The following is a 115,343-nucleotide window of genomic DNA, read 5'->3' as shown; positions in this document are numbered from 1 at the left end:
CCCGCCTCGGCCGCGGTGACGACCGAGCCGCCACGCGCAGCCGGAAGGGCGGCCGGCTCCGCCTCGGCGGGACTCGGCCTGCCGCGACGACGGCCCGTGCCGCCACCGGCGGCGGCTCCGTCCGACCCGCTCGCGCCACCGCTCGTCTCCGCGTCCGTGCGCGCCCGGCGCCGTCCGGAGGGCTCGGCCGAGCCCGGTGCCTCCTCGGGGCCCACCGGGCTCTCCAGGAACGCGTCCGTCGAGGACCGCCGCGCCCGCCGCCGCCCACCGCCGGACGTGGCCTGCGCCGGGGGTTCGGCAGGGGCCTGCTGCTCGGGGGCGGCCGCCGGCGACGGCACCGTCCCGGCTCCGTCGCCGAGCGGCACCTCCAGGACATAGGCGCTGCCGCTCATGCCCGGCACCTCGTGCGTCTGCAGCACGCCGCCGTGCGCGGTCACGATGCCGCGGACGATGGGCTCGTGCACCGGATCACCGCCGGAGTAGGGGCCGCGCACCTCGATCCGTACGACGTCGCCGCGCTGCGCGGCCGCGACCACGATGGTCGAGTCGACGTACCCGGCGCCCGGCACGACCCGGGCCTTGCCCGTCGAGTCGATGCCGGCGACATCGGCCACCAGATGGGCCAGCGCCGTCGCCAGCCGGATCCCGTCGACCTCGGCCTCGATCGGCGGGGCGTGGACCGCGAACTGCGCCCGTCCGGGTCCGATCAGCTCGACCGCGCCCTCGACCCCGGCCGCCACGACCGCGTCGAGCAGGACGACACCCTTGTGCAGCTGCTCCGTGCCGGCGTCCAGCCGCTGGAAGCCCAGGACGTTGTCGACCAGGGTCGTCATCCGGGCGTAGCCCGCGGCCAGGTGGTGCAGGATCTGGTTGGCCTCGGGCCACAGCTGGCCCGCCGGATCGGCGGCCAGCTTCCCGAGCTCGCCGCGCAGCTCCTCCAGGGGCCCGCGCAGGGCGTCGCCGAGCACCGCGGCCAGCTGGGCGTGCCGGGCGGCCAGCGAGGTCTCCCGTTCGTCCCGGGCCTCGATCTCCGCCGCGTACTGCTCGGTCCTGTCCGCGATCTCCGCGGTGTGCTTCTCCACCAGTTCGGCCAGCTCGGCCGCGTGCCGCTCGTCCCGCTCGGCCATGTCGGTCGCGTACTTCTCGTCGCGCTCCGCGATGTCCGCGGTGTACTTCTCGTCCCGCTCGGCGATCTGCGCGGCGTGGCGCTCCGCCTGCTCCTCGTAGGGCCGCCGGTCGGTGAACGTCATCACCGCGCCGACCAGCTGCTCACCGTCCCGCACCGGCGCGGTCGTCAGGTCGACCGGCACCGGCTTGCCGTCCTTGGCCCACAGCACCTGGCCGCGGACCCGGTGCTTGCGCCCGGACTTGAGGGTGTCGGCGAGCGGGGACTCCTCGTACGGGAACGGCTCGCCCTCCGGGCGCGAGTGCAGGATCAGCGGGTGCAGTTCCTTGCCGCCGAGGTCGCTGGCGCGGAAGCCGAGGATCTGGGCGGCGGCCGGGTTGACGAGGACCACGCGGCCGTCGGTGTCCGTGCCGACGACGCCCTCGGCGGCGGCGCGCAGGATCATCTCGGTCTGCCGCTGGGAGCGTGCGAGTTCGGCCTCGGTGTCGACGGTGCCCGACAGATCGCGCACGACGAGCATCAGGAGTTCGTCGCCGGTGTAGCCGGCTCCGACGCCGGCCGAGTCGTACGCCTCACGGCCGTCCTCGAGGCTGGCGCTGGTCACCTCCACGGGGAACTCGCTGCCGTCCGTGCGGCGGGCGACCATCCGGGTCGGCTTCGTGCGGCCGCGCTCGTCGGCGGAGTCGGGGCGGCGCATCGAACCGGGGATGAGCTTGGAGTCGAAGGCCGGCAGCAGGTCGAGGAGGCCGCGCCCGACGAGCGCGGTGCCGGGGGCCTCGAACATCTCGAGGGCGATCGTGTTGGCGTTGACGACCGTGCCGTTGCAGTTGACGAGGACGAGCCCGTCCGGGAGGGCGTCGAGTATGGCGGCGAGGCGAGCAGCGCCTCGGGATGGCCTGCTGCTCACGACGACGCTTCCTCCCTGACCTACAGCATCTTGCGGCGGACGGCCGGGGCCATCTTGCCCTCGCGGCCGCAGCCTGTCACTGGAGGGAGTCTAAGGGCTGGGGATGCGGCCGCGACGGTGGATGAGGGGGAGCTCTCACCAAGGTTCTGTGTACACACAGTCCCCTGGAGCCCTCTCGCACGCCCCTGACCTGGGCGCGACCGGACCGCCCGGAGTGCCGAACGCGGCCGAGGGACGTCAAGCGGGCGTGAGCGGGTGCGTTGGCCGAAACCCCGGGACGGGTTACGCCGCGGCTCCGGACGGAGCGCCGTCCGGGTGGGGGCGGGCGGGCGGGGCGGGGAAGGGCGAAAGGATTCGGAGGCGGGCGGGAAGGGCTCGGAGGTGGGGCGGGAACAGGCTCGGAGACGGCGGGAACGGCGTGGAAGGCATCCGGAAGGGCGCCGGGAAGCGTCCGGAAAGGAATCACGTCCGGAAAGGACCGGACGGGGAGCCACCCCGCCGGGGCACCCGGCGGGGTGGCCGCTGCCGGAGCGTCATGCCCGGGGGGCTCGGGGGCCGTCCTGGCGGGCGGTCGGGAGGACCGGCTCCAGGGTCTCCCAGCGGCGGATCTCGCAGCCGTTGCTGCGGTCGAAGGTGGCATCGACGCTCTGGCCGTGCCAGGTCCCGGTGATCCGCGCGGTGGCGGGCCCGCCGTGCTGCATCGTGCACATGGTGTCCTGGCCGACCGGGCGGAACGGGTCCTGCTCGTCCGTCGCGAACTCGGCCAGCCGCTCGCAGGCGGCCTGCGCCTCGGGGTGCGAGCCGCCCGCGGGACCGCCCACCGCGCCGCACGTCAGCTCGTACGTGCCGTCGGCCTGGGGGTTCCCCGTCTCCGAGGTGGTGACGGTGAGCCGGTCCCCGGGGGCGGACCGGTCCGCCGGTTCCCGCTGACCTGGCTCGAGCAGCGGCAGCGGGATAGGTGAGTGCGGGGCGGCACCCGCGGTCGGCGCGGCGGCGGTCAGCGCGGCGAGGGAGGCCGTGGCCGTCGCGGCGACGGTGAGGACGAGGCGGCGCAGCATGCGTACTCCTGGAAGCGAAGGTCTGGGGGGCGGAGCCCCGCTTCGGGGGACGGCGTCCCTGCATCTCTAACGCTCCGCACGCCCGGGCGTTGCGCAACCCTGACTGGGCCGATCGGGGTGTGAGCGCGTCTTTGCCCAGGAGCCTGCGTGCCTAGTACCGTGGGGAGCGATTGGTGGCACCCCACCCGGCTGTGTCATCATCTGCACGCACCACCCGCGACCGCGCGGGTGGTCTGGAGGCGTCGCCTAGTCCGGTCTATGGCGCCGCACTGCTAATGCGGTTTGGGTCTTAAAGCCCATCGAGGGTTCAAATCCCTCCGCCTCCGCACCATCACCGAAGCCCCGGCCCGACGGCCGGGGCTTCGGTCGTTCTCCACGCGGGTACGGCGGCTCCGCCGGCCGGCGCCCCACGGCCGTCCCTCACGCCGTCACCGGTCGCGGGTCCTGCCCGCTCGACCGGCCCCGACGGCCGGAGGCCGCCTTCCCGGGTGCTCCGAGGCCGTCCGCAACCACCCCGGCCCACGATCCCCAGCGGTGGTCGCCCATACGGCCGTCCGGGCGTTTGTGCAGGTCAGAAGGGGTGGAGCTAATGGATTTCACGTGACGGCGCAGGTCATGTAATGTTGTTCCCGCAACGCCGACCGGGCCGAAAAGCCCAGGCCGACAAGCACTCGTAGCTTAACGGATAGAGCATCTGACTACGGATCAGAAGGTTGCAGGTTCGAATCCTGCCGAGTGCACACAGATCAAGGCCCCCTCGGGATCATCCCGGAGGGGGCTTTGTCGTGCCGTACGGCAGCGACGCACAGCAACCGTGCCTGTCCCAGGGGGATCCGTGACCGAGAGCGCCGAGCCGGTGGAACTGATCCGCTTGGACGACGGTGTGCAGAGCGTCGCCGTTCGGGTGCTCTCCCGGGAAGGGGACTACTACGACGCGGAGATCGTCATCGAGAGCGACTTCGTCAACGCCACCGTCCGGACGGGATTCGACGCCGACGACATCCGGGCGTGGGGATCGCTGCTGGACGCCGTCCAGGGAGACGAACACGACGACGAAGGCACGGTGTTCGCCGGAGACTGGCCGCAGGAAGGCCGCACCGCGTACCTCACCTTCGTGGCCGATGACCCGTACGTCGTCGAGGTTCGCGATGCGCCCAGCACGCGGATATGCGTGCGCGTGCCCCTGGACCTGGACGGTGATTGGATCACCGAGGCGCGAGAGCGGCACGCGGCCGCCCGGCAAGCGCTCGGCGCGTAGCGATCAGTCACACGTGGCCCATGGCTCCGGACAGCTTGGCGATCGGGGGCGCGTACCTCTTCGTCGCCGGCCGCGGCGTGGACAGCCCGCCACCGCGCCGGTGATCGATACGGCCGGCAACACGGTGGCCGCCACCGACCCCGTCGGCAAACGGCCCTTCAGGGGCGATCGCGGCCGTCGGAGTCGTCGGCGACGATCCGGTGCCGACCGAGCCAGGGCTCAAGGCCACGAAGGAGAAGGGCTCCAGGGGCCGCGAGCCCCTCGAGCTGACCGCCCGGCTGACCGCCGGCGGCCGGCCGCCGGAAGGCGAGGGCGTCACCTTCACCGCCGACCGCACGACGCCGTGCACCGGCACCACCGGCACCCGGGGCCAAGCAACCTGCCCGGGTCCCCGCCAGGCACCGCGCGGCCCCACCCGATCGGGTTCCGCTCGCCGGTGATCCTGCTCGGTGCCCTCGGAGTACCCCGGCCTCCGGCACCACCGCGGTCCGATAGCGTCCTTCCGAGGCCGGAGGAGCGCGGGGCATGGGCGGCGAGCAGTGGCGGTGCCGGGGTTTGAGCTGGGGGCGAGGGGCTCCCGAGCTGCGGTGGGTGCGCGGTGCGCAGACGCGGGTGAGCCGGCTCACCCAGGGACAGGAGATCGCGTTCCGGGCGGTCGGGGTGCGGCAGTGCGCCGGGGCGCGGGGGCACGTGTGCCCGCTCGGTGCCGTGGTGTCCGGCAGGAGCACCGGCGGGCAGTGCCCGGAGTGCGCGCGACTGGACCGGGCGCATTCCGTGGCCGCCGACACCGTCGCCGACGATCCGCGGACGTTCCGGGTCTATCTCGCCTGGTTCGGGCCCGGGATGGTGAAGGTCGGGATCACCGCCGAGGAGCGGGGTACGGCGCGTCTGCTGGAGCAGGGCGCGGTGGTGTTCTGCTGGCTGGGGCGCGGGCCGCTGATGGCCGCGCGCCGTACGGAGGAACTGCTGCGCGCGGCGCTCGGCGTACCCGACCGGGTCGCCTACGCACGCAAGCGGGCGGTGCGCCCGGTGCTCCCGGTCGCCGCCGACGAGCGGGCGGCCGAGGTCGTGGAGCTGTACGCGCGGGCCGTGGCGCTGCCGGGGTGGCCCGAGGCGCTCGAGCGGACCGGGTTCGAGGCAGTGGACCACGCCCGGGTGTTCGGGCTGGAGCACACGGGGCCGCAGGGACCGGCGGCCGCGGGCCCGGCGGTCCTGCGGGTGGTGCGGGAGCTGGTGGACGGCGGAGTCGTGGCCGGGCGGCTCGTCGCGGCGGCGGGCCCCGATCTGCATCTGGGCGCCCACGACGGCCGGGTGACGGTGCTCGACACCCGCCTGCTGTCCGGCTGGGAGCTCGTCGCGGCAGATCCTCGTTCCGCGCCGACCGTGCCGGTGGACGAGCTGCCGACGGGCGTCCAGGACGGGCTCTTCTGACGGCTTCCGGACCCACTCCCGACCTCGCCACGGGGCCCGTCCACCGCCCGTCCGCAGCCGGTACGCGGGCGCCGGCACGGCACCGCGGCCCGAGGCCGGGGCCTGGACAGCCAGTCCTCGCACGTCGGAGGGTGTGGGCATGAGCGATCACCCGGTGACGGAACCGAACCTCCCCGCCTCCCCGTGCTGTTCGCCGAGTACGCCGAGTACGCCGAGTACGCCGAGTACGCCGAATGCGCCGAATAGGCCGAATACGCCGGGGTCGGCCCGCGGCGACGACGAGGCCCTGGCGGTGCGGGCGTTCTGGAAGCGGCTGGGGCTGCCGGGACTCGTCGACGTGCACACCCACTTCATGCCCGAGCGGGTCCTGGACAAGGTGTGGGCGTACTTCGACTCCGCCGGACCGCTGACGGGCATGGCGTGGCCCATCACCTACCGCGAGGAGGAGGGCCGGCGGCTCGCGCTGCTCAGGGAGTTCGGGGTGCAGCACTTCACGTCGATGCTGTATCCCCACAAGCCGGGCATGGCGGAGTGGCTCAACGGGTGGGCGGCGGACTTCGCCGCCCGGACGACCGGCTGTCTGCGGACGGCGACCCTGTATCCGGAGCAGGGCGTGGAGTGCTATGTCCGCGAGGCCGTCGAGAGCGGTGTCCGGGTGTTCAAGTCGCACGTCCAGGTCGGTGCGTACGACCCCAACGACGCCCTCCTCGACCCCGTGTGGGGGCTGCTCGCCGAGGCGCGCGTCCCGGTCGTGATGCACTGCGGGTCCGGGCCGGCGCCCGGCAAGCACACGGGGCCCGAGCCGGTGGGACGGCTCCTCGCGCGCCATCCCCGACTGTCGCTGATCGTCGCCCACATGGGGATGCCGGAGTACACGGACTTCCTGGACCTCGCCGAACGCCACGAGGAGGTGCGCCTGGACACGACGATGGCGTTCACCGACTTCAGCGAGCGCCTCAGCCCGTTCCCGGCGACCGCGCGGGCGCGGCTGGCGGACCTGGGGGACCGCGTGCTGCTCGGGACCGACTTCCCCAACATCCCGTACCCGTACGTTCACCAGCTCCGGGCGCTGGAGCGGCTGGAGCTCGGCGACGACTGGCTGCGCGCGGTGTGCCACGGGAACGCGGCCGCGCTGTTCTCCCTCGAGCCGTGAAGCCCGTCCCCGGCGGCTCGTGAAAGGCACTTTTCCCGGCGGCCCGTTCCGCCGTGAACCGTGGACGCCCGCTCCCCGGCGGCTCGTGGCACCGTGATCCCACGGCGACCGGGGCCGTTCTCAGGGAATTCACAGGTAGCCGCAAGGCCCCTCTCACCGCGGCGGCCCAGAGTGGCGGCATGACGACGACCACGGCCCGGCACCGGGGAGACCTGCGAAGGACGGGCGGCGGCCCCGTACGGGTGCTCGTCGTGGACGACGAGTCGTCCCTCACGGAGCTGCTCTCGATGGCCCTGCGCTACGAGGGCTGGGAGGTGCGCAGCGCGGGCGACGGGGCGGGCGCCGTACGCGCGGCGCGTGCCTTCCGGCCCGACGCCGTGGTCCTCGACGTGATGCTCCCCGACATTGACGGGCTGACGGTCCTCGGCAGACTGCGGCGCGAACTCCCGGACGTGCCGGTGCTGTTCCTCACGGCCAGGGACGCCGTCGAGGACCGGATCGCCGGTCTCACGGCGGGCGGCGACGACTACGTCACCAAGCCGTTCAGCCTGGAGGAGGTCGTGGCACGGCTGCGCGGGCTGATCCGGCGCTCCGGGACGGCGGCGGCCGCGCGCGACGAGTCGCTGCTCGTCGTCGGCGACCTGACGCTCGACGAGGACAGCCACGAGGTGACCCGGGGCGGTACGTCGATCCACCTCACGGCGACGGAGTTCGAACTGCTGCGCTATCTGATGCGCAATCCCCGGCGGGTGCTCAGCAAAGCGCAGATCCTGGACCGGGTGTGGTCGTACGACTTCGGCGGCCAGGCCAACGTGGTCGAGCTCTACATCTCGTACCTGCGGCGCAAGATCGACGCGGGGCGCTCCCCGATGATCCACACCCGGCGCGGAGCGGGATATCTGATCAAGCCCGGTGAATAGGTGAGCGGCGGCCCCGGCGGCGGATGGTCGCTGCGGACCCGGCTGGTCGTGTCCGCGGTGGTGCTCATCGCGGTGGTCGCGGCGGTCATCGGCACGGTGACGACGCTGGCGCTGCGCACGTACCTGTACGGGCAGAAGGACGAGCAGCTGCGCGGCGTCGCGCTGCGGGCGGCCGGTCCGCCTCCGGGTGCGCCGGTCGGCGGCCCTCGACCGCCGGAGCCGCTGCGGTTCGTCACGGGCGGCGGCGCGCCGCTCGGGACGGTCGGCGTGCAGGTCGCGGCGGACGGTGCCCTCGGCGACGGGGTCGTCTCCACCCAGCAGGACTCGGACGAACTGGGTCCACGGGTCACGGACCGGGCCCTGACCGGGGCGGAGAAGGCCGCGCTCACGGCCGTACCGCACGACGGACGGCCGCACACCGTGGAACTGCCGGGTCTCGGTGACCACCGCGTCGAGTACCGGGCCGGCGGCAACGGCGCGTTCCTCGTCGGCGTCCCCCTCGCCGAGGTCCGCAGCACCCTGGGCACCCTCGTCGTCGTCGAGATCTGTGTGACCGCGGCGGGGCTGGCCGCCGCCGGACTGGCGGGCGGCACCCTGGTCGGGGTCGCCCTGCGGCCGCTGCGGAGGGTCGCGGCGACCGCCACCCGGGTCTCCGAACTGCCCCTGCACAGCGGCGAGGTGGCGCTGCACGAGCGGGTGCCCGAGGCGGAGGCCGACCCCGGCACCGAGGTCGGGCGGGTCGGCGCCGCGCTCAACCGGATGCTCGACCACGTCCATTCCGCCCTGCACGCGCGGCAGGAGAGCGAGACGCGGGTGCGGCAGTTCGTGGCGGACGCCGGCCATGAGCTGCGCACCCCGCTCGCTTCCATCCGCGGCTACGCCGAGCTGACCCGCCGCGGCCGGGAGCGGCCCGGTCCCGACACCCGGCACGCGCTCGCCCGGATCGAGTCGGAGGCCACCCGGATGACGGGACTGGTGGAGGATCTGCTGCTGCTGGCGCGGCTCGACGCGGGCCGGCCGCTGGCGTACCGGAGCACCGATCCGGCCCCGCTGGTCGTCGACGCGGTGAGCGACGCACGGGCCGCGGGCCCGGAGCACGTCTGGCGTCTGGACCTGCCGGACGACCCCGCCGTGGTGCGGGCCGATCCTGAGCGGCTGCAGCAGGTGCTGGTCAACCTGCTGGCCAACGCTCGTACGCACACTCCGCCGGGGACCACCGTCACCGCGGCCGTGCGTCCGCTGGAGTGCCGGACGGCGGTCGCGCTCGAGGTCAGGGACGACGGCCCCGGCATTCCGCCTGCGCTTCTTCCGCATGTCTTCGAACGCTTCGCCCGCGGCGATCCCTCGCGCTCCCGGCACGCGGGCAGCACGGGTCTCGGGCTCGCCATCGTGCACGCCGTGGTCACGGCGCACGGCGGAACGGTGGACGTGGCGAGTGCGCCGGGACGTACGGTCTTCTCCGTACGGCTGCCGCTCGTGCGGGAGCCCGGCGACTCACAGACGGCGCACAGCCTCGGCACACGGCGGTGACAGCGGCCCGGTCGAGAGTCGGGCCATGCGAACCGACACCCCGGCGGGCACCACCGCCACGGGCACCCTGCCGGCACGGGAGCACCTGCCCGTGGGCGCGGCGGGTCCGCCCGTGCTCGATGTGGTGGTCCCCGTCTTCAACGAGGAGAAGGACCTGGAGCCGTGCGTGCGCAGGCTCCACGGCCATCTCGTCCGCACCTTCCCGTACGGCTTCCGGATCACCGTCGCGGACAACGCCAGCACCGACCGCACCCCCCGCGTGGCGGCGGAGCTCGCGGCCTCGGTCCCGGAGGTCCGCGCGTTCCGGCTGGAGCAGAAGGGACGCGGCCGTGCGCTGCGGGCCGTGTGGGCGGCGTCCGACGCGCCGGTGCTGGCGTACATGGACGTGGATCTGTCCACCGACCTCAACGCGCTGCTGCCCCTGGTCGCCCCGCTGATCTCCGGGCACTCGGACCTGGCGATCGGCTCACGGCTCACCCGGTCGTCGCGGGTGGTGCGCGGGGCGAAGCGGGAGTTCGTCTCCCGCACGTACAACCTGATCCTGCGCGGCTCGCTCGCCGCGCGCTTCTCCGACGCGCAGTGCGGCTTCAAGGCGATACGGCGTGACGTTGCCGAACGGCTGCTGCCGATGGTCGAGGACCCCGGCTGGTTCTTCGACACCGAGTTGCTGGTGCTGGCCGAGCGGGCCGGGCTGCGGATCCACGAGGTGCCCGTGGACTGGGTCGACGACCCGGATTCCACCGTGCACATCGTCCGAACGGCCGTCGACGACCTGAAGGGCGTGCTGCGGGTCGGACGGGCGCTGGCGGTCGGCGCGCTGCCGCTGGACCGGCTCGCGCGGCCGTTCGGCGACGACCCGAGGGACCGCCGCATCAGCGGGGTCCCCGGCGGGCTGGCCGGGCAACTGGTCGGCTTCTGCGCCGTCGGCGTGCTCTCGACGCTCTGCTACCTGCTCCTGTATTCGGTGTTCCGCACCGGGGCGGGGTCGCAGACCGCGAACGCCGCCGCGCTGCTCCTCTCCGCCGTCGCCAACACGGCGGCGAACCGCAGACTGACCTTCGGTGTGCGGGGGCGCGACCGGGCGGTGCGCCACCAGGCCCAGGGGCTGGTGGTCTTCGGCATCGGGCTCGCCCTCACGAGCGGATCCCTCGCCGCACTGGACGCGGCGGCCGGCACCCCCTCCCACGGCACCGAGCTGGCGGTCCTGGTGGTGGCCAACCTCGCCGCCACCGTGCTGCGCTTCCTGCTCTTCCGCGCCTGGGTCTTTCCCGACCGCCGCGACCTGCCGCGCGCCGCGGAGGGGACGGAATCCGCCCTGCCGCGCGCCGCGGACACGGCGGCATCCGGCGCCCGTACGACGGGCACGACCAGGGGGATCCGACGATGACGACCGCACAGCACGACGCGTACTCGGCTCCCGGGCACGCGACGCCGGGACCGCCGGGAACGCTTCCGCGACCGGGCCTGGCCGCCCGGCTGTGGCGGGGCCGTGCCGAGGACCCGGCCTGGGCGCGGCCCGCCCTGATCGCCCTGCTGGGGCTGACCGGGGCGCTGTACCTGTACGACCTGAGCGCCTCCGGATACGCCAACTCCTTCTACTCCGCCGCCGTCCAGGCGGGCGGCGAGAGCTGGAAGGCCTTCTTCTTCGGCTCGTCCGACGCCGCGAACTCCATCACCGTCGACAAACCGCCCGCCGCGCTCTGGCCGATGGCCCTGTCGGTACGGCTGTTCGGGCTGGGTTCATGGCAGATCCTGGTGCCCGAGGTGCTGATGGGCGTGGCGGCGGTGGCCGTCGTCCACGCCGCGGTCCGCAGGCGCTTCAGTGCGACGGCGGGGCTGATCGCGGGTGCGGTGCTGGCGCTGACACCGGTCGCCGCGCTGATGTTCCGCTTCAACAACCCGGACGCGCTGCTGGTGCTGCTGATGACGGTGGCCGTGTACTGCGTGCTGCGGGCGCTGGAAGCGGCTCGCACCGGCTGGCTGGTGTGGGCGGGCGTGGCGGTCGGGTTCGCGTTCCTCACCAAGACCCTGCAGGCGTTCCTCGTCCTGCCCCCGCTCGCGCTCGTGTACGCGGTGTGCGCGCCCACCCCCGTGCGGCGGAGGATCGGCCAACTCGCCCTCGCGGGGCTGGCGCTGATCGCGTCCGCCGGCTGGTGGGTGGCGATCGTCGAACTGTGGCCGGCGTCCTCGCGCCCGTACATCGGCGGCTCCGAGAACAACAGCTTTCTGGAACTCACCTTCGGCTACAACGGCTTCGGCCGCATCAGCGGCAACGAGACCGGCAGCGTCGGTGGCGGCGGCGGTCGGGGTGGTGGCTGGGGGGAGACCGGCATCGGGCGGATGTTCGGCGACAGCGTCGGAGGTCAGATCTCCTGGCTGCTGCCCGCCGCACTGGTCCTGCTCGTCGCGGGCCTGGTCGTGACCCGGCGGAGCGGCAGGGCCGACACCGCGCGGGCGGCCTTCCTCGTCTGGGGCGGCGCGCTGCTGACGACGCTCCTGGTCTTCAGCTTCATGGCCGGCATCTTCCACGAGTACTACACGGTGGCGCTCGCCCCGTACATCGCGGCGATCGTCGGCATGGGCACCACCGTCCTGTGGGAGGAGCGGGCCCACCCGGCGGCCCGTGCGGTGCTGGCCGGGGCGGCGGCGGTGACGGCGGTCTGGGCCCACGTCCTGCTCGGCCGCACCGCGGACTTCGTGCCGTGGCTGCGTCCGGTGGTGCTGGTGTGCGGACTCGTGGCGGCGGCGGGACTGCTGTTCGCCGGGCGAATCGGGCGCGGGCTCGCGCTGGGCGCGGCGGGCCTCGGGCTCGCGGCGGCGCTGGCCGGTCCCGTGGCGTACACCCTGTCCACCCTTGGCGAAGGGCATCAGGGCTCGATCGTGACGGCGGGGCCGGAGTCGTCGCGCGGCGGCGGCGGCGGGGGCCCCGGCGCCCGCGGTGGCGGTGGTCCCGCGGCGGACGGTCCGGGCGGGATGCCACCGGCTGCGGGGGACGGACGCGGCAGTGCTCCAGGCCAGCGCCAGCCTCCGGGACTGGGCCAGGGGCAGATGCGGGGCGTGCCGCCCGGCGCCGGGCGGCAGGGCCAGGGCCGCCTGGCGCAGGGCGAGGGCCCGGCCGGTGCCGGCCGGGCGGGTGGTCTCCTCGACGGGCCCGACGTCGGTTCCGCCGTCGCCGCCAGGCTGACGGAGAACGCCTCCGCCCACACCTGGGTGGCCGCAGCGGTCGGCTCCCAGAACGCGGCCGCGTACCAACTCGCAACCGAGGAGCCCGTCATGGCGATCGGCGGCTTCAACGGCAGCGACCCGTCACCCACGCTCGCCCGGTTCCAGCAGTACGTGGCCGCCGGGAGCATCCACTGGTTCATCGACGGCGGCGCGGGCGGCGGCGCCCGGGGAGGTGGCCCTGGCGGCGGAAGCGGCGCCGAGATCCAGGAGTGGGTCCGGGCGACCTTCACGCAGGTCACCGTGGGGGGCACCACCCTGTACGACCTCACCTCGGCGCAATAGCGCTATACGGCGTAAGGGAAAGCCTTGTACGGTGTACGAGAAGTCAGTCCCGTACACCGTACAAGGAGCAGGCGTGACCGCCTCGACCACGGAATCGCAAGCCCTCGCCGCCCCGGGCGGGCACCCGCAGCGCTGGCTCGTCCTCGGCGTCATCTGTCTCGCCCAGCTGACCGTGCTGCTCGACAACACCGTCCTCAGCGTCGCGATCCCCTCCCTCACCAGGGAGCTCGACGCGTCCACCGCCGACATCCAGTGGATGATCAACGCCTACTCCCTGGTCCAGTCGGGCCTGCTGCTCACCGCGGGCAACGCGGCCGACCGCTACGGCCGCAAGCTGATGCTCGGCTCCGGTCTCGTCGTCTTCGGCGTCGGTTCGCTGGCTGCCGGACTCGCCCAGACCTCGGGGCAGTTGATCGCCGCCCGGGCGGGCATGGGGATCGGCGGCGCCCTGCTGATGACCACCACCCTCGCCGTCATCGTGCAGATCTTCGACGACGGCGAGCGGGTGAAGGCCATCGCCCTCTGGTCCACGGTCAGTTCACTCGGGTTCGCCGCCGGGCCGCTGATCGGCGGGGTGATGCTCGACCACTTCTGGTGGGGCGCGATCTTCCTCGTCAACATCCCGGTCGCGGTGATCGGCCTGGTGGCGGTGGTCGCCCTCGTGCCGGAGTCCAGGCACAAGGCCGGTGACCGGCCCGACCTGCTCGGCGCGCTGCTCTCGACGGTCGGCATGACGGCGCTCGTCTGGGCGATCATCACCGGGCCCGAGCACGGCTGGACCTCCGCACAGGTCGTGGTCCCGTCACTGACCGGTGCGGTGGTCCTCGGCGCGTTCGCCCTCTGGGAGCTTCGGATCGAGCACCCCATGCTCGACATGCACTTCTTCCGGAACCGGAAGTTCGTGGGCGCGGTCGCCGGCGCGATCCTCGTCGCCTTCGGGATGACCGGTTCGCTGTTCCTGCTCACCCAGCACCTCCAGTTCGTGCTCGGCTACGGGCCCCTGGACGCCGGACTGCGGACGGCCCCGCTCGCCCTGACCGTCGTCGCGCTCAACCTCACCGGCCTCGGCGCGCGGCTGCTGCCCCGGCTCGGCACCCCCGCCACCATCGCCCTCGGCATGGCGCTGGTGGCGGCCGGGCTCGCGGCGATCGCGGTACTGGGGGGCAGGAACGGTTACGGCGGGATGCTCCTCGGCCTGGTCGTGATGGGGGCCGGTGTGGCGCTGTCCATGCCCGCCATGGCCAACGCGATCATGAGCGCGATCCCGCCGGAGAAGGCGGGCGTGGGCGCCGGCATCAACGGCACCCTGGCGGAGTTCGGCAACGGGCTCGGCGTCGCCGTCCTCGGCGCCGTACTCAACTCCCGCTTCGCCTCACTCGTCGCCGTCCCGGCGGCCTCCCTGCCGGCGGCGCTGGCCGCCGCCGAGCGTCCCGCCGACCGGGGGCGCATCGCGGACGCCTTCGCCTCCAGCCTGCAGACCAGTCAGCTCGTCGGTGCCGCGGCGGTACTGGCGGGCGGCCTGGTGGCAGCGCTGCTGCTGCGCCGGGCCGAGAGAGCACCCGGGGCCTGAGCAGAGGAGGGCGGAGTCCGTCCGGCCCGCGGCATAGCATCTGAACCGGGCCGACCGCCCGGCAGGAACGAGGAGGGTGCGCCATGGTGTCGTCAGCCGACCGCACGGAGCGACCGGCACGGACGAGCGTGTGGCTGGAGCCCAGGACGCCGTCGAGGGGCCGCAGGTCCGAACAGCCCACCGGGCTCGACCGGGAAAGGATCACCGCGGTCACGGTGCGGCTGCTCGACGCCGAGGGGCTGGCCCGGTTCTCCATGCGCCGGCTGGCCGCGGAGATGGGCGTGACCGCGATGTCCGTGTACTGGTACGTCGACACCAAGGACGACCTGCTGGAGCTCGCCCTCGACGCGGTCTTCGGCGAGCTGCGGGTGCCGGACCCGGCGGAGGAGGGCGCCGACTGGCGCGACCAGTTGCGCGAACTCGCCGCGGGCTACCGGACGCTGCTGGTCGCCCACCCCTGGGTGCCGTCGCTGATCGGCACGTACCTCAACATCGGCCCGAACTCGCTGGCCTTCGCGAGCACCGTGCAGAAGGTCGTCCGCAACACCGGTCTGCCGCTGGGCCGGCAGCCGGCCGGGACGTCCGCCGTCTTCCAGTTCGTCTACGGCGTGGGCACGATCGAGGGCAACTTCAGGAAGCGCTGCGCCGACGCCGGGATGACGCTCGACGACTACTACGCCGAGGCGATGGGCGCGACCCGGAAGGTGCCGGAGCTCACCGAGATGTTCGAGGACGCGGAGAAGATGATGGCGGCCCGGGGCGGTGGCACGGTGGAGGAGATGCTGCAACGGGACTTCGACTACGCACTGGAGACGGTCATCGCCGGCATCGAGACGATGGTCGAGCGCAGCCGGGACACCGGGGAGGCGGGCCCTAGCTGAGGGGGCGGCCGCCGGTTCCCGTCCGCCGACGGCCCGACAGCCCCGCGGCTGCCGGGCTTCGACGCCGCCGGGCGGACCTCAACGCGTTCGGGCGGACCTCAACGCGTTCGGGCGGGCGTCACGCCTCCGGCGCCAGTCGCGCCGGGAAGCCGCCCGTGGCCACCGGCCCCCAGCGGACGGGCGTGACGCGGATGAGGGACTTGCCCTGTACGACCATGGCCTCGCGGTACTCGTCCCAGTTCGGGTGCTCACCGCTGATGTTGCGGAAGTACTCCACCAGCGGCTCCACCGACTCGGGCGCGTCGATGACCTCCGCCGTCCCGTCGATCTGCACCCACGGGCCGTTCCAGTCGTCGCTCAGCACGATGACCGCGACCCGCTCGTCGCGCTTCGCGTTGCGCGTCTTCGCGCGCTCGGGGTAGGTGGAGACGACGATCCGGCCCGAGTCGTCCACGCCGCACGTCACGGGGGAGCCCTGCGAGGAGCCGTCGGACCGGCGGGTCAGCAGCACCGCCCGGTGGCGGGGCCGCACGAACTCCAGCAACCGGTCCAGGTCCACGGGGGTGTTGCTCGCGATGTTCGCTGCCATGACCGCACCCTAAGGGCTGTCCCTGGGATCGGGCCCATGGCCGGGCCCGCGTCCGGGATCCGGGCGAGGCCCTGCGGGACAGCCCTCAGGCGCCGTCCCGTACCGCCTGGATGTCGAGGTCCACCTTGAGCGTCGTCCCGATGGCGGTCATCCCCGCCCGGACGATCTGGTTGTAGGTCATCGCGAAGTCCTCGCGGCGCAGTTCGGTGCCGGCGTGGAAGGCGGCACGCACTCCGCCCCATGGATCGGGGCCCGTGCCGAGGTACTCGAGCGCGAGGTCGACCTCGCGCTCCACACCGTGCAGCGACAGCACCCCGTGCACCGTCCAGCGGTCCTGGCCGGGTGCCCGGGACAGCCCGTGGCCGCGGTACGTGATCTCCGGGAACCGCTCCACGTCGAGGAAGTCCGCGGACCTCAGGTGCTCGTCCCGCAGGCCGTTGCCGGTGTCGACCGATGCCGCGGCGATCACCGCGTCCACGCGGGAGCGGGACACGTCCGGAGCGATCTCGATCCGCCCGGTGAAGTCCGTGAACCGGCCGTGGACGCTGGAGATGCCGAGGTGCCGGGCCACGGCGCCGACCGAGGAGTGGGCCGGGTCCACGGACCAGACGCCCGCCGCCGGCGGTTCGCTGCCGCCCTGCCGGGCGAGTACCACGGTGCCCACCTCCGCCCGCCCGCTCGCCGTGACCAGCGCGGTCGAGGCATGGGGCGCGTGGCCGGGCGCGGTCACGATCACCGTGCAGGCGCCGGCGGGCAGCGCCGTGTCCGTGCGCACACCGCCCTCGGCGTCCGCCTCGGCCCGCAGCACCTGGGCGCCGGCGGCGTCGGTCACGGTCACCACCGCGTCCCGGACGGCCCAGCCGTCCTGTGTCCTGACGCGTGCGTTCAGTCCCATCCCGTTTCTCGTCTCCTCGCCGGACATCCGGAAAAGTCGCCGGGGCGGCCGGCCGTCCCCTGCCCGCCGCCCCGGCCCCGGGCGGCGCCTCCGCTGGGAGCGCCGTCCGGGGGTGTGGTCACTCGCCCGCGTGGGCGAGTTCGATGTCGTGTCCGTCCACGCCGCCGCCGGACACGGTGAGCGTGCCCGCCGCCGGCGGGTAGCCGCTCGCGATGACCGTGTACTCGCCCGCGTCGAGGTCGGCGAAGGCGTACGCGCCGTCGTCGCCGGTGGTCGCGGTCGCGACCACGTTCCCCGCCGCGTCGATCAGGGTCACCCGGGCGTCGCCCAGCGGGCTCCCGGCGTCCCCGGCCCGGACGGTGCCCCGGACCACGGCGCCCGCGCGCAGGGCCACCTCGAGCCGGGTCACACCCTGGCCGCCGATCTCCACGGGGAGGGCCAGCGGCCGGAAGCCGGGGGCGTTGACGGCGACGGTCACCCCGCCCGGCACCAGTTCGGCGAAGGCGAAGACCCCGTCGGGGCCGGAGGCGCCGGTGGCGAGCACATCGCCGCGCACATCGGTGACGACCACCATCGCGCCCCCGACCGCCGCGCCGTCCTCGGCCGCTACCACGGTGCCGGTCAGCCCGCTCGTACCGGCGAGGAGGACGTCGTAGGCGACGGGCTCGTCCCCGACGACCACCGTGGACGCCTGCGGCTGGAAGCCGTCGGCCGAGGCGATCAGGACGTAGGAGCCTGCGTCCGGTGCGTCCAGGGCGTACGAGCCGTCCGCCCGGGTCACCGCGCGGCCCAGCTGCCGGCCGGCCGGCGAGATCAGCGTGACGGCGGCCCGCCCGACGGGCGCGCCCTCCGAGCCGCGCACCACACCGCGCACGGCGGTTTCGCCGGCGACGGCCTCGGGCTCCTCGGCGGAGGCGGCGGCACCGGCGTCCTCGGACGAGGCGTCGGGAGCGGCGGCCGAGGCGCCCTTCAGGGCCACCTCCTTGATGAACAGGGTCACCAGGAAGGCCAGCAGCGCGAACGGGGCCGAGTACAGGAACACGTCCGCGACACCGTGCCCGTAGGCGCTCTCGATCACGGTGCGGACCGGGGCGGGCAGCGCGTCCAGGTCGGGGATGCCTCCGCCATCGGTTCCGCCGTGCCCCAGCGCCGCGCCGCGCGGGCCGAGTTCGGCGAGGCCGTCCTCCACGTAGCGGGTGACGCGGTTGCCGAGCACCGCGCCCAGCGCGGAGACGCCGATGGCGCCGCCCAGCGAGCGGAAGAAGGTGACGACCGACGAGGCCGCGCCCAGGTCCTGCGGGGCCACCTGGTTCTGGGTGCACAGCACGAGGTTCTGCATCATCATGCCGAGACCGAGGCCCATGACGGCCATGAAGACGGCGATGCGCCAGTACTCGGTGTCGTAGCGGATCATGCCCAGCAGACCGAGACCGCCGGTCACCAGCACACCGCCACTGACCAGCCATGCCTTCCACCTGCCGGTCTTCGTGATGATCAGGCCGCTGACCGTCGAGGAGACGAACAGACCGGCGATCATCGGGATGGTCATGACGCCGGACATCGTCGGCGACTCGCCCCGGGCCAGCTGGAAGTACTGGCTGAAGAAGACCGTGCCGGCGAACATCGCGACACCCACGAAGAGCGAGGCGAGCGAGGCGAGCGTGATGGTCCGGTTGCGGAACAGCCGCAGCGGGACGATCGGCTCGGCGGCCCGGGACTCGATGATCAGGAAGATCACTCCCAGCGCCGCCGCGCCACCGGTCATGGCGTACGTCTGCCAGGACAGCCACGCGTACTTGTCACCCGCGAAGGTGACCCAGATCAGCAGCAGCGAGACCGCCGCGCTGATGAAGAAGGCGCCCGCCCAGTCGACCTTGACGTCCCGCTTCACCACGGGGAGATTCAGGGTCTTCTGCAGCACGATCAGCGCGATGAGTGCGAACGGCACGCCGACGTAGAAGCACCAGCGCCAGCCGAGCCAGTCGGTGTCGGTGATGACGCCGCCGAGGAGCGGACCGCCGACCGTTGCGACGGCGAACGTCGCACCGAGGTAGCCGCTGTAGCGGCCGCGTTCCCTCGGGGAGATCATCGCGGCCATGATGACCTGCGCCAGGGCGGTGAGACCGCCGACGCCGATGCCCTGCACCACGCGGCAGGCGATGAGCGTTCCGGTGTTCTGCGCGAGCCCGGCGACCACCGACCCCGCCACGTAGATGAGCAGGGCTATCTGGACCAGCAGCTTCTTGCTGAAGAGGTCGGCGAGCTTGCCCCAGAGCGGGGTGGTCGCGGTCATGGCGAGCAGGGCCGCCGTGACCACCCACGTGTAGGCGGACTGTCCGCCGCCCAGGTCGCCGATGATCTCGGGCAGGGCGTTGGAGACGATGGTCGAGGACAGGATGGCGACGAACATGCCGAGCAGCAGCCCGGACAGCGCCTCCATGATCTGCCGGTGCGTCATCGGCGCGCCGCCCTCGGAGGCAGAGGTCCCCCCATGCTTGGCGTGGCCGCCCCGCACACCGGTCGGTGTGGTCGTAGCCATGTACGTCCTTGTCTCTTACGTAGGTGTGCGGGCGGTCCGGCAGTCCCCGACGGACTCGCGGAGGCGGGCCAGCAGCGCGTTCAGCCGTCCGACGTCGTCGTCGGACCAGTCCTTGAGGTAGTGGGCGAACAGATCGGTCGTGCGCCGGCCGAGGTCGTCGAGCTGGGCCACCCCTGCGGGGGTGAGCCGCAGGATGCGCGAGCGCCCGTCGTCCGGGTCGGGCGACCGCTCGATCCAGCCGCGCTCGGCGACGTGCGCCACATGGCGGCTGGTGACGGACACGTCGACGGCGAGGAGGTCCGCGAGCCGGCTCGTCCGCATCTCCCCGTACCGGTCGAGGAGGGCCAGCACGGCGGCGGAGCCGGACGGGCACTCCGCGGGGAGCAGCCGTGCGACGCCCCGCTTCAGGGCGCCCATGGCGCCTATCTGGCGGGCCAGCTCTTCGTAGTGACTCCGGTCGGCCATCGGCGCACCCCCATCTTGTTGCTTAGGGCAACCATAAAAGCGGTTGGTTGCTACAGGCAAACGAAAAGGGGCCCTTCGGAGTAAAGGAACCCCCAAGGCTTTGCATGTGCGAGGTCATGGTCCGGCCACGTCGGCGGGGAACGTGCGGACGACGTGCGGGCATGTGGCGGGGGCGGCCCACCGGGGGTTGGGCGGGTCACCCGGGTTCGCTAGGGTCCTGACCCATGGCACACAACCCCCAAGCGCCCCAGGGTCCCGAGGGCTACGACCCCGCGGGCAGCACCCAGATGTTCCGCGCCTTCGTCGACGAGGGTGATCCGCAGCACGGAGGCCGCGCCGCGGCGGCGCCCGCGTCCGCCGGCCCGCGGGTCGGGCTGATCGTCGGGATCGTGGCGGCCGTCGCGATCGTCGGCGCCGTCGTCTGGCTCGCGCTCGGCTGATCGCCGCAACGGCACCTCCGTGGGATCCGTCCGCTCAGGACGGATGCCGCGCGCGTACGTCCTGCGTCTCGACGCGCATGCCCAGCGGCACGCGCCAGGAGTCCACGCACACCAGGTACGTCGTCGCCCTCGCCGTGCCCGCGGCGATGGGCGCCGGCAGCGCGTGGGTGGAGTCGATCGTCGCCCAGTCGATGCCGAGCGCGCCGATGATGTGCGTGCCGAACACGACGGTGCCCGAACGCACCGCTGTACCGCCGGTGTTGCGGAACTCCACGGTGACGTTCTCGCACCACCGTTCGTCCGTGGGCGCCCTGCGCACCTCGGCGACGACCAGCACGGCGGGCCCGGACGGCGACGGGTCCGGTGGCGGGGGAGTCGGCCGGCCCGTGCCGGGTGCCGACGGCGTGCTCCCCGGTTCTGACGGCCCCGGCTCCGGTCCGGTGCCCGTTCCTCCTCCGGAAGGCCGTCCGCCCGGAGTTCCGCTCGCGGTCGGACCCTCCGGGGACCGCGGCGCCGTTCCCGTGCCGGGCGCGCCCACACCCGGGTCCGCCCTCCCTGCGGCGTCGCCTGCGGACCCCGGTGCCGCGCCGGACGGCCGGGCGGGAGAGCTGTCGTCGAGGGGCACGAGCACGACGTCCCCGGACGGCGGAACGGCGTCCTGAGGCCCGTGTTCGCCGGCTCCCACGGCCGCGTACCCGCCGGTCTGCCCGTCGGTCCCGGAGGCCGCGAGCACCCCGCCGAGACAGAGCGCCACCCCCGCAAGCCCGCATCCGACCCGTCCCCGCCGCATCGGCCCAGTGTGTCTGACGCTCCGTCAAAGAGGAACCCCGCGACGGGAAGCGGTGGGGAGCCGGGCGCCGGCCGTGGAAGCGCGCGCCCGGCCGATCGGCGTCAGTCGGCGATCAGACCTTCACGCAGCTGCGCCAGCGTCCGGGTGAGCAGCCGGGAGACGTGCATCTGGGAGATGCCGACCTCCTCGCCGATCTGCGACTGCGTCATGTTGGCGAAGAAGCGCAGCATGATGATCTGGCGCTCGCGCGGGGGGAGTTTGGCCAGCAGCGGCTTCAGGGACTCGCGGTACTCGACGCCTTCCAGAGCGCCGTCCTCGTAGCCCAGGCGGTCCGCGAGGGAGCCCTCGCCGCCGTCGTCCTCGGGCGAAGGGGAGTCCAGCGAGGACGCCGTGTACGCGTTGCCCACGGCCAGACCGTCGACCACGTCCTCCTCCGACACGCCCAGTACTGCGGCGAGTTCGGGCACCGTCGGAGAGCGGTCCAGCTTCTGGGCCAGCTCGTCGCTCGCCTTCGTCAGCGCGAGCCGGAGCTCCTGGAGCCGGCGCGGGACCCGCACCGACCAACTCGTGTCCCGGAAGAAGCGCTTGATCTCGCCGACCACCGTCGGCATCGCGAACGTCGGGAACTCCACGCCGCGTTCGCAGTCGAAGCGGTCGATCGCCTTGATGAGGCCGATCGTGCCGACCTGGACGATGTCCTCCATCGGCTCGTTGCGGCTGCGGAAGCGGGCCGCCGCGTAGCGCACCAGGGGCAGATTGAGCTCGATCAGCGTGTCGCGTACGTACGTACGCTCCGGGCTGTCCTGGTCGAGGGCGGCCAGCCGCAGGAAGAGCGAGCGCGAGAGCGTGCGGGTGTCGAGAGCCCCGGGAGCATCGGCCGGCAGGTCCATGGAGACGTCCACGGACACGGGTGCGGAGACCGGTTCGGGCGCCGGGGGCGCGTCGGGCGAGGGAGCGCTCTGCGTGAGCGTGAGCACCTTCGAGCTGCCCTGTTCTGCGGACATGCCACCCCCTGGAGGTCGCGGACGGTCGCGTCGGCCGCGACCATCGGAGGAACGCAGCCTCCACCTGAATACCGGAGGTGGGGCCGCCGCAAACGCGGTTCCCGCAGAATGTCACATGTCGGCAACACGCTGTAGTGACATGTCGACAACGGAGCGTCAAATCAGCGCAGGAAAAAGGGGGTATGCGGCTTTCGCGCCGCTCGAAATGGGCCGAAAGGGGTCTACCCGATTCGGTTACGCCTCGATCCTGTTTGCGGATCTCAATCGTGCGAAGCTGCGGGCGAGGAGCCTTGACACATGCATCTGCGAGACCCCCAGCTCCGCGCTGATCTGTGACTGCGTCAGATTGCTGTAGTAGCGCAGCAGCAGGATCCGCTGCTCACGCTCGGGCAGTTGTACGAGGAGATGGCGGACGAGGTCGCGGTGTTCGACCCCGGCGAGCGCGGGGTCCTCGTAGCCGAGCCGGTCCAGCAGGCCGGGCAGCCCGTCGCCCTCCTGCGCGGCCTCCAGTGATGTGGCGTGGTACGACCGGCCCGCCTCGATGCAGGCGAGGACCTCGTCCTCGGAGATCTTCAGCCGTTCCGCGATCTCGGCCGTCGTCGGGGACCGCCCGTGCGTCGTGGTCAGGTCCTCCGTCGCGCCGTTGACCTGCACCCACAGCTCGTGAAGCCGGCGCGGCACGTGCACGGTCCGCACGTTGTCGCGGAAGTACCGCTTGATCTCGCCGACCACGGTCGGCATCGCGAAGGTCGGGAACTGCACACCGCGCTCGGGGTCGAACCTGTCGATCGCGTTGATCAGGCCGATGGTGCCGACCTGGACCACGTCCTCCATCGGCTCGTTCCGGCTGCGGAAGCGGGCCGCCGCGTAACGGACCAGGGGCAGGTTCGCCTCGATCAGGGCGGCCCGGACGCGGGTGTGCTCGGGCGTGCCCGGCTCCAGGTCCTTCAGCTGGGCGAAGAGCACCTGGGTCAGCGCCCTGGTGTCCGCGCCCCGGCTCTGCTTGGTCCGGCCCTCGCTCTCGTTCTGGGGCGGCACTTGAGGCGCAGTACTGGCCGGCACGGTCACGCCACCCCTTCACGGGTCGAACGGCGTCAACCCCAGGGGTCAACTCCGGGTCAACTCATCCATCAAAAAGCGGTCATAGCATCACAACACAGGTCCACTGTGTTCAAGCACCCCATAGCGCCGTGTTGAGGGCAAGTTGGTGCATAAGTGAAGAAAGCCCCGCACCTCTACGGTGGGGGCTGCAGGGTCTGGGTGAGCGGGCGGCTCGGTGGTTCGCGTCCGGTCATCACCCGCGTGGTGACGCCTCGCACCGCCGACCGGAGGCGTCCGGGTGGGGCACGGGGTCCGGAGCGACCTAGTTGACGAGCTCCGACATGAACTCGCCGACACCCTGTGCGGCGCTCGATATGCCCTCGAAGCCCACCTGGACGAGGTCGGCCGCCCGGGCCGGGGAGTTGATGATCGTGTACAGCACGAAGACGACGACCACATAGAGAGCGATCTTCTTCGTTTGCACCACTAGTCCCTGCCTCCCCTGCGGCCCCTGTGCGGACGCGTGAGTCTAACCGAGCGTTTAGGGACCAAGGACCCTGCCAAGGGGGTCCTTCGTCCGGCCGTGGAAGGCTTCCCCACCAGCACTATTGGGGGTGAACCCGGAGGATCTGGCAGGAATCCGATGGGTGAGGAACCGTGCCCCCACTGCGGGGCCCGCGCCATGTGCTCCCCCCGGGCAGCGGCGCCGGGCCGGCGGGCGCGTTCCCAGCGGGGGAAGCGGTGAGTCCCCCGACCCCGCTTCCCCCGACCAGGCGGAAGCCCCGGCCCGATCCCCCGAACGGCCGGGGCTTCCTCATGCGTGCGCCGCGCCCGCGCCGGGAGGCGGCCCGCGTCCGGGCGCCCGTGCGCGGGGGGCGCACGCGTACACGATGAAGGGCCCCGGGCTAGAACAAGCGACGGGGCCCTTCACAAGAGCGGTAGCGGAGGGATTTGAACCCTCGGTGACTTGCGCCACACTCGCTTTCGAGGCGAGCTCCTTCGGCCGCTCGGACACGCTACCGGGAGAGAGCTTAGCCCAAGGTGGGCCGTGCTCTGAAATCGGTATCGGTCAGCGTCCCGGAAGGCCGTTCCGCGGCCCCTCGCCGGGCGACTCACCGGTACCGCCGCGGGAGTCCCGGAAGAACGCGGTGAGCTGCCGCGCGCACTCCTCCTCCAGTACTCCATGGATCACCTCCGGGCGGTGGTTGAGCCGCCGGTCCCGGACCACGTCCCAGAGCGAGCCCGCCGCGCCGGCCTTCTCGTCCCGGGCGCCGTAGACCACCCGGTCGACTCGGGACAGCACCAGCGCGCCCGCGCACATCGTGCACGGCTCCAGCGTGACGACGAGCGTGCAGCCGGTCAGCCGCCAGCTCCCGCGCGCGGCGGAGGCGCGCCGGAGCGCGAGGACCTCCGCGTGCCCGGTGGGGTCGCCGGTCAGCTCGCGTTCGTTGTGGCCGGTCGCCAGCACCGTGCCGTCCTCGGCCAGCACGACGGCGCCGACCGGGACGTCCCCGGTCAGCGGCGCGCGTGCGGCCTCGTCGAGCGCGAGCCGCATGGGCGCCTCCCACGGCGCCCGTACGGGGTCCGTCACTAGCGGACGGCCTCCAGGATCTCGGAGGCGCCGAGCGTGTCGGCGATCTCGGTCAGCGCGTCCGAGCTGAGCACGCACAGTTCCTTCGAGGACATCCCGAGATCGGCGAGCAGATCTCGGTCGCCGAGTGGTCCGATCGGGACGGCGTCGGGGTCGTCGGCCGTCTCCTCCTCGGTCTCGGGCTCGCCGTCCTCCGTACCGTCGAGGTCGAGCGAGTCCAGCTCGTCATCCTCCTCGTCCTTGCCGAGCAGCTCGTCCGTGAGCATCGCCCCGTAGGAGGAGCGTGCTGCCGAGGCGGCGTCCGAGACGAAGACACGAGGATCGTCCTCGCCGTCCACCCGGACGATGCCGAACCATGTGTCTTCCTGCTCGATGAAGGCGAGCACCGTGTCCTCGTTCACCGAGGCATCGCGGGCCAAGTCGGTCAGATCCGACAGGGTCTCCACATCGTCGAGCTCTGTGTCGCTCGCTACCCACCCGTCTTCGGTGCGCGCGAGCAGTGCGGCGAAGTACACCGTGACTCTCCCACTGATCAGAGTTGTGACGACCGGCGGAGCGCTGCTCGTGCCCCGCCCACTCGGAATCGTGGCAGAAACAGCGGCTTCGCGAGAGGTCTTCCGGCCTTGCGTCGTGCACGCGTTCTGCGAGAGGGGCCGCCGAACGGCGTCGTGCGGGTCCGTCCAGGGGACACCGAGGCTCACCAGCGGAAGGAGCGCATGAGCATCGCCTGGCGCATCCGCGCCGCGCGGGCACGCCGGGGCCGGACGCGGTCCCGCAGGGCCTTTGCCTCGTGCAGTTCGCGGAGGAACTGGGCGCGCCGGCGCCTGCGCTCGGCGTCGGTCTCCTCCTGCTCCTGCCGCGGTTCCCGCCGCTGCTCCCGGTCCTGCTGATCCCGCTCCGGCATCGGCCACACCACCTCGGCGCTGGAAGGCTATGTCCCACCTTCCCTCCGGAGGCCGTGCCCACGCCAGCCCCGGCTACTGTTGGATCCATGCGGATCCACGTCGTCGACCACCCCCTGGTGGCGCACAAGCTCACCACCCTGCGCGACCGGCGCACCGACTCCCCCACCTTCCGGCGCCTCGCCGACGAGCTGGTGACCCTGCTCGCCTACGAGGCCACGCGTGATGTGCGCACCGAGCAGATCGACATCGAGACGCCGGTGTCGGCGACCACGGGAGTGAAGCTCTCCCGCCCGCGGCCCCTGGTGGTGCCGATCCTGCGGGCCGGCCTCGGCATGCTGGACGGCATGGTGCGGCTGCTGCCGACCGCCGAGGTGGGCTTCCTCGGCATGATCCGCAACGAGGAGACCCTGGAGGCGTCGACGTACGCGACGCGCATGCCGGAGGACCTCTCGGGCCGCCAGGTGTACGTCCTCGACCCCATGCTGGCCACGGGCGGCACGCTGGTCGCGGCGATCCAGGAGCTGATCAAGCGCGGTGCCGACGATGTGACGGCGGTCGTGCTGCTGGCGGCGCCGGAGGGCGTCGAGGTGATGGAACGCGAGCTCGCGGGCACGCCGGTGACGGTCGTGACGGCCTCGGTCGACGAGCGCCTCAACGAGCAGGGCTACATCGTTCCGGGCCTGGGCGACGCGGGCGACCGGATGTACGGGGCGGCCGAGTAGGACCCGCCGGCCCCCGGAACCCGCCCCCGGCCCGAACTTCCGGCCGCGGTCGGGCTCCGGGCGCCCGTGACGCGGACGCGTACGCCTCGTACGACGACGGCGCGGCGAGGAGGCGCACCGACGCGTCAGGCTCCGGCGGTACCCCCGCGCACCGGATCGGAGCGCGAGGCGCGGCGACCGGTGCGGGGCGCGGTGGAGTGCGGGGCTCAGCCGCACTCGCCCGGCGCGGGCGAGGGCTTGGCCAGCGCGGCCAGTGCCTTGTCCGCGACCGGCTTGGTGTTCAGCGTCTTGAAGGCCGTGCCGATGATCAGGTCGACATCCGCGGAGGTGCGGGCGTCGGCCCTGACCTGCGCCCCGGCGAGCTGGGTGCCCAGCACGCCGAACGGCCCCTCGTACGCGCCGGGCGCGCCCAGCAGCAGCCCGGCGCCGGGCACCTTCTTGTCGTACTCCGCCGGGGCGTTGCCCACCTTGCCGATGTTGAAGCCGCGCCTCTGCAGCTCGTCGGCGGTGGCCTTGGCCAGTCCGCTGCGCGGGGTCGCGTTGTAGACGTTGACGGTGATCTGGGCCGGCCTCGGCGGTGCCGGGGCCGCGGACGGTGCGGACCGGGGTTTGCACGCCGCGGCCCGGCTCTTGGCGCCGGTCTTCTCGGCGTCACCCGAGAAGGCATCGATGAGCTGCAGCGTTCCCCACCCGCCGAGGCCGAGGACGGCCACGGCTGCGACGACTGCGAGCACGACCTTGCGGCGGCGACGAGGCCGGCGCATACGCGGATACGCGTTGCCCGTAATGCGGTACTTTCCGCCCATGCCTGGGGGAGTGAGCATGCTCATGGGCGCAGCGTAATGCGGTCCGGTGGCTATGCCTACTTAACGATCATCCGCTTGCGCCCGTATGGGCGCGAAGCTGCGCCTTAAGGGTCGCGATGCTGCGCCTTACGGGGTCGCGGGGAGGGGCCGAACGGGTCGCCCGCGGCGGCCGGTCCGGGTCAGTCCAGCTCCAGCACGCGGGCGTGGAGCACCTGCCGCTGCTGGAGTGCCGCGCGCACGGCGCGGTGCAGCCCGTCCTCGAGGTAGAGGTCGCCCTGCCACTTCACGACATGGGCGAAGAGGTCCCCGTAGAAGGTCGAGTCCTCGGCGAGGAGGGTCTCGAGGTCCAGTTGGCCCTTGGTGGTCACGAGCTGATCGAGGCGGACCGGGCGCGGCGCGACATCCGCCCACTGCCGGGTGCTTTCCCGGCCGTGGTCGGGATACGGCCGCCCGTTGCCGATGCGCTTGAAGATCACACGGAAAGCCTACCGGGCAAGCGGCGGTCGGCGCAGCCAGGCAGCGCCGGTGGGATGCTGAGCAAAACCCCGCAAAAACCTCGCAAACCCGGAAGTAGGGGCCGTGTCATGACTGAGCCCGAGCAGCCGTCACGGTCCGCGGGCCCGTCCGGCGCGTCTGAACTCCCCGCGGAGGCAGGACAGATCGCCTCCGGTTACGCCTTTACGGGGCCCGCCCTCGAGCTGGGTGCCCTGCTCCACGACGGGCGGTGCCTGCCGGGGGCGCCCGTCCGGATCCCCCTGGGCATGCTCAATCGCCACGGCCTGGTCGCGGGAGCGACGGGCACCGGCAAGACCAAGACGCTCCAGCTGGTCGCCGAGCAGCTGTCGGCGAACGGTGTCCCCGTGTTCCTCGCCGACATGAAGGGCGATCTCTCCGGCATCGCCGCGCCCGGCGAGGGCGGGGAGAAGGTCGTGGAGCGGGCCGCGCAGGTGGGCCAGGAGTGGCGTGCGGAGGGCTTCCCCGCGGAGTTCTACGCGCTGGGCGGCACCGGCCACGGCATCCCGGTCCGCGCGACCGTCACGGACTTCGGCCCGGTGCTGCTGTCCAAGGTGCTCCAGCTCAACCGGACGCAGGAGCAGTCGCTCGGCCTGATCTTCCACTACGCCGACGCCAAGGGGCTGGAGCTGGTGGACCTGAAGGATCTGCGGGCCGTGGTCGCGTTCCTGGTGTCGGACACCGGGAAGCCGGAGCTGAAGGGCATCGGCGGCCTGTCCACGGCCACGGCCGGGGTGATCCTGCGGTCCATCACGGCCTTCGAGCAGCAGGGCGCGGGCGACTTCTTCGGCGAGCCGGAGTTCGACACGGGCGAGCTGCTGCGAACGGCGCCCGACGGACGCGGAGTCGTGTCCGTGCTGGAACTCCCCGGCGTCCAGGACGAGCCGCAGCTCTTCTCGACCTTTCTGATGTGGCTGCTCGCGGATCTGTACGCGGATCTGCCGGAGGTCGGCGACCTCGACAAGCCGAAGCTGGTGTTCTTCTTCGACGAGGCGCATCTCCTGTTCGACGGAGCCTCCAAGGCGTTCCTGGAGGCGGTCACCCGGACGGTGCGGCTGATCCGCTCCAAGGGGGTCGGGGTCTTCTTCGTGACGCAGACGCCCAAGGACGTGCCCGGTGATGTGCTGGGGCAGCTCGGCAACCGGGTGCAGCACGCCCTGCGGGCCTTCACCCCGGACGACGCCAAGGCGCTGAAGGCGACGGTGCGGACGTTCCCGGACTCCCCGTACGACCTGGAGGAGGTCCTCACCTCGCTGGGCACGGGAGAGGCGGTCGTCACCGTGCTGAGCGAGTCGGGCGCGCCGACGCCCGTCGCTGCGACGCGGCTGCGGGCGCCGGTGTCGCTGATGGGCCCGGTCGGTGACTCCGTGCTGGATGCCGCGGTGGCGTCCTCGGCGCTGTACCCGCGCTATGCACAGGCTGTGGACCGGGAGTCGGCGTACGAGAAGCTGACGGCGGAGCAGCAGGCCGAGGAGTCGGCGTTGCGGGCGGCGCGGGAGGCGGAGGAGGCCGCCCGGCGGGAGGCGGACGCGGCCCGCGCGCCGCGGCGGGAGGAGTCCCTGGCCGGACAGGTGATGGGCAGTGGGCTGTTCACGTCACTTGCCCGCTCGGTCGGCACCCAGCTGGGCCGGGAGATCTCCCGGTCCCTCTTCGGCACGTCACGCAGACGTCGCCGGTAGAAGGGGCCCGGCCGCCGGGAGACATCGCGGGTCAGGGAATGCCGGTCCCCGCTGTTACTCGGTGACCTCGTGGTCGTGGCCGTCGTGCAGACCGCCGCCGCTGCCCGTGTCGCCGTCCGTGGGGACGGTGACGACCGGCTTGCGCAGCGAGCTCAGGTCGTGCGCGTACGTGCCGGCGGCGTTGGCGATGATGTCGATGTTGACGTCGAACGCCTTCATGTTGACGTTCTTGATGTCGTCGCACTTGGCGTGGTAGCACGCGTCGTACGCGACGCCCGCCGTGCCGCCGAACTTCTCGGCCTGCGCGGCGGACTTGATGCCCTCGGCGCCGGTGAAGGTGCCGCCGGACGGGATGCCGGCCTCGACGAACGGGCCGTAGTCGGAGCGGCCCGTGAAGTCCGTGCCCTCGTGGGGCGCGCCGACGCGGTCCATGAACTCGTTGATGTCGCGCTCCAGCTGGGCCGAGCCCGCCGGACCGGCCGGCGCGCCTACGCCGTCGGAGTTGTCGCCGTCGTACACGAACAGGCCGTAGTTCGGCGACGCGATCATGTCGAAGTTCAGGTAGAGCTTGATCTCCTTCTTGCCCAGGTCGCTCAGGTTCGCGACGTAGTGCTCGGAGCCCAGCAGACCGTTCTCCTCGGCGCCCCACCAGGCGAACCGCACCTTGTTGGCGGGCCGCTTCTCGGCCTTGGCGAACTCCAGGGCGACCTCGAGCAGACCGGCCGAGCCGGAGCCGTTGTCGTTGATGCCGGGGCCGGCCGTCACGGAGTCGAGGTGGGCGCCCAGCATGACCGTGTTGGCGGCGTTGCCGTGGCGCGTCTCGGCGATGACGTTGCGAGTGGTCCGCTTCTCCTGGAGCTGGCGGATCTCGAAGTCGATGCTCACCGGGCCCTTGGCCAGGTCCTCGGCGAGCTTGGCGCCCTCGGCCTGGGTGATGCCGCCGGTCGGGATCTTTCCGGCCTCGGGGCCGCCGAGGGTGCCGGAGAGGGCTCCCTCGGTGTTGTTGTAGATGACCGCGCCGATCGCGCCCGCCGCGGCCGCGTTCTCCTGCTTGGCGGCGAACGTGCAGCCACCGCGCTGGATCAGCGCCACCTTGCCGGTGAAGGTTCCGGAGGCGAAGTCCGCGGGCTCGCAGCCCGTGGTGCCGTCGGCGTCGACGGGGACGGCGGCCAGGTCGGCCCTGACACCGCCCACGGGCGTCGACTTGGTGTACGTCATCGCCGATATCGCGATGTCGCGCGGCGCGGGGGAGACCACCGACAGCTTCTCGGCCTGGGTCTCGGTGTATATGAAGTCGAAGTTCTGGTACGAGACGTCGTACCCGGCCTTCTTCAGCTGCTGGTAGACGTACGCGGCGGAGGCGTCGTAACCCAGCGAACCGGCGGCGCGGTGGCCGCCGGTGCTGTCGGCTATCTGCTGGAACTTCTGCAAGTGCTTGAAGGCGTCCTTGGCGGACGACTCGCGGACCAGCTTCTTGGAGAGCTTGGCCGCGTCCTTCGCCGCTCCCTTGGCAGGGTCGTGCCGGTGAGCGGTTGCGGGCGAGGCGGATGCCAGCAGGAGCGGGGTCGCGAGTGCGGCTGCGGCCACGGTGGCCACTGCTCTGCGATGGGTTGCGTTCACAGAGGTCCTTCCCGGTGCGAACGAGGTTGAGGGGAAGCTAGCGATCTCTGAGTGTTCTGTGAACACATGTGCCGCAACTCACGCGTTATTTAGCGCCATTGACATCAACTGGTACGTCTTCGGGCGTACTTGTGAGTCATTTGGCCGCCTTCGCCGCGCGCTTCAGCTCCTGCTTGTGCGCACGGACCTTGGCCAGCGACTCCGGACCGGTGATGTCCGCGGCCGAACGGTAGGCGCGCTCCTCGCCGTACGGTCCAGCGGCCTCCCGCCAGCCGTCCGGGCACACCCCGTACTGCTTGCCCAGCAGGGCGAGGAAGATCTGGGCCTTCTGCTTGCCGAAGCCGGGCAGCGCGAGCAGCCGGCCGAGCACCTCCTTGCCCGAGGGCGCGTCCTTCCACAGTGCCGTCGGGTCGCCGTCGTACTCGTCCACCAGGTACTGGCACAGCTGGTGGATCCGTTTCGCCATCGACCCCGGATAGCGGTGCACCGCGGGCTTCTGCGACAGCAGAGCGGCGAACGCCTCGGGGTCCTGGGCGGCGATCTCGTGGGCGTCGAGATCGTCCTTTCCGAGGCGCTCGGCGATCGTGTGGGGGCCCGTGAAGGCCCATTCCATCGGGACCTGCTGGTCCAGCAGCATGCCGATCATCAGGGCAAGCGGACTGCGCCCGAGCAGCTCGTCGGCCTCGGGCTGCTGGGCGAGGTGGATCTCGGGACTCATTCCCCGATGATCCCTCCCGCCAGGGCGTGCCGCACCTCCGCCGCGGCCCTTCGGGGCTCCGCGGACGCCTGGCGGCGGGTCCCGCCGGGTGCCGTCAGCCGGGCTTGCGCGCCTCGATCAGAAAGCGGGTCGTCCGGGCGACGAACGGACCCTCCGCCTCGATCCGGTCGTGCAGCTCGCGGAGCCGGTCGCGGTACCGGGCCACGGTGAAGCCCGGCACCATCCACACCACCTTCCGCAGGAAGTAGATCACCGCCCCGATGTCGAAGAACTCGGTCCGCAGCGCCTCCGAACGCAGGTCGACGACCTCCAGTCCGGCAGTCTCGGCCGCCTCGCGGGCGTCGTCGGGATGGCGGGCCCGGCGCGTCTCCTCCGGCTGGGGTCCCAGGAAGTACTCGACCAGCTCGAAGACGCTGGCCGGGCCGACCTGCTGCGAGAGGTACGTACCACCCGGTCGCAGGACCCGGGCGATCTCGTCCCACCAGACCTGCACCGGGTGCCGGCTGACGACCAGGTCGAAGGCCCCCGCACCGAACGGCAGCGGGGGCTCGTCGCGGTCCACCACGACCGCCGCCCCCAGCGGATGCAGCAGCCGCGTGGCCTTCTCGACGTTCGGCGGCCAGCCCTCGGTGGCGACCGTGAGCGGCGGCAGCTTCGGGGCGCCGGCGAGCACCTCTCCGCCGCCGGTCTGGATGTCGAGGGCGGCCGACGCCCGCGCCAGCCGCTCGCTCATCAGCCGCTGGTACCCCCAGGACGGGCGCTGCTCGGTCGCCCGGCCGTCGAGCCAGGAGAAGTCCCAGCCCGCCACGGAAACGGACTCGGCCTCGGCCACCAAATGGTCGAACGTGCGGGTCATGAACCGATGGTGCCGCCCGCTCCGGGGTCCCGCCACCCGTTTGTCCCGGGGGACGCCGGCCCCTGGTCACGATGGCCGGGCTATTCCCGTGCGGCCGAAGGGCCCGTCCAGTCAGCTGCCACCTTGCCGAGCCGCACGCGCTGGGGGTGGTCCCCGACCGGCACGCTCGCCACCTTGCGGCCGGTGGCGAAGTCGATCGCGGTGACCGAGTCCGATCCGCTCTCGGAGACCACGCACGACTTCCCGTCCCCGCTCACCGTGGCCCAGTACGGCTTCGAGGCCGTGATCAGCGGCCCCTCCCGGAGCGTCGCCCGGTCGACGACCGTCGCGTAGTCGTCCATCGTCCCGGCGACGCAGATCTTGTCGCCCGCGGGGCTCATCGAGATGCCGTGGTGGCGGGAGTCGTTCACCCAGGTCGTACGGTCCTCGCTGGTCGCCGGGTTCTTCGGGAGGGTCTTCTCGCGGGTGATGCGGTCGGCGGCCACGTCGTACTCCAGGAAGCCGTTGTGGAACGAGACCTGGAAGTAGAGCTTCGACTCGTCCGGGGTGAAGGCAACAGGCCGCACCGCGTCCGAGAGGTCCGTTCGGCCGAAGGCGTCCAGCCGCTGCCGCATGTCGATGACCTTGACCGTGCGGTACGTCTCCGCGTCGACCACGGTGATCTTGCGGTCGCCCTTGGTGAAGTCCCAGAAGGGGTCGTCCAGAGCGGTGTTGACCTCGCCGATCGCGCTGTTCCAGATCCGCTTGCCGCCGTCGGTGAAGACGTTCTCGTGCGGTTTGTCGCCGGTGGCGAAAGAGCCGGCCTCGCGGCCGGTGCGGATGTCGAGGACGTGCACGGTGTTGGACGTCGACGCGGAGACCGCAACACGTGTCCCGTCCGGGGAGACGGCCATGTGGTCGGAACGGTAACCCGACACGGGAAAACGCCAGTTGAGCTTTCCGCTGGCCACGTCGATGGACACGACGTCGGCGAAACTCGGCCGCGACACGACGACGGCGGATCCGTCCGGCGTCGAGTACATGTCGTCGACGAACTGGTCGTGGCCCTCGCCGACGGACATCCGGATGCCGAGGAAGTAGGCGAGCTTCACCGGGTTGAGATGGATCTCCAGCATCCGCTGGTCCTTGTCCGGGATCACATTGATCCGGCCGATCCTGGCGAGGGAACCGGAGGGTTCGAGGACATCGGCGGTGCCGTCCCAGTTGTTGCCGACGAACAGCACCTCGCGCAGGCCGGCCGAGCCGGTGGTGGTGACGGTGGCGGTGGCTGTGGTCCCGGGCTCCTGGGACGCCGGGGCCGCCGACGCCGGGCCGGTCGCGGTGGCCGTGACCGCGAGGGCCACGGCCACAACGGCCAGAGCCGGGGGGAGTGCTGTCTTCACGGCGCGCTCCTCAGGGTGTGGGGCAGGACGCGGACAGGGGACTTACCGGCGGTAAGGTACTGGTGGGTCACATGAAATGCCAGAGGTCCGGCAGGACTTCCGAGATGTCCGCGCGCCGCTCACCCCGGGGCTCTCCCACCCCGCGGCCCCCGCCCGCGGCCCCACACTCCGCCCGCCGCCCTCAGCCCCCGTCGCGCCCCGTGTCGCCGTCCTCGCGGAGCCGGGCCGCGCGCATCCGCAGGTAGCGCGACTCGGGAGCGCTGAGCGTGCGCGCGGCGGCTCGCCGGTAGGCGTCGCGGGCGGCGTTAGGGTCCCCGGCCCGCTCCAGCAGATGCGCCCGTACCGCGTCCAGACGGTGATGGCCCGCCAGCCGGTCCTCCAGCGCGCCCAGTTCCGCCAGTCCCGCCTCCGGTCCCGCCACCATCGCGACCGCCACGGCCCTGCCCAGCTCGGCCATCGGCTCGGGGGCGCGCCGCACGAGCACGTCGTACAGCGCGAGGATCTGCGGCCAGTCCGTGTCCTCCGCGCGCGCCGCCTCGTCGTGCAGGGCCGCGATCGCCGCCTGCAACTGGTACGGGCCGGCCGGCCCCTCCGACAGCGCCTCCTCGACCAGGGCGGTGCCCTCGGCGATCTCCTCCCGGTCCCACCGCGCCCGGTCCTGTTCGTCGAGCGGGATCAGCTCTCCGTGCGGGCCGGTGCGCGCCGCGCTGCGGGCATCGGTGAGCAGCATCAGCGCCAGCAGCCCGGTGACCCGGCCCTCCCGCGGCAGCAGCCGGCGCACCGCGCGGGTCAGCCGGATCGCCTCCCGGGCGAGGTCGGCGCGGTGCAGGGTGGCGCCCGAGGTCGCCGTGTAGCCCTCGTTGAAGATCAGGTACAGCACCTGCAGGACGGCGGACAGCCGTTCGTCCCGGTCCTCGGGCCCCGGCGGGCGGAACGGCACACCCTTGATCTTCGCCTTGGCCCGGCTGATGCGCTGCGCCGTCGTCGCCTCGGGGACGAGCAGCGCACGGGCGATCTCCGCCGTCGTCAGACCGCCGACCGCCCGCAGCGTCAGCGCGATCTGCGCGGCGGGCGTCAGCACCGGGTGGCAGCAGAGGAACAGCAGGGTGAGCGTGTCGTCCTCGGACGGGGCGCGGCCCTCCCCGGGCGGCGGTGCCGTGTGCGCGTCGCGCGGGGTGAGCTGTGCGGCGGTCTCCTCCCGGCGTCGCCGCGCCTCGTCGCTGCGCAACTGGTCGGTGAGCCGTCGCGAGGCGACCCGGATCAGCCAGCCGCGCGGATTGTCCGGCACGCCGCCCTCGGGCCACTGCTGTGCTGCGGCGAGCAGGGCTTCCTGCACGGCGTCCTCCGCGGTCGCGAAGTGCCCGTACCGGCGCACCAGCGCGCCGAGGACCTGCGGGGCGTGCAGCCTCAGCAGGTCCTCGACCCCGGTCGTCCGGCTCATCGAAGCCTCACGGACGGCCTCCGGACCGGGGCGGGGCGAACGGCCCCATGGGCCCGCCTGGGCGCGTACGCGATCGGCACGGACCGGTTCATGGCCGGGTGCCGTACGGACCCGGTCAGCGCGTACGCAATCGGCGAGGGGTGCCGTACGGACCCCCTCAGCACAGATCGCCTCCGCCGTCCTGGATCGGCCGGATGACGACGGGGTAGTCGGTCGCCCCCTCGGGGACGGGGCACCGGGCGACCCGGACGGCGATCTCCGTGACCCGCTCCAGGCTCGCGCAGTCCAGCACCCAGTAGCCGGCCAGCAACTCCTTCGTCTCGCCGTACGGGCCGTCCGAGATCACCGGCCGGCCCTCGTCGTCCAGGCTCACCAGTCGCGTCCTGGCGGGCTCGACCAGCCCCTGTGCGTCCACGAGCTCCCCGGACTCGGCCAGGTCGTTGTTGATGGCCTCCATGTGGGAGAACATCGCCTGCAGGTCCTTCTCGCTCCAGGCTGGGCTGTGGGAGGACGGCTGTCCGGTCATCGCCTCGTAGTCGGCCTGCGAGCCCTGGACCATCACCAGATACTTCATGACTTCGCTCCTCGGCTGCGTTGTCGCCCCTCGTGGGCAACTCTCACAGGGGACGTCGGAGCCGTCGCGCGCTTCTCGACACCTCGCACGGATTCTTTCGCCCTCACCCGGCCGCCGGTCCCTGGGCCGCCCGCCCCCCTTGTGCCGCCCCGTCGGCCGGGCACGGCGAAGGCCCCGACCGGGCACGGTCGGGGCCCTTCCGCAGGCCGCGGTGGGGGTCCGTTCGCGGGTGCGTCGAACGGCCGCGGGCGTGGTCAGCGGCTGGTGCCGAAGTCCTGGGTCCAGTAGTTCCCGGGCTGCGCGAGGCCGACGCCGATCTCCTTGAACTCGCAGTTCAGGATGTTCTTCTTGTGGCCCGGGCTGGACATCCAGCCCGCCATGACCTTCTCGGGGGTCTCGTAGCCGTAGGCGACGTTCTCGCCGTACGTGCTCCAGTTGTATCCGGCACGGGTGATCCGGGCGCCCGGGTCCGAGCCGTCGGAGCCCGTGTGGGACATGTTGCGGTGGGCGGCCATGTCCTTGCTGTGGTCCTGAGCGGCCTTGGTCAGTTTGGCGTTGACGGTGACCGGCGAGCATCCGGCCTTGCTGCGCTCGCTGTTGACGAGCTGCACGACGCGCGCGACGGCGCCCGTGGCGGGAGCGGAGGACGCGGGCGTGCTCGGGGAGGCCGTGGGCTTCGGCGCGGCCGGCTTGGGGGCGGCCGGCTTCGGCGCGGCGGGCTTGGCCGGGGCGGGGGCCTGCGGTGCCGGCGAGGCCGGGGCCGAACCGCCGGGCTCGGCGGCACCCGGCTCGGTACCGGGCTGCTCGGCGCCGCCGGGCTCACCACCGTGCTTCTTCTTCCAGTCCCAGCCACCCTGCTGCCAGGGGTTCTCGGCGGAGGCGTTCCTCCACTCCCCCCAGGACCGGGCGTCACGGCCTCCCTGGTGCTCCGGGCTTCCCTGCTGGTCCATACAGGCCATGGCTACGGAAGGCACAGCCACGGCCCCCAGGGCGACGGCGGCGATCGTTATCTTCCGGTGGTGCGTCTTCCTGCGGTGCTTCCTCATGCATGACCTCACTCGGTTTTCGCGGAGCGTCCCCGGGGAACGGTCGACCCGGCACTGGTCCTGTGCTGAGCTGCGGAGACGCCTTTGCGGGCCGCCATTGTTAGAAGCGCCGCCAGGTGGGAGCAATGGGCGTCGTTACTACCTCGGCTCGTAAGGCAGGACGCCTCTTGAAAAGCTCCCGAAGGCGTGCTGGTCCCGGCTCCGACAAGGTGTGCGCTTCTGTCGGCCCGTCAGAAAGCCCTGAGTGCCCGACAACCGGGCGGAAGCGGCGAGCCGGTCGAATACCCCCATGGCCAGCGCGGGACATGTCTCTCTCAAAGTGGACAAGTCTCATTTGTCCAGTCCCGGGCTTTCTACTATCCGGTCGCCCTAATGCGGAATTCGTCGTGACGGATGTCACGAAATAGTCGGGGGGTTTCTGGAACCGCGTGCCCCGATCGGATCGCGGGGCTTGGGGAGGGGTGGGTGGGGCCCCGGTGTTGGCCGACGTCGCGGCCCAGGTCGCACGTCCGGTCTGTCGTCGACGCCGGTTCGCTCTCGGTTCCGTTCTCGCTGCTGGGCCCCGTCCCGTTCCGGGCGGGGCCGAAGGTGTGTGCCCAGCCGCCCGATCCCGCGCGCCCTCACCTGTCAAGTCCCGAAATGCAGCGGCATGACGCGAATGTGACGACCGGGTTTTCCTGAAAGCGGGACCGGTGGAGAGCGCCGCCCTCCCGTGTCGATTCGCGTCGTCCGCACTCTCCGGACGGGTGCGGCAGCGGGAAATCTCCAAGATCCACAATTCCCGGGCCGGAAGCCCATAATGACGATGAGGAGGGCAAATGAGGATGAACGTCATTTCCCTGACATCCCCGATTCCGGGGAGAGTGCCGTGACGTCAGAGCTTCCTCCGTCCGAGCGCCCCACACGACCTACGGGCCCACCGTCCGGTCCGCTGACCGGCCGGTCGTCCGACGAGCGGGAACAGCCTCCGCCGCCCGGCCCTCCGCCCCCGCCCGGCCCCCCGCCCCCGCCCGGCCCACCGGGCGAGTCGCCCGCGTCGGGCGGACCCGACGAGCCGGGCCGTGGCCACGGAAAGCTCCCGATCTGGCGGCGGAGCCGGCTCACCCTGGTGAGCGCCGGCACGGCCGTCGTGGTGGCGATGGCGGTGATCCTCGTGTTCACCCTGATGGGAGGCGGGTCCCAGGGAGGCGGAGAGATCTTCCTCCAGACCGCCTCGGCGGCCGGCCGCGACCCGTTCACCCCGTCGTCGGCCACGGACACCAAGGGCGCCGAGGCTCCGTCCGGCCCCGACACATCGAGAATCGGCTCGCGCACCGTGGCAGTCAGCGGCGCCCATCCCGGGCTGTACGGGGGTACGCAGAACGTCGCCAGCTGCGATGTCGAGAAGCAGATCGCGTATCTCGCGGAGAACGAGGCCAAGGGGAGCGCGTTCGCGGGCGCCCTGCGCATTCCGTCGGCCGAGATCCCGGCGTATCTGCGGTCGCTGACGCCGGTTCGGCTGACCTGGGACACCCGGGTCACCAACCACGGATACCGGGACGGCAGGGCCACCGAGTACCAGGCGGTCCTCCAGGCCGGAACGGCCGTCCTCGTCGACGCCCGCGGCGTTCCGCGCGTGCGCTGCGCCTGTGGCAATCCGTTGGCCCCGGCGGTCGCGGTCCAGGGCGAGCAGAAGTACACGGGCAAGAAGTGGGCGTCCTTCCGTTCGGCGGCCATCGTCGCGGTCGTCCCGGCGCCCAAGCCGATGAAGGCCGTCACGATGTTCGACCCGGAAACCAAGGCGTGGTTCGAGCGCCCGAACGGCGACGCCGAGGGCCGGAGCGATCACCGGATTCCTGCTCCGAAGGGTCAGCCGCCGGACGGCTCCGCTCCGGTCCTGCCCGAACCGTCGGACGACTCCTCGGACGTGTTCCCGGAGGGCGACGAGCAGAGCGAACCCGAGGGGGAGGACCAGGACACGCAGGACGGCCGGACGGACGAGGACAAGGAGAAGGGCACGGAGGAGAAGAAGGACGGCGAGCAGCAGAAGGAGGACGAACCGTCGAACAAGGACGAGGAGACGGGCAAGCCGTCGGACAAGGAGTCGGAGCAGGACGAGGACAAGGAGAAGGGCAAGGACGACGTGAAGGAGGACGAGGACAAGGAGAAGGGCAAGGAGGACGAGAAGAAGGACGAGGACAAGGAGAAGGGCAAGGAGGACGAGAAGAAGGACGAGGACAAGGAGAAGGGCAAGGAGGACGAGAAGAAGGACGAGAAGAAGGACGAGAAGAAGAAGGACGACAAGAAGGAGGACGACAAGAAGGACCGGCCCGTGGCGCCGGACCCGGAGGAGCCGCAGCCGCCTGACGAGCCCGAGAAGCCCGTGGCGCCCGAGACGGAACAGGAGCAGCAGCCCCAGCAGGAAGAGGACCAGCCGGTGGCGCCCGAGCCCGAGCGGCCCCAGCCCCCCGAGCCCGAGGAGCCGGCCGAGCCGCAGCAGCCGGAACAGTCGGAGCAGCAGCTCCCCGAGCCGCCTCCGGCAGAGCAGCCGGAGCAGCCCGCGGAGCCGGAGCAGCCTGCGGGGGAACAGCCTCAGCAGGAGCCGCAGTACTCGTAGTGCCGAAACGAGTCCGGACCCGAAGGGGAAGGTGACGTCACCATGGAGACACCCCCGGTCGTCTCGCCGCAGGAGTGGGAGTCCGCGCGGCAGGAACTGCTCGTCGAGGAGAAGAGGCTGACCCGCGCTCGCGACGCACTGGCCGCCAAGCGCAGGCGGATGCCGTGGCTGGCGGTGGAGAAGGAGTACGAGTTCGAGGGCCCCGAGGGCAAGGCGGGTCTGCTCGACCTCTTCGAGGACCGTCGCCAGCTGGTCGTCTACCGCGCGTTCTTCGAGCCCGGTGTGTTCGGCTGGCCCGACCACGCCTGCCGCGGCTGCTCCATGGTGGCCGACCACGTCGGTCACCTGGCCCATCTGAACGCCCGCGACACCACTCTCGTCTTCGTCTCGCGCGCTCCGCAGCCGGACGTCGAGCGGGTCAAGGCGCGGATGGGCTGGACGATCCCCTGGTACACGATCGCCGGCGACTTCGACGCCGACTTCGGGGTGGACGAGTGGCACGGAACGAACGCGTTCATCCGTGACGGCGACCGAGTGTTCCGCACCTACTTCGTGAACAACCGCGGTGACGAGGCGCTGGGAAGCACCTGGAGCTACCTCGACATGACCGCTCTCGGGCGGCAGGAGACGTGGGAGAACTCGCCCGAGGGCTATCCCCAGACCCCGCCCTACGAATGGTGGAACTGGCACGACGGGTACGGCGACGAGGCGGAACCGGCGCCGGAGTGGCTGGCCAAGACCCGCGGGACCGGATGAGACCTTCGTCCGGGCGGCGACGCCTGCCTCGGGCAAAGACGAGACCCCGGCCGCCGAGCGACCGGGGTCTTCGTTTCGCCTGTGTGCAGGCGTCTGCGCAGCCGTGCAGCATCGTCTCGGCGACCTGGCGGGCCGTGGGCTTGTCGATGGCTTCGGCGACAACGCGCCGGGGCCCGCAAGGTAGCGGTCGACGGCCTTGCGGAACAACTGCTCCTTGTTGCCGTGGGCGGCGTAGCTGCTGCGCCGGTTGATGCCCAGGTCAGGGGCTTCCAACCGCGCGCCGCGCAGGCCCGGTTCGTCCGCGCCGGCGCCGACCGGCTCGCCCGCAAGCCCACGGCGCTGGCCACGGGTGGCATCAGCAGCTTTCCGTTCCTGGAATCCCTGGGCGCGACCCCGAGCGAGTACGGCGACGGCCTGACCGAGCGCATCCGTAAAGCGGCACCGGGGTCCGTGACCGCTCCTATCGACCACTTCGGACGCTGCAACGTCGCGACGGCACTGGATCCCGGAAGGCTCGCAGAGATGGCCGAAGCGGGGCGCCTGGTCTTCCCGATCGATTCCAGCTACCCACTCGCCGACGTACGCGCCGCGTACAACCAGCTCGCCGAGCGCCCCACGCGAGGGAAGATCGTCCTGCCCATGAGCCGGGCCGCACAGCCCGCACCGACGGTCGCGCCTCCGCTGTGGTGAGCCGACTCACTGTGCCGCCTGGCGCGCCCCGCCTCGGCATGCCACAACTGAGACCAAGACTGAGAGACCACCAAACAGCGAGGTCCCCGACCGGCATCCGGTCGGGGACCTCGTTTGCCCAGCTGGGCGGCTGCGGAGGATACGAGATTCGAACTCGTGAGGGGTTGCCCCCAACACGCTTTCCAAGCGTGCGCCCTAGGCCTCTAGGCGAATCCTCCGCCGGAAACATTACATGACGCGGAGGAGTGCTCGCGAACTCGTTCCCCGCCCCCACCATCAGGTAGTCTGTGCGCAGCCCCTCACGTGGCGCTATCTGACTGAACTCCCCCAGGGCCGGAAGGCAGCAAGGGTAGGTCGGCTCTGGCGGGTGCGTGGGGGGCCCTTTGCGTTCCGGGCCGGCAGTCGTGGTCGGGCCGGGAGACCGGATCCCGCCCGAAGATCGGAAACGGTCCTGGAGATCCCGTACTCGAGCCGAGGATGAGCCGCCGGACCGCCGAGCCCGCTGCCGAGGATGGGCTGCCGGACCGCCGAGCCCGGAACCGGCCCCACGGCCCCGAGCCCGGCCTCGGCGGCCCCGCAACACCGCGGCCCCGGGCGCTGTGCCCCTGCGGCCGCCGTGATTGTCGGCGGGCCCCGATAACCTCGTATGCGTGTCGTCCCTTGCGCTGTACCGCCGCTACCGACCCGAGTCCTTCGCCGAGGTCATCGGGCAGGAGCATGTCACCGACCCGCTGCAGCAGGCGCTGCGGAACAACCGGGTCAATCACGCGTACCTGTTCAGCGGGCCGCGCGGATGCGGAAAGACGACCAGTGCCCGCATCCTCGCGCGGTGCCTGAACTGTGAGCAGGGCCCCACTCCCACTCCCTGCGGCGAGTGCCAGTCCTGCCGCGACCTCGCGCGCAACGGGCCGGGGTCGATCGACGTCATCGAGATCGACGCCGCATCGCACGGTGGTGTGGACGACGCCCGCGAACTGCGGGAGAAGGCGTTCTTCGGGCCCGCCTCCAGCCGGTACAAGATCTACATCATCGACGAGGCCCACATGGTCACCTCGGCGGGCTTCAACGCCCTGCTGAAGGTGGTCGAGGAGCCGCCGGAGCACCTCAAGTTCATCTTCGCGACGACCGAGCCCGAGAAGGTCATCGGGACGATCCGCTCGCGTACGCACCACTATCCGTTCCGTCTCGTGCCGCCCGGGACCCTGCGGGAGTACCTGGGCGAGGTGTGCGGCAGGGAGCGGATTCCCGTCGAGGAAGGGGTCCTTCCGCTGGTCGTGCGGGCCGGCGCGGGTTCGGTGCGTGACTCGATGTCGGTGATGGACCAGCTGCTGGCCGGCGCGACGGACGACGGTGTGACGTACGCCATGGCGACGGCCCTCCTGGGGTACACGGACGGATCGTTGCTGGACTCGGTCGTGGAGGCCTTCGCCTCGGGCGACGGTGCCGCGGCGTTCGAGGTCGTGGACCGCGTCATCGAGGGCGGCAACGACCCGCGCCGTTTCGTCGCGGATCTGCTGGAGCGACTGCGGGACCTGGTGATCCTCGCCGCGGTACCGGACGCGGGCGAGAAGGGTCTCATCGACGGCCCGGCGGACGTGATCGAGCGGATGCAGGCGCAGGCCCAGGTGTTCGGCGCCGCCGAGCTCAGCCGGGCCGCGGACATGGTCAACACCGGTCTGACGGAGATGCGCGGCGCCACCTCGCCCCGGCTGCAGCTGGAGCTGATCTGCGCCCGGGTGCTGCTGCCGGCGGCCTTCGACGACGAGCGGTCCCTGCAGGCCAGGCTCGACCGGCTGGAGCGCGGAGCGGCCGCGGCGTTCCCGGCGCCGGGCTCCGGGCCGGCGATGGGCTACGTACCAGGCCCGGAGGCGCATGCGCCCATGGTTCCGGGCGGTGCCGCCGCCGCGCGCGCGGCGGTACGGGGCGGGGGAGCGGCCCCCGACCAGCCGCAGCCCGTTCAGCAGCAGCCCGTTCAGTCGCAGCCCGACCAGTCGCAGCCCGCTCAGCCGCAGGCCGCCCAGTCGGAGCCGGGCCCGGCCGGGGTGCAGCGGCCCCAGCCCGCACAGGCTCCCCAGCGGCCCGAGGCGGAGCCCGCCCCGTCCGAGGCCCCGCGATCCCCGGCCGGCCCGTCCCCGGCCCCCGCGCAGGAGTCCACCGCGCCGCGGCCGGGTGCCTGGCCGGGAGCCGCGGCCCCCGCCTCCGGTGGTCCCGCCGCCGCACGGCCGGGTGCCTGGCCCTCGGCCGCCGCGCCCGGCCAGGGTGCCCGCCCTTCGGCGACTCCCGCGCCGGCGGCCTCCGCGCCGGCGACCCCCGCCCCCGCCCCCGCGCCGGCGGCCCGGTCTCAGGCCGTCGCGCCCGCCGCGGCCCAGGGAGCCGCCCAGGTGCGCAACATGTGGCCGGACATCCTGGAGGCGGTGAAGAACCGCCGCCGCTTCACCTGGATCCTGCTCAGCCAGAACGCGCAGGTGGCGGGCTTCGACGGCACCACCCTCCAACTCGGCTTCATCAACGCCGGAGCACGCGACAACTTCGCGAGCAGCGGCAGCGAGGACGTGCTGAGGCAGGCGCTGTCCGAGCAGTTCAATCTGCAGTGGAAGATCGAGGCGATCATCGATCCGTCGGGAGGTGCGGGTCAGCCCCCGTCCGGCCCGGGCGGATCGTCCGGAGGCGGCTACGGCGGCCGGCCCGCCCAGTCCCCTGCCTCCTCCGCACCGCCCGCACCCCAGTCGTCGCAGGCTCCGCGGCCGCCCCAGCAGCCTTCGGCGCCTTCCGCCCCGCCCCCGGCGGGCGGATCGGGCGGTCCGGCGCCGCAGCAGGGGCCGTCCGGCGCGGAGTCCGCACGGGCCGCGGCCCCGCCCGCGCGGCAGCCCGTGGCGATCGAGGACGACATTCCGGAAGAGGACGATCCGGACCTCGTGGACTCGGCTCTGTCCGGTCACGACCTGATCGTGAGGGAGCTCGGCGCCACCGTTGTGGAGGAATACACAAACGAGTAGGCGGGGCCGCTTCGGCGGCCCGCACAAGGTCGCCGGCGGCGAGCGGGCTACCCTGGCTGCCGTGAAGGTCCTCGTCATCGGCGGCGGCGCCCGCGAACATGCCCTGTGCCGCGCTCTCTCCCTCGACCCCGACGTCTCCGCTCTGCACTGCGCGCCCGGCAACGCCGGAATCGCGGACGTCGCCGAGCTGCACACGGTGGACGCCCTCGACGGCGACGCCGTGGCCGAGCTCGCTCGCAGGCTCGAGGCCGATCTGGTCGTCGTCGGCCCCGAAGCGCCGCTCGTCGCCGGTGTCGCCGACGCCGTACGGGCCGCGGGCGTGCCCTGCTTCGGTCCCTCCCGTGAGGCGGCCCAGCTCGAGGGCTCCAAGGCCTTCGCGAAGGAAGTGATGGCCGCGGCGAACGTGCCGACGGCGCGCAGCTACGTCTGCACCACTCCGGAGGAGGTCGACGAGGCTCTGGACGCGTTCGGTGCGCCCTACGTCGTCAAGGACGACGGGCTCGCCGCCGGCAAGGGCGTCGTCGTGACCGCCGATCTGGAGCAGGCACGGGAGCACGCGCTGGCCTGCGGCCGAGTGGTCATCGAGGAGTACCTGGACGGTCCCGAGGTCTCGCTCTTCGCCATCACCGACGGCGAGACGGTGCTTCCGCTGCAGCCGGCGCAGGACTTCAAGCGCGCGCTGGACGATGACGAGGGGCCCAACACGGGAGGCATGGGCGCCTACTCGCCGCTTCCGTGGGCCGATCCGAAGCTGGTCGACGAGGTCATGGAGAGCGTGCTCCAGCCCACCGTGGACGAGCTCCGCCGTCGAGGCACGCCGTTCTCGGGCCTGCTGTACGCGGGCCTCGCGATCACCAGCCGCGGTGTGCGGGTGATCGAGTTCAACGCCCGCTTCGGCGACCCCGAGACCCAGGTGGTGCTGGCCCGGCTGAAGACCCCGCTCGCCGGCGTCCTCCTGAACGCGGCGCGGGGCACGCTCGCCGACGAGCCGCCGCTGAAGTGGCGCGGCGACTCCGCCGTGACCGTCGTCATCGCCTCCCACAACTACCCGGCCACGCCCCGCACCGGTGACCCGATCGGCGGACTCGACGAGGTCGCCGCGCAGGACGCGCCGCACGCGTACGTCCTGCACGCCGGGACCAGGCGGGAAGGCGACGCGATCGTCAGCGCGGGCGGCCGGGTGCTGTCGGTGACCGCGACCGGCGGGGATCTGACCGAGGCCCGCGACCGCGCGTACACCGCGGTGGACCGCATTCGCCTGGACGGCTCGCACCATCGCAGGGACATCGCCGCGAAGGCCGCCTCCCACGCCTGACGGGCACTGCGCACGACCCCGACCGACCGGCCCGTACGGTCCGGCGGTCGGGGTCGTCCCGTCCGTGCGGGGCGGGAGCCGGCCCCTGGGCCCGCCCGCGGCGGCCCGCGAGCCGTTTCCGCGCGACCCCTGTCCGACGGGCCCCGGACACGTCCGGCCTACCGCCCCCTCGCGGTCCGTTCGCCTGACCGCCGCGCGGCCGTCCCCCATGGGGCGGTGCCCGGGCACACATCCGGTGGCCGCGTGCCGTTCGGCGAGGTCCGGGCACCTGCAAGACCCCGGTCACAATGTCAGCAGCTTTGCCCAAAGGCATTCCATCGAGTGACCGCTGCCCCATCCGGATGACGACCGGGGAAGGCCCAACTAGGGTGCGGCGCAAGCGTTCCGGCACTTGGCCCACCGACATTGCGATGTCTGTGACGGGTGCCACAGTGGGGGAGTGAGCAACGCCGCCGCAGGGCAGAGGGGGTGAGTCCGGCCGTGTCCGGAACCGTCGTCGGTGAGGAGGCGGGCGCGCTGGCCGCGCGTTCCCGTGCCCTCGCCGTGCTGCGGGTGCGCAGCAGGGCACTGGCCCTGGTGCTGCTGCCCGCCGCCGTCGCCGTCGTGCTGCTCGTCGGGGGGTCCACCGGCCGGATCGGCGGTGGCTCGTGGGACGTCGCGCGCTGGGTGGTGACGTCGGCCGCCGTGGTCGTGCTGCTCGCCGCCGCCGCGGTGGCCGCCGTCATAGCCCGGGCCAGGCCCGCCGTCAGCCCGACGGTGCCGCTGGCCCCGGCCGCGGCTCCCGATCTGTACCGGCTGGTGGAGGACCTGGCCGACCGCATGGACGTGCCGGCGCCCTCCGCCATAGCCCTCACCCCTGACTGCGACAGCTGGCTGGAGGACCGTACGCACCGGGCGCACGGTCCACGCCGCAGCCCGCGTGCCAACCCCGGGGACGGCGCGCCCGTCCTGGTCATCGGCTCCCCGTTCCTGTGGTGGATGCGGGTCGCCGAGCTGCGCGCCGTGCTCGCGCCGGTCGTCGCCGGCACGGGCCCCTCGGCGCATCCGGACATAGCCGCGGCCCGCCGCTTCCTGCGTGGTCTTGACGCCGCTGCCGGGCTCGCGGCCCGTCCCGGGCTGGGCCCGGTGCAAGGGCTCGGCTGTGCGGCCGTCGGCAGAGTCGCCCGGGTTCTCCTGCGCAGCTGTCGCGGCCATGCCGCCGAGATGGAGCGCGGGGTCGCCGCGGCCGCCTCCGAGCGCGCACAGGCCGTGGACTACGGGCTGCGGATCGTGGCCCAGGAGCAGGTCGGCCTCGCCTACGCGGGGTGGGACCGCCTGCTGACGCGGGTGGCCCTGCCCGCCTGGCGGATGGGCCGGTGGCCGAGCCGTCTCGACGCGGGGGTGGTCTCGGCGCTGACCGAGCTGTCCCGCCGCGACCGGCTGGCGGAAGGCTTCGCCTCCCGGCTCGGGGAGCGTCCCGCCTGCGATCTGCTGGAGGAGCCGGGGGCGGTGGACGAGGCCGCGTCGCTGCTGGCCGCCAGGCTGTTCCACGGAGGGCCCGCCGAGATCGGGCCGGACTGGTCGCCGGTGGACTGGCAGCAGTACCCGGAAGAGGTCGTCGACCGGAAGTGGCGCACGGAGGCGGCCCGGCTGCACCGGGTTCTGGACGCGATGGGCGTACGGCCGTCGGCAGGCGGGCCCGGCGGGCCCACCCTGGCCCGCGTGATGGAGCACATCGCCGGCGGCGCGGGGGCGGTGCCCCGGCCGTCGGCGGCCGGCCCCACGGACGTGCCGCCCGTGCCCGAGGCCCCCGGGACCGATGGGCCCGGTGCCGCCCTCGCGGCCGGGATCAGCGCCGACGTGGCCCGTGAGGAGGCCGCCCGCGAGCGCTCGGCGACCCCGCCCAGGGCCCCGGACTGCGCGGGTGACGAGCCGGACCTCTGGGGCACCGACCCGCTGCCGCTCGTCCCGCTCCAGCCGCCGCGCACCGCGCGGGAGCTGCTCGCCGACCATGTGACCGCGATGGTGTGCTGCGCGGCGGTGGACACCGCTGGCGCCACCCCGGGCATGGACTGGCTGGACGGGCCTGCCCTGCTCATCAACGGCGAGCGCCGTGCGGACCTGGGGGCGCGGGTGCTGAGCCTGGTCGAGGACGGAGACCCGGAGCCGCTGCGGGCATGGCTCGCGTCGGCAGGCGTCCGGGCCGAGAAGCCGATCCGGCTGGTGTGACGGCCGATGCACGGTCGGCCCGGCCGGTTTTCGCCATCTAAGGCTGGAATGTTGCGTTCCGTTCACGTCAATTCACGACGAACGGTGACGGAGTGCGTGCGTTATGTGATGTGCTGGGACCGGCGCTGACGGTCAGCGCGCCAGGACCGGTTTCGGGGGACGAGGGAGGGGCGCACCATGGGGGCGGAGAAGATCCGTCGGACGGAGCCGATCCGGCGCTGGGAGTCGGGCGCCCTCGCCCATGCGGTCACGGATCCGTTCGGTCAGGGCCCGCTGCCCTGGCTTCGCGGCAGCGAGCACTACTTCGACGACACCGGCCAGGTCGTGCCCTGGTACGCGGACCCGGACGCGGCGGCAGGACGCGGCGGGCGCTCCCGCGGCCTCCGTACCGCCGACGACGTGCACCGGCAGATCAAGGGCTTCGCGTCCAATGGCGCGGTCGCCCCCGGCGAGGCCATCGACTTCCACGTCACGGTCGACCCGCCCCAGCGTTTCTCGGTCGACGTGTACCGCATCGGTCACTACGGTGGCGACGGCGCCGCCAAGATCATCACGAGCCCTCGTCTCGCCGGCATCGTCCAGCCGCCGCCGCTCACCGCCGACCGCACGGTGTCGTGCCACCACTGGTGGCTCTCCTGGCGGCTGCAGGTCCCGTCGTACTGGTCCGTCGGCGCCTACGTCGCCGTACTCACCACCGAGGACGGCTACCGCTCCCACATCCCCTTCACGGTCCGCGACAGCCGGCCCGCCGATCTGCTGCTGCTGATGCCCGACATCACCTGGCAGGCTTACAACCTCTATCCGGAGGACGGCCGGACCGGCGCCAGCCTGTACCACGCCTGGGACGAGCACGGCCGGCTGCTCGGCGAGAACGACGCCGCGATCACGGTCTCCTTCGACCGCCCGTACGCCGGTGCGGGCCTCCCGCTGCACGTCGGGCACGCGTACGACTTCATCCGCTGGGCGGAGCGGTACGGCTACGACCTCGCGTACGCCGACACCCGTGATCTGCACGCGGGTCGGGTCGACCCGACCCGCTACCGCGGCCTGGTGTTCCCCGGGCACGACGAGTACTGGTCGGCGCCCATGCGCCGGACCACGGAGCTGGCCCGTGAGCACGGCACGTCCCTCGTGTTCCTCTCGGCCAACACCATGTACTGGCAGGTGGAACTCGGCCCGTCCCCGTCCGGCGTCGCCGACCGGCTGCTGACCTGCCGCAAGCGACGCGGCCCCGGCCGCTCCGCCCTCTGGCGCGAGATCGACCGCGCCGAGCAGCAGCTGCTCGGCATCCAGTACGCGGGCCGCGTGCCCGAGCCCCACCCGATGGTCGTGCGCAACGCCGACCACTGGCTGTGGGAGGCGACCGGGGCGGGGGACGGCGACGAGATCCCCGGGCTGGTCGCGGGCGAGGCCGACCGCTACTTCCCCCGCACGCCGCTCCCCGAGCACGAGGGGCGGATCCTGCTGGCGCACTCCCCCTACACCGACGGCGACGGCGCCACCCGCCATCAGGAGACCTCGCTCTACCGGGCCCCCTCCGGCGCACTCGTCTTCGCGTCGGGCACGTTCGCATGGTCCCCGGGGCTCGACCGGCCGGGCCATGTGGACGAGCGCATCCAGCGGGCCACCGCCAACCTCCTCGACCGGATCTGCAAACGCGACTGAGCCCCGTACGGAGGGGTCCCGTACTGAGGGGTCCCCCGACCGAGGGAACGTCGCCGGCCGAGGGGTGCCCGGCCGGGAGCCCTCGTCAGAGGGGCCGGGCCGACCCTCCGGCCTCTCGCGGTCCCCGGGTGCGAGAGAATCGGAAGCGCTCCTGGATCAACCTACGCGGAGGAACCGTGTCCGGATTCGTAGAAAAGCCCGAGCCGATTCAGGTTCCGGGCCTCACCCATCTCCACACGGGCAAGGTCCGCGATCTCTACGAGAACGAGGCCGGGGACCTCGTGATGGTGGCGAGCGACCGCATCTCCGCCTACGACTGGGTGCTGCCCACCGAGATCCCGGACAAGGGACGGGTGCTCACCCGGCTCTCCCTGTGGTGGTTCGACCGCCTGGCGGACCTCGTCCCCAACCATGTGATCTCCACCGACCTCCCGGCCGGCGCACCGGCCGACTGGGCGGGCCGCACCCTCGTCTGCCGGGCCCTCGACATGGTGCCGGTCGAGTGCGTCGCCCGCGGCTACCTCACCGGCTCCGGCCTCGCCGAGTACGACCAGACCCGTACGGTCTGCGGGCTGGCCCTCCCCGAGGGGCTCGTGGACGGTTCGGAGCTGCCCGCCCCGATCTTCACCCCCGCGACCAAGGCCGCCGTCGGCGACCACGACGAGAACGTGTCCTTCGAGGAGGTCGCCCGCCAGGTCGGCGCGGATACCGCCGCGCTGCTGCGCCGGACGACGCTCGACGTCTACGCCCGCGCCCGTGACATCGCCCGCGAGCGCGGCATCATCCTCGCCGACACCAAGTTCGAGTTCGGCTTCGACGGCGAGCGGCTGATCATCGCGGACGAGGTGCTGACCCCGGACTCCTCGCGTTTCTGGCCGGCCGACCAGTGGCAGCCGGGCCGGGCCCAGCCGTCGTACGACAAGCAGTACGTGCGCGACTGGCTGACGTCGCCGGCCTCCGGCTGGGACCGCAGGAGCGAGCAGCCCCCGCCGGCCCTACCGCAGGACGTCGTGGAGTCGACCCGCGCCCGGTACCTGGAGGCGTACGAACTGCTGACCGGCACCGCCTGGGCGTGACACGAAGAAGCCCCCGGCTTTCTGGCCGGGGGCTTCTCGACTGGAGCGGACGACGAGGCTCGAACTCGCGACCTCAACCTTGGCAAGGTTGCGCTCTACCAACTGAGCTACGTCCGCATGCGCCGTGGCGCGGAGCCCACTATACCCAACCTCGCTCGCGTGCGAGGCGCACCGCGGTGTGCCGGTTCTCCGCGCCCAGCTTCGCCGCCGCCGACGACAGGTAGTTGCGGACCGTGCCGGGCGACAGCGAGGCCCGCTCGGCGATCTCCGCGATCGGTGCCCCGTCCCCGGCCAGCTCCAGCACCTCGGCCTCGCGCGCGGTGAGAGGGGAGTCCCCGGCGGAGATGGCGTCGGCGGCCAACTCGGGGTCGACGTACCGGTTTCCCCCGTGCACGGTACGGATGATCTCGGCGAGCCGCTGGGCGCTGACGGTCTTCGGCACGAAGCCGCGCACCCCGGCGGCGAGAGCGCGCTTGAGGTGGCCGGGGCGGCCGTGGCTGGTCACGATCATCGTCCGGCAGCCGGGGAGCTCCGCCATCAGCGATGTGGCGACCTTCACACCGTCGCCGCCGGGCATCTGGAGGTCCAGGACTGCCACGTCCGGCCGGTGCGAGCGGGCCATCGACAGTGCCTCCGCACCGGATGCGGCCTCGGCGACGACGAGCAGGTCGTCCTCGAGCGCGAGCAGCGCGGCGAGCGCGCCCCGGATCAGATGCTCGTCGTCGGCCAGCAGCACCCGTACGCGATCCTGCGTCACACCCTGTCCCTCCCTGTCCCGTACGTCACACCGCCGCGCCCCGTTCCGCCGGGTTCCGTGCCCGGTGGGCGTTCGTCCGTCCCGCCCGGCGCGCTGACCCTCGCCGGGCCGTCCGTCCCGCCTGCCGAATCACCCGGCTCCTGCCTTGGCACGTCCGGCCTGCCGCTCGCGGGAACCGGCACCCGTGCCGTGAGGCGGAAGCGGGCGCCCGGGACGGGGCCGGCCTCCAGCGTGCCGCCCAGCGCGGTCAGACGCTCCCGGAGCCCGGTGAGACCGGTGCCGCGGGTGCCGGGGGCGGCCGGACTCCGGACGCCGTCGTTCTCCACGGTCAGCACCGCGGCGCCGGACGTCGTCGTGAGGCCGATGGCGCAGTGCTCCGCCTCCCCGTGGCGCAGCACGTTCGTCGTGGCCTCGCGGACGACCCAGGCGAGCGCGGACTGGATCTCCACGGGCAGGCCGTCGGCCGGCGGTCCCGCCTCCGGCGACCCGATCGTGCAGCGGATCCCCGCCGCACCCAACACTCCCCGGGCTCCGTCCAGTTCGGTCCGCAGATCCGCGCCCCGGTAGCCGCGTACGACGTCCCGGACCTCGCGCTGGGACTCCCGTGCGATGCGCTGCACCTCGGTCATCTGTTCCAGCGCGGGGCCTTCGCCGCCGCGCTGCGCGAGCTGTACGGCCAGTTCGCTCTTCAGCGCGATCACCGCGAGATTGCGGCCCAGTACGTCGTGGAGATCACGGCCGAACCGCAGCCGTTCCTCCGCGACCGCGAGCCGCGCCTGCACGTCGCGGGCCTCGCGCAGCTCCCACATCACCGCGAGGACCCACATCGAGATACGGGCGGTGAAGGCGAGCCAGCCGATCGTGAATGCGACGGTCCCGAGGGTGAACAGGGTCTCCGCGGTCCCCCGGCCGGTCAGCGGCACCAGCACGGCCAGCAGGGCCAGCACGCCCGCGTGGAGCAGCACCGTCGTCCGTCGCCGCACGATCAGGCAGTGCCCCGTCACGAACGGGACCAGGGCCGTCGACAGCGCCATGGGCAGCATCCCCTCCATGCCGACCGTCGCCGCCAGCCACAGTGCGGTGCCGGTCGCCAGAGCCGCGACGACCGCGGCCCGGAACACCAGCCTCCGCGGGACCGGGCCCTGCCCCAGGTAGGCGTCCATCGCGCGTCGCGCCAGCAGCGTGGAGACCACACCGTTCGCCAGCGCCAGCAGCGGGGCGCCGACGGCCACGACGGGGTGGGCGCCGAGGCGCACGGGCCGGGTCAGCATCAGCAGCGTGAGCGCGAGCAGCGCCACCCAGATGAGGAGGTACACGGTGCCGCGTGTGTAGAGATCCACCTTGGCGAGCCCGCTGCGGCCGCTCCAGCCCCGTACCCGCACCCGGGCACCCCCGATCTTCCCCGTCCTCAGCGCCGCGGCTCCCATCGGAACCACCGTCGCACAGCAAACACCGAGATCATGGTCCAGGCCAGCGCGTTGAGCGCCGCGCCGGTGAGCTGCGCCGCGTCCGCACCGCCGGCCACCCCGGCCTCCACGAGGCGCATCACACCGGTCATCGGCAGCAGTTCGCACACCGAGGCGACCCGTTCCGGCAGCACGTCGAGCGGGATGAACAGCCCCGAGCCGCCCGCCGAGACCATGAACAGCGGCAGGGTGGTGATCTGAGCGCTCTCCACGGTCCGGGTGATCGCGGAGGTCGCGGCGGCCAGGGCCGTCATCACGACGGTGCCCAGCAGAGTCCCGGCGACGAGGAGTTCGGGCCGCCGGGGGCCGTCGGCGCCCAGGACCACGACCCCGGCCACGACCACCAGCGCGCTCTGCGCGATCGCGAGCGCGGCGGCCGGCAGCGCCGTGCCGGCGATGATCTCCATGTCGGACACCTCGCCCGTACGCAGCCGCTTGAGCACCAGTTCCTCGCGCCGCGCCACGAAGGCCGAGGTGAGGTTGAGGTAGACGACGAGGATCAGCACCATGCCGACGCCTCCGGTCACGAGGGCCTGCTGGATGCTCAGACCGGCTCCCGCGAGGTCCATCCCGCCGAGCGTCCCGCGCAGTGCGCCGACCATCGCCACGGGCATGAGCAGGGCGACGAACAGCGCGGTCCGGTTCCGTACCAGCAGGGTCAACTCGGCCCGGCCCAGCGCGGCCAGCCGCCCTGCGGGCGTGGTCCCGGCCCCCGCCCGGGACCCGGCCGGAGCCGCCGCCACGGGGTTCTCCGTGTTCGTGACCGCCGGACCGGGGTTCGGGGTGTTGGTGTTCGCCGTGTTCGTGTTCACAGGACACCTGCCAGTTCCGTGTCCGTGCCCGGGCGGGCGATCTCCAGGAACGCTTCCTCGAGCGAGGCAGAGCGGGCGTCGAGGTGCTCGAGCCGTACGCCGGACTCGTCGGCCCAGCGCAGCAGCTCGCCGAGCGAGCGCTGGAGTTCATGAGTGCGGATCTCGACGCGCTGCCCGTCCGCGGCGGCCCGCAGCGTGAGCGGCAGCCGGGAGGCGGGCACCTCCGGCGGCAGGACGAAGCGGATGCGGGACGGCCGCGAGGCGGTCACCTCGTCGGGGGTGCCGGTGGCGACGATCCGTCCGGCGTGCATGATCGCCAGCCGGTCTGCGAGGCTCTCCGCTTCCTCCAGGTAGTGCGTGGTCAGCAGCACGGTCGTGCCGGCGGCCCGCAGTTCCCGGACCAATTCCCAGGTGTCGCGGCGTCCTTCGGCGTCGAGCCCGGTCGTCGGCTCGTCGAGGAAGAGGATCTCGGGCCGGCCGAGCAGGGCCAGCGCGAGGTCGAGCCTGCGCCGTTCGCCGCCGGACAGCTGCTTGACCCGTACGCCGGCCCGCCCGCCGAGACCGACGAGTTCCAGCGCCTCCGCCGCGGGGCGGGCGCCACTGGTGCATCCGGCCCACATCCGGACCGTCTCGACGGCCGTCAGGTCGGAGGGGAAGCCGCCCTCCTGGAGCATGACCCCGAGCCGGGGCCGTACGGCGGCCCGTTCGCGGTACGGGTCGTGGCCGAGGACCCGCACGGTGCCGGCGCTCGGTGCGGCCAGGCCTTCCAGGAGTTCCACGGTGGAGGTCTTGCCGGCGCCGTTCGTCCCGAGCAGCGCGAACAGTTCGCCGCGCCCCACGGAGAAGGTGATTCCGCTCACAGCCTCGAACCCGCCGCGGTAACTGCGGCGCAGTCCGGCTGCCTCGATCACGTGCCCATCGGTGTTCATGGCTCCAGCGTTCCGCCGGGCCGGGGCCGTCGGCAGTGCGCACTGTCATCAGCGCGCATGACAAATGTCAGTCCCGGCAGGCGGCGTGGGGAAGAGGAGGGTGAACACGACGAAGGCCCCGGTCGAATGACCGGGGCCTTCATTCCGAGCGGACGACGAGATTCGAACTCGCGACCCTCACCTTGGCAAGGTGATGCTCTACCAACTGAGCCACGTCCGCATTGCTCCCGCTCAGCTCTCACTGGGCGGTGCGTTCACCACTCTACCTGATCCACCGAGGTGGTCGGTACGTGGTGCGGAGCGGGTGACAGGAATTGCACACTGCGCCTTCCCTCTGGAAGAGGGCTGTTCTACTACTGAACTACACCCGCACGCTCCGTGAGGTCCGGCCTTCCGGCCTCGCCCCTCGGCGTGATCCAGACTGTAGCCCACCAGCGGGGGTGCAGCGCAACTCGATTCCCGCCGGCACCGGTCCGCTGGCTCTTCTCCCGCCGTGCGGGCGGGTGTTCAGCTCGCCTCGCGGAAGGCCTCGTACACGCGCTTGGGGATCCGGCCGCGGGCCGGCACGTCCATCTTGTTGGACTGGGCCCAGGCGCGGACGGCGGCCGGGTCGGGGGCGAGGTCGGTGCGCCGGTACTCCTTGTGCGCCCGGCCGGCGTGCTTCGCCGCCTTGCGTCCGGCCGCCATGTAGGGCGCGAGGGCGGTGCGCAGTTTCTTTGCATTGGCGCGATTGAGGTCGATCTCGTACGACTTCCCGTCCAGCCCGAACGAAACCGTTTCCGCCGCCGCTCCGCCGTCGATGTCGTCGAAGAGCGTCACCACTACGCGCTGCGCCACGGATATCGGTCCTTTCCTGCGGTCCGCCGTGCGGGTCAGTACAGGTCAGTGCTGACGCGGGGCGAATCCGGTATTCCGGCTGTTGCGGGGTCAATGCTGCTTTCCGCTGTATTCCTTTGTACAGCGGGCGGCGTCGCATTGGGAAGCCCAGCCAATTGCATCCGCGTGTCCTCCGCAATGGGTCGGCGCGGTTTTTCCCTGGATTTTCCCTTCGCGTTCTCCGTATATCTATGCGCGTAGATTTTTCGGGCGGGTACGCTGAGGGAACCGCCTTCAGCACCACACCACCGGGAGTGCCAGTGGCACGCGTCGTAGTCGACGTCATGCTCAAGCCGGAGATCCTCGACCCGCAGGGCCAGGCGGTGCAGCGCGCACTGCCCCGCCTGGGCTTCGAGGGGATCGCGGACGTACGTCAGGGAAAGCGCTTCGAACTCGAGGTCGACGGGCCGGTCGACGAGGCCGCCCTCGCCCGTATCCATGAGATGGCGGAAACGTTCCTCGCGAACACCGTCATCGAGGACTTCGTCGTAAAGGTGGAGTCGTGACGGCTCGTATCGGTGTCGTCACATTTCCTGGGACGCTCGACGACCAGGACGCACTGCGCGCCGTCCGCCTCGCGGGCGCCGAGCCCGTTTCGCTGTGGCACCGCGACAAGGACCTCAAGCAGGTCGACGCGGTCGTCCTCGCGGGCGGCTTCTCCTACGGCGACTATCTCCGGGCGGGCGCCATCTCCCGCTTCTCGCCGGTGATGGAAACGATCATCGACCAGGCGAAGTCGGGGATGCCGGTCCTCGGTATCTGCAACGGCTTCCAGATCCTCACCGAGGCCCATCTGCTGCCGGGCGCGATGCTCCGCAACAACCATCTGCACTTCATCTGCCGCGACCAGAAGCTGCGGGTGGAGAACGCGGAAACCGCCTGGACCGCCGACTACGCGCAGGGCCAGGAGATCTCCGTTCCGCTGAAGAACATGGACGGCCGCTACGTCGCGGACGAGCGGGTCCTCGACGAGCTCGAGGCCGAGGGCCGGGTCGCCTTCCGCTACCTGGACCTCAACCCGAACGGCTCGCTGCGCGACATCGCCGGCATCACCAATGCCGCGGGCAACGTCGTCGGCCTGATGCCCCACCCCGAGCACGCCGTGGAGCCGCTCATCGGCACCGGCGGCACGGACGGCCTCGGGTTCTTCACCTCGATCATCAAGAGGCTGGTCGCCGCATGACCCTGGACACCGGAGCAGCCGAGGGAGCGACTGAGCGCCTCGCCCGCGTCTGCAGCACCATCCGCATGCGAAGGAGCGACCGAGCGTGACCCTCGACACCGTCAAGCACGCCACCGAGACTCCCGAGACCGAGCAGCCCTGGAAGGAGCTCGGCCTCAAGGAGGACGAGTACGCGCGCATCCGCGAGATCCTCGGCCGCCGCCCGACCGGCGCCGAGCTCGCCATGTACTCGGTCATGTGGTCCGAGCACTGCTCGTACAAGAGCAGCAAGGTCCATCTGAAGCAGTTCGGCGAGAAGGCCCCCGAGAACGACGCACTGCTCGTCGGCATCGGCGAGAACGCGGGCGTCGTGGACGTCGGCCAGGGGTATGCGGTCACCTTCAAGGTCGAGTCGCACAACCACCCCAGCTACATCGAGCCGTACCAGGGCGCGGCCACCGGCGTCGGCGGCATCGTCCGCGACATCCTCGCCATGGGTGCCCGGCCGGTCGCGGTCATGGACCCGCTGCGCTTCGGGGCCGCCGACCACCCCGACACCAAGCGCGTGCTGCCCGGTGTCGTGGCGGGCATCGGCGGCTACGGCAACTGCCTGGGCCTGCCCAACATCGGCGGCGAGGTGGTCTTCGACTCCTGCTACCAGGGCAACCCGCTGGTCAACGCGCTGTGCGTGGGCGTCATGAAGCACGAGGACATCCACCTCGCCAAGGCGTCCGGCGCGGGCAACAAGGTCATCCTGTACGGGGCCCGCACCGGTGGCGACGGCATCGGCGGCGTCTCCGTCCTCGCGTCCGAGACCTTCGACGACACGAAGCCCACGAAGCGCCCGGCCGTCCAGGTCGGCGACCCGTTCCAGGAGAAGCTCCTCATCGAGTGCACCCTGGAGGTCTTCAAGGAGAAGCTGGTCGCCGGCATCCAGGACCTCGGCGGCGCCGGTCTCTCCTGCGCCACTTCCGAGCTGGCCTCCGCGGGCTCCGGTGGCATGCGCGTCGAGCTCGACACCGTGCCGCTGCGCGACGCGACCCTCTCGCCCGAGGAGATCCTCATGAGCGAGTCGCAGGAGCGCATGTGCGCGATCGTCGAGCCGCAGCACGTCGACCGCTTCATGGAGATCTGCGAGAAGTGGGACGTCATCGCCACCGTGATCGGTGAGGTGACGGAGGGCGAGCGGCTGGAGATCTTCTGGCACGGCGAGCAGATCGTGGACGTGCCGCCGGGCACGGTCGCGCACGAGGGCCCGACGTACCACCGTCCGTACGCCCGTCCCGAGTGGCAGGACGCGCTGCAGGCCGACGACGCGGGCAGGCTGGCCCGCCCGGCGACGTCCGAGGAGCTGCGCGAGCAGGTCCTGAAGCTGGTCGCGTCCCCGAACCAGGCCGCCAAGTCCTGGATCACGGACCAGTACGACCGCTTCGTGCAGGGCAACACCGTGCTGGCCCAGCCCGAGGACGCCGGCATGGTCCGCATCGACCCGGACACCAACCTCGGTGTGGCGGTCGCGACGGACGGCAACGGCCGGTACGCGAAGCTCGACCCGTACACGGGCGCTCAGCTCGCGCTGGCCGAGGCGTACCGCAACGTCGCCGCGTCGGGCGCCAAGCCGCTCGCCATCTCCGACTGCCTGAACTTCGGCTCGCCCGAGGACCCGGCCGTCATGTGGCAGTTCGCCGAGGCCACCCGCGGTCTGGCGGACGGCTGCCTCCAGCTCGGCACGCCGGTGACCGGCGGCAACGTCTCGCTCTACAACCAGACGGGCGAGACGGCGATCCACCCGACGCCGGTCGTGGCCGTGCTCGGCGTGATCGACGACGTGACGCGCCGTACGCCGGTCGCCTTCGCCGAGGAGGGCCAGCTGCTCTACCTGCTGGGCGACACGCACGAGGAGTTCGGCGGGTCGGCCTGGTCGCAGGTGGTCCACGACCACCTCGGCGGTCTGCCGCCGAAGGTCGACCTGGACCGGGAGAAGCTGCTCGCCGAGATCCTGATCTCGGGCTCCCGTGACGGCATGATCGACGCTGCGCACGACCTGAGCGACGGCGGTCTGATCCAGGCGGTCACCGAGTCCTGCCTGCGCGGCGGGAAGGGCGCCCGGCTGGTCGTGCCGGACGGCCTCGACGCCTTCACGTTCCTCTTCTCCGAGTCCGCGGGCCGCGCCGTCGTCGCGGTGCCGCGCAGCGAGGAGCTCCGCTTCACCGACATGTGCGGTGCGCGGGGTCTGCCGGCCACCCGGATCGGGGTGGTCGACGGGGACGCGGTGGAGGTGCAGGGCGAGTTCACCGTCCCGCTGAGCGAGCTGCGCACCGCGCACGAGGAGACCGTGCCGGCGCTGTTCGCCTGAGTCGCGTACGACAGCGGCCCCCGTCCGGACATGGTCCGGGCGGGGGCTTCGCCGTGTCCGGGAGAGGGACTCGATTGCCAATGATTACGTAACTACGTATTTTATGAGGCATGGATCTGGAAGAGCGTGTCGCCGAGCTGGAACGGCGGATGGCGGCGCTGGAGCGGTCGGAGCCCCGTGCGCCGGTGGCCGCCGAGGCCGACTTCTGGGCCCTCGAAGGGCTCAGGGACCAGCTCGCGCGGGCGGACGCGGAGACCGGCGGGGTGCTGTTCACCGGCGCCGTACGGCTGCCGACGGGGGAGCGGTACGAGTGGCAGATCGGCGCGCTCACCGAGGAACTGCTGGACGGCGACTGGTCGGACCTGGCCGACTCCTTCGCGGCCCTGGGCAATCCGGTGCGGCTGCGCCTGCTGCGCGAGATCGTCGGCGGCCGCCGCACCGCGGCCGAGCTCGCCGAGCTCGAAGGACTCGGCACGACCGGACAGATCTACCACCATCTGCGCCAGCTGACCGCCGCGGGCTGGCTGCACACCGCCGGCCGCGGCCGGTACGAGGTGCCGGGCGTCCGTGTCGTCCCGCTGCTGGTGGCACTCGCCGCGGCACGTCCCTAGGGGAGGAACGGTCATGTCCGTACGGAAGACGGCGACGGTCGGCGTCCGCGTGCTGTGGGCGGTCTTCTTCGCCCTGGTCGTCCTGACCCACGCCCTGGACCTGAGGTACCCCGACTGGCTGCGTTTCCTGCCGGCGGCCGCCGCGATCGCGCTGACCGTCGCCCTGGGCCGCGCCGCCCGGCGCCGCATCGACGCCCGGGACGCCGCGCCCGTCGAAACGGCCCCCCCGGTCGCCGGGCGCTGGACCGCCCTGAACAGCCCGGCCGACAAGGTGCCCAGCCACGGCACCCACGAGGCCGCCCAGAGCTTCGCGATCGACATCGTCGCCGAGTCCGAGGAGCACCCGCGCCCGCGCTTCGCCTCGCTGTGGCCGCTCACCCGCCGGAACCGGGAGTTCCCCGCCTTCGGCGCCCCGCTGTACGCGGTCGCCGACGCCACCGTCGTCCGGGCCACCGACCGTCAGCGCGACCACCTGAGCCGGAACTCGCTGCCCGCGCTGCTCTGGCTCCTCGCGGAGGGCGTGGTCAGGATGCTCGGGGGCACGGGCCGGATCCTCGGCAACCACCTCGTGCTCGACCTCGGGGACGGCACCTGGGCGGTCTACGCCCATCTCCGGCGGGGCTCGCTCGCGGTGCGCGAGGGCGAGCGGGTGACCGCGGGGCAGCTCCTCGCCCGCTGCGGGAACTCGGGCAACTCCACCGAGCCGCATCTGCACTTCCAGCTGATGGACGGGCCCGACCCCGAGGACGCGCACGGCATCCCGTTCACCTGGCGCGGGGTCGGCGTACCGCGCAACAAGGAGACGTTCACGGCTCAGCCGGCGACGCCCCAGAAGGCGTCCGCCTCGTCGATGTCCTGAACGCACTCGTCGATGTCGGAGATCTTGCCGCCGACAATCGTGAACCAGAGGCCGCCCGGCATCTCGATCCCGCGGTCGCCGCGGTCGGCGTGGTACGTGTGGACGGCCATCACATGCCCGCGGCCGTCGGGGTAGGCGCCCCTGAGTTCGACCCGCAGGGTGCCGCCGGTGAGCTCACCGAGCTCCCGGTACAAGTCGAGGATGTTGTCCTGGCCCTTGTAGTGCCCCGAGATCCGGCTGCCGCCGGGCACGTGGTGCACGCAGTCCGCCGTCAGCAGGGACCGGAGGGTCTCCATGTCGCCCCTGCCGAACGCCTCGTAGCCCCGGCGGACCAGGGCGCTGTGCGGGTGCTCGGACATGTCCGCCACACTTCCTTCCTCGCAGGTACGGCCCCCTTCATGGTCCGCCGGGCACCCGACGGCCGCCAGGCAGCGGCCGAGGCCCGGGGCGTCGTCCGAGGGGCGGGTTAGTCTCGGCCGCATGCCACCGGCCAGGAAGCGCACCCGCAGCTACGACCCCGCCAGGATCCGCACCGCCGTCCTCGCGCAGTTCGGGCATCTCCGGGAGGCCGTCGAGGGCCTGACCCCCGAGCAGCTGGCACTTCCGACCCGGTTCGGGGACAGGACCGTCCGGGAGCTGGCGGCGCACATCGCGCTGACGCACGGGGCCGTCGCCCTCGCCCTCGGCCACCCGGAGCCGCCCAAGGCGGACATCGCGCTCCTGGACTGGCCCTTCTCGGCGGCCGAGCGGGCGGGCGCCGCCGGCGAGGGCACGCCCGCGGCGGCCGAGGCCTCCCAGGACCTCCCTGCCCTGTACGTGCGGACGGCCGGGGAGGTCGAAGCCGCGCTGGCGAGCGCCTCCGGCGAGCGGCTCGTCCGGACCGGTTCCGGTGCCATGCGGCTCGCCGACCACCTCGTCACCCGCGCCGTCGAACTGGTCGTGCACACCGACGACCTGGCCGAGGCGACCGGCCTCGACATCCCGTACGAACGCCAGGCGCTCGCCGCCTGCGTCCGGCTGCTCGCGGACGCGCTCGCCGTGAAGGCCCCCGGCGGCTCGGTGGAGCTGAGGATCCCGCCGTACGCCGTGGTGCAGTGCGTCGAGGGGCCGCGGCACACCCGCGGCACGCCCCCGAACGTCGTGGAGACCGACGCGCTGACCTGGGTCCGGCTGGCCACGGGCCGCGAGGACTGGGCGGCGGCGCGGGACGCGGCGAGGGTGAGCGCGAGCGGCGACCGTTCCGACCTCTCGGCGCTGCTGCCCGTGATGTCCTGACGACTCCCGGGGAACCGCAGCCCCGCCCGTCCCGTCAGAACGACATGCGTACTCAACTGATCGTTCCCGCGGCGGCCGCGCTGACGGCCGCGATCACGCTGACGGCCTGCGGTTCCGAGAAGGGCCCCGGCCAGGGTGCGGGGGACGACGCGGGCGGCTCCGTGCGGCCCGCGGCCCCCGTCACCGGCGTGCACTGGACCGTCCAGAACGTGACCGTCGACGGCAAGAGGACCGCAGCCCCGGCCGGCGCCCACGTCGAGTTCAAGACCGGTGAAGCGGGCAAGGACGGCGCGAAGGGCCGCGCCGAAGGCAACTACGGGTGCAACCACTTCGGCGCGGATGTGACGATCAAGGGCGACACCATCACCGTCGGGCCCGGCCAGATGACGGAGATGGGCTGCCCGCAGGGCGTCGCGGGCTTCGAGGAAGCGCTGCGCGCTGCCTTCTCCGGCGCGCTGAAGGCGAAGGTGTCGGAGAAGAACCTGACCCTGGCCACCGCCGACGGCGACTCCATCGCGCTGACCGCGCAGCCCGCCGCCCCGCTCGCGGGCACCAAGTGGACCGTCACCTCCCTGATCAAGGGGGAGACGGCCGCCTCGCTGCCGGCCGGCACCGAGGGCAAGGCCCACTTCGTCATCGGCAAGGACGGCTCCCTGAGCGGAAACCTGGGCTGCAACGACTTCCGGGCCGAGGCGAAGACGTCCGGCTCGACGCTGACCGTCGGCCGGCTGTCCAGCACGCGCAAGATGTGCGCCGGTACCGCCGGGATGGTGGAGAAGGCCGTCACCGACGCACTCACCGGCAAGGTGACGTACGAGCTGAACCACCGCAGCCTGACCCTCCACTCCGCGGACACCGGCAAGGGCGTGGCGGCGACGGCCGGCTGAGAGGGCCGGGACGAGCGGGCCGGCGGGACGCCGCCGCACGACGGCGGCCGCGCCGGCCCGGCCCGCTCCGAGGGTGCGAGTCGGCCCCGTTCCGAGAGTGCGGAGAGTGATGTGCGGCACGCCCTTCCGCCCCATCTACTCGCCCGTAGGACCCCCCAAAGGCTTCATTACGCGGCTTTTGTGTGAACCTCCGAGCCCGTGCAGGCGGTCCCGGGCCGCATCCCCAATTCGGACCAGTGGTCGATCTCGCCTACACTCGGTGCCGTGCCACGTGGTGACGGACGACTCAACCACGACCTGCTCCCCGGCGAGAAGGGCCCCCAGGACGCTTGCGGCGTCTTCGGTGTCTGGGCTCCGGGCGAAGAGGTCGCCAAGCTCACGTACTTCGGGCTCTACGCCCTCCAACACCGGGGCCAGGAATCCGCGGGCATCGCGGTCAGCAACGGCTCCCAGATCCTCGTCTTCAAGGACATGGGCCTCGTGTCCCAGGTCTTCGACGAGACCTCCCTCGGCTCCCTCCAGGGTCATATCGCGGTCGGTCACGCCCGCTACTCGACCACGGGTGCCTCCGTGTGGGAGAACGCGCAGCCGACCTTCCGGGCGACCGCCCACGGTTCCATCGCGCTCGGCCACAACGGCAACCTGGTCAACACGGCCCAGCTCGCCGAGATGGTCGCCGACCTGCCCCGCCAGGACGGCCGCGCCACCCAGGTCGCCGCCACCAACGACACCGACCTCGTCACCGCGCTGCTCGCCGGGCAGACCGACGACGACGGCAAGCCGCTCACCGTCGAGGAAGCGGCCGCCAAGGTCCTCCCCGACGTCCGGGGCGCCTTCTCCCTCGTCTTCATGGACGAGGACACGCTCTACGCCGCCCGCGACCCGCAGGGCATCCGCCCGCTGGTCCTCGGCCGGCTCGAGCGCGGCTGGGTGGTCGCCTCCGAGTCCGCCGCACTGGACATCTGCGGTGCGAGCTTCGTCCGCGAGATCGAGCCGGGCGAGCTCATCGCGATCGACGAGAACGGCATCCGCACCTCCCGCTTCGCAGAAGCGAAGCCCAAGGGCTGTGTCTTCGAGTACGTCTACCTCGCCCGCCCCGACACCGACATCGCCGGCCGAAACGTGTACCTCTCCCGCGTGGAGATGGGCCGCCGCCTGGCGAAGGAGGCGCCCGTCGAGGCCGATCTCGTCATAGCGACGCCGGAGTCCGGCACCCCCGCGGCCATCGGCTACGCGGAGGCCTCGGGCATCCCCTACGGCTCGGGCCTGGTCAAGAACGCCTATGTGGGCCGGACCTTCATCCAGCCCTCCCAGACGATCCGCCAGCTGGGCATCCGCCTCAAGCTGAACCCCCTCAAGGAAGTCATCAAGGGCAAGCGCCTGGTGGTGGTCGACGACTCGATCGTCCGCGGCAACACCCAGCGCGCCCTGGTCAGGATGCTCCGAGAGGCCGGCGCCGCCGAGGTCCACATCCGGATCTCGTCCCCGCCCGTGAAGTGGCCGTGCTTCTTCGGCATCGACTTCGCGACCCGCGCCGAGCTGATCGCCAACGGCATGACGATCGACGAGATCGGCACCTCGCTGGGCGCCGACTCGCTCTCGTACATCTCCATCGACGGCATGATCGAGGCCACGACCATCGACAAGCCGAACCTGTGCCGCGCCTGCTTCGACGGCGAGTACCCGATGGAACTGCCCGACCCCGAGCTGCTCGGCAAGCAGCTGCTGGAGACCGAGCTTGCGGGCGGCGCGGACGCCGCCGACGCGCTCCGTCGTCCGTGATCAGTTCCCGTCATTCCAACCGAAAGATCCCAGGCAATGTCTGAGACAGGTGCTTCCTACGCTGCCGCGGGCGTCGACATCGAGGCGGGCGACCGCGCCGTCGAGCTGATGAAGGAGTGGGTGAAGAAGACCCGCCGCCCCGAGGTCCTCGGCGGCATCGGCGGCTTCGCCGGGCTCTTCGACGCCTCCGCCCTCAAGCGCTACGAGCGCCCCCTCCTCGCCTCCGCCACCGACGGCGTCGGCACCAAGGTCGACCTCGCGCGCCAGATGGGCGTGTACGACACGATCGGCCACGACCTCGTCGCCATGGTCATGGACGACATCGTCGTGTGCGGCGCCGAGCCGCTCTTCATGACCGACTACATCTGCGTCGGCAAGGTCCACCCGGAGCGCGTCGCCGCGATCGTCAAGGGCATCGCCGAGGGCTGCGTCCTCGCCGGCTGCGCCCTGGTCGGCGGCGAGACGGCCGAACACCCCGGTCTGCTCGGCCCGGACGACTTCGACGTAGCAGGCGCCGGTACGGGCGTCGTGGAGGCCGACCGGCTGCTGGGCGCCGATCGCATCCGTACGGGGGACGCGGTGATCGCGATGGCGTCCTCCGGCCTTCACTCGAACGGGTACTCGCTCGTGCGGCACGTGGTCTTCGACCGCGCCGGCTGGACGCTCGACCGCGAGGTCCCGGAGTTCGGCCGCACCCTCGGCGAGGAACTGCTCGAGCCCACCAAGATCTACTCGCTGGACTGCCTGGCACTGACCAGGACCACCGAGGTGCACGCCTTCAGCCACATCACCGGCGGCGGTCTGGCGGCCAACCTGGCCCGTGTGGTCCCGGACGGGCTGCACGCGCTCGTCGACCGGTCCACGTGGACTCCGGGCGCGGTCTTCGACCTCGTCGGCAGCGCCGGCCGGGTCGAGCGCGCGGAGCTGGAGAAGACCCTCAACATGGGCGTCGGCATGATGGCCGTCGTTCCCCGGGAGGCGGTCGACGTCGCCCTGACGACGCTCGCCGACCGCGGTGTGGACGCCTGGGTCGCCGGTGAGATCACCGAGCGCGGCGAGCACACCACCGGTGCCGAAATGGTCGGCGACTACGCGAGCTGAACAGCACAGAACCCGGTCCGGGGCTGGGCCTCGGACCGGGTCTGAAGAATGCAGGTGCAGGCGTCAAGCGCCGCGACGCTGCGACGACGGACCGGACTCGTCGTCCTCGTCCTCGTCGTCGTTGTACATATCCGCGTAGCGGGCGTACGGGTCGTCGTCCTCGTCCTCGTCGTCGAACGGCTCCGCGTTCGGCGGCTGACTCGAAGTCGATGCGCCCAGCTCGCTGGCCAGACGTGAGAGATCCGTCCCACCGCTGTTGTACTTCAGCTGGCGGGCGACCTTCGTCTGCTTGGCCTTGGCCCGGCCGCGCCCCATGGCTCGACCCCCTCGGTGACGGGGCTCGACGGCCCCAGAGTCTTGACACGCGTTCATGGTTCGGAGCGGGCTCTCCGTGGAGAGACCGGTCCGTAGGGCTTCAACGGTACCTGCTTCCGCGGCCATGCGGTACGCCGCCCGCATCACGTGCCACCTCGCAGGACCTGCGAGGCGCCCCGTCCTCGCTGGTCAACCGCGATTTTAACCTCTTCTTGGCGGGCGGCTCGCCGACCGGCGTGAGTCTTGTCTCCCCCGGCCGGCGAGGAACACCCGCGGGGTGCTATCGGCGACGGGCCTCCGCCATCCGCTGCTCCGCGATCCGGTCCGCGGCCGCGGCCGGCGGAATACCGTCATCCTTCGCACGTGCGAATATTGCCAGCGTGGTGTCGAAGATCTTCGACGCCTTCGCCTTGCACCGGTCGAAGTCGAAGCCGTGCAGCTCGTCGGCGACCTGGATCACCCCGCCCGCGTTCACGACGTAGTCGGGTGCGTAGAGGATGCGGCGGTCGGCGAGGTCCTTCTCGACGCCGGGGTGCGCGAGCTGGTTGTTGGCCGCGCCGCACACGATCCGCGCGGTGAGCACGGGCACGGTCTCGTCGTTCAGTGCGCCGCCGAGGGCGCAGGGGGCGTAGATGTCCAGGCCTTCCGTGCGGATCAGGTCGTCCGTGTCCCGGGCCACCCGCACCTGCGGGTACTTGTCCGTGATCCGGCGCACCGACTCCTCGCGCACGTCGGTGACGACGACCTCCGCCCCGTCCTCGAGCAGGTGCTCGACCAGGTAGTGGCCGACCTTGCCGACGCCCGCGACGCCCACCTTGCGGCCGCGCAGCGTGGGGTCGCCCCACTCGTGCTGCGCGGAGGCGCGCATGCCCTGGAAGACGCCGTAGGCGGTCAGGACGGAGGAGTCGCCGGCGCCGCCGTTCTCGGGGGAGCGGCCGGTCGTCCAGCGGCACTCGCGGGCGACGACGTCCATGTCGGCCACGTACGTGCCGACGTCGCAGGCCGTGACGTAGCGGCCGCCGAGGGACGCCACGAACCGGCCGTAGGCCAGCAGCAGCTCCTCGGACTTGATCCGCTCCGGATCCCCGATGATCACGGCCTTGCCGCCGCCGTGGTCGAGGCCGGCCATGGCGTTCTTGTACGACATACCCCGGGAGAGGTTCAGCGCGTCGGCGACGGCGGCTTCCTCGGAGGCGTACGGGTAGAAGCGGGTGCCGCCGAGGGCGGGGCCCAGAGCGGTCGAGTGGATGGCGATGACGGCCTTCAAACCACTGGCGCGGTCCTGGCAGAGCACGACTTGCTCATGTCCGCCCTGGTCCGAGTGGAACAGGGTGTGCAGGACGCCGTCGGTCACATCGGTCACGGTGGTGACTCCCAAGTACGAAGCGGCGATTGAGGGCCCTCCTGCGGGTGGGGAGGGACCTGATGGGCAAGAGAGTAAGTCCTACGGAGGGGTAGATCGCTCCCAGTGCTCAGGATCACCCTCTCCCGGAGTACGTGCGTGGAAGGATCTGTGACATGACGGCCGCCACTTCTGTGCTCGTCCCGTACGCGTCCTACCTGCGGGTGTACGAGCCGCTGGCGGCGTTCCCGGAGCCGGAGCGGAGTCACTGGTCCCGTTATGCCCGGTCCGGGCGGACCCCCACCGCCCAGGACGAACTCCGGCGGTCCCTGGCCGACCTGCTGCCCACCCCTCCCGTGCCGGTGCCGGTGCACGAGAGCCCCGACGCCTTCGTCACCGAGGACGACGGCGTCGTCCTCGTCTGCCCGTGGCGGACCCGGCTGCGCGGCTGGCTGGCCCTGGAGGAGCTGACCGGGCTCTTCCCGCCCCCCGTGCTCGACGCCGTGCTGCCACCGGTGGTGCGCGGCCAGGCCGCCGCCGACTACGAGGCGTGGCGCGAGCGCAACCCGGACGCCCGCCCCTGGATCAGGAGCGCCGTCTGGCAGGTTCCGGTGCGCTGGTTCGTGCTGTTCGCGGACGACGAGCGCGAGTACGAGCCGGGCGAGGTCCCCGGGGTGCCGCCGGTGATGCGGTACCGCACGCCGATGGTCCAGGCCCGGCGCAGGCTGGCGCGGGCCCTGAAGACCCTGCGGGACACGATCGAGGAGGGTCCGCTCACGGAGGGGCTGGTGGACGTGGGCCGGTGGCTGGAAGAGTTCCACCCGCGCTCCCTGGTCGAGCTCGACTACGGCGGGCTCGTCCACGCCCTGCCGCCGGACCGGCTGGCCGAGGACCGGTCGGCCGCCGATGTGGCGGCCGGGATCGCGGCGCTGCGGGACGGCGACGGCGAGGGCGCGGGTGCGGCCTACGGCCGGCTGGCGGACCGCTGGCGGGCAGTCCGGGATCGTCAGTTCGCGAACTGACGCTCGGACGTCGCGTACCCTTCCGGGAACCGAACCGGGCATGTTGGGGACGTAGGTCCTGATCCGGGCCTTTGGTTCAAGCGTGACGGACAGCACTAAGTCGTCCCTTGCAACCCTCGCCCACCCTCGTGCCAAAATAGGACAAGGAGTCCGGGGAGGGTTCCTTCCGCCTACCTAAGGGCGGAAATCTCAGCATTGCACTCTATGGGGGGTCTGATGACTCCTGATCGCTCTGTGACTGATCGTCACTGTGACGTGACTGTCCGTTATGGCATGAACCATCGGCTTCCGCCGCTGATGAACACCTGAGAGGGCAATTCCATCGGTTTGGCCGACGTGGCTGGACAGATGGTGTAGTTGTAGTGCCGAGGACAAGCCGTTCGTCCTATAACCGACTCGGCCCGCGTCCGCCATTTCGGGCAACGCGGGTCAAGGTGCAGAATTTAGAGGAAAGAACCGAGAAGGTTCGGTTCTCCCGAGGAGGCCGCTCATGACCGCTCGCACCCCTGATGCCGAGCCGCTGCTGACCCCGGCTGAGGTTGCCACGATGTTCCGCGTGGACCCGAAGACGGTCACGCGCTGGGCCAAGGCAGGCAAGCTCACGTCCATCCGTACCCTTGGTGGACACCGCCGGTACCGCGAGGCAGAGGTCCGCGCACTGCTGGCGGGTATTCCGCAGCAGCGCAGCGAGGCCTGACGCCCCGATCAAGGGCACATCCGGACCCCCAACCCGGTAGCCCTGCACAGAGCTCGACACGGCGGGCGCCTGCCCCAACAGGTTTCGTCGTCGATCGCGCTGGACTCCGCCGGGTCCAGCGCGATCTTTTTTGTGCCCGTGCGGGCTCCGTCCGGGGCCACGAGCACTGCGGGGGAGGGGTCGTGGATCCGGGCTCGGTTCGCCTCCGGGGGGCCTCGGGGTGCGTCGACGGTCGATCGTGCTCGGACCCTCGCGCCCCGGGAACTCCGCGCGTGCTCCCTTTCGACGCCCACGCGCCCCATCGGGCGACGTCCCGTAGGGGGCCCCGGGAACCCCTGTGGAGTCGGGCGGGGCTGCTCAGACGGGGGTGCAATTGCACGTATTTGATTTTTCGTTTGTAGGGAGGGCGTAAAGTCACCGTCTCCCCAAACTCGTTCGGTGACTCCCGTCACATGCCGCGGGTCTTGCCCGGCGCGGCTTCCCCCTCTACGAGCCTGCCACTTGCCGGCGGCGGAGGAAGGCGCCATTGGTCATGGACGAGCGGGACCTTCGTCCCCGGGGCCGGTGCGGCGATCGGCGTCCGCCGCCTCAGCCGGCTCCGCCGCGAGCTCCCGGCTCTCCGGGGTCCCCACGGCCGGGCCGGGGGCGGGCGCCTGACGGCCCCCCAGGGGCGAGGGAGGCGCCGGAACGGATTCCTCCGGCACGGCCTCCGACGGGTCCATGGCGAGGCGCAGCAGCCGATGGCAGACCGGACACTGCCGGGTGAGGTGCCGATAGCCGGAGACGGCCGCCAGATGGGCGCGCAGCAGCGCCCTGGTCTCGTGCCTCGCTGTGGATGCCGCCATCGCGCCACCTCCGCGGTCCGGGGGCCCCCGCAAACCCCTGTCCTGACTGGGTACCGGCGGCGGCAGCCCCCGTCAATACGCCGGAAGGCCCGCACCATTCGGTGCGGGCCTTCCGGTCTACTGCGGTCCTGACGGGATTTGAACCCGCGGCCTCCACCTTGACAGGGTGGCGAGCACTCCAAACTGCTCCACAGGACCAGGTTCGCAGCCCGATCGCTCGTTGGCTGCGAGAGAGACTGTACAGCAGGTCAGAGGGTCCGGTCGAACTCACTCAAGGCAACGGCCGCGTCACGGCGCCGCCGCGTCGATCGCCTTGACGATGCGCTTGTCGGAGACGGGGTACGCGGTGCCCAGAGCGTGGGCGAAATAGCTCACCCGCAGCTCCTCGATCATCCAGCGTATGTCCCGCACCTCCTGCGGCACCGGCCGGCCCGCGGGCAGCTGCTCCAGGAGCCAGGCGTACTCGTCCTGCATCTCGTGGACCTTCTCCATGCGAGTCGTGTCGCGCTGGACGGAGGTCGGCATCTGCTGGAGCCGGCGGTCCACGGCGACCAGATAGCGCATCAGGTCGGGCAGCCGCCGCAGACCGGTCCGCGTCACGAAGCCGGCCGGCACGAGCCATGCCAGCTGCTCGCGCACGTCCTTGACGTTGCCGGCGAGGGCCGGGCTGGTCGTTCCCTTGAGACGCCGCTCACAGGCCTGCCACGCGGCCAGGATCTGCCCCACCTGGTCGACGGTCCGTACGGTCGCGTCCACGAGGTCCGCGCGGACCTTGTCGTAGAGCTTCCGGAACGATTCCTCGTCCCAGGCGGGGCCGCCGTGGTCGGCGATCAGCTTGTCGGCGGCGGCCGTCGCACAGTCGTCGAAGAGCGCCTGGACGGAGCCGTGCGGGTTGGCGGACAGAGCCAGCTTCTGCTGGTTCGACATCCGGTCGGAGGCGAACTTCGCCGGGTTCACCGGGATGTTCAGCATGATCATCCGGCGGGTGCCCCGCCACATCGCCTCGGCCTGCTCGGCCTCGGTGTCGAAGAGGCGCACGGACACCGAGTCGCCGTCGTCCACCAGCGCCGGGTAGGCCTTGACCGGCTGGCCCGCACGGCGGGTCTCGAAGACCCGCGACAGCGTGCCGATCGTCCAGTCCTTCAGGCCCGTCCGCTCGACGGCGTCGCCGCCGGTCCGCCCGGCCGTGGCCGCGGCGGCCTCCGAAATCGCCTGTCGGGCCTTCGGCTTCAGCCGGAGGCGCAGGGCCTCCAGGTCCTTGTCCTCGGCCAGCTTGCGGCGCCGTTCGTCAACGATCCGGAAGGTCACCTTCAGATGGTCCGGGACCCTGGCCAGGTCGAAGTCCTCGGCCTTGACCGGCACCCCCACCATGCGCTGGAGCTCCCGCGCCAGCGTGACCGGCAGCGGCTCCTGCAGCTGGACGGCCCGCTCCAGGAACGCCTTCGCGAAGTTCGGCGCCGGCACGTAGTTGCGGCGGATCGGCTTCGGCAGGGAGCGGATCAGCTCCGTGACGACCTCCTCGCGCAGACCCGGGATCTGCCAGTCGAACCCCTCGTCCGTGACCTGGTTGAGCACCTGGAGCGGGATGTGGACGGTCACGCCGTCGGCGTCCGCGCCCGGCTCGAACTGGTACGTGACGCGGAACTTCAGCCGGCCCTGCCGCCACGAGTCCGGGTAGTCGTCCTTGGTGACCGCGCCGGCCTTCTCGTTGATGAGCATCTCGCGCTCGAAGTCGAGCAGCTCGGGCTGCTCACGGCGCTTGTGCTTCCACCACGAGTCGAAGTGGGCCCCGGACACCACGTGCTCGGGCACCCGCTGGTCGTAGAAGTCGAACAGGGTCTCGTCGTCGACGAGGATGTCGCGGCGACGGGCCCGGTGCTCCAGGTCCTCCACCTCGGTGAGGAGCCTGCGGTTGTCCGCGAAGAACTTGTGGTGCGTACGCCAGTCGCCCTCGACCAGCGCGTTGCGGATGAACAGCTCACGGCTTGCCTCGGGGTCGATGCGGCCGTAGTTCACCTTGCGCTGGGCGACGATCGGCACCCCGTACAGGGTGACCTTCTCGTACGCCATCACCGCCGCCTGGTCCTTCTCCCAGTGCGGCTCGCTGTAGGTGCGCTTGACCAGGTGCCCGGCGAGCGGCTCGATCCACTCGGGCTCGATCTTCGCGTTGACCCGCGCCCACAGCCGGGACGTCTCGACCAGCTCGGCCGACATGATGAAGCGAGGCGGCTTCCTGAACAGCGCCGAGCCGGGGAAGACGGCGAACTTGGCGTTGCGGGCGCCCAGGTACTCGTTCTTCCCCGTGCTCTTCCCGGGCTCCCGACCGGACTCCCGTCCGGCGTCCTTGACGTCCTTCATGCCGACGTGCGAGAGGAGGCCGGCGAGGAGGGAGACGTGGACGGCCTGCTCGGGCACGCCGGCGTCCGCCGCCGGCTCCTCCAGGTGCATGCCCATCTGCTTGGCCACCGTGCGCAGCTGGGCGTAGATGTCCTGCCATTCCCGGATGCGCAGGAAGTTCAGGTACTCCTGCTTGCACATCCGGCGGAAGCTGGACGAGCCGCGCTCCTTCTGCTGCTCGCGGATGTAGCGCCAGAGGTTGAGGAAGGCGAGGAAGTCGCTCGTCTCGTCCTTGAAGCGGGCGTGCTGCTGGTCCGCCTGCGCCTGCTTGTCGGCGGGGCGCTCGCGCGGGTCCTGGATGGAGAGCGCGGCGGCGATGACCATGACCTCGCGGACGCAGCCGTTCCTGTCGGCCTCGATCACCATCCGGGCGAGCCGCGGGTCGACGGGCAGCTGGGCGAGCTTGCGGCCCATCTGCGTCAGCCGCTGCCCCTTCTTCCCCTCCTGGGGGGACTTTTGCACCGGTTCGAGGGCGCCCAGCTCCTGCAGCAGCTGCACGCCGTCGCGGATGTTGCGGTGGTCCGGCGGGTCGATGAAGGGGAACTTCTCGATGTCGCCGAGGCCGGCCGCGGTCATCTGGAGGATGACCGAGGCGAGGTTCGTGCGCAGGATCTCGGCGTCCGTGAACTCCGGCCGGGACAGGAAGTCGTCCTCGCTGTACAGCCGGATGCAGATGCCGTCGGACGTACGGCCGCAGCGGCCCTTGCGCTGGTTGGCGCTGGCCTGGCTGATCGCCTCGATGGGCAGGCGCTGCACCTTGGTGCGGTGGCTGTAGCGGGAGATGCGGGCGGTGCCCGGGTCGATCACGTACTTGATGCCGGGCACCGTCAGGGACGTCTCGGCCACGTTGGTCGCGAGGACGATCCGGCGGCCCGTGTGCGGCTGGAAGACGCGGTGCTGCTCGGCGTGCGAGAGCCGGGCGTAGAGGGGGAGGACCTCGGTGTGCCGGAGGTTCTTCTTGTTCAGCGCGTCGGCGGTGTCGCGGATCTCCCGCTCGCCGGAGAGGAAGACCAGGATGTCGCCCGGCCCTTCCTTCTGGAGCTCGCCGACCGCGTCGCAGATCGCGGTGATCTGGTCGCGGTCGGACTCGTCGGAGTCCTCTTCGAGCAGCGGCCGGTAGCGGACCTCCACGGGGTACGTGCGTCCGCTCACCTCCACGATCGGCGCGTCGCCGAAGTGGCGGGAGAAGCGCTCCGGGTCGATCGTCGCGGACGTGATCACGACCTTGAGGTCCGGTCGCTTCGGCAGCAGCTGGGACAGGTACCCGAGCAGGAAGTCGATGTTGAGGGACCGCTCGTGGGCCTCGTCGATGATGATCGTGTCGTAGGCGCGCAGCTCGCGGTCCGTCTGGATCTCGGCGAGCAGGATGCCGTCCGTCATGAGCTTGACGAAGGTCGCGTCCTGGTTCACCTGGTCGGTGAACCGGACCTTCCAGCCGACCGCCTCGCCGAGCGGGGTGCGCAGCTCCTCGGCCACGCGCTCGGCGACCGTCCGCGCGGCGATCCGGCGCGGCTGGGTGTGCCCGATCATGCCGCGTACGCCTCGGCCGAGCTCCAGACAGATCTTGGGGATCTGCGTCGTCTTGCCGGAGCCGGTCTCACCCGCGACGATCACGACCTGGTGGTCCCGTATCGCCTCGAGGATCTCGTCCTTCTTCTGGCTGACCGGGAGCTGTTCGGGGTACGTGACCCCGGGCACCCGTGCCGCGCGCTCGGCGGTCCGCACGGCGGCCCTGCCGGCCTCGGCCGCGATCTCGTCGAGCACGGTCTGCCGGGCCTCGGGTTTGCGGATGCGGCGGGTGCCCTCGAGGCGCCGCCCGAGCCGGTGCGCGTCGCGCAGCGAGATCTCGGCCAGCTGCTTCTGGAGATCGGCGAAGGAAGTAGACATACGGGATCCAGGATCGCACCCGCGCGATCGGACTGGCGAACCCATTTCCGGTGTTCCGTGCCACGGGGTCGTCCGGCCGGTCCGGCGACGGGTTCCGGCCGGGGCGTGGGCTCGTCGGGCGGGACCGGGGACGGGGGCCGGCCATGGGCTCAGCCTCGTGCCGTCCGCCGGTGGAGGAGCTCCCGCGGCGCCCGAAGGGCTGTTGCCCCGCGGCGCAGGCGCTGCGCCGGACCGCCGGTGCGCAGGGTGTACCGGCCCGGCGAGGGGCGGACCCGTACGATTGCGGGCACGTCGACTCCAGGAGACCCCGTCCATGCCCAGCCCCAGCAGCCGTTGGCACCGCGTCCTCGCGGTCGTGGCGGCGCTCACGGCGGTGCTGACGGGGGCGCTCCTCTGCTCGGGGACGAGCGCGACGGCCGTCACGGGTGCGTCGCCGGCCGGGAGCGGCGCGGCGACCGCGAGTGCCGCAGGGGTCGGGAGTGGCGCTGGGGTCGACACCGGCGCGGCCGAGGAGGGCCGGCGGCAGTCCGCCGCCGTGGCTCCGGCTTCCGCGGTGGCTCTGACGCCCGCAGCGGCTCCGGCGTCCGCCGACGCGCCGCCGGCAGCGGTCCCGGCCGGCGAGGAACGGCTCCCCGGCTGCGGCGAGGGAGCCGGTGACGGCGGGCTGAGCCCCGCCACTCCGCCGCGCGGATCGGCCGCGCACGAACTGCTGCCCGCCCTGCCGGCCACCGCCCATGGGGCGACCGGCTGTTCCGCGGCCGGTGACGCCGTCCTGGACCTCGCGCCGGAGCGCGCCCCGCCCGCGCTGGCGGCTCCCGGCCCGATAGACCTCTCCGTCCTGCGCGTATAGGCGCCGCGGCCAACACCCCGCCCTGCCCGTATCCCTGCGCCACCCGGAGAGAGAACACCGCCATGCCCGCGTCCCGTACCCCCGCCCGCACCGGCCACCGACCCGCCCGCTCCCGCAAGCCGTTCGCGTACGGCGCGGCGGTCGCCGCCGCCGCGGTCCTGCTCGGCTACGTCTCGTACACCGCCACCAAGCCCGACGACTCGGCGACCGGCGGGCGGTCCGTCGCCGACGTGTCCGCCGACCCGGACGCCGGCGTCTACCCCGAGCTGGAGAAACTCGCCCGCCGCGATGCCGGCGACCCGCTCGCGCTGGGCCGCGCCGACGCGCCCGTGGTGATGGTCGAGTACGCGGACTTCAAGTGCGGCTACTGCGGCAAGTTCGCCCGCGACACCGAGCCGGCACTGATCCGGAAGTACGTGGAGAAGGGCGTCCTGCGCATCGAATGGCGCAACTTCCCGATCTTCGGCGAGGAGTCGGAGGCCGCCGCCCGGGCCGCCTGGGCCGCCGGGCAGCAGGGCCGGTTCTGGCAGTTCCACAAGGCCGCGTACGCCGACGGCGCCAAGGAGAAGGGCTTCGGCGCGCAGCGGCTCGAGGAGCTCGCGACCGAGGCCGGGGTGAAGGACCTGGCTCGCTTCACCCGCGACGCGGACGGCGAGGAGGCGCGCCAGGCCGTGGCGAGGGACCAGGAGGAGGGGTACGGGCTGGGCGCCACGTCCACGCCCTCGTTCGTGGTCAACGGCCGTCCGATCGCGGGCGCCCAGCAGGCGCGGACCTTCGTCGACGCGATCGAGGCGGCGCGGAAGGCCGTGACCACGGAGCCGGCGGGACCGAAGTCGGCGCCGACGACGCCGGCTCCGGGCGCGACCGCCCGCTCGGCGGCTCCGGGTACGACCGCTCCGGCCCCGACGGCCCCCGGCACCCCGGCGACGGGGACGGCGGGCGGCGAGTGAGCGACATCGGATATCTGGCCGCCTTCCTGGGCGGCCTGCTCGCCCTGCTCAGCCCTTGCAGCGCCCTGCTGCTGCCGGCGTTCTTCGCGTACTCGATCGACACCACCTCCCGGCTCGTGGCACGGACCTGCGTCTTCTACGCGGGCTTGGCGACGACCCTGGTCCCGCTGGGCGCGGCGGGGTCCTTCGCCGGGCGCCTCTTCTACGGCCACCGTGACCTGCTGGTCGCGGTGGGCGGCTGGCTGATCGTCGCGCTCGGCGTCGCCCAGCTGGCGGGCCTCGGCTTCGCCTCCCGCCGCCTCACCGAGGCCGGCGGCCGGATCCGCCCCACCACGGCGCTCTCCGTCTACGCCCTCGGCGCGGTCTACGGACTCGCCGGCTTCTGCGCGGGCCCGATCCTCGGCAGCGTCCTCACGGTCGCGGCCCTGAGCGGGAGTCCCGCGTACGGAGGGCTCCTCCTCGCCGTCTACGCCCTGGGCATGGCGGTGCCGCTGTTCGTCCTGGCCCTGCTGTGGGAGCGGTGGGACCTGTCCCGCCGCCGCTGGCTGCGCGGACGCACCCTCCGCGTCGTCGGCCGCTTCGAGCTGCACACCACCTCGGCTCTTTCCGGCCTGTTCTTCATCGTCCTCGGCACCCTCTTCCTCGTATTCGACGGCACGACGGCACTCCCGGGTCTGCTGACGGTCGACGACTCCTTCGCCGTGGAGCAGTGGGCCTCCTCCGCGGGGCGAGCGGTTCCCGACTGGGTGCTGCTCGCCCTGGTGGTGGCGGCCGCGGCGATCGTCCTCGCCGTACGCGGGCTGCGGGGGCGGGACCGCGAACGCGACCGGGTGTGACGGCCGTCCGGACTTCCCGTGACGAGGGGAGTCGTCGCTGTACCGGGCGGCAGGATGACCGCATGGTCGACAACGAGAACGCGGGCTTCCGCCTGCCACGGGGAGCGACGGGCTTCCACCGGCCGAAGGACGGTCCGCTTCCCGAAACCGATGTGCGAGCGTTCCGGAGCGCTCTGTACGCGGCCGCACGCGTCGCCGGAGGCGAGGTCGGCGAGGTGGAGGCCCAGGCGTACCCCCGCACCTTCCACACCGCCTCGGTCTTCGACGGCGCGGGTGAGCAGGTCGTCCTGTGTCATGCCCATCACCCCTGGATCGCGTTCGCCCACGTACGCAGGGACTGGTACGACGAGGAATTCGCCGCCCCGCCACCCTGGGCCGACGCCTTCGCGCACGCCGGGTTCGTGGTGCTCACCCGCGAGCAGCTCACCGCACCGCTTTCCACGGTGGGCACCTCGGTACTCACACGGGGCGAGTGGCGCGAGATCCGCCTCCACGGCATCACCGCACTGGGCGGAGTGATCTTCAACGCATGGGACTGATCCGTGAGGCCGACCGCGCTGTTGAGGGAGTCGGCGGGTAGTCCGGCGGACCGGCATCGGCTGAGGCCGGAGGGCACCGGCACCGCTTCGGGCAACACGAAGCCCCCGTCGATGATCTCGGCGGGGGCTTCTGCCCTGCTAGGGCTGCGGTGGCTGGGGCCGGGGTCGAACCGGCGACCTTCCGCTTTTCAGGCGGACGCTCGTACCAACTGAGCTACCCAGCCACGCGACTCGAAGAGTCGCAGCGGTCCTGACGGGATTTGAACCCGCGGCCTCCACCTTGACAGGGTGGCGAGCACTCCAAACTGCTCCACAGGACCAGAGGTGGTGCATTGTGCGAGAGCAAGTCTCGCACACGGTTGTACGTGCCCCCAACGGGATTCGAACCCGTGCTACCGCCTTGAAAGGGCGGCGTCCTGGGCCACTAGACGATGAGGGCTAAGGGCCCACCTGGGCGCTTCGCAGCGCGTCGGGGACGTGAGAAGCATATGGGATGCGGGGACCTATCGCCAAAACGGTTTACGAGGCGGGGGACGGCGGGCCCGTCGGGGGCGGTGTCCCGGGTGCGTCCGGGCCCTGCGACGGAGGCGCTTTCGCCAGGTGGCGGCTGACCTCGGCCGTCGTGAGGCCGAGTCCGCCGAGGGTGATCTCGTCCCAGGCCTGGAGGCTCCGCGTGTCGCGGTCCAGGTACAGGACGGAGGCGCGGACCTTCTCGGGTTCCTCGCGCTCGACCGCCCGCAGCCCGCCGCCGCCCGTGGAGCCCTCGATCTTGAGGCGGGTGCCGAGCGGGAGGACCTCGGTGTCCCGGCGGTGGACGTGCCCCGCCAGGACGAGCGGCACCTCCCCGTCGGCCTCGCGGGCGGCGACGGGGTTGTGGGCGACCGCGATGTGGACCGGGGTGCCGGCCGCACGCTGGTCGCGCAGGGCCGAGGCCAGCCGGATGCCGGCCATGCGTTCGGCGGGATCGCCCTCGGGGACCGTCGAGCGGTCCGGCGTGAACTGGGGGTCGCCGGTGCCGGCCACCCGTAGGCCGCCCACGGTCACCGCGCGGCCCTCGTCGAGGACGTGGACGTTCTTCAGGCGCTGGAGATAGCTCTGGGTCACGAGCGAGTCGTGGTTGCCGCGCACCCAGACGTACGGCGCGCCGAGGTCCGGGATCGGGTCGAGGAAGGTGTTCTCCGCCGCCGTGCCGTGGTCCATGGTGTCGCCGGAGTCGATGATCACGTCGATGTCGTACTGCTCCACGAGCGAGCCGATGATGTGCCACGACGCCGGGTTGAGGTGGATGTCGGAGACGTGGAGCACGCGCATGGTGCCCGGGTCCGGCTGGTAGACCGGCAGTGTGGAGGTCGCCTCGTACAGCTTGGTGACGTTGGTGACGAGGCGCGCCAACTCCTTCTGGTAGACGTCGAATTCGGTGACGATCGAGCGCGCGTTGCCGACCACGGAGGGGGCGCTGCTCAGCAGGCCGGAGAACCTGGGCTCCAGGACCGACTTCGGGTTCCAGGTGGCCCATGCGCTCACCCCGGAGGCGGCCAGCAGTACGAGGGCCAGGCCGCCGGCCGCGAGGGCCCGGCGTGGGCGGCGGTAGACGGCGAGGCCCAGGGCCGTGGCGCCGAAGACCACGGCGACGCAGGAGCGCAGGGCGAGATCGCGGGTGCCGTCCGTGACGTCCTGGCCGATCTCCTCCTGGAGGCCGGCGAGGCGCTCGGGGTGCTGTACGAGCGCCTGGGAGCGCACGGGGTCGAGTCGGTCGATGTCGACGTCCAGCCTGATCGGCGCGGTGTGCGAGTCGAGTTCGAGGGCGCCGAGCGGGGAGACGTTGATCTTCGTACCGCCGGAGAGGGAGGGGCGGAGCGCCATGTTCGTGTCCACGGGTCCCACCGGGGTGCGGACGGCCCCCACGACCAGCAGGCCCAGCCATGCCCCCAGCAGGACGACGGTGACGAGCCCGAAGGCCCGGCCGTAGGGGTGAGGGCTGTGGACCAGAGTGCTGACGGGGCTCGTGCGGTGGGACCGGTAGTGGCGCCTGAGGCGGACGAGGCCGGCATGGAGAAGTTCGTGGGCGCGGGCCATTGGTCGCGTATGCCCGCGTCCGCGCCGGGCTATGCCCACCGGTGGGGGCGCATGTGCGTGACAATGGCCGGGTGCTGGAGATGACGCGCGAGGAGTTCGAGGAACTGGTCGCCGAGGCGCTGGACAGGATCCCGCCCGAGCTGACACGCCTGATGGACAACGTCGCCGTGTTCGTCGAGGACGAACCCGACCCGTCCGACCCCGAGCTGCTCGGGCTCTACGAGGGGACTCCGCTCACGGACCGCGGGGAGTGGTACGCGGGCGTTCTGCCGGACAGGATCACGATCTACCGCGGGCCGACGCTCCGCATGTGCGAGTCGCGCGAGGACGTCGTCGAGGAGACCGAGATCACGGTCGTCCACGAGATCGCGCACCACTTCGGGATCGACGACGAGCGGCTGCACGCGCTGGGTTACGGATGAGGCCGGGAGCGGCGGCGCGGACGGGGCGGCGGACCGGTCCGGGTGCGGGGCGGTCGACGCGGGTGGGGCGTCCGTGAGTTCGCACGCGTGCCCCCGTCGCCCGGCCCCCGTCCGCAGGCGATCGACCCGGACCTCGACCTGCGTGTGCCGGCCTAGGGGATCGGGGCCGAGGGGCCCCGGACGAGGAAGGTCGTCGCGGTCGTTCGCGGTCGTTCGCGGCCGGCGGGGCGATCGGGGCGTCCGCGCGGTAACCGCGGTAACGGCGGTAACGGCGGTAACGGCGGTAACGGCGGTAACGGCAGTGGACGGCGGGGGTGGGGGCGTGAACCGGGTGCTGGTGGCCGCGGGCGCGACGGTGGAGCCCCACTTCGCTATCTGATGGATCGTGGGATCCAGCTGCGGCGCGACTCGGTCTTCCCCTGCGGCACGTTCGTGGTGAACGCGACGCGGCAGCTTCGTCCTCGGCGTGCTGGCCTGCGCCTCGGTCGCGTCGGGCACCGACGCGCTGCTCGGCACGGGCTGTGCGGCGCCCTGACGACGTACTCGACCTTCTCGTACGAGACGCTGCGGCTGGCCGAGCGGGGCCGGCTGTTCCTGGCGTCGGCCAATGTGGCCGGGGCGGTGCTGGTGTGACCGGGGGCGGTGATCCTCGGGGCGGATCTGGCGGGGGCCTGGGGCGTTAGGCCGTGTCTGACGAATCCCGCCTGGCCCGCGACGGTTTCCGGCACGGCCTCACCGCGGGGCCGGGCAGTGGTGCGGGGCGTGTCCCTTGCGGGGCTTGGGGAGTTGGGCAGGGAAACCGCGTCCTGTGCCCCCGGAGGTGCCCCCGTGCGCCAGTTGTCCGCCCCCGGCCGTTGTGCCGTCTGGTTCGCCACCGCAGTGGCGCTTGCGGCCTCCGCCGGCTGTGTGAGCGTGAGCGACGACGCCGACGGGCCTGCCCCCGGGAAGTCGCCGCAGCGGCGTGGTGCCGCGGCCGAACCCGACGGCGGCGGGGGCGCGCCGGGCGGGTCCGGCGGCCAGGGCCGGACGGGCATGGGCGGTACGGGGCCCTCCGGCGGCGGAGCCGGGACCAGGAGCGCCGGCACGGCCGACTCGGCGAGCCCGGGGGTGTCGACGCCGCCGGCCTCGCCCCCCAGGGGCGCGGGCGGTCCGACGCCGCCGGCACCCCATCGGCCGACACCGCCGCCTGGTGAGCCGACGCCGCCCGCCGAGCCCACGACCCCGGCCGAGACGACGACGCCGGCCGAACCGACGCCGTCGAGCCCCGATCCCGGCCCCACCGGGGAGCCGACCGATCCGCCCACGGAGTCACCTGCCGCTGAGACCCAGATGGGCGCGATGCGGGAGGCCGTCGACGCGCGGGGGGAGGAGTTCGGAGTGGAGCCGGAGGCTTCGCCGCAGATGGCACCCGTGTGACGGTGCCGGGAGGGGGGCCGCGGTGACATGGCGCCCGTGTGACGGTGCCGGGGAGCCGCGGTCGGCCGGGCCGGTGCAGGAGGCCGGCGAGGCGCCCGCACCCGGCGGGCGGGACGGCAGGGGAAGCCCGGAGGAGCCGGTGCGGCGGAGGGGGCCGGGGGGTGTGACGAGCGACGCACCCGAGCGGTTTGCCTTGGGCGGGGGAGGGTGCGTATGGTGGTAGATCGTTTGATCCCATTTGCCCGGCGCCACCACCGAAGCGCGCCGCGTGTGGCGCGTACTCTCCCTTGCCGTGGCTGACCGCATCGAGGCGGTCGAATTGCGAATCACGGAGTTTGGGCGCGTGCCGAGACTCCGGAAGGTTTCGCATTTCGCATGTCCATTTCCAGTTCTGACCGTGCCGTCATGCCCGAGAACGACGAGATCGTCGAGGCCGGGGACACCGCCGGCACCCATGTCACCGACGAGGCCGCGGACGCCGTCGAGACGCCCGACGCGCCCGAGCTGACCTTCGGCGACCTCGGCCTCCCCGAGGGCGTCGTCCGCAAGCTCGCCCAGAACGGGGTCACCGTCCCGTTCCCGATCCAGGCGGCGACCATCCCGGACGCCCTGGCCGGCAAGGACATCCTCGGCCGCGGCCGTACCGGCTCCGGCAAGACCCTCTCCTTCGGTCTGCCGCTGCTCGCCACCCTGGCCGGCGGCCACACGGAGAAGAAGAAGCCCCGCGGCGTCATCCTCACCCCGACCCGCGAGCTCGCCATGCAGGTCGCCGACGCGCTCCAGCCGTACGGCGACGTCGTCGGGCTGAAGATGAAGGTCGTCTGCGGCGGTACGTCCATGGGCAACCAGATCTACGCCCTGGAGCGCGGCGTCGACATCCTCGTCGCCACCCCGGGCCGGCTGCGGGACATCATCAACCGCGGCGCCTGCTCCCTGGAGTCCGTCCAGACCGCGGTCCTCGACGAGGCCGACCAGATGGCCGACCTGGGCTTCCTGCCCGAGGTCACCGAGCTGCTCGACCAGATCCCCGAGGGCGGCCAGCGGCTGCTGTTCTCCGCGACGCTGGAGAACGAGATCGACAGCCTCGTCAAGCGATACCTGGTCAACCCGGTGACGCACGAGGTCGACCCGTCCGCGGGCGCCGTCACGACCATGACCCACCACGTCCTCGTCGTGAAGCCCAAGGACAAGGCGCCGGTCACGGCCGCCATCGCCGCTCGCAAGGGCCGCACCATCATCTTCGTCCGCACCCAGCTGGGCGCGGACCGCGTCGCCGAGCAGCTGCGGGACGCCGGGGTCCGCGCCGACGCGCTGCACGGCGGCATGACGCAGGGCGCCCGCACGCGCACGCTCGCCGACTTCAAGGACGGCTATGTGAACGTGCTGGTCGCGACCGACGTCGCGGCCCGCGGCATTCACGTCGACGGCATCGACCTGGTCCTGAACGTGGACCCGGCCGGCGACCACAAGGACTACCTGCACCGCTCGGGCCGCACGGCCCGCGCCGGCCAGTCCGGCACCGTCGTCTCGCTGGCGCTCCCCCACCAGCGCCGCCAGATCTTCCGGCTGATGGAGGACGCGGGCGTCGACGCCTCGCGCCACATCGTCGGCGGTGCCGGCGCGTTCGACCCGGAGGTCGCCGAGATCACCGGCGCCCGATCGCTGACCGAGGTCCAGGCGGACTCCGCGAGCAACGCCGCCAAGCAGGCCGAGCGTGAGGTCGCCGAGCTCACCAAGGAGCTGGAGCGTGTCCAGCGCCGCGCCGCCGAGCTCCGCGAGGAGGCCGACCGCCTGGTCGCCCGGGCCGCGCGCGAGCGGGGCGAGGACCCGGAGGCCGCGGTCGCCGAGGTGACGGAGGCAGCCGAGGCCGAGGTCCAGGCCGTCGCCGAGGCCTCCGTGCCGGAGCAGCCGGTGCGTGAGGTCCGCGAGGAGCGTCCGGTCCGCGAGTTCCGCGAGCGCCGCGACAACGACCGTGGCTTCGAGCGCCGTGACGAGCGGGGCAACTTCGACCGCCGTGACCGTCGCGAGCGCCGTGACAGCGACCGTGGCTTCGAGCGCCGTGACGACCGCGGCGGCTTCCGCCGGGACGACCGTCGTGACGACCGCGGCGGCCGCCCCTTCGAGCGCCGCGACAACGACCGTCCGTTCAACCGCGACCGCCGTGACAACGACCGTGGTGGCCTCCGTCGTGACGACCGTGGCGGCCGCTCCTTCGAGCGCCGCGACAACGACCGTCCGTTCAACCGCGACCGCCGTGACAACGACCGTGGTGGCCTCCGTCGTGACGACCGTGGCTTCGAGCGCCGTGACGACCGCGGCGGCTTCCGCCGGGACGACCGTCGTGACGACCGTGGCGGCCGCTCCTTCGAGCGCCGCGACCACCGCGCGGGCAGCGACCGTCCGTTCAACCGCGACCGCCGTGACGACCGTCCCTCGGGCGGCGGCTTCCGCTCCGGCGGCCACGACCGCCCGTACGGGCGCCGCGACGACCACCGCGGTGGTTCGAGCTCCGGTTCCTTCGGCGGCGGCCGTCGTGACGACAAGCCGCGCTGGAAGCGCAACGGCTGACGCGTAGCAGCACCGCGCAGGGCCCGTACCCCGAACAGGGGTACGGGCCCTGCCGCGTTGTCGGGGGCCGCTGTTACGATCCGTCCACCTCGCAGTGGGGGGCACTGGAGGCGGGCCGGGGGGCTCTTGTTCATCTCGACGCGTACTCGGCATGCCGTGAGCCGTTCCTTGGTGAGCGCCACCTCGCAGGCCCGATCCATCGGATCGAGAGCGGAGTTCCGTGTACACCAGGAGACCCTTGCGTGTCATAGCCGCTGCCGTGGTGCTGGGCGCCGCGGTCGGCGCCGGCCCGGCGGTGTCCACCGCCCAGGCGGCACCCACCGCGGAGGTGGTGATCCCGGCCGCGACGAGCGAACTGCCCCTGCGCAGCACACTGCTCAACACCGGGCCGCACGGCCATCTGCGCCACGAGGCGGGGCGTGGCACCGTCTGGCGGGCCTACGGCGCCACCACCGACGTCCAGCTCGACAGCGTCGAGAGCCACGCGGGGGACGACTTCCAGCGGGGTACGGGCTCGGACGTCGTCGCCCGTCTCCTGGAGTCGCCCCTGCGGGTGGAGTTGCGGGACATGGCCGCGGGCGGGACCGTCACCGTGCCGGTGCCGTCCGGCCACAGCTATGTGGGGGCGTTCGGCCGGAACGTCCTCACCCGCGACTCGCTCGGCGACGGCATGCGCTTCCACGTGCTCGACATGGAGACGGGGCAGCTGCGCGACAGGCTCGTCGAGGGCGTGCCCGCGGGGGTCAACTCCTACGCCGTCCTGCAGGGGCTGGGCGACGCCGGCGGCCTGGTGATGGCCCTGCCCGGCGCCGGGAACGTATGGATGGACGTGACCCTGGCGCGCGTCGTACCGATCGGGAACGACGAGGAACTGGCGACCAGACGGTTCGCCCTGACGCCGGACCGGCTGCTGATCTGGTCGGACGGTCAGGTATCGGTGTACGCACGCGGTGACCTCGACACGCCGGAGCGGACCGTCCCGCTCCCCGAGGGCGACGCGCGGCTGCTGGGCATGGTGGGCGGGGAGCTCATCGTCGCGCGGCACGATTCAGCCCTCGGACAGCCCGACGAGAACCTGCCGGTGTGGCGCGTCGAGGCCCGTCCGCTGGACGGGAGCGCCGTGCGCACACTGCTGGCGAGGTCGAGCGGCAAGGCGACGTTCACCCCCGGCGGCGGGCTGCTGGTGCACGGCGGGGCGAGCATGTCCGAGTGGGGCGTGCAGGCGCTCCGGGCCGACGCGGCGGGGCGGGCCACGGTGTCCCGCGAGACCCCCGTCCAGGTGAAGGCCGTGCCGAACGAGGTCCATCAGCTCTCGTTCCGGCAGGGTCGGCTGACGAGTGTGGAGGCGAGCGCGGCGGCCGGCCTCACCGGCCTCCACACGCGGACCGTCGAGCAGTCCGGCGGCGTGCCCGCCGCCGGTGCGCGGAAGGACCGCGGCTGGGTGCCCGACCAGCCGGACGCCTGCTTCCAGAGCTACTGCCCCACCTTCGTGGAGACGGGCGACGGGCGCGTCGTGTACGGCGGGAAGACCCCCGTCTGGGGAGAGCCCGTCGTACCGCTGCACCGGCTGGCCGAAGGGGCCCGGCTTCCCGCGACCAAGATCGACACCGGTACGGGATACGCGGGCCTCGTCGGTGCCTGGGGCCGCTGGGCCGTGGTCCGCGGGAGCGCGGCGGACGGAACGTGGGGCACCCGGGTCGTCGACATCGACACCGGCAAGGTGCTGAGGACGCTGCCGGTGTACGCGGTGTCCCTGTCCGGCACCACCCTCTGGACCGACGACGGCGACTGGGCCGTCGGGTACGACATCAGGACGGGGGAGCGGAGCGAATCGGCCCACCTGCCCGGATGCACGCTCGACGGGGTGACCGTCATCGGCCGCCGGCTGCTGTGGAGCTGCGTCGGCTCGCAGGACGGGGAGGGGATCCTCGACCTCCAGACGAAGACCAGCACCCCGCTGAGCACGGCGTCCGGTGTGGGAGCGCAGCTCGGCGACGGTTTCGTCGTCTACCCGGTCGGCAATGCACTGAAGCTGAAAGACCTCCGTGACGGTGGCACCGTGCGGACACTCACCGACGACCGCAGGTCCTATCAGCCGTGGGCCGTCGACCCGGCGACCGGCACCGTGGCCTGGACGGACACCGGGCACGCCGTCCACCTGGTGGGCAGCGGTGCGGCACCGTCCGTGGCCGTTGCCGATGCCGACGTCCCGGCGGCGCAGGCGGTGAACGGCGGCGCCGCGCCCTGGCGGCCCCGCTGGTGGCTGTCCACGCCGACGGCCTCGTGGAAGCTGACCGTCAGGAGCACGGCGAGCGGCACGGTGGTGCGCACGCTGAGCGGCGGATCGGCACGAGGTCTGGTGGCTCCCGCCTGGGACGCGAAGGACGAGTCCGGCCGTCTGGTCGGCAACGGCGTGTACTCCTGGACCCTGACAGCCCTTCCCGCCGACGGCCAGGGTGCGCCACTTACGGTGTCCGGCGCGGTGAAGCTGAGTGGTGCGGGTGCGGTGCGCCGCGATCATGCGGGGCCCTCTGGTCCTGATGGTGTGGGTGATCTGGTGTCGCTGAGTTCGTCGGGCGCGGTGGCGTTCCGGCATGGCAGCGGTTCGGGGACTCTGGCGGGTGCGACGTCGGGCGGTGGTTGGTCGACGTCGGCGGTGGTGGTGCCGTTCGGTGATCTGAACGGTGACCGGTGCAATGACGTGCTGGTGCGGCTGGGTGGTGAGTTGCGGGCGTACCGGCCGGGTTGTGGGAAGGCGTTGACGCCGGCGACCGCGTACGCGTCGCTCGGCACGGTGTGGGGGCAGTTCAACGTGCTGACCTCGCCGGGTGATCTGACGGGTGACGGGCGTCCGGATCTGGTGGCGCGGCAGGCGTCGACGGGGGACATGTACCTGTACGCGGACAACGGGAGCGGTGGTCTGAAGGCCCGCGGGAAGATCGGCACGAACTGGAAGCTGTACCGGGCGGTCTTTGGCGCGGGGGATTTGAACGGCGATGGCATCGGCGAGTTGCTTGCGGTGGATGGGGTCAACTCGCTGTGGCGGTACGACGGTACGTCGGCGGGCACGGTGAAGCCGCGGGCGCTGGCGCTCGGCAACAAGTGGGCGACCGGGCGGAACGTGTTCGTCGGCGTCGGTGATCTGAACCGGGACGGCAAGGCGGACCTGATCTCCCGGAACGCGGCCGGTGACCTGTTGCGCAACAACGGCAACGGGGCGGGGTCGTTCGGTTCGACGGTGAAGATCGGGACGGGCTGGCAGGGCTACAAGGGCCTGTTCTGACCCTGGCCGACGCTGGTGGTGATCCGGCCCGTGTCCCCTGGCGGACACGGGCCGGAGCCCTCGAACAAAGCGAGCCCCCGCGTGCCGTGTCACGGCGCGGCTCATCCCTGGAAGGGGACTTCGGATGAAGCAACGTTCAACCTCGACACGCACGGCGGCCCTCGCCGTGGTCGTCTCGCTGGGTGCGGGCCTGGGCCCGCTGACCGCTCCTGCCACCGCCGCGGACGGCCGCGCGCTCGCCCAGGAGACCGTGGTGCCCGCCGGGGCACGGTTCGTCCCGCGCGAGGACTCAGTGCTGGAGGCCGGGGACGGCGGGTTCCTCCACGACCAGGAGGGCAGTGCGGGCTTGCTGTGGACGGATCACGCCACGGGCGCCACCCGCCCTGTGACGGCGGCCCTCCAGCGATGCGCATTCCGGGCTGCGGGCAGCCGAAGGCGACGAGGCCGAAGACGGAACCGTGCCCGTGAACATCACCGCTCGACGCCGGTCACGTACTGGGCGCACGCACCAGCCTCGGCACCGGCTGGCACCGGTACGACCGACTGCTCGCCGTCCGTGACCTTTCCGGTGACGGCCAGCCGGATGTCGTCGGCCGGGACGCGTCCGGGTATCTGTGGATGCACCCCGGCACGGGCATCGGCGGTCTCGGTGCGCGGGTGAAGATCGGCGTGGGCTGGGGGCAGTTCACGGCCATCGCCGGCCGTGGCGACCTGTCCGGGGACGCGCTTCCCGATCTGCTCGCCCGTGACGGCAAGGGCGATCTGTGGCTGTACCGGGGCAACGGCCGGGGCGGGTTCCTGCCGCGCATCAAGGCCGGCGCGGGCTGGAACTCCTTCAACGCGATCGTCGCGTCGGGCGACTTCGACAAGGACGAACGCCAGGACGTCATCGGACGTACCTCCGCGGGCGCCGTGTACCTCTACAACGTCAACCGCACCGGCGGCTTCACCGCGCCGAAGCTGATCACAGCAGCGAGCTGGAAGGGGTACGCGGCGCTCGGCTGACCCGGCCCGGACCCACCCGGCACGCCCTCCCCGACCCCAACCTCGGCTCCCACACCGTTCCGCACCCTTCCCACCTCCCAGCCGGAGCTCCACTCATGAGAAAGACCAGCACCCCGCTACGGGCCGCTGTCACCCTGCTCACCGCGACCGCGGTCGCGGGCGGACTGCTGGCCGGGGCGGCCGGCACCGCCCAGGCCGGCACGGCGGCGGCCCCCGTCGCCCAGGCCCCGGCCGGAGCCCAGGCCCCGACCACTGCTCAGTCCGCGGACGCCCGGCCCGCGGCTGCGACGACGCCCCGCGCCGCCGCGCCCGCGACCCCCTCCTGGCTCATCCCGCTGTACTTCGACAACGAGGCCGACGGCAGGAAGCGTGCCTGCACCGGAATCACCCTCTCGCCCACCCGCACCCTCGCGACGCCGGACTGTTTCACGGGACGGTCCGAAAAGGACTTCGCCTACGACTACGACCTGGCCACCGGCGAGGTGGCAGGCGGCGGCAACCGGCCCGACTACCGCGCGCACCCCCAGTTCAGCCCCGGTAACCGCCAGTTCGGGGTCGGCGTCCACATCGACAGCCACCTCAACCCCTCGCGGTACGGCAGGCCCGTTCTCGCCGGGTCCGCGGACACCGTGCTCTACCAGGCCGGGAAGCCCGCCACGTTCCATTCGTGGGCGGCTCCGGCGGGCCCCACCGCGCAGCGGGTCCGTCACGCCGAGCAGGTCGTGGTGCGCCGCAGCGCCGACTGCGCCGCCGCGCTCGGCCTGGGCAGCAGCCTGCCCCCGGGGATGATCTGCACCTCCGCCGCTCCCGGTACGCCGGAGCCCGCTCCCCAGGAGCAGTGCGCCGGGGACTCCGGCGGCGCGCTCGTGGCGGGCGGAAAGCTGATCGCGGTCTCCGCGACGGGACCCACCGCGTGCGTGACCGGCGGTTTCCGGATCTACACGGCGGTGCCCTCCTACCGCCCGGTGATCGATGAGTGGACGCGGGACGTCGACCTCGACCACTGGACCAGCGGTTCGGTGCTCGGCCGCGAACCCGGACCGGGCATCTTCGACCTTCTGCAGTGGGGTCCGTTCACCAAGGACCCGGTCGACAGCACCGGGCAGCTCTTCGAGGACGAGTACAACCTGCTGCTCCAGACCGGCGACCTCAACCGCAACGGCTACGCGGACCTCCTCGGCCGCACGCCGGGCGGCACGCTCTACCGCATCCCGGTGAACGAGAATCTCGAACCCGGCGCCCGGGTCGGCCTCGGCACCGGATGGAACCGCTACAACCGCCTCTTCGCCGTCCGTGACCTGTCCGGCGACGGCCACCCCGACGTCATCGGCCGGGACGCGTCCGGATTCCTGTGGATGCACCCCGGCACGGCGTCCGGCGGGGTCGGCGCGCGTGTGAAGATCGGCGTCGGCTGGGGCCAGTTCACGGCGATCACGGGACGCGGCGACCTGTCCGGCGACGCGCGCGCCGACCTGCTCGCCCGTGACGCCAAGGGCGATCTATGGCTGTACCGGGGCAACGGCCGGGGCGGGTTCCTGCCGCGTACGAAGGCGGGTGCGGGCTGGAACACCTTCAACACCGTCGTCGCGTCGGGCGACTTCGACCGCGACGGCCGCCAGGACGTCATCGGCCGTACACCGACGGGCGCCGCGTACCTCTACAACGTCAACAACCAGGGCGGCTTCATCGCGTCGAAGCTGATCACGTCGAAGCACTGGAAGAGGTACAGCTACCTCTCCTGAGGATCATTCAATCCTGTACAACCCATGGGGAGTCCTGCGGGTCATAGCTTCCAAGGCGACGATGGGACGTCGCGTCCACCAGGGGGCTGACATGATCACCCGCACGTTCGGACACTCCTTGCTCGTGATCGGGACCGCCGTCGCGCTCGCCGCCGGCGGTGTCGCTCTCTCCCCGGTCCGGGCGGCCTCCCTGCCTGCCGCGACGCGCGCCGCGGACGACGAGATCGTGATCACGCTCGGCACCCGCGGGGACCGCCCCGCCCGTCCGGAGACCCTCGCCCTGGGCGGCGGACGGCTCAGCGCCACCGCCTGGGTGGATCCGGAGCAGTGGCGGGGCCTGTACGAGTACGACCTCCCGGCCACCGGCACCCCCACGCCCGGCCCCCGCCGGCTGGCCGATCCCCGCTTCTGGGTGCAGTGGCCCTGCCACGGTTCCACCGAGGAGCTCTGTGACGCCTTCGAGTCCCGCCTGTGGGCGCTGGGCGACGGCCGCGTCGGCTACAACACCCCGCTCGGGGGCCAGGAGGCGGCCGGCGGGCAGGTGCCGGGGAGCCAGACGTCGCTCGGCTGGTTCGAGTCACCCGACCTCGTCGTCGACGCGGCGGGACCGTACGTCGTCGTCAACAACACCAGGCGCGCACAGCAGTTCATCGGCTCCTTCGACAAGGCCGACGCCGACCCGGCGGGTGGCGGGCTCGTCCACAGCCGCTCCATCACCGCCTCCGCCGTGTGGGGCGACAAACTCTGGAAGCCGGGGTCCCGAGTCGGCACGGTCAACTCGTACGACCTGCGGACCAAGGCCAACTCGGCGGATCTGGAGCTGGGTTCCGGATGCCGGCCGGACGCGCTCCAGGCGGTGGGGCGCTGGCTCTACTGGCGCTGCACCGACCAGGACAAGGCGGGGGTGTGGGACCACACCGCCCGGCGAGGCATCCCGGTGCCGGCGGCGCACCGGACCGAACTCGGCGACGGCTTCCTCGTCCGGGAGGTCCCCGGGAAGGCCGAGCTGCGGCTGCTCGACTTCCACCGGGGTGCCGGGCAGCCCACGTCCGAGCAGCTGATCACCGACCGGGAGCACATCTGGAACTGGACCGTCGACAAGTACGGCGGCCACATGGCGTACACCGACGAGGACGGCGCCGTCCACATCAAGCCGGTCACCGTTCCGCGTTCCCCGCTCGCGCTGCTGAACGCCCGCACGGACCCGGCGCTCGACCTGGGCGAGGAGTCCGCACGCTGGTGGGGGCACTGGCGGATGAGCCGCCCAGTGGCCTCCTGGAAGCTGACGTTCACCGACGCGTACGGCAAGGTCGCACGGGTGCTCTCCGGCACCGAGCGGGACGGCGCCGCGATCCGGGCCGGCTGGGACGGACGCACGGCGGACGGCATCGAGGCGGCGAGCGGCCCGTACACGTGGACCCTCACCGCGGACGCCGGCGACGGCACCGGCATGCGCGGCTTCGGCTCCGGTTCGATGCGGCTCACCGGCGGATCGTCCGCGTTCCGGGATGCCAACGGCGACGGCCTCGGCGAGTACTACGCGATGACCACGGGCGGAAAGCTGTCGGCCCACCGCATCGGCGCGAGCGGCTACTGGGCCACCGGACCCTGGCACCCGGCCACGCGGTTCGTCCCCTTCGGCGACATCGACGGCGACGGCTGCGACGACATGCTGCTGCGCACCGTGGACGGCGGGATGTGGCGCATCGGCGGCCGCTGCGAGGGCGTGTACTTCCCGCCCGGCCAGGGCAGCGCCCATGTGCGGATCGGTACGGGCTGGAACAGCATGGACGCGTTCGCCGCGCCAGGCGACCTGACCGGCGACGGCCGCCCCGACCTGCTGTCCCGGCACAGCGCCACCGGGAAGCTCTACCTCTACCGCTCCAACGCCCGTGCCGGTCTCGATCCGGGTGTCGTCATCGGCTCGGGGTGGAAGGGGTACCGCCTGATCGGCGCGGGCGACGTCGACCGGGACGGCCACGCCGATCTGCTCGCCCGGGACCCGGGCGGCGAGCTGTGGCGTTACGGGGGCACCGGCACCGGCTCGCTGAAGCCCCGGGTGCTGGTGTTCAAGGACTGGGGCGCGGGCCGCAGCGACATCCTCGGCGTCGGCGACATCACCGGCGACGGCCTCCCGGACCTCCTCTCCCGCGACACGAACGGCAAGCTGCTGCGCAACAAGGGCGACGGCAAAGGGTCGTTCGGCGCCACGGTGACGCTGGGCACGGGCTGGCAGCACTACCGCGCGCTGTACTGAGGTGTGCCGAGGCCCGGGCGGGCGAACGGCGGTCCGGGGCCGCCCGGCGCCGGCACGCCCCGGCGCACACCGGCTCGCGGCACCGCTCCGACCGGCGCGTACAGGCCGGCCGGATCGCGCTTTCCGCCTGCGACGGCGCCCGGCGACCGATACCCGATCGGATGCCGGGCGCCGTACGGCTATGCTCGGGGATGACTCGCCGAGGGCCGTTAGCTCAATTGGCAGAGCAGCGGACTTTTAATCCGTTGGTTGTGGGTTCGAGTCCCACACGGCCTACTCGCTCAGCACCTGGTCAGGGACTATCCGGCCGGGTGCTGATCTCGTTGGAGTCGGGCATACCGGGCGCGTGCTCAGTCGATGCTCAGCCGAAGCGCTAACGATCATGTCCGTCCGCCCCCTCCCGCGAAGGGGTACACGCTGACGTGTACCCCTGTGCCCGGGCATGAGGAAGCCCCGGCTCGCCGACGGGGGACGGCGGGCCGGGGCGGTCTGGGGTTAACGCTGCGGCACGACGAAAGCGCGCCGGGGGCGGGGCTCCTCCGGGTCTCGGGAGTTCGGCTGCTGCGTGCGCTTCCACGCGGCGACCAGCTGGGCGTGCCGGGGGTCGATCCATTCGGACACGGCGTCCTCCCTTCCGTGCCGCAGCCTAGGGGTCGCTCAGCCCTTGGGCTTGGGGATGGTCACGATCGGTCCGGACTCGTCGGAGTGCTGGCACTCGGCGGCCACGGAGACGAGGGTGTCGGTCGGTCCGCGCCACAGGTCGCGGTCGACGGTGAAGCCGGCGGCCTCGATGTGCGCGATCTCAGTCCGCACGCGGCACAGATGCCGGCGGCGTGCACCGGCTCGTCGTCCCACATCGGGCTCACCGGACTCCGCCCTTGCGGCAGCGGGGGCAGGAGCACGGTGGGAACGCGCCCGTGGCCATCGGCACTTCGGTGGGCGGGAGCGTGCGCTCCTTGACCGGAGTGTGTGCGCCTGTTGCCGGGGTGACCCGGTATACGCGCACGGTCAGACCGTCACGTGATGAGCCGTTACGCCGCCACGGCGGCCGGACTGGTCTCCGAGGACGGGCACGGTGGTCACGACGTCGAGGCGTCGGCGAACGGCATCGCGCCCGCGTCGGCCGCCAAGCCGCAGGCCGAACCGCAGGCCGCGCACCGGAACTACTCCGGTGTGGCTGTCCCGCTACGAGCACTTCTCCAGCGGCCGCGACGCCTCGTACACCGGGCAGCACTACGTCGTCGTGCTCCAGCACGGCAACCGGCTCACGGTACGCAGCCTGCCCGGCTCCTCCGACAGCCCGCTCGCGATGGACCTCGAGGTCGACGGCCACGTCGCCACCGGTACATGGACGGAGCAGACCGCTGCCGACGGCTACTACCGCGGGGCCCGCTACCACGGCGCGATCCAGCTGCTCGTCGAGCCGACAGGACGGCGTATGACCGGCAAGTGGGTCGGGTTCGGCAAGGAGTTCGACGTGAACAGCGGCCCGTGGGAGCTGGTCTTCCAGGATGCCTCGACGACCAAGGCCACCTTGGAGGCGTACAACCGGCGACCCGGCGCCTGACCCCCGGACGCACGAAGGCGCCCCCTTGCCCGGCCGCGGTGGCCAGACAAGGGGGCGCGTCGTGTTCATGGGTACTGGCGGCGCTGAGGGGCGAGGCCTGCGGACAGCAGGCCGCGGCGCTCGGTGGGTTCGGGCGCGGGCGCGCCGTCGCGTCGGCATACGAGGGCGTCGGGGTCGCCGGGCGGGGTTGGAGGGGCTGTACCCGGCGGGGCAGGTCTGGCCCGGCCGTCCTCTCCCGACCGGACAACGTCCGGCCGGGCACCGCTCGTGCGGGGCGCGTCGGGGCCTCGCGTCCCCGGCCCCACGGACGAACCGCGCCGGGCCGAGAGCCCCGTGAAGCCCCGTCAGGGCCCTCGCCCGAGGGGCCGGGCCTCTCCCCTCACTGCGGACGGCCGCACCTGCGGCACGCGCGGCGGTTCCCGCTCCCCCGACGCCCGCGGATGCACCCCGGCCCGGGGCGTCCGCGGGCCCGGACGGGGTGATCGGCGGCGCCGGGCGTGCGGGGTGGTCTCCGGAGGGGGAAGACTGGAGGTATGGCTAGCAAGGCACGCCTCGAGGGCGGGCCGGACGATCTGCGGGGGCAGGTCGTGCCGATCACCCCTCCGGGGCAGGAGCTGAAGATTCCGCATCGCGGCGGCTACGAGCACTTCAAGGCCACGACCCGCCACGAGGACGCCCCCGAGGGGCGGCTGACCGTCTACGAGTGGTGGGAGCGCACCGAGATCGCGGAGTAGTTGCAGGTCAGCGGTGTGGACAGGACCCGGGCGGACAGGTTTTCCGCCCCGGGAAGGGGGTGTCGCGCCGTCGCCGAGTCAGGGGTGCCGGGACCCGCTCCGAAGGCTCCGGGCGGCCGACCGGGGAAAATGTAATTGATCTTGCTCCGCATAGCGTAAGGTGGTGTTCACCGACGCGGGGTGGAGCAGCTCGGTAGCTCGCTGGGCTCATAACCCAGAGGTCGCAGGTTCAAATCCTGTCCCCGCTACTGAAGGCCGAGGGCCCGGGACCACATGGTCCCGGGCCCTCGGTGGGTTCGGGCCCCTCCACCTCTTGCCTGCCTCGTGCGGCCCGCATTCCGGAGCAGGCGTTCGTCCGCGGGGCCGCGTACGTCCGCCGAGCCGCGTAGGTCCGCGGGGCCGGCGCCTCCCGGGGGTCCGGCCTTTTCGACTTGACCTTTACGCAACGTCCAAGATCTGGCGTTCTCGGCATGGAGGGGCCCATCCAGGAACGCCAGGAGTGGCCGGCACGACGAGTCGCACGCTTCGCCACCACGGGGAGCTCGGCCTGCTCGCACCGAGCCGGAGCGGCGGCAACGGCTACCGCTACTACGACCAGGAAGCCCTGGTCCGGCTGCAGCGCATCCTGCTGCTGCGGGAGCTGGGCCTCGGCCTGCCCGCCCATCGCGCAGGCCCTGGAGGGGCAGCGGGACACGGCCGCCGCACTGCGCACGCACCCCGAAGGACGGGCTCGCGCCGGACAGCGACGAGGTCAAGGCCATCGCCCGCCGGCACCGCGAGTGGCTGTCGGCGACAGTCGCCCCCACCAGGTCGTACCTGATCGGGCTGGGAGAGATGTACGTGGCCGACCCGCGCTTCACGGCCGAATACGACCGGCACGGCGAGGGCACCGCGGTCTTCGTCAGGGACGCGACGAGGGTCTACGCGGAGCGCCATCTCAGCGACGACCACCAGCCGCGCCCGGCGCGTACCGGGCCGGTACGGGGCGGCGGCGACGGCCGGTCGCCCGTGAGCGGCACCGTCACCAGGAGGGCCCCCTGGTGACTCTCTCGCACCGGCGCGGCGGCGCCCGCGGGGCTGGGCCGGTTGGCCGATGGCGATTCGTGGCGCGGCGCGGCTGCGGCCAGCCTGAAGGGGGTGCGGTGCGTCCGCGGCCCTGGACGGACCCGGCAGGAGACCACTGGTGCGGCATCGAGAACGCGGCAAGGGAAAGCGGCCGAACGGCGGCCGCCGCTTCGTCGCTGTCCTCCCGTGGCTGCTGATCGTCGGCGGGGCCTTCTACGACCTGGGAACGCCGGACACCTTCACGGCCGCCCCCCTCTTCACCGCGGCGCCGCTGATCGCCGCCCCGTTCGCCTCGATGCTCTACACGCTGGCCACCGGCGTCGCCGCCTGCGCGGCGGTGACCGGTCTGCACGTCTACAGCGACCGGCTCCAGAGGATCCCGGCCGTCACCGAGTTGCTGACCGTGTTCACGGTCTCCGTGCTGGCCCTCTTCATCAACCAGATCGTGCGCCGCAGCGGCGAACGCCTGGCGTCGGCCCGTGTCGTCGCGGAGGCGGCGCAGCGGGCCGTGCTGCCCAGGCCGGACGAGCGGATCGACGGCCTGCAGGTCGCAGCCCGGTACGAGGCGGCCGAGCAGGACGCCTTCATCGGAGGGGACCTGTACGCCGTGCAGAGGACGCCGTACGGGGTGCGGCTGATCGTGGGGGACGTGCGGGGGAAGGGTCTGGGCGCGGTCGGGACGGTGGCCGTGGTCCTGGGCGCCTTCCGGGAGGCTGCCGAGCAGGAGGACTCGCTGGCGGGTGTCGCGGAGCGGCTGGAGCGGGCGCTGGCGCGGGAAGGCGCGCGGGAAGCCGGGTTCGACGCCTTCGAGGGCTTCACCACTGCCGTGCTCGCCGAGATCCCGCGCGGTGGAGGGGAGATCAGGATCGTCAACCGGGGGCATCCGCCGCCGCTGCTGCTCGCGGCGGACGGCGCGTTGCTCGTGCTGGATCCGCCCGAGCGCGCGCTGCCCCTGGGCATGGGCCTCGGAACCTGGGCGGACCGGATGTCCGAGACCCCCTATCCGCCCGGCGGCACGCTCCTCCTCTACACCGACGGCCTGTCCGAGGCGCGCGATTCGCACGGCGTCATGTACGACCCGCGGCGCCGGCTGGGCGGCCGTGTCTTCTCCGGTCCGGAGGAACTGCTGGACGTGGTCGTCGCCGATGTGCGCCGGCACACGGGCGGTGCGGCGACGGACGACATGGCGCTGCTCGCGGTCACCCGTCAGGAGGAGCGGCAGCCACCGCGGCGCAGGACGATGTCCGTCGTCCCGTGAGCAGAGGGGTGCCCGTGTGGCGTGCGGGACATCGGGGCTGCCTGTGAAGGGCGATGCCACGGAACGTAACCGAAAGGAAGCCCTCCGCATAACATTTGACGAACAGTCAGATCTGCCACCCCGAACGAAGGTCGATCAACTTGCCCGTTTCGGCCCTGTTGTTGCAGATAAGTCCTGGCCAACGGCCTTAACGATCAGTCGGAACAGCTTGGAATCCGGCCTCGATCTCTATTAACGTTCGATAACGCAGCGCGGTCGTCCCTGCCGTCGCAAGAGACGGCACCGTGCGCACGCGCCGAATCCCGCAAGGGAACCGGGGAACCACCAATTGGGGTGAATCGGGCACTTCGCCGTGCCCGTAGGAGACCTTCCTGCTCCGAACCCGTCAGCTAACCCGGTAGGCGAGAAGGAAGGAAAGGAGCACGCCTCCGTGGCGTCCAACGAGCCTGCCCTCCAGGAGCCCCCCACTACGCAGTGGGTCCCCAGCGACCAGTGGGCTCCCGCCCCCGGGGCGGAGGAGTGGAACCCGACCGAGGAATCGGTCCGTCCCGTCCGTGGCAGGCACCGCGTCGTCAAGCAGCGCAACGGGCTCGCACGGAGCTCCACCGTTCTCGGTGTCGGCGTCATCGCCGCGGTCGGCGCGGGCGGCATGGCCACCGCCCAGGACAAGCCCGCGGTCTCCATCTCCCTTCCCGACGTCATCGCGGACAAACTCCCCGACCCCGAATCGCTTCCCGGCGTGGGCTCCTTGATGTCGGACGAGTCCGACGAGGCCGTCGCGGACGGACCGCTCACCACGGCCGACAGCCCGGCCCAGGGCGGTGACGCGGGCGAGGCCCTGCGCGCCCGGATCCTCCAGCAGGCCGAGCAGCAGCAGGTCGAGGCCGAGGCCGAGGCGCGGGCGGCCGCCGAACAGGCCGCCGCCGAGCAGGCCGCCGCCGAGGCGAAGCAGCAGAAGACCGAGGCGGCCAAGGCCGCCGAAGCCGCCGCCGAGGCCGAGCGCAAGGCCGCGGAGGAGGCCGCCCGCAAGGCGGAGGCCGAGCGCCTCGCCAAGCTCGCCGCGAGCTACTCCCTGCCGACCTCGTCGTACACGCTCACCTCGACGTACGGGCAGGCCGGATCCATGTGGTCCTCCGGCTACCACACGGGCCTCGACTTCGCCGCGCCGACGGGCACCCCGGTCAAGGCCGTGCACGGCGGCACGATCAAGTCGGCCGGCTGGTCCGGCTCGTACGGCTACCGCATCGTGCTGGAACTCGAGGACGGCACCGAGGTCTGGTACTGCCACCTGTCGTCGATGACCGTCGGCGTGGGGCAGAAGGTCTCCACCTCCGAGACCATCGGCCGGGTCGGCGCCACCGGCAACGTCACCGGCCCGCACCTGCACCTCGAGGTGCACACCCCGGGCGGCGACGGTATCGACCCCGCCGCGTGGCTGCGCGGCAAGGGCCTCTCCGTCTGATCCATCCGTACGGAGTCCCCGGGCTCCGCAGGCCGACGGCCCGGCACCCGTCATACCGGCGGCCGGGCCGTCGGCCGTGCCGTGTCCGGAAGCCTGCCGTCTCCGTGCGAACCCGCCCGGCGTGCACGACCGTCCGGCCGGCGCCCGGCGGGGAGCGTCAGCCGCGGTACGGGTTGAAACCGCTGTAGTCCAGATGCGGCGGGGGCTGCCAGGCGCGGCCCGTCGCACGGGCGGCGTACGTCAGGGCCGGGCCCGCGAGATCCCTGCGCTGCCACAGATGGTGCAGCAGCTCCTGCTCCCGGGCGACGAAGTCCGGCCCGGCCGTGCCCCGCTCGGCCCGGTGCCGGAGGAAGGCGAGCGAGGTGGCGAAGACCTCGTACTCGGAGACGGCGCGCGCGGCGGCCGGGCCGTGGGTGCGGCCCGCCACATCGCGGGCCATCGTGCGGGCCTTCATGGAGGACAGGGCGAGCGGCTCGGCGGGGGCCAGCCAGCCGGCCGCGGCGTAGGCGGGCAGCTCGGCCGCGACCGTGCGCAGCTCACGCTGGCGGGTCCACACCGCCAGCCAGGTCAGCAGTCCGAAGGCGGGCACCATGAACGCCGCGTACACCGCGAAGAAGCCCCAGGGGCCGAAGACGCCCGAACCGTTCCACAGCGCGTGCACGCTCATGGCGAGGAGCAGACCGAGCATGGGCAGCGCGACCCTGCGCACCCGCCGGTGCCGCGCGGTGGCGGCCGCCAGCCCGAAGCCGATGCCCGTGAGCACGGTGAACAGCGGATGGGCGAACGGCGACATCACGATCCGCACGAAGAACGTCGCCGCCGTGACGGAGGCGAAGCCCGAGGTGCCGAACTCCTGGTCCTCGCCGAAGGCGTTGCCGAGATAGAGGATGTTCTCGGTGAACGCGAAGCCCGCCGCGGTGAAACCGGCGATCACCACACCGTCGACGAGGCCGGTGAAGTCCCGCCTTCGGAAGAGGAACACCAGCAGCACCGCCGCCGCCTTGGCGGTCTCCTCCACGACGGGGGCGATGACCGTCGCACCGATCGTGTCCGCGTGCGTCGGGTCGGCCGTGGCGGTGGCTATCCACTGGGTCGCGAACGAGTTGGCGATGATCGCGACGAGTGCCGCCGCGCAGGCTCCCCACGCGAAGGCGAAGACGAGGTTCCGCCAGGGGCCCGGCTCGACCCGGTCCAGCCAGCGGAACGCGCCCATCAGCAGCGGCACCGGCAGCACGGCGAGACCGAGCCCCACCAGGAAGCCCTCGGTGCCGGTCTGTTCGCGCACCAGCGCGAGGATCACCAGCCCCGAGAGGGCGAGCAGCGTGATCAGTGCCCAGGCGCGCACGGCCTTGCTGCGCCAGAAGTCGCGGCGCGGCTTGTAGCGCCAGCGGGCACGCTCCGGTACGGCGTCGAACAGCGGCCGCTCGTCGCACGCCGGGACGGCGGGGCGGGCGGCCGGATGCGGCTGCGGGGACCAGTCGGACACCACACGACCCTAACGAGCGGCACGGACAGTGCGCGACGGCGCGTGGTGCCGTCGGGTGCACCGCATCCGTCCCGTCATGCGCCCCGGCGGCGGAACAGCAGGTCGTGCACCACATGGCCCTTGTCGAGGCCCTGGCCCTCGAACCGGGTCAGCGGACGGAAGGCCGGCCGGGGCGCGTATCCGCCGTCCTCGTGGGTGTTCTCGAAGTCCGGATGGGCGGACAGCACCTCGAGCATCTGCTCGGCGTACGGCTCCCAGTCGGTCGCGCAGTGGAGGACCGCCCCCGGCTTCATCCGGCTCGCCGCCAGGGTGAGGAACTCGGGCTGGATCAGCCGGCGCTTGTGATGGCGCTTCTTGGGCCAGGGGTCCGGGAAGTACACCCGCAGGCCGTCGAGCGAAGCCGGCGGCAGCATCTCGCGGAGCAGGATGATCGCGTCGCCGTTGGCCACCCGTACGTTGCTCAGGCCCTCCCGCTCCGCGAGCCCGAGCAGATTGCCCTGGCCGGGGGTGTGGACGTCCACGGCGAGAATGCCCGTGGCCGGGTCGGCCGCGGCCATCTGCGCGGTCGCCTCGCCCATGCCGAAGCCGATCTCCAGGACGACCGGCAGTCCGCCGAACATCCCGTCCAGGTCGAGCGTGCGCAGCCCGTCGATGTCCAGCCCCCAGACCGGCCAGAGGCGCTGCAGCGCGTCGGCCTGCCCGGCCGTCACCCGGCTCCGGCGCGGCTGGAAGCTGCGGATCCGGCGCTCGTGGTGCGAACCCGCGGGGTCGGCGGCGGGGCCACCGGGAAACCGGGGCTCGCCCTTCGGCCGCGTGGCGGTGGCGGTACGCGGGGCGTCCCCGCGCGGACCCTCGGCGGTGGCGTTCTCGAACTCAGACACAATGCCCCGAGTGTACGGCGGTGGGCATCTTCGGGGGACGGCGTGCGTCACACCCCGGCGAGGTGGGCGAGGGCCCGCCTGGCCACCTCCCGGCCGATCGGCAGCGAGGCGGTCGCCGCCGGGGACGGGGCGTTCAGCACGTGGACCGCACGGGGCGACTCCTTGATCATGAAGTCGTCGACCAGGGTGCCGTCCCTGAGCACCGCCTGGGCCCGGACCCCCGCGGCCACCGGCCGCAGATCGTCCTCCGTGACGGCCGGCAACAGGCGCCGCACGGCCGCGGTGAAGGCGCGCTTCGAGAATGAGCGGTGCAGCTCGCCGGCGCCGTAGCGCCAGTGGCGCCGGGCGATCCGCCAGGAACCGGGCCAGGCGAGCGTGGCCGCGAGCTCGCCCGGACGGACCGTGGACCAGCCGTAGCCCTCGCGGGCCAGCGCCGGGACCGCGTTCGGTCCCACATGGACGCCGCCCTCGATGCCGCGGGTGAGATGGACCCCGAGGAAGGGGAACGCCGGGTCGGGCACCGGGTACACCAGACCGCGCACCAGCTCGGGACGCGCCAGCTCGTAGTACTCCCCGCGGAAGGGCACGATCCGCATCCCGGTCCGGTCCCCGGCGAGCGCCGCCACACGGTCGCAGTGGAGTCCCGCGCAGTTCACCATCGTGCGGGCCCGGACGATCCGGCCGGTGGACGTACGGACCGCGACACCCCACGGGCGCCGGTCGACCAGCCGCACCTCCTCGCCGTAGTGGACCTCCGCACCCGAGGCGGCGGAGGCCTCCGCCAGCTGGGCGGCGACGGCCCCGAAGTCGCACACCCCGGTCGTGCCGACCCGGATCGCCGCCAGGCCGCCGACCTCCGGCTCGTACTCCGCGATCTGGGCGGGGCCCAGCTCGCGCACCGGGATGCCGTTCTCCCTGCCGCGCTGGACGAGCGCGTGCAGCCGGGGCAGCTCATCCCGCCCGGTGGCGACGATGAGCTTGCCGGTGACCTCGTGGGGGATGCCGTACTCGGCGCAGAACTTCACCGTCTCCGCCGCGCCGCGCACGGCGAAACGTGCCTTCAGGGACCCCGGTCGGTAGTAGATCCCGCTGTGGATCACTCCGCTGTTCCGTCCGGTCTGGTGCCGGGCCGGGCCCCGCTCCTTCTCCAGCACGACGACGGAGGTGCCCGGGGCCGCACGCGTCAGGGCATAGGCCGTCGACAGCCCGATGATCCCGCCGCCGATCACCAGTACGTCGCAGTCGAATGCGGCCGCCTTCACCACACACCTTCCAGCCCGGCAGTGCTCTCCGGGGAAACCGTCCCGCCCCCGATGATGCACTGGCCCACTGACAGGAGCGTTAAACCGGGTGGGACACGCGTCACGGGACGCGTACGGCTCACGCCGGGGCCATCAGCAGCGGTCTGGCCCGCTCCCTCAGCTCCGCCACCCTCGGTTCGTCCCCGTACGGCTCCAGCCGGTGCAGCAGGTCCCGTACGTACTCCGTCGTACGTGCGGAGGAGATCCGGCCCGCGACCTCCACCGCGCGGGTGCCTGCCGCGCAGGCGGCGTCCAGGTTGCCGGACTCCAGCTCGGCGACCGCGCTCACCACCAGGCGCAGCCCGTGCGAGCGAACGTACTCCTCCGTGGGCCGGGACAGTGCCTGCTCGGTGAAGCGGCGCACCTGACGGGGCGCCTTGAGGTCCCGGTAGCACTCGGCGGCGTCCGCCGCGAACCGGTCGTACGAGTAGAACCCCAGCCAGGTGGGGTCCGTGTCGCCCTCCCGGGAGCGCTCCAGCCAGCTCTCCGCGGCCTTCAGCGCGGCCCCGGCGGCGGCCGCGTCGCTCGCCTTCGCGTGGGCCCGCGCCTCCACCAGCCGGAAGAAGCTCATCGTGCGGGCCGTCGCCAGGCCGCGGTTGCGCTCCACGGCCGCCTGCGCGAGGTCCACGCCCTCGTCGGCGAAGCCCCGGTAGGTCGCCTGCAGCGACATCGACGCCAGCACGTAGCCGCCCAGCGGTACGTCGGCCGCCGCCCGTGCCAGCCGCAGCGCCTGGATGTAGTAGCGCTGGGCGGCCTCCTGCTGTCCGGTGTCGAAGGCCATCCAGCCCGCCAGGCGGGTCAGCTCGGCCGTCGCGCCGAACAGGGCCCGGCCCACCTCGTCCGAGTACGAACCGAGCAGCAGCGGCGCCGCGTCGACCCGTAAGCACTCCGGGACCATCGACGAGCGCCAGTCCCCGCCGCCGTACTTGGAGTCCCAGCGCCGGGCGTCCTCGGCCGCCTCGCGCAGCTTGGTCACATCGCTGTGGCCCACCCGCACCTGGCCGTCCTCCTGGCTCTCCGGGCCGTCGCCGCCCTCCGCGGCCCGGAGGGGCCGCTCGACGGACGAGTCGGCCGGATTGATCAGCCAGCGGGAGGCGGGTGTGGCGTACGCGCTCACCGAGAAGGAGCCGGCCAGCGACTGCCAGATCCCGCCGCCGCCGGCGCGCCGGCCCGCAAGGTCCAGCCGGTACAGCTCGGTGGCGGCCTTCACCGCCTCGCCGACGTCCCGAGGGAAGGCCAGGCCGACCTCCGGCGCCGGGTCGGCGTCCGCCAGCCCGATCTCGTGCAGCGGTACCGGGCGGCCCAGTTTCTGCCCGATCGCCGCCGCGATGAGATGGGGCGCGGCGCCCTGCGGCACCATGCCCTTCGACACCCACCGCGCCACCGACGTCTTGTCGTAGCGGAGGGTCAGACCGCGCTGCGCCCCGAGGTCGTTGACCCGCCGGGCGAGCCCGGCGTTGCTGATTCCCGCGAGGGCGAGAACGGTGCCGAGCTTTTCGTTCGGCCCGCGTTGCTCCCTGGACATGCGCCACCCCTCGACACACAGACGGCCGCCGGGCATCCGCGTCCGGCGTTCCTCCGCCCTCCCCACAGGGGGACAACTCCACGGAAGCCGGACGCAAGAGCAGGTGTCCGAGCCCCCGGGAATATGCACCCCCCGAGGAGAACAGCAGTGACACACAGGGTAGTTCGCTGCATCCCGACCGTTAAGGGGCGGTGTTCCGTATGGCGAGATTGTTGTGTGTTCGGGTGGCACGCCCCTCGGGGGCCGTGCTCCCGGCGTGTGGCCGTGCGCCCGTGCGTGCGCTCTCCTCCGGCCGAGGCGGGAGCGCTTCGATGAGTGCTGCGTGGGTCGGCCCATTGGCCAGGGATCCAATGGGCTGGGGGACACCGCCGCCTCAATCCCCGCGGGCGGCGGACCGGTCCGGGAGGCGAGTGCCGTCTCCCGGACCGTGTATCTGTGCCTGTTTGCTGCGGTATTTCCCGCTCTACATGGTCTTCAAATTGGCCGAATGCCGCCCCTTCGACGGCGTTTTGCCCTCCGGGAGCCCCGGTGCCGGCTCACGGCGGCCGGCCGGCCGGACGGCCCCATTTGGCCAATGCCAGGGGCGCGTTCACTTTTCGCGCGCGCGACCCGGAGCCCCTCCCGTACGCCCTTGTCGTGGCAGCATGTCCTCATCGGGGCGTGCCGAATCGGGTGTGCCGAAAGTTGTCCACAGGCTGTGGAGGCGCGATGCGATGGCTGGTGGGGTGGAGCAGTATCGCCGCAAGCTTCGGCACGGCGGGAGCGGTCGGATCCCGCCCCTCCGCCTCCGGCGACGAGAACCGCACCGTCCACCCCGTCGGCGCCCAACTCCTCTGGGGCGACCCGGATCCGCTGTGGGCCGTCGGCGACTGGCGCCCGGACGAGGTCCGCGTCGTCACGGCCGGCCCTCCCGCCGGCTTCACCGGAGGAACCCCCGCCATCCGCCTGGCCGTGCTGGGCTGTTGTGCCGCCGGGGACGAGGAACTGCGCGTCGGGCTCCTCGCGGCGCGCGGGGGCGCGCTGCGCCATCTCACCGCCTGGGCCGGCAGCTACACGGCCGTGGTCCAGGTCGGCCGCCGCATCACCGTCACCGGCGACCTGGCCGGCGCACGTCCCGTCTTCTACACCCCCTGGGCCAACGGCACGGCCTACGCGACCGCCGCACTGCCCCTGGCCGACCTCATCGAGGCCCAGCTCGACATCGGGCACCTCGCCGCGCTCCTCGCCTGCCCCGAATCCCCGGAGGCGCTGCGCGACTCCACCCCGTACGCCGGGGTCAAGCGGATCCCGCCCGGTCACGCGCTGATCCTGCGGGAGGGCTCCCGCGAGATCACCGGCTACGAGCCCGTCGCCTCCCTCGCCGTCGCCGCACCCCAACTCGAGCCCGGCCGAGCCACGGAGGCCATGCGGGACGCCCTCGTCGACGCCGTACGCGCACGACTCACCGCGCCCCGGCACGCGCCCGAGACCCTGCCGCCCGACCCGGGACCCGTGCCCGGCATGGGTCCGGCGGAACGGCGCGCGGCCCGCGGTGCACCCGCGCCCGGCATCGGCGCCGACCTGTCCGGAGGGAGCGCCTCCGGCACGCTCGCGCTGCTCGCCGCCGGTCTGCCCGGCGTCCCGGGCACGATCCTCGGCCACGGCACCGGCGCCGGCGAGCGGCTGCTCGCCGTCACCTTCAACGACCTCGCCACCCCGCAGGGACGCGAGGCCGAGATGGAACGCGCCGGGACGATCGCCGAAAATCCCCGGCTGCACCACGTCGTCGTCGCCGCGGGCGCCGAGGCCCTCCCCTACGCCGACCTGGACGGCCCGCTCACCGACGAGCCGGGGCCCTCGCTCGTCGAGGCCGAACGCAATCGGCGGCGCCTCGCGTCCGGCAGCGCCGACCACCTCACCGGGCACGGAGCCCGGCAGGTGCTGGACGCCCATCCGGCGCGGCTGGCCGACCTGCTGATGGACCGCCGGAGACGGCCGCTGCTCCGACCCGTCTCCGCGCTCGCCCGTGCCTCCGGCCCCGCCGCCGGCTCGCTGCTCGTGCCGCTCACCGTCTACCGGGCGGCGCGGCGCCTCGCCCGCACCCCCTACCGCACCGGCCTCGAGACGGCGGCCGCCCGGCTTCCGGAGGCAAACCGCCGGGCACCCGCCGCCGACGGGCCGCTCGGCGCGTCCCTCGCGGCCCTCGCCTGGTCCCGGCCCGGGCCGGCGGCGCGGTGGCTCACCGGCGAGGCGCTCGCCGAAGTATCGGTTCGCCTCCAGGAGGCGGCGACCCGGCCCACTTCGGTGCAACGCCCGGGCGAGGCCCGCGCCCGCGCGGCGCTCGCGCGGTACGCCGCGGACCACCGCGTGATGGAACAGGCCTCGGAGGTGCGCAGCCAGCGGCTGCACGCGCCCTTCCTCGACAACCAGGTCGTACGGGCCGCGCGGGACCTGCCCGAGGCGCTGCGGGTCCAGCCCGGCGCGCGTACCGCCGTCCTGCGCACGGTCCTCGCCGGCGCGGGCGTCCACGACCTGCCGCCCGGCTGGGGAGCGCCGACCCAGACCGCGTCGACCACGGCGACTCGGGCGGGGATGCGGCTGTCGCTGCCGCACTTGCTGGACCTGTTCGACACCCCGCTGCTCGCCGACGCGGGCATCGTCGAGGCGCGGGTGGTCCGCAAGGCCCTGCGGGCGGCGTCCGAGGGCGAGCCGGTTCCGCTCGACGGGCTCGCGGACCTGGTCTCCACGGAGCTCTGGCTACGGCGGCTGCTCGCACGGCGCGGCACCTGCTGGACGGGTACGGAGGCACCCCGCCGCCGCGCGGTGGCCTCGGGCGTACCCCGCCGCCCGACGCTCCAGGCGTAGCGTCGCGCGGGCCGGGACTCCTCGGACACGGCCCGGGGCGGCCTCGGCGCCCCCGCGGAGCTATGTGCAGGTGATGCGCGACCGCGCCCAGTCGGCGACCGCCGTCGCGGCCAGTGGGCGAGCTCCGTGCGGCTCGACGACGAGGCGGAGAGTCCCACTGCCGGCCAGGCCCACGGACACGGGCACCGCCGGGTCGCCGCCCCGCAGCGTCGGCGAGCGCCACCGCCGAACCCCGTCCGCGTACACGGAGAAGCGCACCGAGCCCAGCCCCAGCGTCATGTCGTCGACGCCGACGAGCGCGTCGTACGAAGTGCACTCCCGGTTCAGGTCGATCGTGACGGACGACCGGGCGTGCACGGAGACCCCGTGCTCGTACCGGGTGCCGCCGATGGACATGCCGTGGCGCTTCCAGACCCAACTGCTCGAGCCGAGCCGCACTTCGGGCTTGGTGTGGTCGCCTGCCACGCCGTACTGGAGCCGGTTGAGCTGATAGACGGTCGTGGGCGGAGGAGGCTGCGGCGGCGAGGGCACCGGCGGCTCCGCGGGCCGCCCCGGCGGCTCGGGCGCAGGCGCGGGCGGCTTCGGCGGCGCGGGCGCCGGACGTGCCGGGGACGGCGCGGGAGCCGCCGGCTTCGGCGGTGCGTCGGGAGCCGGCTCGCGGGGTGCCGCAGCGGGCGGGGCGACGGGCGCGGAGGAGTGCGGTGGCTGGGGCGACGGCTTCGGCGCGGGCGGAGGCGCCGGAACGACGGGCTGCGCCGCCGGCGGCCGTGCATGAGGCTTTGACGACGGTGCCGGATCACTCGAAAGCGCCCACACCAGCCCCGCGCCCACCGCGGCCGCCACCGCCGCGGCGATCCCGGCCTTCACGGGAGCGGCGAGTCCCTCCGCCGCGGCCGCGCCGCCCGACGCCGAGCCGGACCCCGCCGGGGCGCTCGCCGCACCGCCCGCGGAGCCGGTCCCGGCGGCCGCCGCGACGCCCGCTCCCGCAGCCGCGCCGCCCGCCGCGATCCCCGCGGCCTTGAGCGAGTACCCCGCGGCGAACCACCCGATGACGGCGACCGGCAGCAGCGCCGGAATCCCGGAGTTGACCTGCTCCAGTTCGCCCGCGGCCAGTCGGCATCTGACGCAGGCCTCCAGGTGTTTGCGCAGCCCGCGCTCGGCCCGCATCCGGAGCCCGCCCCGGGCGTAGGCGCCGAGGCGGTCGGCGTAGCGGGCGCAGTCGCCGCCCGAGGTGAGCGCGGAACTCACATGGGCCTGCAGATAGGCCTGCTTGAGCCCTTCCCGGGCACGGCTGGCCAGGACCGCCGTGGCATTTGCGGTGAGACCGAACAGAGGCGCCACCGCGCTCGGCGGTTCCTCCTCGACGGTGGTGTGCCAGAGCACCGCCTGCCAGCGCTCGGGCAGTGAGCGGAAGGCCTGCAGGGCCATCGACTGCTCGGCCTCGTGCATCGCGCGCACGTCGGCGCCGAGCTCGAGCGTGCCCTCCCGCGGCACATCGGTGGCGCGGGCCGCCTGGTCGGCGAAGACCGCGAAGTCCTCGACCAGTTGCTCCCGGCGGGCGGACCTCGTCCAGGCGGCGGCGACGCGGCGCACCGTGGTCAGGAGATACGCCCGTACCGCCTGTTCCGGGCCCGCGCCTCCACGCACCGCCTGCAGCGTCCTGGCGAACACCTCGCCCGTCAGGTCGTCCGCCGTGTGTGCGTCACGGCAGCAGGTGCGGGCGTAGCGGCGGACGGCGTCCGCGTGCCTGCGGAAGAGCTCCTCGTACGCGCCGTCGTCGCCGCCGCGCATCCGCAGGATCAGATCGGCGTCCGAGGGGGCCGGATGGGAGGGCGAGGCGTCGGGGGTGGGCCCCGACGAGCCGCCCTCCCGCTGCGACGGAACCCGCTTGCCGGTCTCCCCGCCGAGCCCGCCGGTCTCCCCGCCGGACGCTTCGCCGTGCGGCTCGTTGCGACCGTCACCGCTCATCACGGAAGCCCCCGTACCCACCCAGTGACCCGAACACCGGCCAAGAGTGCCATAGGGATTGGGCTGTCAAGCCTCCCCTTCACAGCAACCACTCGTCCGGGAGACCATCCGAATCCAAGCACGAAGCATCCCCGGTACGAGAAGCCGCTCGCGAGGGGCGGCGCCCCGGCGTCCGCGCACCTGGCGTCCGCTCACGAGGCGCCGCGCCCCCGCGTCCGCGCACGAGAGGGATCGGCCGGCGGCCACGTCACACGGGCCGCGAGCGCAGTCCCTCCAGCAGTATGTCCAGCAGCCGTGCCGAGGCGGCCGCCTGCTGCGCCGCGTCCGGCAGGGACGGCGCGGCGGTGGCTATCACCAGCAGTACATCGGCCACGGTGACGTCGCCGCGCAGCTCACCGGCCTCTCGCGCCCGGTCGACCAGCTGCCCCACGACCTCGAGCAGTTCGCCCGCTCCCGCGTCGTCCTGCTCGGCCGCCGGCACCGGACGAGGTGCGACCACCCGCAGTTCGGGCTGTCCGGCGATGCCCAGCCGCTGCTGCGGCACCCGTGTCTCCTCGCGGACCGTGTCCTCGACGACCGTCGAGTCGTCGGCCACGCCCACTCGCAGAACGTGCGGCGGCAGCAGCCGGCCCGCACCAGAAGCGACCGACGTGCGAAGGAAGCGGGACAGTGCCGACCAGGGCTCCTCTTCCTGGCCGAGAGCCGTACGCGCCTGCTCCGTCAGCCGGGACGTCTCCTCCTCGGCTATCCGCCGCACCAGCACGTCCTTGCTCGGGAAGCGGCGGTAGACCGTGCCCACACCGACCCGGGCCCGACGGGCCACGTCCTCCATCGGAGCGCCGTAGCCGAGCTCGCCGAACACCTCGCGCGCGGCCCGCAGAACGTGCTCCAGATTGCGCTGCGCGTCCACGCGCAGCGGCGCCGAACGGCTGGTCGCAGCCGCTCCGACGCGCCCGTCTCCACCGGCCTCCGTGGCGACGGCGACCGGCCAATGCGAATCCTGAATGTGCATGAATGTTCCCCCGGAAATGATGTCGTCTCCCCCCGGAGACTCCCCGCCGTGACGCCGGGGTGAATCAGACGAGTCACCGGCCAGAACACCCCGACGAGGTACGAACATAGTTGAGTCGGGGTCAATTCAGAAGGGCCAGTTCCGTCCGGTGCGCCCCCCGATCGGAGCAAGGGCCGGAACCTTCCTGATTCCACCCCTGCCCCGGACCCGCTTTCTCCCCGCTGACCTGCGTACCTTCCCCCGGTGGGGGCAGCAGCCCCGCCGAAGCGTGGCCAAAACCTCCGGTCACACAATTTGCCGGGGCTGTGGACAAACTCCGAGGAGCGTTGCGTCATGGGATGGTGAAGGCTGCATACTCCCGGGACACGACCCCCGGTACCTCGCCGCGGACGCGCATTCTCGTCGCCGGCGGCGGTTACGTGGGGATGTACACCGCGATCCGTCTCCAGCAGAAGCTGAAGAGCGAGCTGGAGCGCGGCGACGTCGAGATCGTGGTCGTGTCGACCGAGCCCTACATGACCTACCAGCCCTTCCTCCCCGAGGCGGCCGCGGGCTCCATCTCGCCCCGCCACGTGGTCGTACCGCTCCGCCGGGTCCTGTACAGATGCAAGATCGTCAGCGGTGAGGTCCGGTCCGTGGACCACGCCAAGCGCACCGCGACCTTCACCACCCTCGCCACCGAGGAGGAGGGCGCCGGCGCGATCCGGATCGAGTACGACGAACTGGTGCTCGCGCCCGGCTCCGTCTCGCGCACGCTGCCCGTGCCCGGACTCGCCGAGTACGCCATCGGCTTCAAGACCGTGGAGGAGGCCATCGGCCTGCGCAACCACGTCATCGAGCAGATGGACATCGCCTCCTCCACCCGTGAGCCCGCCCTGCGCGACGCGGCACTCACCTTCGTCGTCGTGGGCGGCGGCTACGCGGGCGTCGAAGCGCTCGCCGAACTGGAGGACATGGCCCGCTACGCCACGCGCTACTACCACAACATCAAGCCGGAGGACCTGAAGTGGGTCCTCGTCGAGGCGAGCAACCGGATCCTCCCGGAGGTCGGCGAGGAGATGGGGAAGTACGCCATCCGGGAGCTGCGGGCCCGCAACATCGACGTACGGCTCGACACCCGCCTCGACTCCTGCGAGAACCGTGTAGCCGTTCTCAGTGACGGCTCCCGGCTGCCGACCCGCACGGTCGTGTGGACCGCGGGCGTGAAACCGGCCCCCGTCCTCGCGGCCACGGACCTGCCGCTCAACGAGCGCGGCCGCCTCAAGTGCACCGCGGAACTGACGGTCGAGGGCGCCGAGCACGCCTGGTCGGCCGGCGACGCGGCCGCCGTGCCCGACGTCACGGCGAAGGAGCCCGGCGCGGAGTGCGCGCCGAACGCCCAGCACGCGGTCCGCCAGACGAAGGTGCTCGCCGAGAACATCGTCGCCTCCCTGCGCGGGCAGCCCCTGCAGACCTACGCCCACAAGTACGTCGGATCCGTGGCGTCGCTGGGGCTGCACAAGGGCGTGGCGCATGTGTACGGCCGCAAGCTGAAGGGCTATCCGGCCTGGCTGATGCACCGCGCGTACCATCTCAGCCGCATGCCCACCTTCAACCGGAAGGCCCGCATCCTCGCCGAGTGGACACTGTCCGGGCTGTTCAAGCGTGAGATCGTCTCCCTCGGGTCGCTGGAACACCCGCGCGCCGAGTTCGAGCTCGCCGCGGGCGGCGTCCCGTCCAGGCCGCTCGCGCGCCGCCATGAGGATCCGCCCCTGAGCGCACGGGAGAGAAGGCGGGGCAGGACGCCGGGCACCCGCCCCGGCGCGCCCGGCGCACCGTCCGGGGAGGCACCTGGGGAGGACCGGGGGAGGAAGGGCCCGGACGCACCGGGAGTAACCGAGGAGGGCTGACCCCGCTGTCGGCGCCGTGGGCCACACTGGGCGTGTGACGATAGGTGGACGGGCGGCCAGCAGAGAGTGACATGTTCGCGGCCGGCCGCCCGCCCCACGCCAATCGGCAACGGGACCGGGAGACTTGGCCGGTCCGGTGCGGAACGGCCGCCGGAACCGGAACCGGAACCCCACCGGACACGGTCAGACACACGGGCGCAACCGCGCACGACAACAGCAACGACACCACGAGGCTTGAAAATCCGTGAACTTCACGCGTTGGAGCGCCCGGCTCCCCGGTACGCAGCGTCGCGCCGCAGCGCGGACGGACCGCGGTTCCGTCCCCGCGGCCCGCGGTGAGTACGACCGGCGGCCGGAACGGCAGCCCGACGCCACCGACGTCGTCACCGACCCGCACGGCGCGGAGGACCCCGCGGCGGCATCCGCCCTTCCCTCGCTCGAGCACTTCCCCGTCCGCGGGCTGCTCGACGGGCTGCCCGCGCTGGTCGCCCTCGTGCACGGGCCCGAGCACCGCGTCTCGTACGTGAACGACGCGTACGAGACGGCGTTCGGCCCCCGCGCAACCGGCGCCGCAGCCGCCGCGGCCTGCCCCGAACTCGCCGAGCTAGGCCTGCTCCCGCTCCTCGACCAGGTGCTGCGCAGCGGCAGGCCCCGCACGGTGAAGTCCCGTCGGATCCGGGGCGGTGGTTCGTACACGGTCACGTGTCTGCCCGCCGAGGCCCCCGATCCGCAGGGCGCGGGCGAGCCCGTCAAGGGCGTCCTCGTCTTCGCCGCCGACGTGACGGCACACGCGGAGGCCGCCGAGCGGCTGCGCGCCAGCGAGAGCCGGCACCGCGAGGCCGCCGTCACGCTGCAGCGCTCACTGCTCCCGCAGGAGCTCGAACAGCCGGACGACCTGCGGATCGCCGCCGACTACCGCCCGGGCGGCACGGACGCCGCGGTCGGCGGCGACTGGTACGACGTGATCACGCTCGGCGCCGGGCGCACCGCGCTCGTCATCGGCGACGTCATGGGCCGCGGTGTGCGAGCGGCCGCCGTCATGGGCCAGCTGCGCACCGCCGTCCGCGCCTACGCCCGTCTCGACCTGCCTCCGCACGAAGTGCTCCAGCTCCTCGACGGCCTTGCGTCCGAGATCGACCCCAGCCAGATCGCCACCTGTGTGTACGCGGTGCACGACCCGAACGAGGGCCGGCTGGTGTACGCCTCCGCCGGCCATCTGCCGATCCTCGTGCGCGACGCCGACGGCACGGTCCACCGCGCCGAGGAGCCGACCGGCCCGCCGCTCGGCACCGGTGGCTGGCTGCACTCGTCCGCCACGATCCCGCTGCCGCCGGGCTCGACCGCCGTGCTCTACACGGACGGACTGGTCGAGCGGCGCGGCGAGGACATCGACGACGGCGTCGCCGCGCTGGAGCGGGCACTGGCCGGAGCGACCGGCACGCCCCAGGTCGTGTGCGACCGGCTGATCCGTTCCCTGGGAGTCACCGCGGACCATGACGACGACGTCGCGGTCCTCGTGCTCCAGCATCCGTCCCGCTCGGGCGGTGACGCGGAGCTCTTCCACAACGCCGCGCTGGAACTGCTCGGCGGAGTGGAGGCCGCGCCCCGTGCCCGGGCGTTCGCATCGGGGGTGCTGGCCTCGTGGCGGTTCCCCGTGGAACTGCGCGACCTCGGGGTGCTCGCCGCGAGCGAGCTGGTCGCGAACTCGCTCCAGCACGGCACGCCCCCCATGCGGCTGCGGCTGCGGCGTACCGACCGCCGGCTGATCATCGAGGTCACGGACGGCGACGACCACCTTCCGCGCCGCCGCCGCGCGGAAACGGAGGACGAGGCGGGCCGCGGGATCTCCATCGTCGCGACGATCGCCTCGTCCTGGGGGAGCCGCCGCACTCCCGGCGGCGGCAAAGCGGTGTGGTGCGAGTTCGCCCTCCCCGATCCGGCCTAGAGGCCCGGGGCACGGCCGCCGCCCGTCAGGCGGCGGCCTCGACCCTGTTCTGTCCGGGCCGGTGCCGGGCGACGATCCGCGACGTCGAAGCCGACGAGGGCTGGTCCTGTACGGGCGTGAGGTTCCGCCCGAGCCTCAGGGCCAGCACGCCGATGCCCAGCGAGAAGAGGACGAAGGTCACGATGTACGGGCCGTGCAGCGAGGCCCCCATCGGACCGCCCACCGCCGGACCGACCGCCAAGGCCAGCTGCTTGACCAGTGCGAACGCCGAGTTGTACTGCCCGACCATCGACTCCGGCGCGAGGTCCGCGACGAGCGGTGCCACGGTCGGCGACAGCATCGCCTCGCCCAGCCCGAACAGCGCGTACGTCGAGATGAACGCGGCCGTCGCCATCGCCTGCCCGCCGTGCCCGAGTCCCGCGTATCCGGCGACAAGCCAGGCCACGGCCCAGATCAGCCCGACCGCGGCGATGACGCGCGAACGGCGGCGGCGCTCGACGAACCGCAGCACGAGGAACTGCGCCAGCACGATCACCGCGGTGTTGGCCGCCAGGGCGTAGCCGAGCGCCGCCGGGTCGATCCCCGCGGCCTCGGTGCCGTAGGCCGCCAGGCCCGATTCGAACTGGCCGTAGCAGGCGAAGAAGAGCACGAAGCCGAGGACGCACAGCTGCACCATCGCGCGGTGTCCGAGCACGGCCCGCATGCCGCCCTTGGCCCTGGCCTCCTCGTTCTCCGGCATCACGTCGGGGATCGACGGCGCCTTCGGCATCCGAACGGTCGCCGCGATCACGGCCAGGACGACGAACATCGCAGCCTCGATCGAGAACAGCAGCGTGAAGCTGCCGGGCCGGCTCTTGTCGACGATCTGCCCGCCGAACAGGCCGCCGATGCCCAGGCCCAGGTTCTGCAGGAAGAACTGCATGGCGAACGCCCGCGTCCGGGTGGACGGGGTGGAGCACCAGACGATCATCGTGGCCAGCGCCGGCTGCATCACGGCAGTGCCCGCGCCCAGCAGGGCCGCGGCCAGCACGGCGGCGGGGACGCTGTCCGCCAGGCCCATGGCCAGCGCGCCGCCGGAAGCCAGCACCGCGGCCGCGACGAGCACGGGCAGCGGCCCGCGCCGGTCGATGGTCCGCCCGGTGAAGGGGAGCACGACGAGCGCGGCCATGGCGAAGACGGCGAGCACGGCGCCCGCCGTACTCGCCCCCAGGTCCCGCACCTGCGCGACATACACATAGAGGTACGGAACGGTGAACCCGAGCCCGAACGCACTCAGCACGTTCCCTGCCTGGATCCGGCGCATCGCTGCGCCCATCGCCTTGGTCACACTCACCTGCCTCGGTCGGCCAGTCCGGAGGACTGAAGCTTGAAGACTTAGAAACTAAAGTTAGAACCTCAACAGTACACATCGAAGGACTTAGAACCAAACCAGCGGCATGGGATAGTGAGGCGCATGTCCGACACCCCCGAGCAGAGGCCCGGCCGTTCGGCGCGGACCGCGCAGTCGCCCGCGCCCGCACCGGCCGGCCCGACCGGCGAAGAGACCGGGAAACCGGTGCAGGGCTCCCCGGCCGGCGCGGCCGCCCCCTCCTCTTCTTCTCGCTCCTCCTCCACCGGTTCTGCCGACTCCTCGCGTTCGCGTGCCTCCGGTTCCGCCTCGTCGAAGCCCTCGACGTCCGCCGCTTCGACCTCCGCGAACAACGAGACGTCGCAGGAGCCGAGCCTCGACGAGCAGATCGCGGCCTACCAGCGCGAATTCCGCGACCTGGACCCCCAGGTGGAGAAGGTCGTCTCGGCCCTGGGCCGGCTCAATCGCCGGATGAACGTGGCATACGGGCGACAGGTCGCCGCGCTCGACATCAGCAACGCCGAATGGGAGGTCCTCAAGACCCTGGTGCTCTCCGGCGCCCCGTACCGCCTGGGGCCCGGGGACCTCGCGAAGCGTCTGGGCCTCACGCCGGCGGCCATGACCCACCGCATCGACCGCATGGCGGCGGAGGGCCTGGTCACCAGGGACCGGGACGAGTCCAACCGCGTGCGCGTGATCGTCGAGCTGACCGACGAGGGCCGCGCGAAGTGGCTGGAGGCCATGCGTATGGCGACGGACTTCGAGGAAGACCTGCTCCAGGACCTCAGTGGCGAGGAACGCGGAGTCCTCGGGGAGATGCTGATCCGCCTCCTGCGCCGCGTGGAGCAGGCCCAGCCCGACGCGGGTGGGCGACTCACCGACCTGGACTAGGCCTCGGACAGGGCGGCGTCGAAAAGGTGAACAGCGAGGGTTGACACTGCCCTCGCGGACCCGTAAGGTTCTTCGAGTTGTCGCCGAGCCGGAACGGTTCTTCGGCAATCGATCCCGCCGCGAACGCGGCAAACCAACTCAGCACGATCTCCCAATCGGGACGATTTTCGGCATGCCGAAATTCATTTCGATCGGCTCGATTATGAGCCGACTGGGAAATGGGCTAGAGTTTGGACGTCGGAACGGCCCGGTGGCCGGAATGACAACCCCCTCTGACTGGGAATCAGGCCCGAAAGGATCTGATAGAGTCGGAACCGCCGGAAAGGGAAAACGCGAAAGCGGAAGAACGGACCGGCAGCCTGCTCCAGCGGGTGGCGGAAACGGAAATCGGATCTGCTAAGCTGGAAACACCGAAGGGAAGCGCCCGGAGGAAAGCCCCAGAGAATGTTCTGCGGGTGAGTACGAAGGAAGCGTCCGTTCCTTGAGAACTCAACAGCGTGCCAAAAGTCAACGCCAGATATGTTGATAACCCCGTCCATCCGCACGGATGGTCGTGGTTCCTTTGAAAAAACACAGCGAGGACGCT

General features: G+C 72.3%; 93 protein-coding genes, 13 tRNA genes, 1 other RNA gene, 1 pseudogene and 1 riboswitch (1 of these 109 running past the window's edge). Of the genes and pseudogenes, 56 read left to right on the top strand and 52 right to left on the bottom strand.

The window, feature by feature from the left end; genetic code table 11:
* Positions 1-2,033, bottom strand: the 5' portion of a protein-coding gene (locus BLT82_RS16470) for a PAS domain-containing protein (protein ID WP_093655443.1). The gene continues 1,984 nt to the left of window position 1, outside the view; the window shows 2,033 of its 4,017 coding nt (coding positions 1-2,033); its start codon is at positions 2,031-2,033; its stop codon lies beyond the left edge, outside the window.
* A 533-nt stretch (positions 2,034-2,566) separates the two neighbouring features.
* Positions 2,567-3,091, bottom strand: coding sequence for an SSI family serine proteinase inhibitor (locus tag BLT82_RS16465; protein WP_093655441.1), 525 nt, complete (start codon positions 3,089-3,091; stop codon positions 2,567-2,569).
* Positions 3,092-3,326: 235 nt separating this feature from the next.
* On the opposite strand from BLT82_RS16465, the gene BLT82_RS16460 reads away from it, so the two are divergent.
* The 11 genes from BLT82_RS16460 (at position 3,327) to BLT82_RS16405 (ending at position 15,341) form a co-directional block, all read left to right on the top strand.
* Positions 3,327-3,417: transfer RNA gene (locus tag BLT82_RS16460), tRNA-Ser, on the top strand.
* Positions 3,418-3,758: 341 nt separating this feature from the next.
* A tRNA-Arg gene (locus BLT82_RS16455) sits at positions 3,759-3,831 on the top strand.
* A gap of 95 nt (positions 3,832-3,926) precedes the next feature.
* Positions 3,927-4,349 (top strand): DUF5959 family protein, encoded by a 423-nt coding sequence (locus tag BLT82_RS16450; protein WP_093655438.1) that lies wholly within the window; start codon positions 3,927-3,929, stop codon positions 4,347-4,349.
* Between the two features lie 525 nt (positions 4,350-4,874).
* On the top strand, positions 4,875-5,780 hold the full coding sequence (locus BLT82_RS16440) for a DUF2797 domain-containing protein (protein WP_093655434.1): 906 nt from the start codon (positions 4,875-4,877) through the stop codon (positions 5,778-5,780).
* 139 nt (positions 5,781-5,919) lie between these two features.
* Complete coding sequence (locus BLT82_RS16435) at positions 5,920-6,933, top strand: amidohydrolase family protein (protein ID WP_093655432.1); 1,014 nt, start codon at positions 5,920-5,922, stop codon at positions 6,931-6,933.
* 179 nt (positions 6,934-7,112) lie between these two features.
* The gene (locus BLT82_RS16430; RefSeq protein ID WP_093655430.1) at positions 7,113-7,853 is read left to right on the top strand and encodes a response regulator transcription factor; all 741 of its coding nucleotides are present in this window, start codon (positions 7,113-7,115) and stop codon (positions 7,851-7,853) included.
* Positions 7,854-9,383, top strand: a complete 1,530-nt coding sequence (locus BLT82_RS16425; protein WP_093655428.1) for a sensor histidine kinase — start codon at positions 7,854-7,856, stop codon at positions 9,381-9,383. It abuts the gene before it with no gap.
* Positions 9,384-9,408: 25 nt separating this feature from the next.
* The gene (locus tag BLT82_RS16420) at positions 9,409-10,770 is read left to right on the top strand and encodes a bifunctional glycosyltransferase family 2/GtrA family protein (RefSeq protein ID WP_093655426.1); all 1,362 of its coding nucleotides are present in this window, start codon (positions 9,409-9,411) and stop codon (positions 10,768-10,770) included.
* On the top strand, positions 10,767-12,890 hold the full coding sequence (locus BLT82_RS16415) for an ArnT family glycosyltransferase (RefSeq protein ID WP_093655424.1): 2,124 nt from the start codon (positions 10,767-10,769) through the stop codon (positions 12,888-12,890). Before BLT82_RS16420 ends, BLT82_RS16415 begins: the two co-directional genes overlap by 4 nt.
* 73 nt (positions 12,891-12,963) lie before the next feature.
* Entirely contained in the window at positions 12,964-14,460 is a 1,497-nt protein-coding gene (locus BLT82_RS16410) for an MFS transporter (RefSeq protein WP_093655422.1), read from the top strand.
* Between the two features lie 83 nt (positions 14,461-14,543).
* A complete protein-coding gene (locus BLT82_RS16405; protein ID WP_093655420.1) occupies positions 14,544-15,341 on the top strand; it encodes a TetR/AcrR family transcriptional regulator in 798 nt (265 codons plus the stop codon).
* 118 nt (positions 15,342-15,459) lie between these two features.
* Here the strand turns inward: BLT82_RS16405 and BLT82_RS16400 are convergent, their stop codons facing one another.
* From BLT82_RS16400 to BLT82_RS16385, 4 genes are all read right to left on the bottom strand, one after another.
* Complete coding sequence (locus tag BLT82_RS16400) at positions 15,460-15,930, bottom strand: PPOX class F420-dependent oxidoreductase (RefSeq protein ID WP_093655418.1); 471 nt, start codon at positions 15,928-15,930, stop codon at positions 15,460-15,462.
* Positions 15,931-16,015: 85 nt separating this feature from the next.
* On the bottom strand, positions 16,016-16,825 hold the full coding sequence (locus BLT82_RS16395) for a YceI family protein (RefSeq protein ID WP_093655416.1): 810 nt from the start codon (positions 16,823-16,825) through the stop codon (positions 16,016-16,018).
* Between the two features lie 118 nt (positions 16,826-16,943).
* Entirely contained in the window at positions 16,944-19,364 is a 2,421-nt protein-coding gene (locus tag BLT82_RS16390; protein ID WP_093655414.1) for an MFS transporter, read from the bottom strand.
* Between the two features lie 15 nt (positions 19,365-19,379).
* The gene (locus BLT82_RS16385; protein WP_093655412.1) at positions 19,380-19,829 is read right to left on the bottom strand and encodes a MarR family winged helix-turn-helix transcriptional regulator; all 450 of its coding nucleotides are present in this window, start codon (positions 19,827-19,829) and stop codon (positions 19,380-19,382) included.
* A 224-nt stretch (positions 19,830-20,053) separates the two neighbouring features.
* Here BLT82_RS16385 and BLT82_RS16380 point away from each other — a divergent pair, with 224 nt between their 5' ends.
* The gene (locus BLT82_RS16380; RefSeq protein ID WP_093655410.1) at positions 20,054-20,269 is read left to right on the top strand and encodes a hypothetical protein; all 216 of its coding nucleotides are present in this window, start codon (positions 20,054-20,056) and stop codon (positions 20,267-20,269) included.
* A gap of 34 nt (positions 20,270-20,303) precedes the next feature.
* Here the strand turns inward: BLT82_RS16380 and BLT82_RS37945 are convergent, their stop codons facing one another.
* The 8 genes from BLT82_RS37945 to BLT82_RS16345 all read right to left on the bottom strand — a co-directional run bounded on the left by BLT82_RS37945 (position 20,304) and on the right by BLT82_RS16345 (position 25,599).
* The gene (locus BLT82_RS37945; RefSeq protein ID WP_244292011.1) at positions 20,304-20,606 is read right to left on the bottom strand and encodes a hypothetical protein; all 303 of its coding nucleotides are present in this window, start codon (positions 20,604-20,606) and stop codon (positions 20,304-20,306) included.
* A 554-nt stretch (positions 20,607-21,160) separates the two neighbouring features.
* Complete coding sequence (locus tag BLT82_RS16370; protein WP_093655406.1) at positions 21,161-22,063, bottom strand: RNA polymerase sigma factor SigF; 903 nt, start codon at positions 22,061-22,063, stop codon at positions 21,161-21,163.
* A 234-nt stretch (positions 22,064-22,297) separates the two neighbouring features.
* Positions 22,298-23,125 carry an RNA polymerase sigma factor SigF gene (locus BLT82_RS16365; protein ID WP_384077051.1) on the bottom strand — a complete coding sequence of 276 codons (828 nt, stop codon included), beginning with the start codon at positions 23,123-23,125 and terminating at the stop codon, positions 22,298-22,300.
* 301 nt (positions 23,126-23,426) lie between these two features.
* Entirely contained in the window at positions 23,427-23,588 is a 162-nt protein-coding gene (locus BLT82_RS37165; RefSeq protein WP_167746024.1) for a hypothetical protein, read from the bottom strand.
* Positions 23,589-24,040: 452 nt separating this feature from the next.
* Positions 24,041-24,125 (bottom strand) — tRNA-Ser (locus BLT82_RS16360).
* Between the two features lie 48 nt (positions 24,126-24,173).
* On the bottom strand, positions 24,174-24,659 hold the full coding sequence (gene tadA, locus BLT82_RS16355) for a tRNA adenosine(34) deaminase TadA (protein ID WP_093655686.1): 486 nt from the start codon (positions 24,657-24,659) through the stop codon (positions 24,174-24,176).
* A gap of 35 nt (positions 24,660-24,694) precedes the next feature.
* The gene (locus BLT82_RS16350; RefSeq protein ID WP_093655402.1) at positions 24,695-25,210 is read right to left on the bottom strand and encodes a tRNA adenosine deaminase-associated protein; all 516 of its coding nucleotides are present in this window, start codon (positions 25,208-25,210) and stop codon (positions 24,695-24,697) included.
* A 182-nt stretch (positions 25,211-25,392) separates the two neighbouring features.
* On the bottom strand, positions 25,393-25,599 hold the full coding sequence (locus BLT82_RS16345; RefSeq protein ID WP_093655400.1) for a hypothetical protein: 207 nt from the start codon (positions 25,597-25,599) through the stop codon (positions 25,393-25,395).
* 87 nt (positions 25,600-25,686) lie between these two features.
* Here BLT82_RS16345 and upp point away from each other — a divergent pair, with 87 nt between their 5' ends.
* The gene (gene upp, locus BLT82_RS16340; RefSeq protein ID WP_093655398.1) at positions 25,687-26,322 is read left to right on the top strand and encodes a uracil phosphoribosyltransferase; all 636 of its coding nucleotides are present in this window, start codon (positions 25,687-25,689) and stop codon (positions 26,320-26,322) included.
* 206 nt (positions 26,323-26,528) lie between these two features.
* On the opposite strand, the gene BLT82_RS16335 is transcribed toward upp, so the two are convergent.
* Positions 26,529-27,152: a LytR C-terminal domain-containing protein gene (locus BLT82_RS16335; RefSeq protein ID WP_244292010.1), complete on the bottom strand. Its 624-nt coding sequence runs from the start codon at positions 27,150-27,152 to the stop codon at positions 26,529-26,531.
* A gap of 155 nt (positions 27,153-27,307) precedes the next feature.
* Positions 27,308-27,604: a type II toxin-antitoxin system VapB family antitoxin gene (locus BLT82_RS16330; protein ID WP_003999914.1), complete on the bottom strand. Its 297-nt coding sequence runs from the start codon at positions 27,602-27,604 to the stop codon at positions 27,308-27,310.
* Between the two features lie 108 nt (positions 27,605-27,712).
* On the opposite strand from BLT82_RS16330, the gene BLT82_RS16325 reads away from it, so the two are divergent.
* Positions 27,713-29,320 (top strand): helicase HerA-like domain-containing protein, encoded by a 1,608-nt coding sequence (locus BLT82_RS16325; RefSeq protein ID WP_093655394.1) that lies wholly within the window; start codon positions 27,713-27,715, stop codon positions 29,318-29,320.
* Positions 29,321-29,374: 54 nt separating this feature from the next.
* Here the strand turns inward: BLT82_RS16325 and BLT82_RS16320 are convergent, their stop codons facing one another.
* The 7 genes from BLT82_RS16320 to BLT82_RS16290 all read right to left on the bottom strand — a co-directional run bounded on the left by BLT82_RS16320 (position 29,375) and on the right by BLT82_RS16290 (position 36,957).
* Positions 29,375-30,916 carry a M28 family metallopeptidase gene (locus BLT82_RS16320; RefSeq protein WP_093655393.1) on the bottom strand — a complete coding sequence of 514 codons (1,542 nt, stop codon included), beginning with the start codon at positions 30,914-30,916 and terminating at the stop codon, positions 29,375-29,377.
* Between the two features lie 160 nt (positions 30,917-31,076).
* Positions 31,077-31,658, bottom strand: a complete 582-nt coding sequence (locus BLT82_RS16315) for an HhH-GPD-type base excision DNA repair protein (protein ID WP_093655391.1) — start codon at positions 31,656-31,658, stop codon at positions 31,077-31,079.
* Between the two features lie 94 nt (positions 31,659-31,752).
* Complete coding sequence (locus BLT82_RS16310; protein WP_093655389.1) at positions 31,753-32,514, bottom strand: class I SAM-dependent methyltransferase; 762 nt, start codon at positions 32,512-32,514, stop codon at positions 31,753-31,755.
* Positions 32,515-32,594: 80 nt separating this feature from the next.
* On the bottom strand, positions 32,595-33,896 hold the full coding sequence (locus BLT82_RS16305) for a YncE family protein (RefSeq protein ID WP_093655387.1): 1,302 nt from the start codon (positions 33,894-33,896) through the stop codon (positions 32,595-32,597).
* A gap of 181 nt (positions 33,897-34,077) precedes the next feature.
* On the bottom strand, positions 34,078-35,337 hold the full coding sequence (locus BLT82_RS16300; protein ID WP_093655385.1) for an RNA polymerase sigma factor: 1,260 nt from the start codon (positions 35,335-35,337) through the stop codon (positions 34,078-34,080).
* A 157-nt stretch (positions 35,338-35,494) separates the two neighbouring features.
* A complete protein-coding gene (locus tag BLT82_RS16295; RefSeq protein WP_093655383.1) occupies positions 35,495-35,911 on the bottom strand; it encodes a YciI family protein in 417 nt (138 codons plus the stop codon).
* Between the two features lie 254 nt (positions 35,912-36,165).
* Positions 36,166-36,957, bottom strand: a complete 792-nt coding sequence (locus BLT82_RS16290; protein ID WP_093655381.1) for a CAP domain-containing protein — start codon at positions 36,955-36,957, stop codon at positions 36,166-36,168.
* 1,108 nt (positions 36,958-38,065) lie between these two features.
* Between BLT82_RS16290 and BLT82_RS37580 the strand changes: the two genes are divergently transcribed.
* The 3 genes from BLT82_RS37580 (at position 38,066) to BLT82_RS38690 (ending at position 40,999) form a co-directional block, all read left to right on the top strand.
* Complete coding sequence (locus tag BLT82_RS37580; protein ID WP_107490255.1) at positions 38,066-39,553, top strand: DUF6777 domain-containing protein; 1,488 nt, start codon at positions 38,066-38,068, stop codon at positions 39,551-39,553.
* A 42-nt stretch (positions 39,554-39,595) separates the two neighbouring features.
* Positions 39,596-40,309: a DUF899 domain-containing protein gene (locus tag BLT82_RS16280; protein ID WP_093655379.1), complete on the top strand. Its 714-nt coding sequence runs from the start codon at positions 39,596-39,598 to the stop codon at positions 40,307-40,309.
* A gap of 222 nt (positions 40,310-40,531) precedes the next feature.
* On the top strand, positions 40,532-40,999 hold the full coding sequence (locus tag BLT82_RS38690; protein WP_342029413.1) for a zinc-binding dehydrogenase: 468 nt from the start codon (positions 40,532-40,534) through the stop codon (positions 40,997-40,999).
* 133 nt (positions 41,000-41,132) lie between these two features.
* Here the strand turns inward: BLT82_RS38690 and BLT82_RS16270 are convergent.
* Positions 41,133-41,217: transfer RNA gene (locus BLT82_RS16270), tRNA-Ser, on the bottom strand.
* Positions 41,218-41,289: 72 nt separating this feature from the next.
* On the opposite strand from BLT82_RS16270, the gene ffs reads away from it, so the two are divergent.
* The 6 genes from ffs (at position 41,290) to BLT82_RS16240 (ending at position 50,259) form a co-directional block, all read left to right on the top strand.
* An RNA gene (ffs, locus tag BLT82_RS16265) (signal recognition particle sRNA small type) lies at positions 41,290-41,386 on the top strand.
* A 263-nt stretch (positions 41,387-41,649) separates the two neighbouring features.
* Positions 41,650-43,995 (top strand): DNA polymerase III subunit gamma and tau, encoded by a 2,346-nt coding sequence (locus BLT82_RS16260; protein WP_093655374.1) that lies wholly within the window; start codon positions 41,650-41,652, stop codon positions 43,993-43,995.
* A 61-nt stretch (positions 43,996-44,056) separates the two neighbouring features.
* Positions 44,057-45,310 (top strand): phosphoribosylamine--glycine ligase, encoded by a 1,254-nt coding sequence (gene purD / locus BLT82_RS16255; protein WP_093655372.1) that lies wholly within the window; start codon positions 44,057-44,059, stop codon positions 45,308-45,310.
* Between the two features lie 480 nt (positions 45,311-45,790).
* Complete coding sequence (locus tag BLT82_RS16250) at positions 45,791-47,518, top strand: M48 family metalloprotease (protein ID WP_093655370.1); 1,728 nt, start codon at positions 45,791-45,793, stop codon at positions 47,516-47,518.
* A gap of 177 nt (positions 47,519-47,695) precedes the next feature.
* Positions 47,696-49,183: a N,N-dimethylformamidase beta subunit family domain-containing protein gene (locus BLT82_RS16245; RefSeq protein WP_093655367.1), complete on the top strand. Its 1,488-nt coding sequence runs from the start codon at positions 47,696-47,698 to the stop codon at positions 49,181-49,183.
* Between the two features lie 176 nt (positions 49,184-49,359).
* Positions 49,360-50,259 (top strand): phosphoribosylaminoimidazolesuccinocarboxamide synthase, encoded by a 900-nt coding sequence (locus tag BLT82_RS16240; RefSeq protein WP_093655365.1) that lies wholly within the window; start codon positions 49,360-49,362, stop codon positions 50,257-50,259.
* Positions 50,260-50,300: 41 nt separating this feature from the next.
* Here the strand turns inward: BLT82_RS16240 and BLT82_RS16235 are convergent.
* From BLT82_RS16235 to BLT82_RS16200, 8 genes are all read right to left on the bottom strand, one after another.
* Positions 50,301-50,376: transfer RNA gene (locus BLT82_RS16235), tRNA-Gly, on the bottom strand.
* 22 nt (positions 50,377-50,398) lie between these two features.
* Positions 50,399-51,016, bottom strand: a complete 618-nt coding sequence (locus BLT82_RS16230; RefSeq protein WP_167746027.1) for a response regulator transcription factor — start codon at positions 51,014-51,016, stop codon at positions 50,399-50,401.
* Complete coding sequence (locus tag BLT82_RS16225) at positions 51,013-52,443, bottom strand: sensor histidine kinase (protein ID WP_093655361.1); 1,431 nt, start codon at positions 52,441-52,443, stop codon at positions 51,013-51,015. The genes BLT82_RS16230 and BLT82_RS16225 overlap by 4 nt, the downstream gene beginning before the upstream one ends.
* On the bottom strand, positions 52,425-53,294 hold the full coding sequence (locus tag BLT82_RS16220) for an ABC transporter permease (RefSeq protein WP_404204303.1): 870 nt from the start codon (positions 53,292-53,294) through the stop codon (positions 52,425-52,427). The genes BLT82_RS16225 and BLT82_RS16220 overlap by 19 nt, the downstream gene beginning before the upstream one ends.
* On the bottom strand, positions 53,291-54,223 hold the full coding sequence (locus BLT82_RS16215) for an ABC transporter ATP-binding protein (protein WP_093655359.1): 933 nt from the start codon (positions 54,221-54,223) through the stop codon (positions 53,291-53,293). Before BLT82_RS16215 ends, BLT82_RS16220 begins: the two co-directional genes overlap by 4 nt.
* Positions 54,224-54,370: 147 nt before the next feature.
* Positions 54,371-54,443 (bottom strand) — tRNA-Gly (locus tag BLT82_RS16210).
* 79 nt (positions 54,444-54,522) lie between these two features.
* A tRNA-Gly gene (locus tag BLT82_RS16205) sits at positions 54,523-54,594 on the bottom strand.
* Positions 54,595-54,730: 136 nt separating this feature from the next.
* On the bottom strand, positions 54,731-55,060 hold the full coding sequence (locus BLT82_RS16200; RefSeq protein WP_093655357.1) for a histone-like nucleoid-structuring protein Lsr2: 330 nt from the start codon (positions 55,058-55,060) through the stop codon (positions 54,731-54,733).
* A gap of 299 nt (positions 55,061-55,359) precedes the next feature.
* On the opposite strand from BLT82_RS16200, the gene purS reads away from it, so the two are divergent.
* The 5 genes from purS to BLT82_RS16175 all read left to right on the top strand — a co-directional run bounded on the left by purS (position 55,360) and on the right by BLT82_RS16175 (position 60,087).
* The gene (gene purS / locus BLT82_RS16195) at positions 55,360-55,605 is read left to right on the top strand and encodes a phosphoribosylformylglycinamidine synthase subunit PurS (protein WP_017946142.1); all 246 of its coding nucleotides are present in this window, start codon (positions 55,360-55,362) and stop codon (positions 55,603-55,605) included.
* Entirely contained in the window at positions 55,602-56,282 is a 681-nt protein-coding gene (purQ, locus tag BLT82_RS16190) for a phosphoribosylformylglycinamidine synthase subunit PurQ (RefSeq protein ID WP_093655355.1), read from the top strand. Before purS ends, purQ begins: the two co-directional genes overlap by 4 nt.
* Before the next feature lie 85 nt (positions 56,283-56,367).
* Positions 56,368-58,617 carry a phosphoribosylformylglycinamidine synthase subunit PurL gene (gene purL / locus BLT82_RS16185; RefSeq protein WP_093655353.1) on the top strand — a complete coding sequence of 750 codons (2,250 nt, stop codon included), beginning with the start codon at positions 56,368-56,370 and terminating at the stop codon, positions 58,615-58,617.
* Between the two features lie 110 nt (positions 58,618-58,727).
* Positions 58,728-59,228, top strand: coding sequence for an ArsR/SmtB family transcription factor (locus BLT82_RS16180; protein WP_093655351.1), 501 nt, complete (start codon positions 58,728-58,730; stop codon positions 59,226-59,228).
* A 13-nt stretch (positions 59,229-59,241) separates the two neighbouring features.
* Positions 59,242-60,087: a M23 family metallopeptidase gene (locus tag BLT82_RS16175; protein WP_093655349.1), complete on the top strand. Its 846-nt coding sequence runs from the start codon at positions 59,242-59,244 to the stop codon at positions 60,085-60,087.
* Here the strand turns inward: BLT82_RS16175 and BLT82_RS16170 are convergent.
* Positions 60,042-60,446, bottom strand: coding sequence for a nuclear transport factor 2 family protein (locus BLT82_RS16170; protein WP_093655347.1), 405 nt, complete (start codon positions 60,444-60,446; stop codon positions 60,042-60,044). The two genes, BLT82_RS16175 and BLT82_RS16170, sit on opposite strands and share 46 nt — an antisense overlap.
* Before the next feature lie 121 nt (positions 60,447-60,567).
* Between BLT82_RS16170 and BLT82_RS16165 the strand changes: the two genes are divergently transcribed.
* The 4 genes from BLT82_RS16165 (at position 60,568) to purM (ending at position 65,132) form a co-directional block, all read left to right on the top strand.
* On the top strand, positions 60,568-61,362 hold the full coding sequence (locus BLT82_RS16165; protein WP_093655345.1) for a maleylpyruvate isomerase family mycothiol-dependent enzyme: 795 nt from the start codon (positions 60,568-60,570) through the stop codon (positions 61,360-61,362).
* A 44-nt stretch (positions 61,363-61,406) separates the two neighbouring features.
* A complete protein-coding gene (locus BLT82_RS16160; RefSeq protein WP_093655343.1) occupies positions 61,407-62,249 on the top strand; it encodes an META domain-containing protein in 843 nt (280 codons plus the stop codon).
* 264 nt (positions 62,250-62,513) lie between these two features.
* Positions 62,514-64,031 (top strand): amidophosphoribosyltransferase, encoded by a 1,518-nt coding sequence (gene purF / locus BLT82_RS16155; RefSeq protein WP_093655682.1) that lies wholly within the window; start codon positions 62,514-62,516, stop codon positions 64,029-64,031.
* Between the two features lie 36 nt (positions 64,032-64,067).
* Positions 64,068-65,132 carry a phosphoribosylformylglycinamidine cyclo-ligase gene (gene purM, locus BLT82_RS16150; protein ID WP_093655341.1) on the top strand — a complete coding sequence of 355 codons (1,065 nt, stop codon included), beginning with the start codon at positions 64,068-64,070 and terminating at the stop codon, positions 65,130-65,132.
* Between the two features lie 63 nt (positions 65,133-65,195).
* Here the strand turns inward: purM and BLT82_RS16145 are convergent, their stop codons facing one another.
* The gene (locus tag BLT82_RS16145; RefSeq protein WP_093655339.1) at positions 65,196-65,447 is read right to left on the bottom strand and encodes a DUF3073 domain-containing protein; all 252 of its coding nucleotides are present in this window, start codon (positions 65,445-65,447) and stop codon (positions 65,196-65,198) included.
* 280 nt (positions 65,448-65,727) lie between these two features.
* Positions 65,728-66,810, bottom strand: coding sequence for a Leu/Phe/Val dehydrogenase (locus tag BLT82_RS16140; RefSeq protein WP_093655680.1), 1,083 nt, complete (start codon positions 66,808-66,810; stop codon positions 65,728-65,730).
* Positions 66,811-66,965: 155 nt separating this feature from the next.
* On the opposite strand from BLT82_RS16140, the gene BLT82_RS16135 reads away from it, so the two are divergent.
* Complete coding sequence (locus BLT82_RS16135) at positions 66,966-67,811, top strand: DUF8083 family protein (protein WP_093655337.1); 846 nt, start codon at positions 66,966-66,968, stop codon at positions 67,809-67,811.
* 490 nt (positions 67,812-68,301) lie between these two features.
* Positions 68,302-68,508, top strand: coding sequence for a developmental transcriptional regulator BldC (gene bldC, locus BLT82_RS16130; RefSeq protein ID WP_003949541.1), 207 nt, complete (start codon positions 68,302-68,304; stop codon positions 68,506-68,508).
* 530 nt (positions 68,509-69,038) lie between these two features.
* Here the strand turns inward: bldC and BLT82_RS16125 are convergent.
* The 3 genes from BLT82_RS16125 to hrpA form a co-directional block, all read right to left on the bottom strand.
* Entirely contained in the window at positions 69,039-69,353 is a 315-nt protein-coding gene (locus tag BLT82_RS16125) for a DUF6274 family protein (protein ID WP_093655335.1), read from the bottom strand.
* 123 nt (positions 69,354-69,476) lie between these two features.
* A tRNA-Asp gene (locus BLT82_RS16120) sits at positions 69,477-69,551 on the bottom strand.
* 90 nt (positions 69,552-69,641) lie between these two features.
* Entirely contained in the window at positions 69,642-73,637 is a 3,996-nt protein-coding gene (hrpA, locus tag BLT82_RS16115) for an ATP-dependent RNA helicase HrpA (RefSeq protein WP_208867922.1), read from the bottom strand.
* Between the two features lie 313 nt (positions 73,638-73,950).
* Between hrpA and BLT82_RS16110 the strand changes: the two genes are divergently transcribed.
* The 4 genes from BLT82_RS16110 to BLT82_RS16095 all read left to right on the top strand — a co-directional run bounded on the left by BLT82_RS16110 (position 73,951) and on the right by BLT82_RS16095 (position 76,812).
* Positions 73,951-74,487, top strand: coding sequence for a hypothetical protein (locus tag BLT82_RS16110; RefSeq protein ID WP_093655331.1), 537 nt, complete (start codon positions 73,951-73,953; stop codon positions 74,485-74,487).
* A 62-nt stretch (positions 74,488-74,549) separates the two neighbouring features.
* Entirely contained in the window at positions 74,550-75,437 is an 888-nt protein-coding gene (locus BLT82_RS16105; RefSeq protein ID WP_093655329.1) for a DsbA family protein, read from the top strand.
* Positions 75,434-76,273, top strand: a complete 840-nt coding sequence (locus BLT82_RS16100) for a cytochrome c biogenesis CcdA family protein (protein WP_093655327.1) — start codon at positions 75,434-75,436, stop codon at positions 76,271-76,273. Before BLT82_RS16105 ends, BLT82_RS16100 begins: the two co-directional genes overlap by 4 nt.
* 62 nt (positions 76,274-76,335) lie before the next feature.
* A complete protein-coding gene (locus BLT82_RS16095) occupies positions 76,336-76,812 on the top strand; it encodes a hypothetical protein (RefSeq protein ID WP_093655325.1) in 477 nt (158 codons plus the stop codon).
* Positions 76,813-76,962: 150 nt separating this feature from the next.
* Here BLT82_RS16095 and BLT82_RS16090 read toward each other — a convergent pair.
* From BLT82_RS16090 to BLT82_RS16075, 4 genes are all read right to left on the bottom strand, one after another.
* A tRNA-Phe gene (locus tag BLT82_RS16090) sits at positions 76,963-77,036 on the bottom strand.
* A 21-nt stretch (positions 77,037-77,057) separates the two neighbouring features.
* Positions 77,058-77,132 (bottom strand) — tRNA-Asp (locus BLT82_RS16085).
* Between the two features lie 46 nt (positions 77,133-77,178).
* Positions 77,179-77,251, bottom strand: a tRNA-Glu gene (locus tag BLT82_RS16080).
* An 80-nt stretch (positions 77,252-77,331) separates the two neighbouring features.
* The gene (locus BLT82_RS16075) at positions 77,332-78,888 is read right to left on the bottom strand and encodes a metallophosphoesterase family protein (protein ID WP_093655323.1); all 1,557 of its coding nucleotides are present in this window, start codon (positions 78,886-78,888) and stop codon (positions 77,332-77,334) included.
* Positions 78,889-78,959: 71 nt separating this feature from the next.
* Between BLT82_RS16075 and BLT82_RS16070 the strand changes: the two genes are divergently transcribed.
* From BLT82_RS16070 to BLT82_RS16050, 4 genes are all read left to right on the top strand, one after another.
* The gene (locus BLT82_RS16070; protein WP_199800681.1) at positions 78,960-79,310 is read left to right on the top strand and encodes a metallopeptidase family protein; all 351 of its coding nucleotides are present in this window, start codon (positions 78,960-78,962) and stop codon (positions 79,308-79,310) included.
* A 378-nt stretch (positions 79,311-79,688) separates the two neighbouring features.
* Entirely contained in the window at positions 79,689-79,943 is a 255-nt protein-coding gene (locus BLT82_RS16065) for a fluoride efflux transporter FluC (RefSeq protein WP_342029412.1), read from the top strand.
* Between the two features lie 1,158 nt (positions 79,944-81,101).
* Positions 81,102-83,294 carry a DEAD/DEAH box helicase gene (locus tag BLT82_RS16055; RefSeq protein ID WP_093655321.1) on the top strand — a complete coding sequence of 731 codons (2,193 nt, stop codon included), beginning with the start codon at positions 81,102-81,104 and terminating at the stop codon, positions 83,292-83,294.
* 238 nt (positions 83,295-83,532) lie between these two features.
* Entirely contained in the window at positions 83,533-86,577 is a 3,045-nt protein-coding gene (locus tag BLT82_RS16050) for an FG-GAP-like repeat-containing protein (RefSeq protein ID WP_143041498.1), read from the top strand.
* Between the two features lie 471 nt (positions 86,578-87,048).
* Here BLT82_RS16050 and BLT82_RS37160 read toward each other — a convergent pair whose 3' ends face one another.
* The gene (locus BLT82_RS37160; RefSeq protein WP_167746026.1) at positions 87,049-87,201 is read right to left on the bottom strand and encodes a hypothetical protein; all 153 of its coding nucleotides are present in this window, start codon (positions 87,199-87,201) and stop codon (positions 87,049-87,051) included.
* Between BLT82_RS37160 and BLT82_RS16045 the strand changes: the two genes are divergently transcribed.
* From BLT82_RS16045 to BLT82_RS16030, 4 genes are all read left to right on the top strand, one after another.
* A complete protein-coding gene (locus BLT82_RS16045; protein WP_093655317.1) occupies positions 87,196-87,582 on the top strand; it encodes an FG-GAP repeat domain-containing protein in 387 nt (128 codons plus the stop codon). The two genes, BLT82_RS37160 and BLT82_RS16045, sit on opposite strands and share 6 nt — an antisense overlap.
* Positions 87,583-87,677: 95 nt before the next feature.
* Positions 87,678-89,324: an FG-GAP-like repeat-containing protein gene (locus BLT82_RS16040; RefSeq protein WP_107490254.1), complete on the top strand. Its 1,647-nt coding sequence runs from the start codon at positions 87,678-87,680 to the stop codon at positions 89,322-89,324.
* A gap of 91 nt (positions 89,325-89,415) precedes the next feature.
* On the top strand, positions 89,416-91,581 hold the full coding sequence (locus tag BLT82_RS16035) for an FG-GAP-like repeat-containing protein (RefSeq protein WP_167746025.1): 2,166 nt from the start codon (positions 89,416-89,418) through the stop codon (positions 91,579-91,581).
* 203 nt (positions 91,582-91,784) lie between these two features.
* Positions 91,785-91,857 (top strand) — tRNA-Lys (locus tag BLT82_RS16030).
* Between the two features lie 219 nt (positions 91,858-92,076).
* Here BLT82_RS16030 and BLT82_RS38555 read toward each other — a convergent pair.
* A complete protein-coding gene (locus BLT82_RS38555) occupies positions 92,077-92,202 on the bottom strand; it encodes a hypothetical protein (RefSeq protein WP_280142483.1) in 126 nt (41 codons plus the stop codon).
* 36 nt (positions 92,203-92,238) lie between these two features.
* The gene (locus BLT82_RS37155; protein ID WP_167746023.1) at positions 92,239-92,394 is read right to left on the bottom strand and encodes a hypothetical protein; all 156 of its coding nucleotides are present in this window, start codon (positions 92,392-92,394) and stop codon (positions 92,239-92,241) included.
* A gap of 358 nt (positions 92,395-92,752) precedes the next feature.
* Here BLT82_RS37155 and BLT82_RS16025 point away from each other — a divergent pair, with 358 nt between their 5' ends.
* The 6 genes and pseudogenes from BLT82_RS16025 (at position 92,753) to BLT82_RS16000 (ending at position 97,667) form a co-directional block, all read left to right on the top strand.
* Complete coding sequence (locus BLT82_RS16025; RefSeq protein ID WP_404204286.1) at positions 92,753-93,148, top strand: DNA-binding protein; 396 nt, start codon at positions 92,753-92,755, stop codon at positions 93,146-93,148.
* Between the two features lie 533 nt (positions 93,149-93,681).
* Positions 93,682-93,882: a DUF5988 family protein gene (locus tag BLT82_RS16020; RefSeq protein ID WP_093655311.1), complete on the top strand. Its 201-nt coding sequence runs from the start codon at positions 93,682-93,684 to the stop codon at positions 93,880-93,882.
* Positions 93,883-94,056: 174 nt separating this feature from the next.
* Positions 94,057-94,130: transfer RNA gene (locus BLT82_RS16015), tRNA-Met, on the top strand.
* Positions 94,131-94,381: 251 nt separating this feature from the next.
* Positions 94,382-94,827, top strand: a pseudogene (locus BLT82_RS16010) (MerR family transcriptional regulator); the annotation flags it as partial.
* A 238-nt stretch (positions 94,828-95,065) separates the two neighbouring features.
* A complete protein-coding gene (locus tag BLT82_RS16005; RefSeq protein WP_093655309.1) occupies positions 95,066-96,205 on the top strand; it encodes a PP2C family protein-serine/threonine phosphatase in 1,140 nt (379 codons plus the stop codon).
* A 283-nt stretch (positions 96,206-96,488) separates the two neighbouring features.
* Positions 96,489-96,624, top strand: a riboswitch (cyclic di-AMP (ydaO/yuaA leader).
* An 11-nt stretch (positions 96,625-96,635) separates the two neighbouring features.
* A complete protein-coding gene (locus tag BLT82_RS16000; RefSeq protein ID WP_093655307.1) occupies positions 96,636-97,667 on the top strand; it encodes a M23 family metallopeptidase in 1,032 nt (343 codons plus the stop codon).
* Between the two features lie 157 nt (positions 97,668-97,824).
* Here BLT82_RS16000 and BLT82_RS15995 read toward each other — a convergent pair whose 3' ends face one another.
* The 4 genes from BLT82_RS15995 to BLT82_RS15980 form a co-directional block, all read right to left on the bottom strand.
* On the bottom strand, positions 97,825-99,153 hold the full coding sequence (locus tag BLT82_RS15995; RefSeq protein ID WP_093655305.1) for a PrsW family intramembrane metalloprotease: 1,329 nt from the start codon (positions 99,151-99,153) through the stop codon (positions 97,825-97,827).
* A 74-nt stretch (positions 99,154-99,227) separates the two neighbouring features.
* Positions 99,228-100,034, bottom strand: coding sequence for a tRNA (guanosine(46)-N7)-methyltransferase TrmB (trmB, locus tag BLT82_RS15990; protein WP_244292009.1), 807 nt, complete (start codon positions 100,032-100,034; stop codon positions 99,228-99,230).
* Between the two features lie 47 nt (positions 100,035-100,081).
* On the bottom strand, positions 100,082-101,299 hold the full coding sequence (gene lhgO, locus BLT82_RS15985) for an L-2-hydroxyglutarate oxidase (protein ID WP_093655301.1): 1,218 nt from the start codon (positions 101,297-101,299) through the stop codon (positions 100,082-100,084).
* Between the two features lie 115 nt (positions 101,300-101,414).
* Positions 101,415-102,896: an NsdA family TPR-like regulatory protein gene (locus tag BLT82_RS15980; protein ID WP_093655299.1), complete on the bottom strand. Its 1,482-nt coding sequence runs from the start codon at positions 102,894-102,896 to the stop codon at positions 101,415-101,417.
* A 672-nt stretch (positions 102,897-103,568) separates the two neighbouring features.
* Between BLT82_RS15980 and BLT82_RS15975 the strand changes: the two genes are divergently transcribed.
* Positions 103,569-105,704: an asparagine synthase-related protein gene (locus BLT82_RS15975; RefSeq protein WP_107490253.1), complete on the top strand. Its 2,136-nt coding sequence runs from the start codon at positions 103,569-103,571 to the stop codon at positions 105,702-105,704.
* A gap of 60 nt (positions 105,705-105,764) precedes the next feature.
* Here the strand turns inward: BLT82_RS15975 and BLT82_RS15970 are convergent, their stop codons facing one another.
* Both BLT82_RS15970 and BLT82_RS15965 read right to left on the bottom strand, forming a co-directional pair.
* Positions 105,765-107,672 (bottom strand): sigma-70 family RNA polymerase sigma factor, encoded by a 1,908-nt coding sequence (locus BLT82_RS15970; protein WP_093655297.1) that lies wholly within the window; start codon positions 107,670-107,672, stop codon positions 105,765-105,767.
* Between the two features lie 247 nt (positions 107,673-107,919).
* The gene (locus BLT82_RS15965; protein WP_093655295.1) at positions 107,920-108,684 is read right to left on the bottom strand and encodes a TetR/AcrR family transcriptional regulator; all 765 of its coding nucleotides are present in this window, start codon (positions 108,682-108,684) and stop codon (positions 107,920-107,922) included.
* 338 nt (positions 108,685-109,022) lie between these two features.
* Between BLT82_RS15965 and BLT82_RS15960 the strand changes: the two genes are divergently transcribed.
* Together BLT82_RS15960 and BLT82_RS15955 are read left to right on the top strand one after the other, a co-directional pair.
* On the top strand, positions 109,023-110,573 hold the full coding sequence (locus BLT82_RS15960) for an NAD(P)/FAD-dependent oxidoreductase (protein ID WP_093655293.1): 1,551 nt from the start codon (positions 109,023-109,025) through the stop codon (positions 110,571-110,573).
* Between the two features lie 244 nt (positions 110,574-110,817).
* Complete coding sequence (locus BLT82_RS15955) at positions 110,818-112,518, top strand: ATP-binding SpoIIE family protein phosphatase (RefSeq protein ID WP_093655291.1); 1,701 nt, start codon at positions 110,818-110,820, stop codon at positions 112,516-112,518.
* A 25-nt stretch (positions 112,519-112,543) separates the two neighbouring features.
* Here the strand turns inward: BLT82_RS15955 and BLT82_RS15950 are convergent, their stop codons facing one another.
* Positions 112,544-113,833, bottom strand: coding sequence for an MFS transporter (locus tag BLT82_RS15950; RefSeq protein WP_208867932.1), 1,290 nt, complete (start codon positions 113,831-113,833; stop codon positions 112,544-112,546).
* 420 nt (positions 113,834-114,253) lie between these two features.
* Between BLT82_RS15950 and BLT82_RS15945 the strand changes: the two genes are divergently transcribed.
* Positions 114,254-114,757 (top strand): MarR family winged helix-turn-helix transcriptional regulator, encoded by a 504-nt coding sequence (locus BLT82_RS15945; protein ID WP_093655672.1) that lies wholly within the window; start codon positions 114,254-114,256, stop codon positions 114,755-114,757.
* Positions 114,758-115,343: the final 586 nt, after the last annotated feature.

This window comes from Streptomyces wuyuanensis (assembly GCF_900103455.1).
Taxonomy (GTDB): Bacteria; Actinomycetota; Actinomycetes; order Streptomycetales; family Streptomycetaceae; genus Streptomyces; species Streptomyces wuyuanensis.
The sequence above is the reverse complement of the archived record's forward strand: the minus strand, read 5'-3'. Positions and strand labels throughout refer to the sequence as shown.

Coding starts and splice junctions, on each gene's coding strand:
- BLT82_RS16180 (WP_093655351.1), top strand. CDS start 58,728: ATGGATCTGGAAGAGCGTGTCGCCGAGCTGGAACGGCGGATGGCGGCG.
- BLT82_RS16045 (WP_093655317.1), top strand. CDS start 87,196: ATGCACCCCGGCACGGGCATCGGCGGTCTCGGTGCGCGGGTGAAGATC.
- BLT82_RS15965 (WP_093655295.1), bottom strand. CDS start 108,684: ATGCACATTCAGGATTCGCATTGGCCGGTCGCCGTCGCCACGGAGGCC.
- BLT82_RS16295 (WP_093655383.1), bottom strand. CDS start 35,911: ATGAAGTATCTGGTGATGGTCCAGGGCTCGCAGGCCGACTACGAGGCG.
- BLT82_RS16160 (WP_093655343.1), top strand. CDS start 61,407: ATGCGTACTCAACTGATCGTTCCCGCGGCGGCCGCGCTGACGGCCGCG.
- BLT82_RS16075 (WP_093655323.1), bottom strand. CDS start 78,888: ATGGCCCGCGCCCACGAACTTCTCCATGCCGGCCTCGTCCGCCTCAGG.
- BLT82_RS16175 (WP_093655349.1), top strand. CDS start 59,242: ATGTCCGTACGGAAGACGGCGACGGTCGGCGTCCGCGTGCTGTGGGCG.
- BLT82_RS16225 (WP_093655361.1), bottom strand. CDS start 52,443: ATGGGAGCCGCGGCGCTGAGGACGGGGAAGATCGGGGGTGCCCGGGTG.
- BLT82_RS16055 (WP_093655321.1), top strand. CDS start 81,102: ATGTCCATTTCCAGTTCTGACCGTGCCGTCATGCCCGAGAACGACGAG.
- BLT82_RS16170 (WP_093655347.1), bottom strand. CDS start 60,446: ATGTCCGAGCACCCGCACAGCGCCCTGGTCCGCCGGGGCTACGAGGCG.
- BLT82_RS16040 (WP_107490254.1), top strand. CDS start 87,678: ATGAGAAAGACCAGCACCCCGCTACGGGCCGCTGTCACCCTGCTCACC.
- BLT82_RS15970 (WP_093655297.1), bottom strand. CDS start 107,672: ATGAGCGGTGACGGTCGCAACGAGCCGCACGGCGAAGCGTCCGGCGGG.
- BLT82_RS15980 (WP_093655299.1), bottom strand. CDS start 102,896: ATGCCCGGCGGCCGTCTGTGTGTCGAGGGGTGGCGCATGTCCAGGGAG.
- BLT82_RS16300 (WP_093655385.1), bottom strand. CDS start 35,337: ATGAGCCGGACGACCGGGGTCGAGGACCTGCTGAGGCTGCACGCCCCG.
- BLT82_RS16290 (WP_093655381.1), bottom strand. CDS start 36,957: ATGAGGAAGCACCGCAGGAAGACGCACCACCGGAAGATAACGATCGCC.
- BLT82_RS16215 (WP_093655359.1), bottom strand. CDS start 54,223: ATGAACACCGATGGGCACGTGATCGAGGCAGCCGGACTGCGCCGCAGT.
- BLT82_RS16440 (WP_093655434.1), top strand. CDS start 4,875: ATGGGCGGCGAGCAGTGGCGGTGCCGGGGTTTGAGCTGGGGGCGAGGG.
- BLT82_RS16315 (WP_093655391.1), bottom strand. CDS start 31,658: ATGAGTCCCGAGATCCACCTCGCCCAGCAGCCCGAGGCCGACGAGCTG.
- BLT82_RS16405 (WP_093655420.1), top strand. CDS start 14,544: ATGGTGTCGTCAGCCGACCGCACGGAGCGACCGGCACGGACGAGCGTG.
- BLT82_RS16065 (WP_342029412.1), top strand. CDS start 79,689: ATGGATCGTGGGATCCAGCTGCGGCGCGACTCGGTCTTCCCCTGCGGC.
- BLT82_RS16325 (WP_093655394.1), top strand. CDS start 27,713: ATGACTGAGCCCGAGCAGCCGTCACGGTCCGCGGGCCCGTCCGGCGCG.
- BLT82_RS16105 (WP_093655329.1), top strand. CDS start 74,550: ATGCCCGCGTCCCGTACCCCCGCCCGCACCGGCCACCGACCCGCCCGC.
- BLT82_RS16135 (WP_093655337.1), top strand. CDS start 66,966: ATGACGGCCGCCACTTCTGTGCTCGTCCCGTACGCGTCCTACCTGCGG.
- tadA (WP_093655686.1), bottom strand. CDS start 24,659: ATGCGGCTCGCGCTCGACGAGGCCGCACGCGCGCCGCTGACCGGGGAC.
- BLT82_RS16035 (WP_167746025.1), top strand. CDS start 89,416: ATGATCACCCGCACGTTCGGACACTCCTTGCTCGTGATCGGGACCGCC.
- upp (WP_093655398.1), top strand. CDS start 25,687: ATGCGGATCCACGTCGTCGACCACCCCCTGGTGGCGCACAAGCTCACC.
- BLT82_RS16390 (WP_093655414.1), bottom strand. CDS start 19,364: ATGGCTACGACCACACCGACCGGTGTGCGGGGCGGCCACGCCAAGCAT.
- BLT82_RS15960 (WP_093655293.1), top strand. CDS start 109,023: ATGGTGAAGGCTGCATACTCCCGGGACACGACCCCCGGTACCTCGCCG.
- BLT82_RS16125 (WP_093655335.1), bottom strand. CDS start 69,353: ATGGCGGCATCCACAGCGAGGCACGAGACCAGGGCGCTGCTGCGCGCC.
- BLT82_RS16165 (WP_093655345.1), top strand. CDS start 60,568: ATGCCACCGGCCAGGAAGCGCACCCGCAGCTACGACCCCGCCAGGATC.
- BLT82_RS16430 (WP_093655430.1), top strand. CDS start 7,113: ATGACGACGACCACGGCCCGGCACCGGGGAGACCTGCGAAGGACGGGC.
- BLT82_RS16280 (WP_093655379.1), top strand. CDS start 39,596: ATGGAGACACCCCCGGTCGTCTCGCCGCAGGAGTGGGAGTCCGCGCGG.
- purM (WP_093655341.1), top strand. CDS start 64,068: ATGTCTGAGACAGGTGCTTCCTACGCTGCCGCGGGCGTCGACATCGAG.
- BLT82_RS16400 (WP_093655418.1), bottom strand. CDS start 15,930: ATGGCAGCGAACATCGCGAGCAACACCCCCGTGGACCTGGACCGGTTG.
- BLT82_RS16395 (WP_093655416.1), bottom strand. CDS start 16,825: ATGGGACTGAACGCACGCGTCAGGACACAGGACGGCTGGGCCGTCCGG.
- BLT82_RS15950 (WP_208867932.1), bottom strand. CDS start 113,833: ATGGGCGCAGCGATGCGCCGGATCCAGGCAGGGAACGTGCTGAGTGCG.
- BLT82_RS15975 (WP_107490253.1), top strand. CDS start 103,569: ATGCGATGGCTGGTGGGGTGGAGCAGTATCGCCGCAAGCTTCGGCACG.
- BLT82_RS16370 (WP_093655406.1), bottom strand. CDS start 22,063: ATGTCCGCAGAACAGGGCAGCTCGAAGGTGCTCACGCTCACGCAGAGC.
- BLT82_RS16095 (WP_093655325.1), top strand. CDS start 76,336: ATGGTCGACAACGAGAACGCGGGCTTCCGCCTGCCACGGGGAGCGACG.
- BLT82_RS16145 (WP_093655339.1), bottom strand. CDS start 65,447: ATGGGGCGCGGCCGGGCCAAGGCCAAGCAGACGAAGGTCGCCCGCCAG.
- BLT82_RS16110 (WP_093655331.1), top strand. CDS start 73,951: ATGCCCAGCCCCAGCAGCCGTTGGCACCGCGTCCTCGCGGTCGTGGCG.
- BLT82_RS16420 (WP_093655426.1), top strand. CDS start 9,409: ATGCGAACCGACACCCCGGCGGGCACCACCGCCACGGGCACCCTGCCG.
- BLT82_RS16435 (WP_093655432.1), top strand. CDS start 5,920: ATGAGCGATCACCCGGTGACGGAACCGAACCTCCCCGCCTCCCCGTGC.
- BLT82_RS16385 (WP_093655412.1), bottom strand. CDS start 19,829: ATGGCCGACCGGAGTCACTACGAAGAGCTGGCCCGCCAGATAGGCGCC.
- BLT82_RS16415 (WP_093655424.1), top strand. CDS start 10,767: ATGACGACCGCACAGCACGACGCGTACTCGGCTCCCGGGCACGCGACG.
- hrpA (WP_208867922.1), bottom strand. CDS start 73,637: ATGTCTACTTCCTTCGCCGATCTCCAGAAGCAGCTGGCCGAGATCTCG.
- BLT82_RS16345 (WP_093655400.1), bottom strand. CDS start 25,599: ATGCCGGAGCGGGATCAGCAGGACCGGGAGCAGCGGCGGGAACCGCGG.
- BLT82_RS16310 (WP_093655389.1), bottom strand. CDS start 32,514: ATGACCCGCACGTTCGACCATTTGGTGGCCGAGGCCGAGTCCGTTTCC.
- BLT82_RS16465 (WP_093655441.1), bottom strand. CDS start 3,091: ATGCTGCGCCGCCTCGTCCTCACCGTCGCCGCGACGGCCACGGCCTCC.
- BLT82_RS16020 (WP_093655311.1), top strand. CDS start 93,682: ATGGCTAGCAAGGCACGCCTCGAGGGCGGGCCGGACGATCTGCGGGGG.
- BLT82_RS16335 (WP_244292010.1), bottom strand. CDS start 27,152: ATGAGCATGCTCACTCCCCCAGGCATGGGCGGAAAGTACCGCATTACG.
- BLT82_RS16380 (WP_093655410.1), top strand. CDS start 20,054: ATGGCACACAACCCCCAAGCGCCCCAGGGTCCCGAGGGCTACGACCCC.
- BLT82_RS16245 (WP_093655367.1), top strand. CDS start 47,696: ATGGGGGCGGAGAAGATCCGTCGGACGGAGCCGATCCGGCGCTGGGAG.
- bldC (WP_003949541.1), top strand. CDS start 68,302: ATGACCGCTCGCACCCCTGATGCCGAGCCGCTGCTGACCCCGGCTGAG.